Origin of the sequence: Collinsella sp. An307 (assembly GCF_002161805.1) — a bacterium.
GTDB lineage: Bacteria > Actinomycetota > Coriobacteriia > Coriobacteriales > Coriobacteriaceae > Coprousia.
On the sequence record NZ_NFIP01000004.1, the window covers coordinates 57,672 to 173,014 of the forward strand.

Below are 115,343 nucleotides of genomic sequence, written 5' to 3' on the forward strand. Positions count from 1 at the left end.
GCTTGCCCGCCGCGAGGGCACGCCGTAAAAACGCGATGTGGGTGTTGTGCGGCGTGGTAATGTAGACGGCATCGACATCCGGATCGGCGTAGAGGTCATCGAAGGTCCGGTACACACGCTCGACACCGTAGCGCTCGGCAAACGCGAGGGCTTTCTCGTACGTGCGATTGGCGACGCCCGATAGATGGCGACCGGCGAGCGCGAGCGTCTGCGCCATCTGGTTGGCAACGACGCCGCAACCGATCACTGCCCAGCGCAACTCTGGCGCACGGAAGATGTCCTGCGGAAACGCCTTGTTACGCACGGAGGCATAGGCGGCATCGGATGCCGCGGCGGAATCGAATGGAGCGCGACCAAAGGCAGACATATGAGCTCCTCACAGCGAGCCTGGATAACGTAGCCATTATAGTCGTTGCGCGCACGCCCCTAGGCACCCGGCGCCCGCGAACCTCCCATCGGGACAGAAATGAGACGAACGAGCGAGGCCGCAGCATGTTCGCGACGGAAATGGGCATCAAATCCAAAACAGCCCGGCAACAAGCCCATCCCCCAGGGATCAATTGCCCCATACACGAGGTAGGTCATACAGCGCCTATTCGATGCTTACAAAAATTGATGCCCATTTCCGGCTCGAAATGACGCCTTACCCCAAAATCGCTTAGATGTGGGCACCAGGCACATGCCCTTCAGCACCGTGCACGTCCTCGAACCGAGCGATTTCCGCTAGAAAGGCGTCGCCGAAATCATCCACTTTTTTCTCGCCGATGCCGGGCACCTCCAGAAGCTCCGCACGCGTGGCGGGACGGCGTCGGCACATGCCGCGCAGAGCTTTGTCACTTGCGATCATATACGGCGCCCACGCGCGCTCGATGGCGAGCTCGCGGCGGACCTCGCGCAGGCGCTCGAAGAGCTCCGCATCGTCGCCCACGCGCGGTCGGGCGTCTTCTGCTGCCTCGGCGCGTAAGATATCGACCGCCCTGCGCGCCCGCGCGGGAGCACGACGGGCGGCGGCGCGGCGCTTCACCGTGAGGGAGAAAGCCGCGCTGCCATCTTCTCCCAGCACCTCGACCGCCCGGGGACCGAGGCCCACCACGGGGAACTGTCCCTGGGACTGCGCAAGATACCCGCGGCCGATGAGCTGGCCGATCACGTCCTTGATGCGCGCCGCAGGCTCGTCGCGCAGGGCGCCATAACCCGGCAGGTCGTCCAAGCGGTGCTGCCGTATGCGCTCGGTGTTGGCGCCGTGCAGGGCATCGGCCACAAGGGCGCGGCCAAAGCGCCCGCCACACGCCTGCACGAAACGCACCGCTTCGCGGGCGATCTCGGTCACGTCCTCCACCTCATAGGCCGTCGTGCAGTTGGAGCAGTTGCTGCAACCTGTCCGCGCGCCATCGGGCGAGCAAGCGTCAGGGCGCGCGGCGCCCTCAGACACCCCGAGTGCACCTTCGTCGCCAAAGTAACGCAAGATGTAGGCGCGCAAACAGCCCGTAGTCTCGCAGTAGCCCTCCATGGCGGAAAGCAGGCGGTAGCGGTTCTGGCGAGCGCGGTCGCGTGCTTCGTCGTCCAGATTGCTCTCATCATCGGTTCGGTCGATAAGGTAGCGTCTGAGGCGGAAGTCGTTGCCGTTCCAAAGCAGGTGGCACTCCGCAGGGTCGCCGTCGCGCCCGGCGCGACCCGCCTCCTGGTAGTAAGCCTCGATGCTCTCGGGCACGTTGTGGTGGATCACGTAGCGAACGTTTGGCTTGTCGATTCCCATGCCAAAGGCGTTGGTCGCCACAATCACCGGCACAAGGTCGTCGATAAAGGCTGCCTGGTTCTCTAGGCGTTCGTCCGCCAACATGCCCGCATGGTAGCGGCCCACACGAATGCCCGCCGGTGCGAGTTCGCGCCCCAAGTTGAAAGCGAGCTCGTCCACCGCCTTACGCGTCGAGCAGTAGATGATGCCGCTCTCGTCGGCATGCGCGCGGGCATAATCGCGAATCCAGACGGCCTTAGTCTTGTCGCCCATCTCCTCCACTCCAAAGTAGAGGTTGGTGCGGTCAAAACCGGTCACCACCGTCTCGGGCCGGCGAAGACCGAGCATGCGCACGATGTCAGCGCGCACGCGCTCGGTCGCCGTCGCCGTGAACGCTGCCACAACGGGGCGCACCGGCAGCTCGTCGATAAAGCGCGCGATCTCGTGGTACGAGGGGCGAAAATCCTGTCCCCACTGGGAGACGCAGTGCGCCTCGTCCACCGCGACGAGGGGGATGCCAATGCCGCCCGGCCCCGCCACCTCGCGCGCGAAGGCGCAGAAGCGCTCGTCTGCCAGGCGCTCGGGCGCCACGTACATGATCTGGTACCAACCCTCGCGGGCGCGCTTGAGCACTGTGTTCTGTTGAGCCGGGGTGAGGGTCGAGTTGAGATACGAGGGCCGGGCGCCCGCCGCCTTGAGCGCGCGCACCTGGTCGCCCATAAGCGAGACGAGGGGGCTCACCACGAGCGTGAGGCCGGGCAGCGTGAGCGCGGGAATCTGGTAGCAGATGGACTTGCCGGCACCGGTGGGCATGACGCCGAGTGCGTCGCGGCCGGCGAGTATCGCCGCGACGAGACGCTCCTGCCCGGGGCGAAACGCGCTGTAACCAAAGTACGTGCCGAGCGCTTGCCGCGCCTCGTCCATGGTCACCGTGGCCGCCATGCCGCGCACCTCCCCGCACCCATCGCAACGAACGAAAACGCCCGGGCCGACGGAGGGTACCGTCGGCCCGGGCAGACTAGTTCCGTAGCGAGGATTATACGCTAGCGCGTGCGGCGGCGCAGCGCGGCTGCTGCACCAATGACGCCCGCACTGACAGGGCCACTAATCCAACTTGAGGATCACATCGACACGAAGCATACCGTCCCGCTGTTTGAGCGTGAGGGTGCCCTCACGGCGCTCGGCAAGGTCGCGCACGATGGTGAGACCCCAGCCGTGTTCAGGGAGCAGCGAGGCTTCCCCGATGTCCATCCCGTCACGGTACGCGTGTCGCAGGCGAGGTGGCATGCGACGCGGCTTCAGTCGGTCGATGGCAGCCGCCTGCTCCGGGGTGCAAGGGTTTTCCACCGCAAGGGCGAGGTAGCCCTGAGCCGTGCGCATGCGCACCGTAACCGTAGGCACCGTGCGCGCGGGCGCATCTGCCTCATGTCGCGCCCCACCTTGCGATGCCGTTTGCTCGCGGCCAGCCACCTCTTCCGCACCTGCCTGAACCGCCGCGGTGAGAGCGTTATCCACCAGGTTAGAGATGACCGCACAGAGCTCGGCATCGGTGATACCAATATTCGCCGGAACCTCGGCATGCACGACGAGCTGCGCACCCCGCTCCTTTGCCTGCGCCATCTTGGCCTTGAGGAGGGCATCGACAACGGGGTGCGCGCAGAGGCGGCCGCCAAAACGCGGAAGCGCCTCCTCGGTGCGCGCCAACCCCTCCCGTGCTGCCGCCGCGTCGCCTGACGCCAACGCATCGGCGATACGGGTGAATTCCGCTGCATAACGTTCACGATCTTGCCGGGCCACCGCAAGCGCCTGCTCCGTTTGCGTGAGATGCACCTGTTGTACCGCAACCTGTTCCTCCAGCGCCCGCGCGCGAGCGCGGCTCACCTCGAGCTCGCTTGCCTCGGCGATACCGGCAAGGAGCCACGCATTAGACACAGCGCAGCCCGCACCTGCAACTACCGCCGCGAACTCGAGAAGCACCACGCTGGCTGACGCGTCCGCAGGCACCACGAAAACAATAATCATCAACGTCGCCATCTGCCACGCAGCGATGAGCGCCGTGAGCACGCGGCTGCCGATGGGTAGCGCGCGATATCGGCGCACGACCGACACGAAAGACAAGCCGACAACAAGAGTCGCCGCGCATACCAGCGCAAGAGCGAGCTCCCTCATGAGGACTCACCGTCCTCGTGGGCGAGTAGATCGGCCATCTCGCGTGCATAAGCTGCCGCCCGCTCGAAATCGCCCTCCGCCATGAGCGCATCGATCGCTTGCAGGTGATTGCGTGCGTCGTGACGAAGTTGCGCGGTGCGCACCGTGGCGCGCATGACGTGGTCGTACTCCGCAAGACAGGCATCGAGCTGCTCTTGCGCCACGTCCGCCTGCGCGCGGGCGATCGCGGTACGGCGCGCCCGCTCCACCTGCGCCAACAGAACCACCAAAATCAACGGTAATGCGATCATGCACGTCACACCCGCGCGCGCAAGAGGATAGGTGGATGAGATGCCCTCTGCCACGAACAGGGAATACATGATGCTCGCGAGCACCGCGCAGCAAAGGGCGGTCGCCGCAAAACGAGGCAAGACAACGTTTATGCGCGCGCCGTGCGTCCAACGCGCCATGAACGCGCACACGACGCGCCCGCAGGCGACAAGAACAGCAAACGCGAGCAGGCGGAGTGCGAGGAACAGCACCGGGTCCTCAGCCATCACTGCCGCAGCATCGATGGGCTTTCCTGCAAGTACAAGAAACAAAAAGCCCGTAACCTCGCCTGCAATCGCCACCCCGATGCAGAGCGCCGTGGCTACGAGACGGCGCGCCACGGGGCCGCGCATCAAAAACGGCGGCAGGATGAACATGCAGAGCAGGAAGTGTATGCGCGTGACTGCGGGATATACCTCACCCGTAACGATATCGAACGCCATGGCCGCGCCGCTCGCAACAAGATAGGCTGTACGGCCGCGCATAGGTAGCGCCATAGCCATATTCCAGCACATGACGAACGTGTTGACGCCGCCGGCAAGCGTGATAAGCACCTGAAGCGCACCCTCGCCCATCGTCCACCTACAGTGTCCGGCGGACGAAGGCCATAAGGTGCTCGGCAAACGCTTTGCGGCAGCGCTGACTTACTGGAAGATGCGCGCCATCCGCAAGAACGAGCTCGCGACCGGTAAACTCCGCCACATACGCCAAGTTGACGAGAAAACTCTTATGGCAGCGCACAAACTGGTCGGGCAGCTGCGCCTCGAGTTCTGATATGCGCGCATAGGCCTCCACCGTGCGCGTGCGCTCGTGGATGCGCACCTTGCGGCGGTCGCTCTCGATATAGCGCACCTCGCGCGGTGCGATGCGAATGAGCGAGATACCCTGGTGGACCAGCAAGGGCTCCGCCCGCTCCGCGTCCAGCGCTTCGACGGCGCGGGCGAGCGCCGCGTTGAGCTCGTCTTGCACCACAGGCTTGGAGAGAAACCACGTATGGCGCGTGTGATATGCAGCAGGTGCGTACTCAAGATAGGCGGAGACGTAGATGACCTGCACGGATGCGGTGGACGGAATGAGCCGGTGGACGAGGTCGATGCCGTTGAGGCCATCTGCCAGCCGTACATCGACAAAGAGGATGTCGGGCAGCGCCGCTGCCGAGAGTACGCGATGGGAGTCGGTATCCAAGGGGCGCGGAGAAGCATTATCCGAAGGCGTCCGCTGGATGTTGTCGACCGCCCGCCACGCTGCCGCGAGCTCAAGACGCTCCGTCGCGGGCGAGGCCGCAATCATGCGAGCGAGCTCGGCGGCGTGCGCCGCATCGTCCTCCACTATGGCCACCGTATACATAGAGCACCCCCCCCCCGTGATCTGCTACTGTCCAATGCGGGGAATAGGGCTCCATACTACCATCGGGAAGCTGCGGAAAGGCGCTATCGCGGCGGGCGATGTCACAACCGCGCGGTTATCCGTCACGAGCGATGCGATGGGCCGCACCCATCCCCTGTACGCAGCAAAGCGCCCGGCGTTGGGGGGTTGCTAGGCGAAGAGCTGGTCCCGCACCTCGGGAAACGGTCGCACGGGCGGCTGATCGGCGCGGTGCGGGGCGATGTGCCGCTCCATCCAGATCATGTTCCACCAGCGGCCGTACTTGTAACCGCACTGCCTAAACTCGCCCACGAGGCGGTACCCCATGTGCTCGTGAAAGCGCCAGCTATCGTTGGTGAGGTGCTCGTCCTCCACGTCGGTCGTGGCGATGCAGGCCTCCATGTTGAGGATGCCTTGGGCGAGCAGACAGCGTTCGAGCGCGTCGTGGAGCGCGCGGCCCACGCCGCCGCGGCGCTCGCTCCGGTCGACGTAAATGGATGTCTCGACCGCCCAGTCGTAGGCGGGGCGCGCCTTAAAGGGGCTCGCGTAGACGTAACCCACAATGTGAGGCTGGCCGTCCACACCGGGTCGCTCGGCCACCAGATAGGGATAGCGCTCGAGCGTGTGCCCCATGCGCGCGGTGAACTCCGCGAGCGTCGGCGGTTCGTACTCAAACGTGATCGCCGTGTCGCGCACGTAGGGCGCGTAAATCTCGTGGCAGCGGGGCGCATCGGTTTCAGGACGCGCCACGCGAATGGTCAGGTCGCTCATGCTGCCTTGCTCCTAACAATCAGAATGCCGTACAGAACCTATGGTAACGAGGTACAACCGCCCCCGGGCGGATGGTGCACGGTTTGAACCCGTCCCCAAATGAGCCAAATGAGCTAGTCGTCGTCGCCGGAAGGGCCGAGCTGCTCGAGCACCTTGAGTGCCGCGGCCACAGGACCGGCAGGGTCGTTGGCGTCGAGCCCGCGCCCCACACCCGTACCCGACCCGGCCCCCGCCTTGTAGGGCACCGAGAGCTTGCGGCTCTTGGGGAAGTTCACCGCAGACAGGCGACTCTTGAGGTCGAAGGCAACCGTCTTGGGCACGTCGACGCCCTGGAACGTGAGGCGCCCTGCCGCCAGCGAGATGCTCTCGAGTCCCAGCCGGTCGGCGCGGATGCGCAGACGCGCGCGGTCGAAGAGATTCTTGGCGGCAAGAGGCAGCTCGCCAAACTCCTCCACGCACGCAGCTTCGGCCTCGTCCACCGCAGCCAGCGTATCTGCCGCGGCAACCTTGCGGTAGATGAGCACGCGCTTGTCGACCGCGGGCACATACTCCTCCGCCAAGAAGAAGTCCGCCGGCAGGTTGATGGTGACGCTTGCCTCCTCAACGTCGCCGCCCTCGCCGCGCGCCTCGGCCACCGCCTGCCCCAGCATCTGCGTGAAGAGGTCAAAGCCTACGCTCGAGAGGTTGCCGTGCTGCTCGGCGCCCACAAGCGACCCCGCACCGCGGATCTCAAGGTCGCGCATGGCGATACGCATGCCGGAACCCAGGTCCTGGAACTCAGCGAGCGCGGTCAGGCGCTCCGTGGCCTCGGGCGTGAGCGGAATCTCACCCGGGAACATGAAGTAGGCATACGCCTGCGTGGCCGAGCGGCCCACGCGACCCTTCAGCTGGTAGAGCTGCGCCAGGCCAAGGCGCTGCGAGTCCTCGATGATGAGGGTGTTGGTATGCGGATTGTCGATGCCGCTCTCGATGATGGTCGTTGCTACGAGCACATCGATCTTGCCCGTAGCGAAGTCGATCATGACGTCCTCGACCTCGCGCGGGCTCATCTTGCCGTGCGCCACGCCTACACGTGCCTCGGGCGCAACCTCGTGCACGCGGTCGACCGCGTCATCGATGGTCTTCACGCGGTTGCTCACGTAATAGACCTGCCCCTTGCGCTCGAGCTCCAGGCGGATGGCAGCAGACACCACATCGGGGTCGTACTCGCCCACATGCACAATGACCGGGCGACGTCCCGTGGGCGGCGTGGTGATGAGGCTCATGTCGCGCACACCGCTGATTGCCATCTGCATGGTGCGCGGGATGGGCGTTGCCGAAAGCGTGAGCACGTCAATCTGCTCGCGCAGGTTCTTGAGCTGCTCTTTGTGCTGAACGCCAAAGCGCTGCTCCTCGTCGATGATGACGAGCCCGAGTTTTGCCGGGTTGACGTCCGAGGAGAGCAAGCGATGCGTACCTACCAGCACATCGACTTTGCCCTCGGCAAACGCGGCGAGCGCGCGCTTTTGCTGAGCCGGCGTGCGGAAGCGGGAGAGCACCTCGACCTCCACCCCAAAGGGCGCAAAACGCTCGAAAAACGTTTGGTAGTGCTGCTGCGCGAGAATCGTCGTGGGGCAGAGCACCATCACCTGGCGCCCCGAGTCGACGCACTTGAACGCCGCGCGCAGCGCCACCTCGGTCTTGCCAAAACCCACGTCGCCGCAGAGCAGGCGGTCCATAGGCTTGGCGGATTCCATATCGGCCTTGATATCGTGGATGGCCTCGAGCTGGTCATGCGTGGGTTCGTACGGAAAGCTCGCCTCCATCTCAAGCTGCTCGGGCGTGTCGGGCGGGCAGGCAAAACCCGTGATGGAGCTACGGCGCGTGTAAAGGTCGACGAGGTCGAACGCGAGCTTTTTGGCGCTCTTGCGCGCCTTGTTTGTCGCGCGTGACCAGTCCGCCGTATTGAGGCGCGTGAGGCGCGGGCTGTCGCCATCGGGGCCAACATAGCGCGTGATGCGGTCGACCTGTTCGAGCGGCACGTACAGCTTGTCGCCGCCGGCGTACTCCAGAAGGAAGTAATCACGCTCGCGCCCCGCAACCTCCTGGCGCACGATGGAGGAGAAAAGCGCGATGCCGTGCGTGGCGTGGACCACGTAGTCGCCCGGCTTGAAGGGGAAGGTCACCTCGGTGATGTCCACACGCCGGCGACGGGCTCGCCCGCGGCGGGCGTCGAGCCGCGCGTTCAGGTCGGCAATGGAGAAGACGGCGAGGTGCGCCTCGGGAATCACCACGCCGGAGGGCAGCGGTAAATCGATAAAGGTGACGCGCCCGCGCGTGAGCGTGGGCACCGTCGACGCACGCTCGGCGGGGTCGATACGTTTTAGGTTGAGCGGGTCGGTCACGCGGATCTGGATGGACGCATCGACCGCCCCCTCGTTCTCGGGCGCGGCCTGCAGCGACTCCTCAAAGGGGATCGACTCGTCGCCGAGCGAAAGCTCCAGCGACTCGCGGGCGCCGCGGTCGGGGGCGGCGAACACCACAGCAAAGCGGTTTGAGACGCATTCGCGGATGCGCGAAATAAAGCGCGTGTCGGACCCGGCAATGGCGGGTTGCTCGATCTTGAGCTCGGCGGTGACCGCACCGCCTGCGCGGATGAGCGAGACGTAGTTCAGGCGCTGTTGACGGCCAAAGTCGAGCTCCTGCGGACGCACGTACAGACCGTCGAGCCTGCTCACGCGTGCCTCCCCCGCACGGCGCTCCCAGTCCTCGTAGGCGCGCGAGCAGTCGTCAAAAAGCGACCGCGGCTCCGAGAGGACCACGAGCGCGTCTTTGGCGAGATGCTCGAGCGGCGTCACGGTGCGCTCGTACAGAAGGGGCAGGAATCGGTCGAGCTCGGGCGTGGCGACGCGTGCCTCGGCAAGCTCAAGCAGCGCCGCAAGCTCGGTATCTTGCTGTGCCGGCTGATACAGGGCCGCCCGCAGGCGATGCAGCGCGTCATCGGTCAGCGCGAGTTCGCGGCAGGGGTAGATGTCGACGGCATCCTCGTCGCCGATGGTCTGGCCCGTAGAGGTCACCATGCGCCGGATTCGGTCTATCTCATCGCCAAAGAACTCCAAACGCACGGGCGAGGTGCCCTGCGCGGGAAAAACGTCCACCGTATCGCCGTGCACGCGGAAAAGCCCGGGCGCATCTGCCGCCTCCGCGGCGGTATAGCCCATACCTACCAGACGGCGGGGAACGTCCTCAAAGGAAACCTCATCCCCCACCGCAAAATGCGCTTCCTGCCAGTAGCGACTCGAGGGATCGGGCACGCAGCGCAGCAGAGCACGGGCCGAGGCAACCATAATGACGGCCTCACCACGCGCCACGCGGCCAATCGCCTGGCAACGCTGCGCCACGGCGGCATCGTCCAGGTCCGCCTTGGCGTTCCAAGGAAGATCGCGGCGCTCGGGGTAGCGCACCACATGCTCCAGCCCCAGATACGCAGCAAGAGCGCGGGCGGCGCGGTCCGCCGCCTCCTCACCCGAGACGATGTAGACCGTCGCGCGAGGGCGCCGGGCAAACTGCGCGGCAAGCATAAGCGTGCGGCCCGACTGCGACACCGCAAGCGTGGCATCCTTGCCCGCATCGAGCGCGGCCTCGATGGCGGCAGGGCCTTCTGCGCAGAAGAGCTGCGCGGCGATTCGATGGATAAGCATGCGGTCTCCCGTCTGACCGGGCGCGGGCACCATTTCTTGCGCCACGCACGCCGAAAACCCGCCCAGGCAAGCTGGTACGGACCAGTCGTTATGTTTTGCCCTATCTTAGCGCACAGCAGCGACGCGAATGCCTCGTCCATGCAGACCCTAGTCATCCCTACCAAGCGGCAATATTTTGCACTACCTGTAGACTCTTCATATCATTCAACAGCAGATATCGTGGCTGACGCACGGACCATTATCGAAAGCGCCCACGACGCCGCACGCCGCTCCGTCAACACAACCCTGGTGCTGCGCAACTGGTATTTGGGCAAGCGCATTGCTGAGGAGGAGCTCAAAGGCGCCGATCGTGCGGAATACGGCAAGCAGGTCATCGAGCGACTCTCCAACGAGCTTAAAACTGTGGGCAAAGGATTTAGCAAACAGGAGCTTCACAAATATGTTCAGTTCTACCGCCTGTTTCCCACAATTGTCGACTCAGCGAGTCGACAATTGGCGCACAGGCTATCTTGGACGCATTATCGCGAGCTTCTACGCATTAGTAACGACGGTGCGCGCACATGGTATGCACGCGAAGCATCCGAGCAAGGATGGAGCGTCCGCACGCTCGCGCGGAACATTGGCACCAAGTACTATGAGCGCCTGCTCCTCTCGGGAAATAAAACGCCCGTGGAACAGGAGATGCGAACAAAAGCCGCACCGTACCAAACGCGCGCGTATCGCGTTGCCGAGTTCGTCAAAGACCCTTACGTTGCCGAGTTCCTCGGCTTCTCACCCGATGCCGAGGCGCGCGAGACAGATCTGGAAAGCGCCATACTCGCCAACCTCCAAAAGTTCCTCCTGGAGATGGGCAAAGGTTATGCCTTTATGGGACGCCAATACCATCTGCGCGGCATGAGCGGGGACTACTACATCGGCCTCATCTTCTACAACGTCATCCTTAAGTGCTACGTACTCGTGGACCTCAAATGCGGGCCCGTCACCCATCAAGACATCGGACAGATGGACATGTATGTCCGCATGTTTGACGACAAGATACGACGCGCCGATGATAATCCCACCATAGGCATCGTCCTCACCTCGGAAACAAGCGCAGACATTGCCCGCTACTCTGTCCTGCACGATAGCGACCAGCTCTATGCAAGCAGCTACCTGCTCTATCTCCCGAGCGAGGACGAGCTGCGCCAAGCCATAGAGACCGAAAAACAGCGGTTCGCCTTACGGGGCGGGCAGACAAGTGAAGCAGGGGCGATCGCTAGATAAGGCCGAGCTCCTCGCAGGCGATGAGGATGCCGTCTTCGTCGATGTCGGGCGCGACGTAGCTCGCCGCCGCCTTGACGGCGTCTGAAGCGTTGCCCATAGCGACGCTCGTCCCCACACAGCCGAACATCGGGACGTCATTGCCGCCGTCGCCAAACGCCGCGCACTCCTCGGGTTCGATGCCGAGCATCTCAAGCGTCGCGGCAATCCCTGCGGGCTTGCCGCCGCCCGCGGGAATGACGTCACAAAACGCATCGCTCCAGCGAACATGCTCGACCTGCGAACAGACATCAGCGAAGACGCCCTCGCCGCCTGGTTCCACATAGGCGCACATCTGATAAACCGGCTCGTCAAAGGCATGCTCAAGGGGCAGGACCTGTGTCGGAGAATCCGTGTGCTCCTCTGCCTTGCGAACGCGCTCGCTCCGGCGATTCACAAACAGGCGGTTAAGCTGCATGACCTCGACCTCGTAGAGACCCGCATCTGCCTGCGAGGCGATGGTTCGCACATCCTCCCAAGGCAACGAGACATCACGGTAGACGGTTCCGTTGCTCAGATAGCAGTACTGGCCGTTGAAAGCAAGCACACCGTCAAAGGGAACCTCCTCGCAGAGCTCGTTGATAACATCCGGCAAGGCGTTCGACGATCTGCCCGTAGCGATAAAGAGATTGACGCCCGCATCGTAAAGGCGGTGCAGCGCGCGGCGCGCCGAGGCGGGAACGGTATGGGTCTTGAAGCTCACAAGCGTACCGTCTATGTCGAAGAACGCCGCCTTAATCATAAGTCCTCCTTGATGCCGTCGGCATACGCAATGGGGCCCTGCCGGGATCCACACCGCTCGGCAGGGCCGGTTGGGGACAATTGGACACGACGCCATACGTAACCCAAAAGCCGGTTTGAGAAAAAAATACGCAGGGAGTTGAAGGAATTGGGGTTGAGGTAATTTATGCGTATAAATTTCTCAAGAGCATTGTAGTATATTTATTCGTATAAATCAACAGATTGCGAGTTCCAAACCATGAAGAGCATCTATCACTCCATAGCCGCAACGCTCCGCGATGAGATTCGTGCCGGAGCGCACCCGTTTCAGACGCTGCTGCCTACCGAGGTTGAGCTCTGCAAACGCTTTGGCTGTTCGCACGCCCCCGTGCGCCGTGCGCTTGCGGAGCTCGCTCAAGAGGGCTACGTTCAGGCGCGCCAAGGTCGCGGAGTCACCGTCATCTGGCAGCCAGAGCCCACAGGCGTGCAGGGCTATGCCACCGGCGGAATCGACACCTTCCCCGAGATTTGCGCGGCACGCGGCCTCATCCCCAAGACGCGCCTGCTCACCTTTGAGCGCATAACGACAAACGACACTCTATCTGAGACAACGGGCTTTGCGCCGGGTACACCGCTCGTCCATCTCTTGCGCCTGCGTATAGCGAGCGGGGACCCCGTGGCTGTAGAGGAGACCTATACCTCCGAACTTGAGGTTCCCGGCATCACGCCCGAGATTGCCGTCACCGGCACCTACGCCCATATCGAAGGGACGCTCGGCATAGAGATCCTCACCAGCAAACGCACCATCACCATGCGCAAAGCGGGCGCGACAGACGGCGAGCTTCTCTCCTTGGACCCCAATACCTACCTGGCTTTTGTAGAGTCCCATACCTTTGCTTCAACCGGCAACCAGTTTGAGGTCATCTACTCGCGTCAGCATCCCGAGTTCTTCTCTGCGCGCATCCTCGCCACGCGACCGCGTAGATGAATCTGCAAATAGGCACATATAATGTATTCTTGAATCGGCAAAAACTAGACAAGCTTCAATCTTCATACGAAAGCATTGGAGGAATTGACGACATGAGGATTACCAAACTTTTTATTGCACTCGTGTTATCAGCTTCGGTTGTACTAGTCGCTGGATGCTCAGCGACCACGTCAAATAGTGGCAGTGTGACGGTAGGAGACGTCAACGATTCAACCGGACATAACGTTGACGCCAGTGGCCCAACTCACGTTGGAGTCGGAGAAACATTCACCATTCCCGACATGTTTGAAGTGACACTCGATTCCGCAGAGTGGCTAGACGAAGTTGTACTACATGGGGATGGCTGGACCTCAACCGTCGGCCAGCGGACCGAAGGTGCGTCTTATTTCGTAATAAGGGCCACTGTTAAAAACATTGGTACTGCAGCGCAGTCAGTGGGCAGCGGCAAGACGGCTCATTTAACTGCAAGCTACAAAATAAATGACACTTACGACATTGAGCCAGATATAGTAGTAGATACGGAAACCGGGCACAATTATGAAATTGGTCCGCTCATGGGCGGGAATGTTTTCATCTACGGGCTCGTCTCCAACGAAATAAAGGATCAATTCGAAAAATGCGACGTAACCCTCATGGGGAACATGCCTGACGAAAATGGGGTATGGCACCTTGACGCCAAGCCGATAGGTGAGTACATTTCGACTTTTAGCAACTAACACGTTGGCGTGAAGAGTTGGCAATCTAAATATAGCTGAGAACATTATGAGCCCGGCGTTTCGTATATTCGAGCGCGGGGCTCATAATGCATAAAGACAGTGCCAATCTGTTTTTGACGAAAGCCTATCTACATCATTGCCTGAGTAAGCTCGCTAACAATGTCATCGTCGATATGCCAAATTCCTTCATCATCCTGCGAGTAGGTAAACGATGCCTTCTGTTCCTCAACTGAAGTACCATCGACAACATTTAGCAAAATCGCGCCAGCTTGTTGCATGCGCGTTGTGCTGTCAGCAGACTCATTGTCCACCAGGTATTCAGCATACTTAATCTGAAATTCCTGGAGAATGTCACTTATCGGCTTGATGGTTAACGTCACATCAGCTCGCGCGGCTCTATCGTCAACGACGACTTCATCGATGGCGTAATCAAACCCTTCCAAAGCGGAATGGACAAACTCGTCAACGTTGATACCGAGCTGCTCAAGCGAATCACCCGAATTCTGACCTATAAGAGCCAGTAGATCCTCGTCCTCGGATTTCAATTTTTCGAAATGACCTGTGAGGTCCTCACGAATCAGCTCCTCCGCTGAAGGGCTGCACCCCCCAAACATCGGAAGAGTGAACGCGAGTAGAAGCATCAACACTAGAGCGAGTTTCCTTTTCATTTTTCTTATCTCTATCATCTCAGACTAGCTTTACCCAACCTGCCTATTCCTTGGCGCCGTACTGCTCGTAGTAGGCGTCGAGCGCGTCTTTGATCGCGTCGTCAATCACCACGCTGCCACCGACCTCGTGGTTGTGGAGCACCTCGGTGACCTCGGCCATCGACACAATCGACGCCACGGGGAAACCGTACTTGGCCTCAATCTCCTTCTGGGCCGTGGTGACACCGCCTTTGCCGACCTCCATGCGGTTGAGGCTGACGATAAGGCCCTTTACCTCTACGTTTGCAGCCGCCATGAGCTTGGGGTAGGTCTCGTCGATGGACTTGCCCGAGGTCGTGACGTCCTCGACCATGACAACGCGGTCGCCGTCCTTGAGCTCGTAGCCAAGCATGCCGCCCTTGTCGGCGCCGTGGTCCTTGACCTCCTTGCGGTCGGAGCAGTAACGAACCTCCTTGCCGTAAAGGTCGTGAAGCGCGATCGCCGTGACCACCGCGAGCGGAATGCCCTTGTAGGCGGGGCCAAACACCACGTCAAAATCGAGGCCAAAGTTATCATGAATGGCGCGCGCGTAGTACTCGCCCAGGCGCTTGAGCTGCTCGCCCGTCACGTACGCCCCCGCGTTCATGAAAAACGGCGACTTGCGGCCGCTCTTGAGCGTGAACTCGCCAAACTTGAGCACGTCGGACTCGACCATGAACTCGATAAACTCCTGCTTATAAGCCTCCATGGATGGGCTCCTTTCACGTATATCCAGATGAGTCTAAGGGTACCAGACTCACCCCTGCGTACGGCCGAGATGCGCGCTTGCATACGCTAACGAGGCGGCACGCCCGCTCACCCGAGCGCTTGGCGCACGCGTTCGCAGAAGCGCTCGACAAAGCGGGGCGCGTCCACGGTCACGGCGACCTTGGCAGACTTTTGCGGATCATGCAGGCGCAGAGGGTCACCGATGGTGCGCCCGCGGAACGGTCCGTCCAGATCGACCTTGAGGTTGATGGCGAGCGTGCCCGCAAGCGTGGGGTCAAGTGCGATCGCCACCGCAAGCGGGTCGTGCAGGGCACATCCGCCGAGGTAGCCCTGATGCTCTAGGTAGAAGTTGAAGTAATAGCCCACGATATCGGCAAAGGCCGCGCCCGCCGGGGTACCGAGCGCGCGCCAGCAGGCAAGCTCGTCAAAAGGCAGAATCGTTTGGTGCGTGACATCGAGCCCCACCATGGTCACCGGCACGCCCGAGCGCAAAACGGCGTCAGCCGCCTCCGGGTCGTTGGCGGTGTTTGCCTCGGCGCCCGGCGTGACGTTGCCGGGGATGGTGAGGGCACCACCCATGAAGACGATGCCGCCAATGGCACGCAGCGCCTCCGCATCGCGGTGGGCGGCGAGCGCCAGGTTTGTCAGAGGACCGGTGGGGACGTAGATGAGGTCGCTCCCCCAGGTACGCGCGGCGTCCAGCAGAAAATCGACCGCGGCTCCGCCCTCGGCATTGGGTGTACCCACGGCCTCACGCGTGGGCTCGGAAAGCGCAACCCCGCCAAGGCCGTTGGTTCCGTGCACGTCGACCATCGTGGTATAGGGCACCTTGGCCGCAAGCGCGCGGTCCGCACCCGCAACGACCGGCACCTCGGGATGGCCGAGGAGCTCGAGCATGGCAAGGCAGTTCTCAACCGACTGGGCACAGGGCACGTTGCCAAACACCGTCGTGATGCCAATGAGCTCCACCTCAGGACTCGCCAGCGCATAGGCGAGCGCCATGGCATCGTCCACGCCCATATCAAGATCGAGTATCAGCTTTTTCATCTCAGTTCCTCTCCCCCAGCAGCTGCCCGCCAATCCAGCGGCAGCAGCGTGCCTGTTACAACATGACGCTCCGGCCTTAGCGGCTACCAACCCATCATCCAAGCGACAACCTCGTCCCACGTAGGGATGGAAGGTTGCGCGCCCAAGCGCGTGACCGCGAGCCCCGAGGCAAACGATGCCTGTATCATGCACTCAAAGATAAGCTCGCCCGCGGCACGCGCCGCAGCGAACACGCCGATGTAGGTGTCCCCCGCGCCCGTGGTGTCCACGGCCTCGCAGCGCTGGGCCGGCACGTGCATGAAGTCGTCGTCAATAAGCGCGACCGACCCGGCGGAGCCGAGCGTGATGACACCCATGCCGCCGTCGGTGAGCTCCTCTATCTTTCTGAGAGCCGCGGTGCAAGACGCCTCGTCCACCGGCATGATTCCCGTGATGGCGGCACACTCGGTCTCGTTCAGACACACAAGATCTACCTCATGCCACGCCTCTTCGGGCAGGTTGCAGGCAGGAGCCGGGTTAAAAATGGTAAAAAGCCCGTGCCGGTGTGCGCGCACAAGAGCCGCTGCCGTAGCACCCAGATCGCACTCGCCCTGAGCAATAAAGACGCTGCCCATGGGTGCCGCGCCAGATGCCGCCAGCTTATCAATCACGCTCTCGACATCCTCGGGTGTGCGCACCGCGTTCGCGCCGGCTGAAAGCACGATGCGGTTGTCCCCGCCACTGCGTAAGATCGTGGCGGTGCCCGTGGGGACGTCGGCGAGGTGAGCCACGTTTGCGCAATCAACCCCGGCGTCCTCAAGCCCCGCCATGAGCTCGCGGCCAAAGCCGTCATCGCCCACGGCTGCAATCATGTAGGTTGTGGCCCCGCGGCGCGCCGCGGCAACCGCCTGGTTTGCGCCCTTGCCGCCTGCCGCCGTAAAGAAGTCGCTCCCCGCGATGGTCTCGCCCGCCTCGGGTATGCGCTCACACGCCACCGAAAGGTCCATGTTCATGCTGCCGAACACCACAACGCTATGCTGCCCGTCCATGGCGGCCCCCTTCCGTCGCAGCGGGCGCGCGCTCGGCGCCCGCTGCCCCCATCATACGCGCGCATGCTCGCGCCCTCGTGACAAGTCTGTAAACCGGCTTCAAACGTAGGTATGCGGCGTATTGACGTACTGTTAACGACGCGGCAAACTAACATCATCCCGCCCTAGAGCACGTTGGGGACCTCTGTCCCCGTTGGGAAGGCCGCCATGGAAAAGCATACCGAGCACAGCCGCGTGCGCCACTCGCATGACGAGCGACGCGACGAGATTCTGCGCGCCGTCGTGGCCGTCTGCGCCGAGCAGGGGCTCTCGCGCCTATCTGTCTCGAGCGTCACCGCCCGCGTGGGCTGCACCCGCTCGCTGTTCTACCACTACTTCCCCAGCAAAGAGGCGGCCTTTGACGCCGCGCTCGAGCTCACCATCGACGCCTTTATCGACCGGTTGCGCGCCTGGGACCGCGAACGCGTGAGGGGCGATATCGAGGGCGCGCTCGACGGCATATCTCATCTGCTCAAGACCTTGGTGGTGGAGACCCCCGACCTCTCGCGCTCCATCGCCGCCGATGGTGACGCCGTGCTCTACACCGCCTTTGTACATCGCGTGGCCGAGCGCTGCGCTCGCTTTATGTGCGAGACCACGGTCGTCGACTTCTCGCGCTACCACGAGGTGCTGATCGACCACGTCTACGAGACGTTCTACATCCTCATCAGCGGTCTCATCCTCTTCATCCGCTCGCACCCCGATGTAGAGGAGACCGCCATCAAAGACGTCATCGCAAGCACGCTGCACATCGAGGGCTACACCGAGAAGTACCCAGAGCGCCGCCCGGAGCGCTGAATCAGGCATCGTTTGCCATACGCGGTTTTCGCATTATAGCTGATATGTCATAACTATATATGTAATTATGACGTGTACGTGTTACCTCCTATTTTATATTTGTTCACGCTATATTGTGTCATAATGTGTTATATGGTTTTGGCACGAGGAGGAGCCATGTATCCCGCTTTTGACTTCACCATGTACCCACAGAGCAACACGTATTATGGTGGGTCGGAGCGAAAACTCGGCATCTTGGTTGACGGAGCGGAATTCATGCTTAAGTTCCGCAAAGAGGACCGTTTTGGTACCAAAAGAAACAACCATCTTTCCGAGTTCCTTGGCTCGCACATTTTCGAAGAGCTTGGCTTTCCTGTACAAGAAACGCATCTTGGCTGGTATAAAGGCGAGGAAGTGGTCGCCTGCAGGAACTTTGTGCGGGACGACGAGACATTTGTCCCCTTTGACGATGTCGGCGAAAGCTCGTTGGAGCAGGATAAGGACACCTACCAATACGAGTACGACGACATCATGCGTATGCTGCGCGACAACCAGAAACTGACCCAGGTAAACCAAACCATAGAGCTCTTTTGGGACATGTATGTTGTCGATGCTCTGCTCGGGAACTTTGATCGTCACGGCGCCAACTGGGGGTTCATCAAGCACAATGGCTCCTATCGCGCTGCTCCGATATTTGATAACGGGTCTTGCCTTTATCCAAGCCTGACAGACGAGGACGAAATGCGCTCCATCGTTTCATCGCGCGAGGAGACCGAAAAGCGCATCTTTACCTTCCCCACCTCGCAAATTCGCTACAACGGGCAAAAAAGCTCCTACACACAGGTCATCCGAAGTCTTGCATTCCAAGAGTGCAACGCAGCAGTCGCGCGCATCTATGAGCGCTGCGATATGGCGAGAATTGAGCACCTCGTGGACAATACGCCCATGTCCAGCGATGCGTGGAGAACGTTCATGATGCACATGTTGAAAGAACGCTATCGCGTAATCGTGCAGGAGCCGTACGAGATGCTATCCACTTCCGCGGATCGGAGGCGTTCATGAAAGAGATAAGAACTGCTGGAGAGATCTGTATTGACCGAGAGGGCCTTGCCCACGTTGTTGCTGACGTGGTGTATATCGAGCGTGAGGATGGGACCTTCACCTATGAATTCTATCCCCGCTACGAGGTAATCGACCTGCTCGTCGACTATCCCGCGTTTCAGGGAATCCCGGGGTTGAACCTGAGCCTGCGTCGCACTGTATACCGGCGCGACAATCGCACGCCCGTGTTTATCGAAGAGCGTTCTCCCGCACCAAACCGACAAGATCTGTGGCAGTTGCTCGATCAAGCAGGGCTGAGGCATCTCAATCGCCTGGCATGGCTCATCTCTACATCTCGCCCCTATAGCGGCGATGATCTCTACGTACGCGCACCTGAACGCAACCGGCGCCATGGCCTTGTTAAAGTCGAGACATACGGGCAGACGTCCGCAAGCATCGCCGAGATGATGAAGCGAGTGCTCCTGCCGCTATGCGCTGGAAACAATATCGAGGTCAACGGGACGGTTATCGCAGACAGTTCCTCCAGAGCCATGGCGTATCGCCTGCTTCTGCCCCTCTACTCACGTGAGCGCGCACGCATACGCGCGCGACGCCTGCAGGGTGCTCAGCAAGCTCGGGCAGAAGGGCGACGGGCAGGAAGAAAGCGCGTTCAAACAGACGGCCTGCGTCTGCGCGAGCTTTGGTCGGCTGTTCAGAGCCATCACTGCACAGCGAAAGAAGCAGCAGACAAGCTCGGCATAAGCACATCCACGTTCTATCGACGTGTTCGCGAACTTGAATAATGCGCTTCCTACGCGACCAGGCGCGACATCAGGCACCTTCCTCCGGCGTGGCAATCTCTTTGATCATGGCCTCGTTGCCCTGCACGAGATAGGTGTTGTCGCTGCCGCATGCGGGGCAGATGCGACCATGCGCCACGGTCTCGTAGGTGGTACCGCATGCCTCGCAAAACGTGCGCGCGGGAATCTTCTCCACCACAAGCTCGCAGCCGCGCATCACCTCATGTTTGTCGCACGCCCAGCGCCAGCAATCCTGAAGGTAGCTCGGTATGATGCCCGACACCTCGCCGAGCTCGAGCGTCACCGCCGAGACCCGCCCTATGCGGGCCTCGGCAGCGATCTCCTCGACACTTTTGATGATGTGAAAGACAATCCCGAGCTCGTGCACGGCGCTCCTTTCCCAGCGCGTAGGCCCAACGGTCGCGCTGGCCTCCTCTACTTGCCCCGCTTGCCGAACTTGATCTTGATGGCGCGCTTGAGAGCGTACTTGCCAATCGCCGGGAGCTTGTCCTCGTACTTGATCATCGTGCTTGCCTCGGGGTGCTCGCGATGCAGATGGATTGCGTCGAACGCGCACTTGGTAGTGCAAAGGCCGCAGCCGATGCACTTGTTCTCGTCCACAATGCTCGCCCCGCAGCCCAGGCAGCGCGCGGTCTCAGCGCGCACCTGCTCCTCGGTGAAGGTGGCCGTGTACTCGCGGAAGGGCGCGTCGGCTCGGCCAAGGTCGGGCTTTACCGCAGGCTGCTGGCGGCTCGCGGTATCGTAGCTCGCCAGGTCAGCGGCATCCTTATCGAGCTCGCGGTAAGCCCGCGGGTTGCGGCCGATGGTGAGGGTCGCCCCCTGCACGTAGCGATGGAGCGATACCGCCGCCTCGTGCCCCGCGGCAATGGCGTCGATGGCAAACTTTGGCCCCGTAAAGGCGTCGCCGCCCACAAAAATATCGGGCTCGGCGGTCTGATAGGTCTGCGTGTCGGCAACTGCCGTACCGCCGCGGCCGAACTCGACCGCGCTTCCGGCAAGGAGCTCGCCCCATGCCACGCCCTGGCCGATGGAGAAGATCACGCGGTCGGCCGCAACGGTACGGAGCTCCGCATCGTCATAGACGGGTGCGAAGCGGCCCTCGTCATCGTAGACGCGTGTGCAACGGCGGAAGACGATTTCGCTCACATGGCCCGCATCGTCGGTACGCACCTCAAGAGGGCCCCAGCCGTGGCTGATGTGGACACCGTCCTCCACGGCCTCGCGCACCTCCTCCGCACTCGCCGGCATCTCGTCCTCCTGCTCGAGGCAGAACATCTCCACGTGGGGCGAGCCCAGACGCGCGGCGGCGCGCGCCGCGTCGATGGCAACGTTGCCGCCGCCGACCACGATGGTGCGCCCGGTAAGCGCGTCCGCCTCGCCGCCGGCATCTTGTGCCTCAGCCACGCCGCGCAAAAAGTCGACCGCGGTCAACGCGCCCTCGGCCTTCTCACCGGGAATACCCGGCAGACGGCCCGTCTGGCAACCAACGGCTACATAGAACGCGCGGTAGCCCTCGGCGCGCAGGTCCGCGAGCGTCACATCGCGTCCCACCTCCACACCGTAGCGGAACTCAACGCCCATGGCCTCGATAACGGCAACCTCTGCCGCGATGACATCTTTCTCGAGCTTGTAGGAGGGGATCCCGTAGGTGAGCATGCCGCCCGGGCGCGCGCTCTTTTCAAACACCACCGGCTCATAGCCGCGCTCTGCCAAATAAAACGCGCAGCTAAGGCCCGCCGGACCGGCGCCGATGATGGCAATCTTCTCGTCAAAGGCGCCCTCCACGCGAGGGATCACCTTGGGCGGGATGTAGCGCGTCTGCTCGTCGAGGTCGCGCGCAGCAATGAACTTCTTTACCTCGTCAATGGCAATGGCCTCGTCCACCCGTCCGCGCGTGCAGGCGTCCTCGCAGCGGCGGTTGCAGATGCGCCCGCAGATGGCGGGCAGCGGGTTCTCGCGCTTGATGAGGGCGAGCGCCTCGGTATAGCGTCCCTGCGCCGCGAGCTTGAGGTACCCCTGCACCGCAACGTGCGCCGGGCAGGCCGTCTTGCAGGGGGCCGTGCCCGCCTCGTAGGTCTCGATGCGGTTCTTGTTGCGATAGTCGGGCGACCACTTCTCGGGCCCCCACGAAACCGTGTCGGGGAGCTCCTGTTTGGGGTAGGCGGGAACCTTGCCCGTGGCCTTCTCGCACAGCTTCTGCCCGAGCTTGACGGCGCCCGCCGGGCACACCTCCACGCAACGGCCGCAAGCGACGCACTTGTCCGCCTCTGTGCGCGCGACGTATGCCGACCGCGAGAGGTTGGGCGTGTTGAAGAGCTGCGAGGTGCGCAGCGCGTAGCACACGTTCACGTTGCAGTTGCAGATGGCAAAGATCTTGTTCTCGCCGTCGATGTTGGTGATCTGGTGCACAAAGCCGTTGTCCTCCGCCTTTTGGAGGATCTCCATCGCCTCGTCGCGCGTGATGTAGCGCCCGCCCTTACCGGTCTCCACCACGTAGTCGGCCATGTCGCCCACCGCGATGCACCAGTCGGCCGGATCGTCGCCGCACGCCTCGCCGAGCACGCTTCTGCTCATTCGGCAGCTGCAGGGACTTGCCGCGTACTTGCCGTCGTACTTGTCGAGCCAATGGCTGATGTGCTCGATGGAGACGCTTCTGTTTTCGGTCTCGATGGCCTGCTCGACGGGAATAACGTGCATGCCTATGCCCGCACCGCCCGGCGGCACCATGGGCGTGATGCGCGAGAGCGGGCCCTTTGATGCCTGCTCAAAGAACTTTGCCGTCGCGGGGTGCTCCTTCATCTGCTCCCAACGCATGTTGAGAAACTCGGCCGATCCCGGCACCAAAATGGGGCTCACCCACTGCTTGGTGCGCGTGGGGTTCTCCCAGTTGTACTCCAGAAGGCCAATCTCGCTCATCTCGTCGAGCAGCGGACGCAGCACATCCGCCGCAAGCCCCGTCGCACGCTGGACCTCCTCAAACGTGTAGGGGCGGCGCACCTTGAGCTTGAGCAGCACGTCTGCCATCTCGTCGGTCGTCACGCTCTCAAACGCCCAGTACTCGTACGGCAGGAGATTGCCCTTGCCGAGCGTACGGTTGGTGAGATGCTTGCAGAGCGCGACGATCTTCTCACGCGGATGCTCGGGCAGCGGTGGCACAAACTCCGCGCCGATATCGGGCTCGGTATAGGAGATGCCGGGACCGTTCAAGATCATGCTCGTTCCTTTCGCACGTAGCTTGCGCATTTGGGGACGGGGTCAAAGTGTGCAATCGCACGAGTGGGTGCACAGATGGGGGCGGGGTCGAAGTGTGCATTACCGGATGGGTGCCGCGGCCGCCCGTCTGACGCGGCCGCGTACCTCGACGCTAGGCGCCGCTTTTCCAAGCGGCGACGCGCTCGCGCAGCCACTCTACCCACACGTCGATGCCCTCGCCCGTCTTGGCGCAGATGGGAATGACCTGCGCTGCAGGGTTGCGGCGGGCAATGTTCTCGCGCACGCGGTCCATGCTAAACGTATCGAATATCGGCAGCGCGTCGATCTTGTTGATGAGCACCACGTCGCAAACCGAGAACATGAGCGGGTACTTGAGCGGCTTGTCGTCCCCCTCTGGAACCGAGAGGATCATCGCGTTGGCAGAGGCGCCCGTATCAAACTCGGCCGGGCACACGAGATTTCCCACGTTCTCCAAAATTGCGAGGTCGACGGGCGCGGGGTCCTCCGCACGAAGCGCGTCGAGTCCCTGCTCGGTCATATACGCATCGAGATGGCACATGCCGCCCGTGTGAAGCTGGATGGAGCGCACGCCCGCGCCTGCGATGGTGCGCGCGTCGACATCGGAGTCGATATCCGCCTCCATCACCGCAATCGAGAGCTCGCCCGCAAGCGCCTCGATAGTACGCAGAAGCGTCGTGGTCTTGCCCGAGCCGGGGCTCGACATGAGGTTCAGCAAAAACGTGCCCTCGCGCCTGAGCCGCGCACGGAGCTCGTCCGCCTTGCGGTCGTTGTCGGCAAATACGCTCTGCTTTACCTCGATAACGCGAAAATCAGCCATGGCACCGCCGTTCGTCGGAAAGTGTTGACGTTTCGTCAAATTCAAGATTGACATATCGTCAACTCCGGTCAAGACTGAAATCGGCGAGCCGGGTCGTTCGCACGGGGAACGGTCCCCTATCCCGCATGCCCGCGCTATCGCCTGCAACCGCGCCCCTCGGGGCATGTTCGAAGGAGGCTGCATGCTGTTCCAAGTGTATGGGGAGAACGCTCCGTTCCAGTGGCTCGGCTGGGTGCTGGTGTTTGCCGCCCTCATCCTCGCCAACGAATTCGCCCGCCGCTCCAAACTCGGCGGTATCCTATGCTTCCTCGCGCTCCCGGCAGCGCTTACCGTCTACTTCGCCGCCATCTACATTGGCGCGGCGGCGGGAGCGGAATGGGCGCTCACCAATCCGACCTATGTCTACATGAACAGCTGGTTCCACTACGCAAAGCTCTATGCCGCAACGGCCGGCTGCATCGGTTTCATGATTTTGAAGTATCGCTGGGGCTCGCTTGGCAAGAGCCATTGGTTCCGCGCCTATCCATTTGTGATTGTTGCCATCAACATCCTGATTGCCGTGGTCTCGGACTTTGAGAGCGCCGTGCGCGCCTGGGGCACCACCTGGGTCTCAAGCGAGGGCGTCACCCTCATGGGAGGTTGGCACAACGTCTTTAACGGCATCGCCGGCATCCTAAACATCTTCTGTATGACCGGCTGGTGGGGCATCTACACCTCCAAGAAGCGCGACGACATGCTCTGGCCCGACATGACCTGGGTCTTTATCATCGCCTACGATCTCTGGAACTTCTGCTACACCTACAACTGCCTGCCCACCCACGCGTGGTACTGCGGCTTGGCGCTGCTGCTTGCGCCCACCGTGGCCAACTTCTTCTGGAACAAGGGCGGTTGGATCCAAAACCGCGCCAACACGCTCGCGCTCTGGTGCATGTTTGCCCAGGTATTCCCCATGTTCCAGGATTACTCGGTCTTCTCCACCGATTCGGTAAACGACCCAACCGTGAACCTCGTGGTGTCTGTACTCGCCCTCGCCGCCAATGTGGCCGCCCTTGCCTACATTGCCTACCGTGCTAAGAAGCTCGGTGTGAACCCCTATAAGCAGGAGGTCTTCCGCGGCACGCGTGACTTTGAGAAGGCGATCGCCCGCGCCGACCTCACCGTCGAGTAGCCACAGCGCGCGACGACCGAAGCACTTGCCATTGCCAATGTTTCGATTCTAAAGCATGTCAACAGATCGCCCGCACCGCTGTCCTTTCCAGCGGTGCGGGCGCGTCGTTCAAAACTCAAATTACAGGAATCAGCCCCACGGATCGCGCTCGAAGAGCGGCTCTGGATCGGGCCGACGGTCTGAATAGGGATCGTAGCCGTCGTCGTCCTCGTTTTCCGCCCGAATAAACGGATCGCGCGGTGCGCCCCCATGCTTGGGCTGCGTCTTCTGAGGATGCTGCTCCGTCGGCGCGGTGTTCTGCGTGTTAGGCATCGATGCCATATGAACCACCCCTACACCGGGCGCTTGCCCATCTTTGCGTACACGTCGTCGCGCGGGATCCAGTCGAGGAACTTCTCCACCTGCATGTCCCAGAAGCGCCACTCGTGCCCAAAACCGGCTACCTCGTCCCAGGTCACATCTGCACCGAGCTCCACCAGGTGATCGCGGAAATCGACGTTTGCCTGGAAGAGGAAGTCCTCGGTGCCGCACGCAATGTAGAGGGGCGGCAGCGTGCGACCGGCTGCCGCGGCGTCGTCTGCAAGCGCAGCGAGGTCGTACTCATGCGGCAGCGGTGCCTCCTCGCCCTTGGAGCCCATGGGGTCCTTTACAAACGTTACCGGGTTGATGCCCACGCCGCCCGAGAACGAGCCGATGGCACGATAGCGCTCGGGATGCGTGATGCCGTGCAAGAGCGCCCCAAAGCCGCCCATGGATAGCCCTGCGATATAGGACTCCTCCGGCTTGTCGGAAACGGGGAAGTAGTTGCAGACAAACTCGGGCAGCTCCTCGTCCACAAAGCGCATGAAGTCGTCCGCGCCCGCGTCTGCATAGGCCTTGTTCTCGGCGGACATGGTCACCACGGCAATGCGCTGCTCCTCGGCGTACATCTCAACGTTGGAATAGCCCAGCCACTGCGCATGGTTGTTGCCAAAGCCGTGCAGCAGGTACAGCACGGGGAACTTGGCAGGGAGCTTGTGCGAAGGCGTGATACCCCCTAAGCCGAGCGACTCCGGGCAGGTGACCGAAGGCACCACGACCGAGATATCGACCGCGCGGTTCAGCACATACGAGTAGAAGTTGCAGACGGTTCTCATGAGCGCTCCTCACATCGAGGTGGTTGACGCTCCTATTGTAGGCCGAGCGCGCGCAGAACCGTAAGGACGAGCTGAGCGGCGAGCAAGATGAGAAAGCCGCCCGCCAGCATGAGGCCAATATGCTTGAGGCCAGACGCGAGGTACGCCCCACGCAGGGAGGCATTGATCTCGTTGACGTTTTGAACCTGCGCCCAAACGCGCTCGCCGCACTGCGGGCAGGTAACTTTCTTGGCAAAGGAGCGATAGGTGGGCTCGTCCACCATCGCGGCCCCCTCGCGGCGCGTGCGCGTAACGCTCGCCGACTTGGAGAACCACATATCGGCAAGCTCACCGGCGGGCAGGTCAAACGTCGAGCCGCAAGACTCGCAGGTAAGGTGTGCCGTAAGGCCGCTCGCACACAAAAGGGCACGGCCGCTGCGCAGGAAATGCACGGCGCAGGCAACGACCCAGCCAAGAAGGGCAACACCCATAACGATGAGGACAATGGCCGACGTGCTCATGAGCCTACCTTTCTGCAAGAACAAGCGCCGGCAGCTCGTGCAGGCTGTCGAGCACCGCGGCGCACTGGGCCGTAAGGTCGGGCGTTGGCGCCGCCCACTCGGGCACGAGATAGGTGCGCATGCCAGCGGCCACAGCGGCACGGGCACCGTTGACGGAGTCCTCCACCGCAGCGCACGTCACAGGATCGAGCGAAAGACGCGAAGCGGCCTTGAGGTAGATATCGGGCTCGGGCTTGGCGCGCTCAATCTCGTCCCCAAAGGTCATCGAGGTAAAATACGGCACCATGCCAAAACGGTCGAGGGTGGGAAGTGCCCGCTCGCGCGCCGTCGAGGTGGCAAGGGCGAGCGTCACATTCGCCTCGGAGAGCGCCGCGAGCGCCTCCAGAGCACCGGCGCAGGGCTCGAGCGCCTCGTCTTCGATCTGAAAAAACAGCTTGCGCTGGTGAGCAAAGAGCCGGTCAGTGAGCGCCGGGTCGCCAAACTCGGCGTTGATCATCGCGCGGGCGTTGGGCAGCGAGCAGCCCACAAAGGCATGCCAGATGCGCTCCGGCACGTCGAGGCCAAAATCTGCCGCCGCACGGCGCCAGGCGGTCTGGCTCACGCGCTCGGTATCGACGAGCGTGCCATCCATGTCGAAGATCACTGCCTCGGGTAGCGCCATGCCGATCCTTTCCTAGATGTGCTGCGGGTGTATTGTAGCGAATCCAACCGGCACAAAACAGCCGGGTACGGCCAAATTCCGTACCCGGCTGCACTTGTTTGGCGGTCGCACCCTCGACGTCTAAGACGCCTCTCTGGGTCCTTACGCCTCCGGCACCTCATAGGTTGGGGCGGGACCGGTTGCATCCTCCACCACGTAAAACGCGCCGTCGGTGTTCACGTCGACCGTGATCTCGTCGCCCTCGCGCACTTTGCCGTCGATGATGGCACGCGCGATGACGTCCACCACCTCGGTCTGGATGAGGCGCTTCAAGGGGCGTGCACCATAGACCGGGTCGAGGCCGCCCACCGCGAGCATCTGCTTGGCGCCCGGGGTGATGACAAGCGTCATGCGCTCCTTGGCGAGGCGCTCGCGCACGTCGGCGAGCTGGATGTCGACGATCTTCTCGATCTCGGCCATACCAAGCGGATGGAAGACCACGATGTCGTCGATACGGTTCAAGAACTCCGGGCGGAATGTGGCACGCATGGCCTCGTCGACCTCGCGGCGCATGGCCTCGTCGTCTTTGCCCGAGTGCTCGGCGATCGCGGTGGAACCCACGTTAGACGTCATGATGATGATCGTGTTCTTAAAGCTCACCTGACGACCCTGGCCATCGGTCAGGCGGCCGTCATCGAGCACCTGCAGAAGCACGTTAAAGACGTCCGGATGGGCCTTCTCCATCTCGTCAAGCAGAATCACGCTGTACGGACGACGGCGAACCGCCTCGGTAAGCTGGCCACCCTCCTCGTAGCCCACGTATCCCGGAGGGGCGCCGATGAGACGCTGGACCGAGAACTTCTCCATGTACTCGGACATATCGATGCGCACGAGCGCCCGTTCGTCGTCGAAGAGGCAGGTTGCAAGCGCCTTGGCGAGCTCGGTCTTGCCCACGCCGGTGGGGCCGAGGAAGAAGAAGCTGCCGATGGGCTTGTCCGGATCCGCCAGACCCGCACGGCTGCGGCGCACAGCGGCAGCCACGGCCGAAACCGCCTCGTCCTGACCGATGACGCGCTTATGCAGCTCGCCCTCGAGGTCACGGAGCTTCTCGAGCTCACCCTGCATCATCTTCGACACAGGAACACCCGTCCACGCACTGACCACCTCGGCGATCTCGTCTGAGGTGACCTGCTCGTTGAGGCCGGCGCCCTCCTGCTCGCGCTGGGAGGCAAGCTCCGCCTCGGCCGCGTGGATCTCCTGCTCGAGCTGCGGAATCTTGGCGTAACGCAGCTCCGAGGCGCGGGCGAGGTCGCCCTCGCGCGTGGCGCGCTCCTCCTCGCCGCGCGCGTCGTCGAGCGCGGCCTTGAGGTCCTGCACGTGGTCGATAGCGTTCTTCTGGTTAAGCCAACCCGCCTTCTGGACGTTCAGCTTCTCCTGCACCTCGGCAATCTCCTGACGCAGGTTCTCCAAGCGCTCGGCAGAGGCCTCGTCGGTCTCCTTCATGAGCGCCTGCTCCTCGATCTGCATCTGCGTAAGGCGGCGCTGCGTCTGATCGATCTCGACCGGCATGGAGTCGAGCTCCATGCGCAGGCGGCTTGCCGCCTCATCGACAAGGTCGATGGCCTTGTCCGGCAGGAAGCGGTCGGCGATGTAGCGGTCCGAGAGCTCGGCCGCCGACACCAGGGCGCCGTCGGTGATATGCACGCCGTGGAAGATCTCGTACTTCTCTTTCAGGCCACGCAGGATCGAGATGGTGTCCTCCACCGTGGGCTCCGAGACCATAACGGTCTGGAAGCGGCGGGCAAGGGCGGCATCCTTCTCGATGTACTTGCGGTACTCGTCGAGCGTGGTAGCGCCGATGGCATGCAGGTCTCCACGAGCGAGTGCCGGCTTCAAGATGTTGCCGGCATCCATAGAGCCCTCGGTTGCGCCCGCGCCCACAATGGTGTGAAGCTCGTCGATGAAGAGGATGACCTTGCCGTCCGACTTCTCGACCTCCTTGAGCACAGCCTTCAGGCGGTCCTCAAACTCGCCGCGGTACTTGGCGCCCGCCACAAGCGCGCTCATATCGAGCTCGATGAGGTCGCGGTCACGCAGGGTCGTGGGCACGTCGCCCGCAACGATACGCTGAGCGATGCCCTCAACGATGGCGGTCTTGCCTACGCCCGGCTCGCCGATGAGCACAGGGTTGTTCTTGGTGCGGCGCGAGAGCACCTGAATGGTGCGGCGGATCTCGTCGGTACGGCCAATCACCGGGTCGAGCTTGCCGGCGCGAGCAAGGTCGCAGATGTTGCGACCGTACTGCTCAAGGGCCTCGTACTGAGGCTTGGCATCAGCCGACGTCACACGGTCGTTACCGCGAAGCTCCTGGTAAACCTCCTCGATGCGCTCGCGCGTGACGCCCGCCGCCTTGAGCACCTGGCCGGCGTCACCCTTGTCCTCAGCGAGCGCCATGAGCAGGTGCTCGGTCACTACAAAGTTATCCTCCATCTTGGCGGCGTGCTTCTCCGCGCGCTCGAGCACGCGCACCAAATCGCGCGAAAGACCGATCTCTCGGCCCTCGCCCGAAACCTTGGGGGCGCGCTCGACCGCGTCGGCGCAGGCGCGCGCAAGCTGCGCGGGGTCGGCGCCGATACGCTCGATGATGACGGAGATGTTGCGCTCGCCGCTGGTAAGCAGGGCCTGCAGCAAATGGATGGGCTCGACGGCACCCGCCTCGGCATCGCCGGCGATACCAATGGCCGCCTGCAGCGCCTCCCGCGACGTCATAGCCAACTTGTCGATTCTCATGCGAATCACCTCTCTTAGGGCGGTCGCTCGACCTATCCAGCCGAGCGACCTCGCCGCCCTGCGGGGCAGCATTCGTTCAGTCAGCTACCTTATAGCCCGTATGTGAGAGGTTATACACAAATCTAAGTCTCTCTATATAAGATTTTCTTAGTCATAGCATTTAGCATAAGCCAATCGCCGACGTGCGTCGTCTTATCATTGGTTAATGCAGCGTTTTCTACTCAGGGGGATACTTCTGCCGCCATCGCCTTAGATTTTCGTTCCATGCTGCTTAGGCGGCCGCAAAGCCGTTTGGGATAGCGATGCCCAACGTCAAGCATCGAATCTCATCATCAGCCCCGATAGGCCCTGCACTCAAACACTTGTTTCGCGTCCTCGTGGTCATTGGAGCGCTTAGAATAGTGATTTTGAACGCCTTCATGCCCTCCGAAGACGACAAATCAGCAATCGTGGCATGCAGGGGCATTCGTTTTCTGCGCAAATGTCACCGTCATCCCCCGCTCTGACTCAAACCTCCTCGTCCGACAGGGGGTCTTTTATTATTCTGCCCACCCTTTTGACCACAGAGGGCATTGCAGGGTCGCGCGCGCAAAGATATTCTCCTCGAGCTCCCGGTCGCGACGCTCAATCTCATCGGCGTTGATGCGTTCCCAGCGCGCCAACGGCGTCTCATGGACATATGCCATATAGAGCGCCCCGGCGATGAGCACGAGCACACAAAGCACCACAATGCCGGCCGTCCGAACCTGTGGAAACAGCACGCAGGCGATTGCTAAAAACACCAAGCAAAATCCAGCGGTAGCCGCTAGCGCTATCATCCACATCTGCATGCTCCGTCTCGTCATGCCAATACGCTGCACGGCCTAGCGTCTCGGCGCCATCCCAAACCATCGGATAGGCGGGGCGTTAGATCATTGCAGATTCCGAAAAGATGCCCCCATCTGCTTATTTATTCTACGCTATGCCCAACAATCCGCGTCCCGCAGGCAGGCCGAAACGCGAAAGGGCCCTTGGCTAATCGTACCAAGAGCCCTCGATACACATACTTTGCGCGGTGGAAAGATCCCCGGGGAGCGGCCGCGCGGCATCGCGCCCCCGCCCGCTACGACTCGCTGGTGATGTCGACGCCAAAGAACTCCTCCGAGAGGCTCGAGAGCGTGCCGTTCTCGCGCAGCACATCAATCGCCCCGTTCATGGCCTCGCGCAGCTCCGCCGTCTCCTCACCCTTGCGCAGCGGGAATGCCACGGGTGTAGGATCGGCGTTCTCGGCAGCGATTTTGAGCGGTGCGTCAGGGTGCGCCTTCATGTAGTCGTAGAACACGACCTCGTCGTTTAGCGTGGCGTCGATACGCCCCTGCTCGAGGAGCTCGATGGTCTGGTTGAAATCGTCCACGCCGGTGTTGGTCGCGCCAAAGCTCTCGGCGAGCGTGGCATAACTCGAACCAAGCGTGTTGGCCGTATGCTTGCCGTCGAGGTCCTCCATGCTGGCGATGTCAGAGTCATCCATGGTAATAACCACGATGCGGTTGTAAGCGTAGGGCTCGGTGAAGTCATAGCGCTCCTCGCGCTCGGGCGTGACCGAGACGCCGTTTGCCATGGTATCGAAACGCCCCGAGTCAAGGCCCGCGAGCAGGCCGTCCCACTCGCCCTCGGCAAAGACCGCCTCCACGTCGAGTTCGGAAGCGATAGCGCGAGCGACCTCGATATCAAAACCGGTCAGCTCGTCGTCTGCGTTGTGGAACGTCCACGGACTCCAGGTGCCCTCGGTCGCAAAGGTCATCTTGCCGCTCTCCACAATCGTGTCGAGGAGATTGCCGCTCGTCACCGTCGAGCCCGAGCCGGCATCCGTGCCGCCACAGCCGGCAAGCCCGAGGCCCGCCAGCACCGCCAACGACCCCGCGCCTCCGATAAAAGCCCTTCTTGAAATGCTGTGCATAGCTGCGTCCTTTCTTGACGTTCAAGCTGCTAGATAGTCGTACTTGCAAACGTTCACGCGTGAAAACGTTGTTGCTCGCCTACGTTGCCGAAGCATCGACCGTGCGCAAAAAGGCGCGCACGCGGTCGTTGGCGGGGCGCTCAAAGAAGTCCCGCGCCGGAGCGTCTGCCACCACGCGGCCCGCTTCCATGAAGACCACGCGGTCGGCGACGTTTCTGGCAAAGCTCATCTCGTGCGTGACCACGAGCATGGTCATGCCCTCCTCCGCCAGACGCCGCATGACGGCGAGCACCTCGCCGGTGAGCTCGGGGTCGAGCGCTGAGGTGGGCTCGTCGAAGTAGATGATCTCGGGATCGGTCGCCATGGCGCGTGCGATAGCGACGCGCTGCTGCTGACCACCGGAGAGCGCTGCCGGATAGGCGTCGCAGCGGTCGTCCATCCCCACGTGCTCGAGCATCTCGTGCGCCCGCGCCTCGGCCTCCGTCTTAGGCACCTTGCGCGCAACTACCAAGCCCTCGGTCACGTTGCCGAGCACCGTGCGGTTGCGAAAGAGGTTGTAGCTCTGGAAAACAAACCCGGCGCGCCGCCGAACCGCCGCGACCTCGCGGTGCGTGGCGCGCGCGAGGTCATAGGTCTCGCCGCCAAGCGAAAGCGTGCCGGCGTCTGCCCGCTCGAGAAAGTTCGCGCAGCGCAGAAGCGTCGTCTTACCCGATCCGGAGGGGCCAAGCACCGCCACGACCTCGCCTTTGTTGACCGCAAGGTCAATACCGTGCAGCACCTCGGTGCCGTCAAAGGACTTGCGCACGCCGGTCAATCTCAACATCTCGGACATACCATCAGCCCCTTTCCATACCCTGAGCGGCAAGCTTGCGCTCGCCTACGCGCTGCAACCAGGTGAGCACCGTCGAGAAGAGGAGGTACACGAGCGCAACCTCCAGGTAGAGCGGCATGGTCACCCACTCGCGCGAAACAATCTCCTGCGTGGCGCGGAACATCTCGGTCACCATGATGCCGGACGCAAGCGAGGTGTCCTTCACGAGCGAGATGAGCTCGTTGGAAAGCGGCGGGAAGGCGGTCCGCAGCGCCTGCGGCAACACGATGCGCCGCATGACCTGCAAGTAGCTCATACCCACGCAGTAACCGGCCTCGGCCTGGCCCGCAGGCACGCTCTCAAGCGCGCCGCGCATGGTCTCGGCAGAATAGGCACCCGTGTTGATGGAGAGCACAAGGATCGCCGTCGGCAGCGGATCGAGCGTGATGCCCAGGTCCGGCAGGCCAAAGAACACAATGTAGAGCTGGACAAAGAGCGGCGTGCCGCGCACCACCCAGATGTAGAAGCGCGCAATTTGGCGAAGCACCGGCACGCGAGCGTACTGGATGAGCGCAACGACCGTGGCGATAACGAGCGCGATGGCAAACGACACGAGTGCGAGCGGCAGCGTGACCGTTACGCCCGCGATAAAGATCTTGGGCAGCGCATCGACCAGGAGCTCAATAGTGGCACTATCCACGGGCGCTCACCTCGCCTTCGCCAGAACAGCCGGTATCTTCTTCGGCGCACGCCCCGGCATCTTTCTCCTGCGCACCGTCGGCTTGCGTGCGGCGAGGCGCGCACTCGCAACTCACACGATGAAGCATATGATCGATGGCGTCGATACCGCGCTGACGGCTGTGCATCTCGTCGAGCAGGCGCTGCCGCTCGGTCAGGAGCACGCGCTTTGCCTCACGCGCACGGCCCTCTTCGCAGGAACACTTGGCACGTTGCACGCGCTCGGCGTCGCAGGCGCAGTCGCAGAGGCACCGCTCGACATCGGAACTTAAATCGCCCATAGCAGTCTCCTTTCCAACATAGATACTACGGGCGTGCCTCATCTATGTAAAAGACCTATAAGCTATGCCTTGCCATACGTGGACGCTATAGATTACGAAGAACGCTTCGCCACCTCTTGAATGCGCGAGAACTGCTGCATAATCCAGTCGTAATTCTCGCGCCGGTGCGGAACCGTGCAGGCGCTGCAATCTTTGATGTCGTCCTTCTCGCCCACATAGCGCGGGTTGCCGCCGCAATCGGGGCCGAGCGCATACAGCGGGCAGAAGCAGAAGAGACAGTTGAGGTCCTCTGCGGGCATGTCGTGGCACGGGTAGAACTCGCATGCTGCATGGTTGAAGAACCGGTAGTTCTGGGTCTCGGGCAACTCCATGGCTCTCTCCTCCCTACGCCGCGATGCCGCGCAGCGTGGCGATGTCCTCGGCGGGCAGCTCGAAATCATAATCGATATCCATCTCGGGCAGGGCAAGGCGCACCACACGCGACCCGTGGTAGGTGGTGATGCGCGCAACCTCCACGTCGTGCGTTACCTCCGCATCGCCCAGACCGGACAAGGCAGAGTCCGCCCCCTCGAAGATGTGAAAGATACGCCGTCGCTGACTGTCGGCAGGGCGGTCGCACACAAGCTTCCAGCGCCCGCAATCGAGCTTGTCAAGGGCAGAGGCGGCATCCGGCCCGCCCGACGACCGGGCAACGACCGTCGATCCAGTGGCGGCATCTTCTACCTCAAGCCGGCAATCCGCGGTGAGGGAGCGTTCCCGGTTGAGCGCCGCCCAAAGCAGGGCGGGCGCCTCGTCGAGGTTGTCGAGGGCGGAGTCGATGGCACCCGCAATCGCTGCGGAATCGAGCCCAAACGCCGCCGCACCCGCTTGCGCGGCAGATACCGCGCCCTCGCCCAGAGCAGACGATGCCTCCCCTGCCGCCGCACTCAGCTGCTCGGCAACGTCGTGCATGCTGTGCCATGCGAGCGCAGACGCGGGAGTCGCGCTGTCCGTGACGACGCAACCCGAGAGCGGCAGAGCGCACCCAAGCGCCAAGGCGGCGGCGATACAGAAGCGCGCGGAGATAAACGACAAAACGGACCCCTTTCTCGGTACGGTCTCATCCTACCCATGCCGTCCGATTCCAAGGGGTCCGCCCACTTAAGAATGAGGTAAGCTCGCGCGGCGGGGTCGTCAGGCGACAGAGTTCTCGCCCAGCCTATCCGCCGCGAACACCTTGCTGAGCCGCGCGTCGCAAGCGCCTTACGCCTGCGGGTACTCCTCGTCCGTCACCGGCTCGAGCCACTCGTTAGAGGTGTTCTCGCCCGGCGCCTCAAAGGCAATGTGGCTCATCCAGCTGTCGCGTGCGGCACCGTGCCAGTGCTTCACGCCCGCGGGGATATACACCACCGTGCCCGGCGTGAGCAGCTGCGGCTCGCGGCCCCACTCCTGGTACCAGCCACGACCATCGGTCACAATGAGCATCTGGCCGCCGCCCTTGTTGGCGTGGTGAATGTGCCAGTTGTTGCGGCACCCAGGCTCAAACGTCACGTTTGAGAGCGCCATTCCGCACGCGGCCGGATTGGTCAGCGGGTTCAGGAACGACTGGCCGATAAAGTACTGCGCATAGGCGTCGTTGGGGCTGCCCTTGCCAAACATTGGCGAGAAGCTTTCGCCTTGGCCATCGTCCGCCTCGTTGCCGTAAACGGTGAGCAGCACGCGGAAGGCAGCCCACGCGTTAGGCCAGCCGGCGTAGAACGCCTCGTGGGTCAAGATCTCGGCCATCTCGTCGCGCGTGACGCCGTTTTGCTTGGCAGTTGCCATGTGGTACTCAAACGAGCTGTCCACCATGCCCTTGGCTACGAGCGTCACCACAGTAACGATGGAGCGCATCTTGAGCGAGAGCTTGTCCTCGCGCGACCACACCTCGCCAAAGAGCACATCGTCGTTGAGCTCGGCGAACTTTGGCGCCACAACACCCAGCTGGTTGCGGCCTGCGGTTTGCTTGACTGCCATATTGATCTCCTTTTCTGCCGGCTTTCGAGGGTGCCGGCCCGCCCCGGTTACCAATACAAGCGAGACTTAGGTGCCCATGTCTCGCAACGCGCTATCTCACGCTCATAAGCGAACTGAACATGCGGATTTAGCCCAAGTTCATGACGGTTATGAGCGCGGGCACGATCATGAACGACGCTACCGTGGAGACGATGGTCCCCTGCGCAGGGAGCTCGCCGTCCTGCCCATAGGTTGCCGCGATGGGGCCCGCCATGGAACCCGTGGGCATGGCAAGCATCACCACAAAGACGCCGAGGGCAAGCGCGCTCGGCACCACCGGCGCCAGCAGTACGTACACCGCAAGCGGCACCGCGAGGAAGCGGACGAGGGTGAAGCCCCAAAGCCGCGGCTGTATGAGCACTACGGCCAGGTCCGCGTCGGCAATAGAGAGACCTACGAGCATCATGGCTAAGGGTGAGGTGACACCGCCCGCCATCCTTGTCGCTTGCATGATGGGCACGGGTACGGGAATCTGCGCGAAGAAAATCACCATGGCAACGAGACTCGCCACCAAGGGCACATTCACCATGTCGCGCAGCATGCCGCGCACGTCGACGGTGCGCCGACGGCGCTTGCCGTCCGCGACAGCGCTCTCGGCGTTCTCGCTGCGCGCCCCGCCCGAGCGCAACACTGCCACGCCCAGGCTGTAGAGAAAGACGTTCGAGATAGCGATGAAGATGCTCCCCAGAAACACGCTCGGACCACCAAAGATTGATTCGAGCACCGCAAAACCGATAAAGCCCGTGTTGGTGAGCACGCCCATCCAAAGGTAGAGGCTCCGCTCCGCGCGCGGGGTGCGCATCACGAGGTTGGCGAGCGAGCCGCCCGCGAGCATCACGAAGAAGAGCGCGGCAGCGAGTGCGAGCGACCAGGTGATGGCCTCCACGCCTGTGGAGGCATCGACCTCTCCCACCGAGGCGAGAATCGTGCACGGTAGCGTGATGTTGAAGATAAGGCCCGAGAGTTTGGGGCGGATGTCGGCAGAGAGGAACCCGCAGCGCGCCGCCACATAGCCCAGCATCGTAACGATGATGAGCGAGAACATGCCCCCCAATGTGTTTGCGATATCTGCCATCAGGACCTCCTACGCGAACGTAATGCGCAACGCTTGACGGCCCTCGAGCGCGCGCAACGCCTCAAGGTCGCCCTCAATGTGGCCGAGCGTCACCTGATCGCCGTAGCGTAGCGAATTCTCTTCGTCGCCGATGAGCACCGAGAGCCATCCGCCCGCTGGGTTATAGGCTATGTCGCCATTGCACCAGCCGCGATGCACTGCGCCCACATCGACCGGCAGCGCGCAGGGCATAGCTGCACAAAGCGCCACGCCCGTGCAGCAGGCGGTGAGCGATAGCGGCAGCAGCTCAGCAAAAGCAGCAGCGGATGCCGCGTCCTTAAGAAGCGCCGTGGCGGAGCAGGCATCGAAATCCAACTTGATGCGATTCGATCGTTCGCCTCGCATCCGCCTCACCACCTTCTCTCAGCGCGCCAACTCTACCTGGCCTTAGTTTCGCGCGACGCAGCATAAATTACTACTACTTATGTTCTATAGTGTGATATGAGTGACACTTATGGTTAGGAGGCACTGTGGAGCTTCGCACCCTGCGCTACTTTCTCGCCGTCTGCCAAGAGGGCACCATGTCGCGTGCCGCCGAGGTTTTGCATGTGACGCAACCGGCGCTCTCGCGACAGATCGCCGCACTCGAGCGCGAACTGGGTACGCAACTGCTCGAGCGGCACAGCAGAAGCGTCACCCCTACCGAGCGCGGCCTCTACCTGCGTCGCCGTGCCGAGGAAATCGTGGGGCTCGCCGACCAGACTGCCTCGGACTTCACCTGTCCCGACGAGATCGTCGCCGGGGACATCCGCATCGGGGCGGGCGAGAGCCAGGGTGTGCGCGTCATCGCGCAGGCGGCGCGCGCCTTTCGCGAGTGCTATCCCGGCGTGCGCTTTCATCTGCACAGCGCCAACGCCATCGACCTCGTGGAGCGGCTCGAGCGCGGTGTGGACGACTTCGCCGTGCTCATGAACTACGCCGACATCGAGCGCTTTGCACACCTGCGGCTGCGCCCCACCGATGCCTGGGGCGTCATCATGCGCGAGGACGACCCGCTCACCGCCCAAGAAACCGTCGGCCCCGCTGACCTTGGCGACACTCCGCTCATCGTACCCGAGCGCCTCTGGCGAGGTGATGCTCCGGCGGGCATCTTTGCCACCTGGCTCGGCGAGCATGCAGACGACATTGAGGTGGTGGCAACCTACAATCTCAACTTCAACGCGGCGGTCTTTGTGCGCGAGGGCGCTGGCCGCATGATTGGCTACGAGGGGCTCAACGCTACGGGGCCGGGCACCGGCCTGGCGTTTCGTTTACTCTATCCGCCCGCCGTCGCACCCATCGACTTTGCGTGGAAGCGCGGTGTGGCCCTCCCCCACGCCGCGCAGCTGTTCTTGGACGAGCTACAGGCGCAGCAATCCGCCGACTAGGCTCACGCTATCAATCCCGTATTCCTCTGCCAATATTGTCACTGAGCTATACCGTCAGTGATCCAGATGGGAGGGGTGCCATGATTGATCGTAAAGAAGTTATCTACACCATCAATCGACTGCGAAGCCAAGGGAAAGACGATGCGTATTGCGAGGCAAAGGCCTGCACCCACTCCCTTAGCGCCGATGTCTGGGAGACGGTCAGCGCGTTCGCCAACACACATAGCGGCATAATCCTTCTGGGCGTCGATGAACGCCACGGGTTCGAACCATGTCCCGGCTTTGATACGCCACGCGCCATAGACCAGTTTGTCGAGGGAATCGGCGACGGGAGCCCATCAGGAGCGCACCTTGCCAATCCACCTCGCTACGAGCTCGCGCGACTGGAAATGTAAGGCGCCGAGATTCTCGCTATTGCTATAGAAGAAAATGATGTCAGCCGAAAACCTTGCTATCTCATTGCATGCGGTGTTGCTTCGGGAACGTTCAAGCGAGTCGATGACAAGGACCTACTGCTCTCTAAAGCCGAGATCTACGAGCTGCAAACCGCCGGCACTCCCGTAGGCAGCGACCGCCGCCCTGTGCCGGAGACGGACGTATCCGACCTCGATGCTGAACAGGTTGCCCGCTATCTTGCCGCCATGTCTTCATCCAAAGCGCTACGTGGCGTCGCGGACGATGCGCAGGCCCTAGAACGCCTGGGCATTACGGACAAGCAGGGCACGGTAAGGCTCGCCGGCCTTTTGACCTTAGGAGCCTATCCCCAGCAATACTTCCCCGCATTGGTTATCGAAGTTGCGCACCACCCGGGCACAGAAAAGTCTGAGCCCGGTCAGCCGCGCTTTCTCGACCGCGTGACGTGCGACGGCGCGCTCTCGGAAACCGTCACCGATGCCGTTCGCGCGGTGCTGCGCAACCTGCGCACCATATCCTATGTCGATGGCGTTAGCAGGCACGATACCCCCGAGATTCCCGAGGAGGTTCTTCGCGAGGCGATTGTCAATGCGGTCGCCCATCGTGAGTACCGGAAACTGTTTGTCGGTCAGTCTGTTGCGATCGACATCTACCGCGACCGGGTGGAAGTCACGAGCCCCGGAGGGCTCTGGGGTGGCAAAACCCTTGCCAATCTCGCCGACGGCACCTCCCGCTGTCGCAACAGCACGCTCATGCATCTGATGGAGACGATGCCGGTGCGCAATGGAGATGGCCTGCACGCCGAGCGACAAGGATCGGGCATCCCCTTTATGATCAACATGATGCGCGAACGCGGACTGCCTGATCCTGCGTTTTACGCCGGCATCGATCAGTTCAAAGTCGTCTTATGGCGTCCAAGTGCTGAGATGGCACCAGCGGAGCACGCGTCGCGCAGAAAAGAAATAGTCGTTACCAGCTGTAATGTAACGAATGGCATTCCTCAATCAAGGAGCACAGACACCGCGCTGGACATCCTGCCGACGATGCCACATTCCAACCGCGTCTGTCTCGATTTCGATGGCTCCTCTCACAGAAAGGAGCGTCTACAGCAAATTATGAACTTCGTCGAGGAGCGGGCGCCGGTAGGAATCCAAGAGATATCCGAGAGCCTCGATATCAACCTGGCGACCACGCGCCGCGACATAAGAGCCCTGCTCAAGGCGGGATATATACAGGCAACGGCGCCCGCACAAAGCAGACGCCGCCGTTATTACCCTGCGCCAGCAGGGCATTCCCCAAGCTAGCAAGCTAAGTCTCCTCGACAAACCGTCATCAAGGCCCTCTCGCCGGTGACCACTACTCCACAAGTCCGTAGCAGCACACGCCAGAATCGATTGCTGTAAAATGCCTGGCCGAGCCGCTACAACGCAAGGCCGTCAACCCATGCGTCGATATCCGCTGTGGGCGTACCGGAGCCAAAGCGCGTGCTAGCAACCCACGTACCCGTACCGGTCATACCCGCCAGCTCATCGGCACTCGACCCTATACCTGATGATGCCGATGTGCAAAACGGCACCACGGTCTTTCCCGAGAAATCGTTGACAGATGCGAACGTCTTAACAGGCCAGCTTGGGACCCTTTCCGCCCGCCCGGTTAGTCTGTGACGGCCATCTCGGCCTCGCGCGCCTTGGCAAAGCTCAGGCACTCGGCAATCTTCTCGCCGCAGGCCAGGTAGGTGTAGGTGGGCATCTCAAAGAGCACGGGGCTCAGCGCTGCGATGTCAACCTTGCCGTCGTCGGCCACAATTGCATCGTCCGCATAGGTGCCCGCAATGGAACAGATAAAGTTCTCAAAGTGATCGATCTCGTAAACATCCTCGACACGGCACTCCATGGAAAGCTTGGCGTCGTCGATAAGCGGGGCGCCGGCCTCGCCATCCGTCCAAGCGAAGACATCGGCCTTGCTCTGACGCGCGCCGCTCACGCTGCCGCAGAAGTCCGCACGGTCAAGCCAGCTCTCGTCCACTACGTTGACGGACAGCACGCCCGTCTTCTCGATGCAGCTGTTGATAAAGTGCGCTCCCGCGAGGCTCACCATGATCTTGCTATGACTTGGGATGCCTGTGTGCGCCACGAGCGTCCACGTAGGTTCGTCGCCGTTCATAGCGCCCACCACCACGACGGGCGTGGGATAGAGGGCGAGTTTGGGTCCAATGCTTTTCTTCATACGGGTCCTCTCTCGATTCGGAGCGATACGTCCCTAGGGATAGATAGAGCAAGTCCCTATTTCTTGTGGGGGTCGGTTGTGCCTGCCAGCGGCTTCTCGCCGGGGCGCGCAAGCGGTCCCACCAGCTCATGCGCCGCGTACGGCTCCTCCAGATAGGCGATCTCGTCGGGCGTGAGCGCCACGTCAAGCGCTGCCACCGCATCGTCCACGCGCTCGGGACGTGAGCAGCCCACAATAGGCGCCTCCACGCCGCGCGCCCACAGCCAGGCAAGCGCCACCCGCGCCATCGGCACAGCGTGCTTCTCGGCAACCTCTGCCAGCCGGGCAATAATCTGCATGTCGTTCTCACGCGCCGCATCGTACTTATTGCGCATGGTGGCGTCGGTGGTGGAGCGCTTAGAGTCCGAATCCCACGTGGGACGGCACAGGTGCCCCGATGCTAGGGGCGAATACGGCGTGAGCGCCATGTCGAACTGACGGCACACGGGAATCATCTCGCGCTCGTCCTCGCGATAGAGCAGGTTGTAGTGGCACTGCATGCTCGTGAACCTGGTCCCGCCGTTTTGCTCGGCAACTACCTGCATATTGTGCAGTTGGTAGGCATACATCTCGCTCGCGCCGAGCGCGCGCACCTTACCGGCTCGCACGACCGCGTCGAGCGCCTCCATCGTCTCCTCGATGGGCGTGCCGTAGTCAAAGCGGTGGATAATGTAGAGGTCGAGGTAGTCGGTTCGAAGACGCTTGAGCGTGCCGTCGATCTCGCGATTGATGGCCTCGCGCGAGAGGTGCCCGTCGTTGAAGTAAACCTTGCTTGCCAGCACGATGTCCTCGCGCGGTACACCGAGGTCGCGCAGAGCCGCGCCGATATACTCCTCGCTCGTGCCGAAGGCGTAGGTGTTCGCCGTATCGATGAAGTTGATACCCAGTTCGAGCGCCCGCTTGATGACCGCACGGGTCTCATCCGGTCCGATGGTCCACTGGTGGAAATCGGGCGACGCCTTACCAAAGCTCATACCGCCGAGGCACAGGCGCGACACTTTGATGCCGGAATGACCGAGCGTTGCATACTGCATATCTGCCATAGAGCGCCTACTTTCGAATAAACGCCTGGTCATGGGCGGGAAGGCCCGCCTCGTCCGTGACGTAGCGCTCGGCCGTCATGTGCAGGTCGTACTTATCGCGTAGCTCCGCGATCTTTGCCATCATAGGCGAGGCGTGGTGGGCATCGATCGCCTCCTGGTCGCGCCATGCGTCGATAAGCAGCACCGTCTCCGAGTCATCGAGCGGCTGGAAGTAGCGGTAGCGCACGTTGCCTTCCTCGGCACGGATGGCGTCGGCCGTACCGGACGCCTCCATCTCCTCCGCGAACTTGCGCGCCGCGCCGTTCTCGCCCGTGTAATACAGATTCACCGTAATAGCCATTGTGTCCTCCTCATCTCTGCGCGGCCCGTGCCGCGTACCTATAGCCGAAATCGCGGTATATGTCCTTTGAGTCTCTTATCCCTCATCTGCCCCAAGCGGCTCGAGCTCGCGAATCACGCGCGCCGGCACACCAGCGACGACACAGTTGTCCGGCACATCACGCGTGACTACGGCACCCGCGCCTACCACCACATTGCTGCCGATGGTGACGCCCGGCACCACAATGACGCCGCCGCCAATCCACACGTCGCTGCCGATGGTGATGGGCTTGGTGGTGGTCACGAGCTTAAGCGTCCCGTCCGCGCCGCGCTTCCAGCGCTCACGGGCGTCCACCGCATGGCTGCCGCAGAAGAGCTTCACGTCGGGCGCAATCACCACGCGGTCGCCGATGGTCACGAGCGCGCTGTCTTGGATGGTGCAGTTGCCGTTGATGAAGACATCGTGGCCGATGCTCGTGTGCTTACCGTAGAGAACGCTTGCGGGCGATTGCACGGTCACGTTATCGCCGCAGCTGCCGAGCATGTCACGTAGAATCTCGCCGCGCCGCGCCGGCTCTTTTCCAGCGTTGTAGGCGACGAGCAGCTCTCGCGTACGGGCGAGCATGCTCTGGATTTCTGGATCCGTGTAGTCGTACTCAAGCCCTGCCAGCAGTTTCTCGTGTTCAGTCATCACGAATCCCTCCCGAAGCTAGATCTTCCTTGTCTGTAATTTACGCTACGCTACGTTACTTGTAAAGTAGTTTTTCTACTTTGATTATCTTATTTGCTCTTTTGAGATACTTCTGATACTATCTTGGCGAAAAGATACGTTCATACGGAGGCACCGACCGCATATGGCAGAATTCGTCCGAGCGCGCAGCGACGAGCAGAAAGAACAGCGCCTGTCAGAAATCAAGCAGGTTACCCGCGATCTTTTTAGCGAGCTTTCCTATCACGAGATAACGCTCGCCGCCATCGCCGAGCGCCTCGGTTGGTCGCGCGCCGCACTCTATAAATACGTTACGTCCAAAGAGGACATCTTCCTCGAGCTCACGAACGATGCCATGGAGGCGTACCAAAACGACCTGCTCACGGTCTATCCGGCAGGCTCCACGTTCTCGCCCACCGTGCTCGCAGAGGTCTGGTGCGAGCAGGTGGTTGCCCACCGCGATTACTTCCGCTACGGCGACCTTCTCATGACCATCATCGAGACCAACTGCACGCTCGAGCGCCTCGCCGCCTTCAAGGCACGCTACTACGCAGGTCAAGACGCGCTCTCTGCGCGCTTTGCCGAGAACCTCGGCTGCGAGCCCGCCCGCATGGCACAGATGCTCTACGCCGTGTACTGCCATGCCGTGGGCATCGCCGGCTGGTGTCAGGAGAGCCCCCGCGTGGCGGAGGCCATCGAGCTTGCCGGGCTTGAGCGACGCACGGTGGACTTCCGGGGCGAGATGCGCGATTTCATAGGGATGTGCCTTACCCACTACACGGCCTAATCCCCTGTTCTTCGGGTAGCGCGCGATGGCCGCGCGACGCTACCCGCTGCCATAACAATCTATACCGCCATGCAGGAACCCTGCGGTTCCCGCACCCTTCCGTCATACCGAAAGGAAGCGTTATGACCGACTACGCACCAACCGCCTGCACCCATACGTTCAATCCCGCCACGACCGTCATCACCAACGAGCGCGGGCAGGCTGTGCCCACCGGCACCGTGCCCGTCGACGCCTGCGCCTTCGGCCCGCAAGAAGCGACCACCGTCACCTGGCTCGGCGGCGCGGGGCTCCTCATCAACGCCCGCGGCACGCGCATCATGATTGACCCTGTGCTCGAGGGGTTCGACATGCCGGTGGTCTTTGAGGCGCCCATCGCCCCGGCAGACGTCCCCGCGCTCGACGCGGTGCTTCTCACCCATATCGATAACGACCACTTCAGCCGTCCCACCTGCCACGACGTCGCCGGCGTGTGCCCGGCCTACCATGCGCCGCAGTACGTGGCAGAGGTGGCGCGCGAGGAGGGGCTTCCCGGCATCGGCCACAATATCGACGAGACGTTCACCGTGGGCAGCATGACCTGCTACCTCACCCCGGCGTGGCACAACTGGCAAAACGACTCTAAGAAGTGGGCATACCGCGAGTGGAAGCGCGAGGACTACTGCGGTTACTGGCTGGACACGCCGGACGGTACCATCTGGCTGCCAGGCGACTCCAAACTCCTGCCCGAGCATCTAGAGATGTCCGAGCCCAAGATGATCCTGCTCGACTTCTCGGACAACGAGTGGCACATCACCTTCGAGGGCGCGGTCAAGCTCGCAAACACCTATCCAAACGCGCAGCTCCTCTGCATCCACTGGGGCACGGTGGACGCGCCCGACTGGTCAACCTTCAATGGTGACCCGCGTGCTCTGGCCGCCGCTGTCGCGAACCCCGAGCGCGTGCTCGCGCCGCTTCCCGGTGAGGCGGTGACCCTGTAATGAAGACGCTTTACCTTACGCGTCACGGCGAGACCATGTTCAACCGCCAGCACCGCATCCAAGGCTGGTGCGACTCGCCTCTCACCGAGCATGGACGCGATCAGGCGCGCGAGATGGGCGCAATCCTGCGCGAGCGCGACGTGAATCCCGATGCGGCCTTTTGCTCGACAGCCGAGCGCGCCGGCGACACGCTCGAGCTTCTGCTTGGTGCGCTCAATCCCGCACAGCACCTAAGCTACACACGCCTGAAAGGCCTGCGTGAAATGTTTTATGGCGACCTCGAAGCACAGCAGGATTTTCTTGCCGAGAACGATCCCGAGGCATGCCGGACCTACTACCTGCAGTTTGGCGGCGAGTCGTCCGATGCGGTACGCGACCGCATGGTGGCAACGCTCACCGATATCATGCGCGCACCCGGACACGACTGCGTGCTCGCCGTGGGACACGGCGGCGCCAACTTCAACTTCCTGCGAGCTGTGACCGACCCCATGCCCATCCTCAACGCAGGCTGGGGCAATCTCACCACCTGCGTCTACACCTTTGACGAGGCACGGGCCGACGAGCTGCCCGATGGGCAGGGCGCCGGCCCGTGGAACCTGGTTGAGGTTATACGTTTGCCTAAATAGCGCAATTTGCGCCGGCACGCTTATGCGTCGGCGCCCGCCTCCACCTCATCTTCCTCATGCGGGAGCAGGAAGTTTGCCACCACCGCCACCACAAAGGCAATGGCGATGCAGTTGCTACCAAAGATGGACTGCACAATGGGCGGAAACGCCACAAAGATGCCCTGCACCTGCGTAAAGCCAATACCGGCAGAGAGCGCGAGCGCCGCAATGGTGATGTTTCGCTGCGTAAAGCCCGCCTCGGCAATCATCTGAGCACCCGAGAGCACGATGTTGCCAAACATCATGACCGTGCAACCGCCAAGCACCGCCTCGGGAAGCGAGTTGAAAACCGCCGCCACCGCGGGCACAAAAGCCGCGAGGATAAGAATCGCGCCGCCGCAGGCAATGACGCGGCGGTTGACAACGCGCGTCATGGCAACAAGACCGACGTTCTGCGCAAACGAGGTGATGGGAAGGCAGCCGAAAAGGCCCGCGACCGAGGAGACAACGCCGTCCGCCGTGATGGCACCCGACATCTCGCGGTCGGTGGGCGTACGGTCAAAACCCACCTTGGTGAGCGCGGTGGTGTTACCCATGACCTCGACGGAACTCACGAGATAGAGCAGCCCGAGCGAGATAATCGCGCCAAGGTCAAACTCCGGCGCAAAGGGCATGAACTGCGGGATAGAGACGGGCGCGAGCCCCGAGAACGCGCTCAGGTCAACCTTGCCGAGCACAAGCGCTACCACGTAGCCCACCACAAGACCAAAGAGGACCGAGAGCTGCTTTTTGGTTCCCTTGGCGAGGCACTGGAAGGCAAGGCAGCTCACGAGCGAGATGGTCGCGAGCAAAAGGTTCTGCCAACTGCCAAAGTCCTCGGCACCCGATCCGCCGCCAAACGATTCCGCGCCCACCGAGAGCAGCGAGAAACCAATGGAGGTCACCACCACGGCCGATACGATCGGCGGCACAAAGCGACGCCAGTAGCGCACCGTGAGGCCGAGCGCGCCCTCAATAAGGCCGCCGACAATGATGGCACCGACCGCGATGTTATACCCCTGGGCGGCGACAATGGCAACGACCGCCGAGACGTACGTGAAGCTAATGCCTGTCACAATGGGCAGCGCGCCGCCCACGCGCCACAGGGGAAAGAGCTGGACCATCGTACCGAGGCCCGCCATAAGCAAGGCGTTTTGGATGAGCGCCGCAGACTGCGACGCATCCATACCGGCTGCCGCCGCAACGATGAAGATGGGCGCGAGGTTTGCCACAAACATGGCGAGCACATGCTGGAGGCCATACGGGAAACCCTGCGCTATCGATATTTTGGCGTAGAAGTCACCGAGTGCCGACGCCATGCTGGCAGCGCCGTCTGCACTGGCCGCCGCGCCGTTGGGGCGCTTGTCCTCGGCCGCCATTAGCGGAACTCGATTTCGCCGGTCGCGGGATCCATCGCATCGACAATGGCAAGCGACTGCAGGTCATAGCCACGCTCGCGCAGACTCGCGCCGCCGTCCTGGAAGCCCTTTTCGATGGCGATGCCAATGCCCTCAACAACCGCACCGGCAGCTTCGCAGATCTCAATGAGGCCGTTCAGGGCGCAGCCGTTGGCGAGGAAGTCATCAACAAGCAGCACGTGCTCGCCGGCGTTCAGGAACTTCTTGGCCACGATCACGTGGAAGTCCTTCTGCTTGGTGAACGAGTGGATGGAGGTCGCGTACTGCTCGCCATCGAGATTGATGGACTGATACTTCTTGGCAAATACCACGGGAACGTTATTGAAGTGGCGCGCTGCCACACAGGCGATGCCAATACCCGACGCCTCGATGGTCAAGATCTTGTCGACGGGCTTGCCGGCAAAAAGACGCGCCCACTCCTCGCCCATGCGATCAAACAGCGCAACATCGCACTGGTGGTTGAGAAACGCGTCGACCTTAAGGACGTTGCCCTCCTTAACGGTGCCAAAGCGGCGAATGTACTCCTCGAGCTCCTTCATGCAACCTCTTCTCGTCGGCGCCCGGCACGAGTGACAGGCGCGTTGTCCCTGCTGTGATTATACGTGCCCCTACCCTGATGAAACAGCGTTTCGTGCATTTGGGCTATAGTTCGAAGCTGAGCATTCAGTACCATGGTTTTGTTCAAACCGCGCCACATCGAAGCGGCAACGAAGGGACTCTATGGAACTCCGCCATCTGCAGTACTTCCTCATGGTCGCCCGCGAGGGGACCATCTCCGGCGCGGCGCATGCGCTCCATCTATCCCAGCCCTCGCTCTCGCGCCAGATGCAGGACCTGGAACAGGAGCTCGGCCTCAAGCTCTTTGACCGTGGCAGCCGTCGCATCGAGCTCACCGCGGCGGGCATGCGTTTGCGTCGGCGCGCGGAGGAGATTGTCGACCTGGTGGGGCGCACGGAGGCGGAGCTGCGCGTATCAGCCGAGACGCTCACGGGCGAGGTGCGCATCGGTTGCGGCGAAACGCCGGCGGTAAGGCTTATCGCCAACGTGATCGCCGAGATGCAAGACGACTATCCGCTGGTGCGCTTTGCCCTGCACAGCGGCAACGCCGAGGACGTGCGCGAGCGGCTCGACAATGGCCTTATCGACTTTGGCCTCTTTGTGGGCCAGGTCGACCTCACGCGCTACGAGAGCATCGAGCTGCCCGCGCGCGACCGTTGGGGCGTTATCATGCGGCGTGACGACGCTCTGAGCCGCAAGGAGTCCGTGCAGGCGAGCGACCTTGCGGGTCTTCCGCTCATCCTTTCTGCCCAAGGCGGTGACGAGCTGGCGCCGTGGTTCCACCGCGACCTCGCAGAACTCGACGTTGTTGCCACGTACAACCTGCTCTACAACGCTGCGGCACTCGCCGAGGCGCGCGTGGGATACGTGGTGTGCCTTGAGGGGATCGTCGAGGCTTCGCTCGCCACCGACCTTGCTTTCCGCCCGCTGGAGCCCGAGGTCACCGCTGGCGTTGCCATCGCCTGGAAGCGCTACCAGGAACTGTCGCCCGCGGCCGAGGCGTTTCGCCAGACCATAAGCGAACTTTGGGGCAATTGATATTAAGTCAAAGGCAAACGCTATCGTTTAGTCGTCAATATGCTCTAGTATCCACGACTTTACGCGAGGATAATCTTCAGTTGCCGTCTTATACACCGTTTCAAAATGAAGCGTGTAATACCCATGGGCATATACATCGCGCGTTCGTGCGGCATACTTCAATTCGCTACCAGGATAGGCTTGATAGAAATCATCCGAGAGATGCTTCGCAAGCTCGCCGATATTGATTGATGCCATTGCTGCAGCACGTTTTATTGTCTCGTCATTCAATAAAAGCCGAGTCGTCCACGCCTAGCAACAAGTTTTCGAGAAAACTAATTTCATCGAGTATCTTCTCGAGGATATGTCGATCAGGCTGCTTCATACAGCGGCACCTTCTCGCATATATCCAAAAGCGACCCATGGGGAAGAGGGTCTTGAACCATATCGACATCAGTGGCTAGATGGGCCTCCATGGCCTCGAGGGCACGGGCAAGCGTGAAAAAGCTAACAACGGGATCTATGAATTCGACAAGGAGGTCGACATCCGACTCGTCGGACGCAGTTCCTCGAGCATAGCTACCAAATAACTTCACGCTTTTAATCTTCTCGTTATGGGCGGCGGCCGAATTGTATTCCAATACCGCCGCCTTAACGGCGTTACGAATCTCGTCAATGGTGTAGCACACGGCAACCTCCCCTCCCTTGATGGGAGTATTGTACCCGCATCTGCATTTAGTTGGCATCGCAGCACATAGAAGCCCAAACCGCACGTACGGAAACGAATCATGCAATATTCGAGGTAGTGAACCCCAAAACACGCGATTCGGCGCCCTTCCCGCTCTCGGGTTCACTACCTCGATTATTGCAGGCCCTCTACCTGCACTTCCTCCGAGGGCGCATCCCCGGGTTCACTACCCGGGTTCACTACCTCAATTCTTGCAAAAAACTCGGTGGCAGATGGCCACCGCAGCGAGCCGAGCAGCGAGCCGTGCGCCCGGGCCGCGGGCGATAACGTCTGCAACGCGGTGGCGGGCACCCAAAGCGAACCGGGCAAGGCACGCGGCACGGGCCCGCAAACGCATACACCCCGCTCCGCACAAGCAGGCGAAGCGGGATGCTCTTGAAACCAAAGTGGCACGCCGGCAAGCGGCGTGGTTCTCTGCGCGGCTCTTACTGAGCGGCGAGGTTGATGCCCATTGCCCAACCCCAACGGGGGGCGACGGTATCGCCGTAGTAGTTGCACCACGTATCGAGGTTGGTGGTGGCGATGCGGCCGATGTTCTCCATGATGCGATTATCGCCAATGTAGATGCCCACGTGACCCCAAATGCGACCGGCGTAGTTCTTGCTGTACGTCGACACGGCAACAATCATGCCCACCTGCAGCTGGGCCTTGTTGGAGTACGTGCAGTAGCGCGCATACATGTCGTTGGCGTTGCCACCGATGTAGCCGTAGCCCGCACGCTGGAACACGCGCGAAACCCATGCCGCGCAATAGTTGGCGCCGGGGGACGGCGTAGCGTAGCAGGAGTCGACGATACGGCGCTGTGCCGAGCTGGCAGCGTTGTAGTCCTGGCCGCTACCCGCCTGCGGGATGTAGCCACCGCCGCCGCTGCTTCCGCCACCGCTCGACGAACCCTGCTGGGCGGCGAGTTCCGCCTGGCGACGGGCCTCCTCGGCAGCACGAGCCTCGGCCTCGGCCGCAGCGACAATTTCGGCGTCGCGCTGGGCCACAAGCTGCTGCACCTCGCCAGAAAGACCGCTCAGCACCTCTTGGACCTCGTCCTGCTTCGCTTGCATGCTCGCAAGCTGCTGCGTCTGCTGGTCACGCAACTCCTCGAGGTCGGCCTTCTGGCCCTCGAGCTCGGTCTTCTTCTCCTCGAGCTCGGCCCGGATCGCGTTGATCTCCTTGATGGCCTCGCGGTCAGCCGCGTTGATCTTATCGATGTAGTAGATGTTGGAGAGCAGCTCATCGAACGACTCGGACGAGAACAGCAGCGCGAGCGCGTCGTTGCCGCCGTTCTTGTAGCTCGACGCCACGCGATCGGAAAGCTCGCCCTGCTTCCCCTCGAGCTCCTCTTGCTTCTTGTCGATCTCTGCCTGCGTGTCGTCGATCTGGAGCTGGACGTCCTCGATCTTGTCGAGCGTCTGCCCCTGCTGAACGGTGAGCGCCTGGAACTGCGAGGCAATCTCGTTCAGCTGGGCTTGCACGGCGTCGTACTCCGCCTGCGCCTCCGCAAGGGCGTCAAGCGTCTCCTGCGTGGCCTCGGCTGCACCCGCCGCACGCGGCAGGCCGAACAGCACCGCGGCACCGGCAAGGCCCAAAAGGCCCTTGAAGGCGGTGCGACGAGAGACCTGGTCCTGATAGGCAATGCTCAGGAAGGCGTTGGTGAGGTCGGTTTGCTTCTGCGCATCCGTAAGCGCGTCTTCTGTGCGTTGTGACATATGTGCTCCGTTAGTAATGTGTGTATATGTCGCCGAACGTAGACTTAAGGATAGCGTACTTTGCGGGCATCCGTTCTATTTACACAGACGTGTTTGTGTTGCGAATTGTTCACTTCTGCAGCATAGGGTGTCATTTCGGCATCAAAACAGACCAAGTTGCACGAAGGCGTGTCCGTTGTCGTAACCTTTGCCCCTGCGGCGTTTACGGCGTGTTGCCTGCGCTATACTCGGTGGGACCATCAGCGGAAGGAGACCGCATGTCCAGCACGCTTACCCCCAATCAGACCTGCGTCCTTGTAACCGGTGGCGCCGGGTTTATCGGCTCGCACACCGTCGTCGAACTTCTCGAGCAGGGATATAAGGTCGTCATTGTGGATGACCTGTCCAACTCGAGCGCCGTTGCCGTCGAGCGCATCAAGCGCATCGTGGGCGACGAGGCGGCGGCCAACCTCACCTTCTACGAGGCAGACGTCAACGACCGCGAGGCACTCGAGCGCATCTTTAGCGCGCACCAGATCGACCGCGTCATCCATTTTGCCGGCTACAAAGCCGTGGGCGAGAGCGTCTCGAAGCCGATCGAGTACTACGCCAACAACATTGGCAATACGCTTACGCTCGTGGACGTCATGCGCGCGCATGGCTGCAAGTCCATCATCTTCTCCAGCTCGGCCACCGTCTACGGCGACCCGGACAGCCTGCCGCTTACCGAGGCGGCGCCCAAGAAGCCCGCGACCAACCCCTACGGCTGGACAAAGTGGATGATCGAGCAGATTTTGACCGACCTTCACACCGCAGACCCGGAGTGGGACGTCGTGCTGCTGCGCTACTTCAACCCCATCGGCGCGCATCCCTCGGGCCTCATTGGCGAGGACCCCAAGGGCATCCCCAACAACCTCGTGCCCTACGTGGCGCAGACCGCCATCGGCAAGCGCGACGCCGTGCACGTCTTTGGCGGCGACTACGACACCCCCGATGGCACTGGCGTGCGTGACTACATCCACGTGGTCGACCTCGCGCTCGGCCATGTGGCGGCGCTTGCCTGGATGAACGGTAAGACCGGCGTGGAGGTCTTCAACCTCGGCACCGGCACGGGTACCTCGGTGCTCGAAATCATCCGCGCGTTTTCCGCCGCCTGCGGACACGAGATCCCCTATGTGATCGAGGCGCGCCGCCCCGGCGACGTGACCGCCAACTACGCCGACTGCGCCAAGGCGCGCGAGCTCATGGGCTGGGAGGCCAAGTACAACATCGACGACATGTGCCGCGATTCGTGGAACTGGCAGTCCAAGAACCCCGACGGTTACGCCACGCCCGAGGCGTAACGAACACCGCCGCGGCCAAGGCATAACCGCAGCGCCACACACGATAGCAACCACCGCGGGGCGAACTCCTTTTGGGGCTCGCCCCGCCTCAGAAGAAGGGCCCGCCATGGCAGAGAAAAATCCACGCAGCACCGCAGATGGCACACGCTTTGTTGCCTACCTGACCGAGAAGCTGCCACTTGTGGAGCAAGCACTTGCCGAGACCGTGGCACGCCCCCTGACCGACCTGCCGCAGGAGCGCGACCTCACGCGCTACCTCTACGAGCCGCTCGAGCGCTTCACCGCATCCGGCGGCAAGCGCGTGCGCCCCGTGCTCGCCCTGCTTGGGGCCGAAGCCGTGGGCGGCGAGGGCGCGCGCGCCCTCTCCCCCGCCGTTGCCATCGAGCTTTTCCAGAGCGCCGCGCTCATCCACGACGACATCGCCGACGAGGGAGAACTCCGCCGCGGCGAGCCGTGCCTGCACGTGAGCGAGGGCACCGGCATCGCCATCAACGCGGGCGACCTTGCGCTCACCCGTGTGTTTGAGATTGTGCTTGCCGATGGGGGACTCGAGCCCGCGCGGCGCCTGCGCGTGCTCGACGAGCTCGCCCGTATGGAGCGCCACACGCTCGAGGGTCAGGCCCTCGACCTTGGCTGGGTGCGCGACGCGCGCTGGGACATCTCGAGCGCAGACTACTTCTACATGGTGGACAGCAAGACCGCGTGGTACACCGCCGCGAGCCCGCTTCTCATTGGCGCCATCGCCGGTGGGGCGGACGACGCCCGCGCACGCCGCCTCATTGAGGTGGGCACGCCCGCGGGCATTGTCTTCCAGGTGCAAGACGACCTCTTGAACCTTGTGGGCGACGCCGATGCCCAGGGCAAGGACTTCCGCTCCGACATCACCGAGGGAAAGCGTACCCTCGCCGTGGTAACCGCGCTCGAGAATCTCGAGGGCGCACCTCGCGAGGAGCTGGTGGGGCTTTTGCGCGCCAAGACGAGCGACCCGGCAGACCTCGCGCGCGCCGTGGAGCTCATCGAGGCCGGCGGCGGCATCACAACCTGCCGCGACGTAGCGCGCAAAAACGCCGAGCGTGCCATCGCGGCCGCGCACTCCCTTGCCGATGAGGGCGTTATCGCGCATCCTGCGGCCGAGGTGCTCGAGTCGATGGTCCACTTCTTTATGGAGCGCAACAAATAGCCGACGAGCCGGCGCGCCGCAGCAAAAAGAGACGAGAGGCGCTACACTCGCCCACGCGCCTCGAGGCGCTTGTACGCGATGCCACCCGCCACAATCAGCATGCCCGCTACCACTACGGCAACCGCCGCCAAGACATAGTTGCCGTCCCCAAAGGCAGAAGCCGCTATGGTCGAGGTCACGATGGAGGGAATGCGCCCCGCCGTGGCAATAGCGAGCACCGCCGCAAAGCGCATGCGCGTGAGACCAGCAAAGTACGTGAGAAAATCCTTGGGCGTTCCCGGAATGAGAAAGACGATGAGCATGATGAGCTCGAGCTTGCGTGCGTCTCTGATCCATCCGTACCGCTCGAGTTGACTGCGGTCAAAAAAGAGCCCCACCACGCGCCAGCCCCATGCGCGCACCGCGAAGTAGATGACGCTGGATGCCACGGTGCTCGCGATCAGACACAAGATGGTACCCTCGACAAACCCAAATGCGTAGCCACTCGCCAGCTCTACAGGCTCTCCCGGTAAAAACGCCAGCAATACCTGCAGGATATTCACTCCAACGATGGCCAGGCGCGACAGCACGGGATGCTCCGCCACATACGCGCGCACCGCGTCCGCATCGGCAAGCCACGCGTAAACCGCCGGAAGATACTCCCAGCAAGCAATGAGCACGCCCACGAGCGCCACTATGCCGGCAGCGATAACCAGCGCACGCTTGCGCCGCAGCGTGGATTCTCCAGAGAGACCCTTGATGTCCAACGTCGCCTCTTCTCCCATGTGGGATCGGCCTCCTTCCGCTTGGCGGGCACGACACAGTACGCCCCTGCACACGCCGTTACACGGCATGCGACTTCTCGCCTTAGAGTGTAGAAAGGGGCCGATAAACGGAACTTGAAGGCACGGTTAAGGTTTTGCTAACTCCACGGCAAAGGTCACGTGGACGAGCGCCCCGCCCGACGTGTCATTTGCAAGCTCAAGGGACCCGCCGTGCAACCGCGCAAGCATCGAAGCAACCGTGAGTCCCAGACCAAAGTGCTCCGCAGACTTCTGCTCGCTAAAGAACGACTCGCAGCCGCGTCTGAGCGCCTCAGCGCTAAATCCCGGGCCATCATCGGTGACCGTCAGATCAAGCACGGCAGGCAGAGCCCCTTCCGCCTCGTCTGGAGCAGACGCCTTCTCGCCGTCCGTCTCGCACCGGCGGCGCAGGCAGACGGCCAGCGACACACGCTGCCGGGCAAACCGGCACGCGTTCGACATCACGTTGCCCAGAACTTCCTCGACAAGCGACGCGTCCACGCAAAGCTCTGCAGCGCCGGTGGAACCGCACACATCGGCAAGCTCGTTGCGCACCGCCACGTGGCAGGCAATTCCCGCCTCGGACGCCAGCGTACGCGCGGTGCGGCCCAAATCGCCGGCAAGTACCGAGAAAGCAACCAAGCCGCGCTCCACCTCGCGATCTTCCAGCTTGGTTATCCCCGTCATGGCTTGAGCATAGGATTGAAGGCGCTCGACTTGCCCTTGCAAGGTCGCGATATGCGGCGACGGCTCTTTGCCCTCCATCATCTCGAGCGTACCCTTGAGCACCGTCACCGGCGTGCGGAGATCGTGCGCAAAGGCAGCGTTTAGGCGCCTACGCTCCTCTGCCGTCTCAAACAGCTCGCGCTGGGCCTCCTCAAGAGACGCGCGCATACGTTCAAAAGCAGAGGCCAGACCTGCAAACTCCCTGCCCGCTACCGCACCGAACGTAAAATCCAAATCCTGCGCGGCGATACGCTCCGCCGCGTGATGGAGCGACCCCAACGGCTCGGCAAGACGAACCCGACAAAACTGCCTGAAGAACACCGTTGCAAGAATGCCCAGGACAGCAAAGGGCGCTAGCCCTGCCGCGATGCGCAGGGCGAACATGAGCGTGGTCTCGGTACTCGTCTGCGCCTGTGACACGTAATAGCCGATGTTCGAGGTAAGGATCTCATCGTTCGCCGCGCCAAGCTGCTCTATCGCGCCCCCCAGTTCACCTGCAGCGGACAGTCGCTCGCGTCGCTCGCGCTCGTCGTAACGCGCAAGCTCGTCCGCCGCGATGGGCTCAGGGTCGTAGGGATTCCCTCCCGCCTCAACATAGTCCGCCTCGGTATAGTTGCCGCCCCAATCGTAGAGTTTGAGGCCAGCGTCAGAGGAAACCCGCTCGAGCGTCGCGTACACGATCGGCCGCTCGGTCGAAGCATTGATAACCTGCGGAGATTCTTTATCCGTCTCTGTGCTCGCACGCCCGATGCCGTCGTGCATCCCCACATACAACATGCGCTCGCCCGTCCCGCTGCCCAGATCGACGGAGACCGCAGGAACAAGCTCATTCGATGCCTTGTCATAGATGTACGGACCACTGTCCACCTCGGTGCGGCCCTCGTTCTCCATACGGTCCAGGTAGCGATATCCCTCGAGGCACGCCACCATGAGCGCTACCGAAATCACGCCAGAAAGCACCAGGCAGATTGCCGTGTAACAGGCAAACGACCGCATAAGGGGAAGATTGCGCCACCACGCAGACAAACGCGTCCGCAGCGCGCCGGGAGTGCCGTTTCCAGAAGCGGCCTCATAACGGCGCCCGCCCACGGTGCATGCCTTGTCCCTTTTCTCGCTCATCGTGCCTCCCATTTGTACCCGACACCCCACACCGTCGCTATGGGATCTTGCGCACATCCCGCATCGGCAAACTTGCGCCGGATGCGCCTCACATGCTCACGCACAATGCCGGGGTCGCCCTCGGCGTCCCAATCCCACACCTGCTCGTAAATCTGCTGGCGGTCATACACGCGTCCCGGGTTCTTGGAGAGCATCGCCACGATGTCAAACTCCGTCCGCGTGAGGTCGAGCGCAACGGCGGCCTCGTCCGGCCGTTCGACCGAAACCGCGCGCCGCCCGTAATCGACAGTGATCTTTGAGAACATGCGCACGCTCTCCGTCGTGGCAGGCCGACGCGCCTCTCGGGCAAGATGGGCGCGAACGCGACCGCCCAACACGGCGAGCGAGAAGGGCTTGAGCACATAGTCGTCCGCCCCTGCGGCGAACCCGTCGAGCTGGTCGGCGTCTTCCACGCGTGCCGTCAGAAAGATGATGGGGCAGCTCAGATGCTCCCGAATCTTTCGGCAGAGCGCAAACCCATCCATACCCGGCATATTCACGTCGAGCAGCGCCAGATCGATTGCTCGCTGCGAACCGTTGCCCCCAGCAAGTGCAGCGTTGACTGCCTCCAGCGCTTCACGAGCGCTCGTGGCACAAACGCACCGATATCCCTCGCCCTCAAAAAACGCGCCCAGCATGCGAACAATATCCGGTTCGTCGTCCACAATTAGCAGGCGCGCGCCCTCGTCCATACCGGCCTCCGATCGGTTGCTCCCGTCGATTGTATTCTGGCAGGCTTTTGTCGAGTTTTTTCCTACAGCCGTCTTGCCGTGGAATCTTTCTTGAAGCGACCCCCTATAGCCGGCTCCGCCAGCATGAGTGACCCCGAATTGCTAGACTAATAGCCAGTTATGCCGTTTTTCGCTCGCATCGTGCTGCGCGAGGCGGGCGCTTCGATACGAAGAGGTTGTCCATGGAACCGATTACGCGTGGTATGCAGGGTCCCGCCGTAGAGGACGTCCAGACCCGTCTTGCCGCCCTCGGGTTTACGCTCGACGCGGGCGAGGTGGCCGAGCACAGCTTTGGCCCCACAACTGAGGAGGCGGTACGTTCGTTCCGCGTCCAGCAGGGTCTTGCTGCTGAGGGTGCCGTCGACCTTGCTTGCTGGAGCAAGCTCGTGGATGCCTCCTATCGCCTGGGCGATCGCACCCTCTACCTCCGCCTCCCCAATTTCCACGGCGCGGACGTGCAGACGCTGCAAAACGCGCTCAACGCCCTCGGCTTCTCGTGCGGAGAGGCGGACGGTTACTTTGGCCCGCATACGGAAGCTGCCCTGCAACAGTTCCAAGAGAACGTTGGCCTTTTTGCCGACGGCATGGCCTTCCAGGATACGTTTAGTTACATCAAGCGCCTGCATCACGTGTGGGGCGGCAAGCCCTCGGTAAGCGAGTCCGAGGTCCGCACCGGCTTTGCGCGCGCTGCAAGCGTGCTTGAGCGCTACCGCATCGCCGTTATTGGCGACGACCCCATCTCGCGCAACGTTGCCTCGCGCATGTGGAATATCGCCTCTGCCACAACCGAGGGCAGCGGTTTCACGCTTTGCGACGACGCCGCTCCCGAGGACGCAGACCTCATTCTCGAGGTCGCGTCTACCGAGCTTCCCGAGGACGCCGAGCCGCGCGCGACCATTGACCTCTCCAACTGCGCGAACCTTTCGCAGCGTCTGCGCACCGCGTTTGCCGCTGCGGAGAAGGCGCCCGCGCGCATTCGCATCGAGCTTACCGGCATGACGCGCATCGGCTCGTTTACCACCAGCGACGCGCAGGCGCTCGCCGTGCAGCTGCTCGACGGCGTTTGCGATGCACTGAGCAATTAGGTACACTGTCTGACGCGCGCCGCATACGGTTAGCGCAGCATAGTGGGGCATCGTCCAGCGGCAGGACCCCGGTTTTTGGTGCCGGTTACGGGGGTTCGAATCCCTCTGCCCCAGCCACGCACAATGAAGCCCGCCCCTCATGGGGCGGGCTTTCTGTGTCAGGCGACCGTTTCCTGATCCGTAGCATGCCTTAGGCGTTCGCATTCGCCACTTTGGTCAAATTACCCCGCGAGAGAGCAGTTGCTCGTATTCCATTAGTCCATTCCGCACGCCATGCAGAGCCAATTCGGTAGCTTCTGTATCCCCGCTCACGCCAAAAGCTGAATATGGGCCGAGCCCGAGCGCTTCGCGCTCCCCTTGCGGCAGTACAAAATGCCCCCTCACAACCCAATTTGACCAAACTGCTCCAATGGAACAGGGACGGTACCAGCGATACCGCCAGAACCGTCCCTTCACTCGAGAGCATCCTAATAGTTCTCAAGAAACCATGGCGCTACGCGCGGGCGCTGGCACCCTCTGCGGGAGCGTCCGCCGCGTCGGGACGCGCGCAATGGGCGCGACCGAGCTCGGTCCACTCGGGCTCCTCGTCGGGAAGCGAGCCCGCTTCCTTGGTGAAGAACTCCTTCAGGCAGTTGTACGCCACGATTACGCCAAGGACCATCAGCAGAATCGCAAACACGAGCTGCAGGCCGGACGTTGCGATAACCGCAACGCCGCTCGTCTGGAGCGCGGTGATGCAGCCGAGCGTGGACTGCACGAGCGACGTAAACGTGGAGCACAGCAGAAAGACCACGGGCACGTAGAGCATGAAGCCGCGACGGCCAGTGCACTTGCAGAACACCGCGAGCGTGATCATGGTCATGCCACCGAGAAGCTGGTTGGAAGCACCAAAGAGCGGCCAGATGTTGGTGTAGCCGCCAAAGGCGAGCGCGAGGCCAAGGGCGAGCGTGAGCACGGTGGCGACCCAGGTGTTAGAAAGGACCTTGGCGGCGCCGGTAAGCTCGGCCTGCTCATCCTCAAGCGCGTCGTTGCTCTTGGCAAAGAACTCCTGGAAGGAGAGGCGGCCGATACGCGCGACGGCATCAACCGAGGTAAGGGCGAGTGCAGAGACGCACATGGTCATAAAGACCGTGGCGAGCGTCGAGTCGACCCCAAAGGCGGTCATACCGCGGGCGACGCCCTGGCTGAAGATCTGGAACGGAGTGCCCACCTGCGCTCCACCCGCACCGGAGGTGTTCATGGTCGTGAACATGATAGCGGCAAACACGATGGCGAGCACGCCCACAAAGGACTCGAGCACCATGGCGCCGTAGCCCACCACGACCATATCCTGCTCCTTCTCCACCTGCTTGGAGGAGGTATTGGTGGAGACAAGGCTGTGGAAGCCCGAGAGCGCGCCGCAGGCAACAGACACAAACAGCAGCGGGAACACGTAGCTGCCACCCTCGGCGAGCGCGCCAAAATCGGCGACCATCGGGGCAGTCATCTCGGCATTGCCACCGAGCGCGAGCACAAAGATGCCCACCACGGCGCAACCGATCATGACGAGCATCATGATGCTCGTGAGGTAGTCGCGCGGCTGCTTGAGCACCTGGATGGGCATGGCCGCCGCAAAGAGCAGGTACACCGTGATAACCGCGAACCAACCCATCTTATCGAGGTAGACCGGGAACTGCATACCGACGGCAAACATGGCCACAAAGAGCACGACGCCCACCGCAAGCTCACGCCAGCCGGTGAGGTTGAAACGGCGGCACACCCAGCCAAAGGCAATGGCAACAAAGGTGAAGAGGATCGAGATGGTGCCCGCCGTACCGCCAAAGTACGAGGCGGCCGTGTCGACGGCGCCCGAGGCGTCAGTCACCGTCATGAAGGTGCCCGCAACCATATCGACAAAAGCAGCGATCACGATGATGGTGAAAAGCCAGCTGAAGAGCAAGAAGAGCTTGCGGCCGGTGCGACCGATGTACTTCTCAATCAACTGGGCAAGGGACTTGCCGTTGTTCTTCACGCTTGCGTACAGCGCGCCGAAGTCGTGCACCGCACCAAAGAAGATGCCGCCCACAAGCACCCACAGAAGCACCGGCAACCAGCCGAACATCATGGCGGCGATGGTGCCCGTGACAGGGCCCGCGCCGCAGATGGAGCTGAACTGATGCGAGAACACCGTGAAGCACGACGCGGGCGAGAAGTTCTTCCCGTCCTCCATGCGGCGCGCAGGGGTGAGCGCCTCGGCGTCCACGCCCCAGGTGCGGGCGAGCCAGCGCCCGTAGAGCAGATAGCCGACGGCGAGCACCACCGCCGCGGCAAGCACAACCAACAAACCGTTCATACGAAATGCCCCCTTCAGAACCATCGCAACGCAAACAAAACGCGGGGCCGTCGCATTCGGTCGACGGCCCCGCTCAGGACCGGTCCGCTTATGTAGCGCGGACCGGTATGGCACCTATCCGCGCTAGGCAATAATCTCAATAGCGATAGATAGATGACGTACGTTCATGTTGCGCGATCCTTTTGGTATCGGGTGCCGGCTCTGCGCCAGCACGTCTCGTTCCAACGAAAGGCAGTATCGCGCTTTAGTTTGATGGAGTCAACGCAGGGGCGTCGCATGTTACGAGCCTGTTGCGGATGTTTCGCCTTCGTTGCGTTCCCGGTTTTTGGCGCCGGGGACGCCGCGGGTGCGCTACTGGTCGTCCTTTGGGTTGAGCGGGTGTGCTTTGGGCGCGAGCGCCGCGCAGAACTTGGTCAGCGCGTCGCGCACCGCCACGACCGCCGGATCATCGGTATGGTCCTCGGGATGGAGCGGCAGGTCGTTCTTAATGGCGTCGTAAACCAGGTTGATGTACTCCTTGGCGCCCGAGGACGATAGATGCGTGCCGTCGCCGTCAAAGAGGTCGTTGCGCCCCGCCGAGTAGCTATACCAGTCGATAACGCGCACGTTGGCATAACGCTCCGCCGCGCGGCCGATGGCGTCGTTGGTCGCCTGGACCCAGGGCTGAGGGCTGCGCGTGTTCACGAACACGGCAATGCGATCCTCCCCCACTGTCGCCATAAGGCCGTCGATTGCCTCGTCGGTCACCAGACCATTCGTGCCGAGGGCAAACACGGCAATCTTTCCAGCAAGGTTTTGCTGGACGTAGCTCGCATAGGACTCCGCGCCGGCCGAGAACTGGCGGCTCTTTGCCGCGTCGATGTGCCCATGCGGGAAGGTCGACTCAAAGTCGGGCACGGCGCGCAGCGACACGGAGTCGCCCACCATGACCACGTCGTAGGAGCCCTCCGGGAATCCGTCCTCGCCCGCAACGACCGCATCGGTGGAAGTATCTTCTGCCGCACCCTGATCGGAGGCGTCCGGCGCTGCCTCGGTGTCGCCATCTCCGGTGGTGTCTGCCGCATCGGCATCCGCCGCAGCATCCTCCTCGGTGTTGAGCACCGCCGCGCCCTCAGCGGAGAGCGCCGAGGTGTCCGGCACAAAGGCCAGGCCGCCCAAGGCGACGGCAAGCACGAGCGCCAGGGCGCCCGCGCGCACCGGATAGGCGCGCACGATACTCGCCGGCGTCGCACCCTCGGCACGCACACGGCGCAGGAAGGCGCCAAGGACGCCCTTGCGGAACGGCGTCTCGATAAAGCGATAGGAAATCTCTGCCGCCGCCACCACAACGAGCGCCTGAATGATGAGCATCCACCACGGGGTCTCGTTGATGTTGGAAACTGGGTTCATGAGCAGAAGCAACGGGTAGTGCCAGAGGTAAATGCTGTACGAGCGCTGGCCGAGCCACACAAGCGGCGGCAGCGAGAGCGCGCGGGCGACCATACCGCCCGGCTGGACGGCGGCGGCGATGACCATGAGGGTCAGCACGGTGGCGAGCAGCGTGCCGCCCTGGTACTGGAACGCGGTGTATCCGTTGGTGAAGAGCACCATGAGCACAAGGCCAGCGATACCGATGAGACCGATCACATCGAGCTGCCAGACCTTGTCGCCCTCGGCCACTCCCGCAGCGCCGCGGCGCGAGGGGCGCGATGCTGCGGCACCGTATGTGCTCGGGGTGGCCGCGTTAAGCGCGGCGAGTTCCTCGGGCGTGAGCGCCTCGGCATCGGCATCGTTTTCTGCAAGCGCCGGCAGGAAACGGTCAAGGCCGAGCACGCGCACCAGGCGCGCGGGGCGCATAGACCCCTCGGGAATAAACGCGAGCCAGGCACCCAACAGCAGCGAGAACGCGCGGGTATCGGTTCCGTAGTACAGACGGCTCGGGTCGGCCGCCGGATCATAGAGAAGCGTCATCGCCGCCGCCGAGACGATGGCAAGCACAAGCACAAAGCGGCGCGCCACGCGGTGACGGATGCCGACGCGCAGCATCACCAGAAGAACCGGCGGCCAGACGAGGTAGAACTGCTCCTCGATGGCGAGCGACCAGAAGTGCGTAAGCGGCGAGGGATCGCCGAGCGCGTTGAAGTACGAGACGTTGTTGAAGATCTGCCACCAGTTGTTGACGAACAAAAGCGACGGGATGATGTCCGGGCGCATCTTGGTGAGCATAACGTGGTTGAAGATGGTGCAGAGCACGATAGTGACAACCACAACGGTCACGATTGCCGGCAGCAAACGACGAATGCGGCGCAACCAGAAGCTCTTGAGGTCGATCTTGCCCGACTGGTCAAACTCCGCGATAAGAAGGCGCGTGATGAGGTAGCCGGACAGGACGAAGAACATCGTCACGCCAAGAAGGCCACCCTGCGCCCAAGGCAGATGCAGATGGTAGAGCACCACCGCGATGACGGCGAGCGTACGAATGCCATCGAGGGCGGGGATGTAGCGCATACGGCGCGGCGTGGACTCAGGCACCGCCGCTGCGGAAGCAGACGCGGCAGAAGGACGAGCACCGGCGCTGCGGGAAGCAACGCTCGCGCGGCGAGCGGAGCCGCTCTGGGAGGCAACAGGTCTTTGGCCGGCAACGGGGCGCCCCGCGCCCGCGCGGCGCTGCGATGCGCGCGAAGACGCGGACGGGCGACGACTCGAGCTGGGTTGAAATGAATAAGGCAACATAGGCAGCAGGTATATCCGTTTCTCAGACTCTACAGCCACCTACTGTAATACCTGCGCCCTGCCCGCGCGACCGAAGACCGCCCAATCGCACCCGTCTCAATCAAAAGCTCAGGAACAGGCCGCACTGCGCCTACTCCGGTACTAGAACCCCAGGAGCATGAGCGCAAACATGACCGCGGTGAGCACGGTGATGAGGGCGATGGTCGCCCACGTAAGGATGTTCCACACGCGCCCGTTGCGATACGTCCCCATGATGATCTTGTCACTCGCGATAAAGACCAAAAACACGAGCAGCACCGGCAGGAGCACACCATTGATGACCTGTGCCGACATCATAATCTCGAAGAGGTTCACACCGGGCAGGATGACGAGCAACGCCGCGCAGATGATGACGGCGGTGATGATGCCGCGGTAGACGGGCGCCTCATCCCAGCTGCGGTCGGCGCCGCGCTCCCAGCCAAAGGCCTCGCAGATAGCAGACGACGTCACGCCTGGCAGCACACAGGCTGCCAGAAAACTCGCCGCCACAAGACCGGCCGCAAAAAGCACCGTCGACCATGGGCCCACGATAGGCTCGAGGGCGAGCGCCGCGTCAGCGGCATCGGAGACCCCGATGCCCGCCGGGAAGAGCACCGACCCCGTGGTCACGATGATGAACCAGGCAATGGCGCAGGCGAGCACCGATCCCGACACGGTGTCCACGCGCTGCAGCGGGATATCGGACTCGTCGGCGTTTTTATCGACCACGTTGTTTTGGGCGAGAAAGATCATCCACGGGGCGATGGTGGTGCCGATGGTGGCAACCAGAAGCGACACGTAGTCGGGACTGGCGACCAGATGGGGAATCACCGTCGAGGCGGCCACGTCCCCCCAGTTGGGCCCGACCATAAACGCAGCGATCACGTAGGTCACAAAGACGCAACTCACCGCCAGCAGAATGCGCTCGATGCGCCGGAAGCTCCCCGCCATGGTGAGCAGCCAGATCACAAGGCCCATGAGCGGGACGGAGATGGTCTTGGGCACCCCAAAGAGCGCAAGGCCGCTCGCAAGTCCGGCAAACTCCGAGATGGTGACCGCCGTATTGGCGATAAGCAGCGCCGCCATGGCAAGGGCGCTTCGGCGGATACCAAACTTCTCACGGATGAGGGACGCAAAGCCCTTACCCGTCACGCACCCGCAGCGCGCCGCCGTTTCCTGCACCACGATGAGCAGCACCGCCATGATGGGCAAGATCCACAGCGTCCGGTAGCCGTAGGTGGCACCGGCGCTTGAGTAGGTGGCAATGCCGCCGGCGTCGTTACCGGCAAGCGCCGCCAAAAGACCCGGCCCCATAGCGCCGAGCACCGCAGCGAGCGTCAGTTTGTCCGTATGGTCGCGAGCCATCGCACACACCAGCCGATCGGCTACGCCACAACCGCAAGCGTCGCCGCAACGGAGGCAGCGCTGTAAAGGGCGCAGGCGACGAGCATCGCCGTAACGGACAGGGCGTTTCCGGAGGTGTTGCGATCGTGCTCATCGCGCCAGAAGAGAATGGCCAGATACACCACCGACGTAGCGCAGCTCAAGAATGCCACCAGCGCCGCGCAGGCAAAGCACACGCTGAGGAGCTCGTCAATGACCGAAGCGGCCGCACCGTCGGGATACGCCGCGCCGATGACAAGCTGACCGCAGAGGTAGATGACCGCACCGAGCACAAGGCCCACAAACGCCGTCTGGACAAAGAAGCCGAGGTAGGGCTTGCCCCCATCCTCCGGCTCGCTGTACTCGAGGTAGTAGTTCTTCACGAAGGCGACCGCGCGATTCGCGGCGAGCAGTACCACGGGCATGACGCACATGGGGTAGATGAAGAGCTCCGGCGCCCCGCCGAGCGCACCGAGCACGCTCGCGACAATACCCGAGGCCACCGCCCAGACAAGCAGCCAGTACTGGCGGTGTGCAAACCAGCCAAAGACGTGCACGGGCTCTCCCGAACCGCCCTCGGTCGCACCCACGCCGGCGATCTGCAGGTCCTCCTCGTGCTCCTCGGCAATGACGTCGAGGGCGTCGTCAACGGTGACGATACCCAGGATGTGGCGAGCGTCGTCGCAGACGGGAATCGCCGCAAGGTTGTATTTGGTCATCTCGTCGGCAACGTCTTCCTGGTCGAGGTCAGGGGCAACCCAGACCACGTCGCGATACGAAAGGTCAGAAAGCCGCGCGTCCGCCTCGGCAACGATGAGCGCGCGCAGGCTGAGCACGCCCGTGAGCGCGCCCGCAGGGTCGAGCGTGTAAACGTAGTAGATGCTCTCAAAGTCCTCGTCGAGCGCTCGGATGGCCTCGATGGCGTCCGCCACCGTGGCGGTTGCGGGAAGGGCCACAAACTCGGAGGTCATGATACGACCGGCCGTGTCCTCCTCATACCCCAGAAGGGTACGGATCGCCTTCTCCTCCTTGACGCCCATGAGGCGCAGGAGCTTCTCGGCCTTCTCGTAATCGAGCTCCTCGATGAGCGCGGCGGCGTCGTCTGGGTCCATGAGGGCGAGCATGCTGGATGCGTCGCGGTCGCTCATGCCCTCGAGGACCTCCGCCGCGAGGTCGTCGTCATCGATCTCGCCGATGGCCTCGGCCGCCTGCGCCGTATCGAGCTGGTTGAAGACTTGAGCGCGCAGACGCGGGTCGAGCTGCTCGATAATATCGGCGATGTCGGCAGGATGGAGCTCGTCTAAAGTCTTGTGCGAAACCGAAAGCTTGATGTCGCGCGTAGAGCGGTCGAGCAGGTCCATATAGGACCACGCGACAATCTCCTCTTTTAAGGGGCGCCCGATGCACTTGGCGAGCGTGGTGACGATACGCTCGCACGCCGGGTGGAGCGAACGCAGAAGGCCGCGGGCGCCCACCTCGGCGCCCAGCAGACGCAGCTGGTTATCGCCGGTGGCGGAGAGCTTGATGTCGTTCACGCGCACGACCTTCATGCCCTGCGTGTCGACGATCTGCTTGTTCAGGATATCGCGCGCAAGCAGCACCTCGTCGGGCTGCAGGTACGAGAAGCGCACATCGGTGCTCACCGCTTTGAGGTAGACGCCCGTCTCGTCGATATGGTCGACGTATTTGCGCCAGCTGATCATAAAGGGCGTCTTGCCCGGCCCTTGGAACGCAAGCGAGGTGACATGGGGAAAGACCTCGCCGGTGGCGATGCCCAAATCGTTAACGACGCCGAGCTTCTCCCCCGCCACATCGACAACGGGGAGCTTGAGCATCTCGGACAAGTAATTCATTAGCGCTCCTTCACGGCAAATCTCCCGGGCACCGCAAGCACCGGGGCGCGGGGTCATATCCCGCTCATATGAGACGCGCAGCGACAGGCCGGCTCAGCGGCCTTCGTGCGGGTAGGCACCCCGTGCGCGCGCCGAAGAAGCACTCGCAGGGGTTACCGACTATGAGGTCGAGGTTTGGATTTCACCATGGCCCTTTCTAGTAACCCTTTAGAGACAGCCTTGTCACTATAGCACGAACGAGGCACCCGCACGCGCGGAGCGCCCCGTTCGACCTTGAGTAGATTGTTGACGAGTCCGGAGTGCTACACCTCAGGTATGACCGTGCCCTCGGGCAGCGACACAGTACCCTCGATAACTTCCTCGGGCACGCGTCCGTCAAGACGCATGAGCTCGCTCACGGTAACCAGCGTGTAGCCGCGCTCGCGCAGCCCGTCGATGATGCCAGGCAGTGCCTCGATATCTTGCTCGCGGTTACCGCCGCCATCGTGCATGAGAACGATGGAGCCGTTGCGTGCGCCGTTCAACACCGCGCTGGTGATGGCCGCTGCACCCGGGCGCTCCCAGTCGAGTGTGTCGATGTTCCAGAGGACGTTCGTCGAGATGATGTCTCCCGCACGGGCCCACTCCACCTCGGTAAACGCACCATAGGGGGCGCGTATCATCTGCGGGCGCACGCCGGACGCCTGCTCGAGGGCATCGGCGGCAGAGGTAATCTCCTGACGGAGCGCATCGCGGTCGAGCGTGGGGAGGTTCTGGTGCGCGTTGGTGTGACTGGCGAGCTCGCAACCCGCATCCACGATCGCGCGGCACCCGTCCTGGTTGCCACTCGCCTGGCTTCCCAAGTTGAAGAAGGTCGCCACCGCGTTCTTCTCCTTGAGGATGCGCAGAATCTCGGGCGTGTATTTACTCGGACCGTCATCAAAGGTGAGCGCGATGTAAGGGCCGCCCGCGGGTTCCAGATTGATGGAGCTCACGATCATATCGGTCGCAGGCTCAACAACCTCCACGTCGACGGTCTCGCCCGAGCGCTCGCCCCGACGCACCGTCTTTTTGCCGGCCTTGCCCCATTGCGAGACAAACTGCACCGCGCCGCCCCGCTCCTTTTGAACGCCCGGGGCAAGCGGCGCCTTCTCCTCATGACTCGGCTCCTCGACGTCGGTGCCGTTTCCCACAGCCACCTCGTCACCGTCCTTAAGAAGCGTTCCGGCAAAATCCTGCTCGGCAACGTTCTCGCCGTTGTAGGTCACGGTGCAGAGCACACCGCCCTGCTCGTCGATGACATTGCCCGTGATGGAAAGAAGACGCCCGGGTTGCACGCCAAAGTACTCGTTATCGGCAAGCAGGTTGGCAAGCGGCGTGTTGATACGGGCGGTCATATCCTGGCCGTTTACCGTCAACTTGATATCGCGCAAGAAGAAATACCAGCCGCCAATGCCCGCACCAAAAAGCACCACGACAAAGAGCGCAACCACCGCAATCGCTGCAGATCCGCCGCGGCGCGGCGGGCGGGAAGAAGACGGTCGTGACGTGGGGCGGCGGGTCTCTTTGATAGCGGGATAGGTGCTCTGCGTCCGGTAAGTTGGCGCGACAGCGCCGCCCGACCCATGACGGCGCTTGCCATAATGGAGGTTTGTCGCCTTACCGATTTCTACATGGTCCCTGTGGGACATAGGATCCACCTTCCCCGGCAATCCAATGACATAGAGATGCGCTCAGCGTAGTTGTTTGCCCAGTTCATCGCAAGTAACTCAATCGTGAGTTGCTCCCCTATCAATCATACGTTGTTCCTCTAGGCGGACTTGCGCGCGACCCCGCTACTCCTCCTCTTCGGGGATAACCGGAAGCGACGCGCCCTCGGGCATACCCACCTTAGTGAGGTCGACCTCTTCCCGCAGATCGACGTCGCTCTTGATGAGCTCGGAGAGCGTAACGAGGGTATAGCCCTCCTCCTGCAGGCGATCGATGATTTGGGGGAGCGCCTCGAGCGTCTGCTCGCCGGTTGCATCGCCGTCGGTCAGAAGGACGATGCTGCCCGCCCGAACGGAGCCCACCACCGTGTCTGTGACCTCGTCGGCACCCGGGACAAGCCAATCGCCCGAGTCGACGTTCCACGAGACCACGGCGCTCACCAAATCCATCGCCTGCGTCCAGTTCTCGAGGCTGAATGAGGCATACGGCGCGCGCAGAACCGTCGGGCGCACGCCGGAGGCGGCCTCGATCGCATCGGCACCGCGCTCGATCTGGGAGCGGACCTCATCTGCGGAAAGACCGGTAAGGTCGGTATCGCTATAGGTGTTGGAGCCTATCTCGCAGCCCGCATCCGCAATGGCGCGCGCGGCAGTCGGATTCGCCTCCGCCGCATCACCTTGCAGGAAGAACGTCGCCTTGACACCCTTCTCGGAAAGGATGGAAAGGATCTGCTCGGTATAGGAGCTCGGACCCTCGTCAAAGGTAAGAGCGACGAGCTTCTCGCTGTCCTCGGTAAAGACCGAAGCCTGGGCAATCTCGCAGTTGACGACCTCTTGCACAATGCCGCGGTCAGCGGTGATGCCCGAGACCTTGCCTGTCCAGATCTCGGAGCGACCGGGCCGGCCCCACGTCTTCACGTACTGGATGGCACCCGTGCCGTCGATAGTGACCGTGGGCATGATGTCGGTTGCCTGGACGTCGTGCTCCTCATACACGTCGGCCCCGTCGTCGACGGTAAGCTCTTCGCCGCCGGTGAGCTTCGTCGTCTCATAGGCGTCGGCCGGAACTTCCTCCCCGTTCAGCGTGACGGTATAGCGCGCACCGGCGCCGCGCTCGAGCACGGAGTCGTCAACAGCCAAAAGATTGCCGGAATCGTATTCCTCGGCAAGCCCGTTGTCTTCGATAAACTGTGCGATTGTCGAGTTGATGCGCGTGCTCGCGGGCTCACCGTTGTAGGTGATGTCCACCGAGCGGTTGAGGTACCAGATGACGGTCGCCAAAAAGAACAGGAAGGCGCAGCCAATCGCCAGGTAGGCGTAGGGCTTGCGCGTGTTGGGACCGCTGACGCGAAAACCGCTCCGGCGCCTGCCAAAGCCCTGGGAATGGTTGAGGTACGTGGCACCCGGACGGCGACGCGCACGCGCGCGCCCCTGCGGTAGCTGATAGCCCCCTTTACCCGTACGCATCGTCGGGCGGGGCGATGAGTAGGAGGTTCTACGTTTAGGCAATGGTTCTCCTCCTCGCCATGGGGACGGGACCCCGTATGTGTGAGGCAAGCGCGCGGCGCCGCGTCCCGTCGTCGGCGCCGTGAGCGCTACTTGCCCTTCTTCTTGGTATCGGTGCCCGCAGCCTTCTTGAATTCGCTCTTGAAGGCCCGGAACATTCCCTTGGTCTTGCCGAGTTGGCGCCCAACGGCGCGCGTGCCCTTCTCTACGGCAACCGAACCGTGATCGTCGAGGACCTTGGCACCCTCTTTCACCTTCGCGCTCACCTTGACGGTGACCTCTGCGGCGCGAGCGGCGGCACCGCCCGAGACCTCGAGGTCGGCCACGGCATCGTCAACGATCATGCAACCGTCGCGGTAGCCGCGCAGATACTGAGCGGGCATCTCGACATCGCCCAAAAGAACGCTTGCCGTGGCGCCGCGCGTCAGCGCGTAATGGGAGACCGCGCCGGTCTTGGGATCGAAGGTCGCATCGGCGCAATACCCCAGCGAGCTTCCCGATTGGGTGCGAACATCCATGCCCGTCCAAATGAGACAGCGATCCAAATCGATACCCAGCCGCTTTGCCGCGGCTTTGTCGAAAGACGCCTTCTCATCGACGGCGCAAAGGACGCCCTCGAACGGCTCGAGGGCGTCGTACGCTACAAAGAAGTCCGGGCGCTTGACCATGCCGGCTATCTCGGGCGGGGTGCACATGAAGCCCAGGAGGCGCGAACCCTCGGGGGTGAAGACGGGAAAATGGATCTTGCCCATCTTCTTCGGGCGCACCGGCGTGCCGTCTTTGGCGGTACGCTTACCCGCGGGCGGCACACGGTAGAGCTTGATGCCCTGAAAATCCTGTGCGCGCATTACGCCTCGGCAGCAGCCTCTGCGGCGGGAGCGACCTCAACCTCAACGTCCATGGCGGGCGTCACGTTGCCGGAAGAAACGGCCTCGTTGATGGTCTCGCGCAGCTGATCCATGCGCTCGCGGGCGAGGTCGACCTTGGCGCGGAGCTCATCGGTCTTGGCATCGACCATGGGACCAAAGTCGTTCATGGCAGTGCGGACCTGCTCGGTGCCCTGCTCATAGAAGTCGCGGGCGTTATCCCACGCGTCGTTGGCCATATCGCTCGCCATCGCACGGGTCTCCGCACCCGAACGCGGTGCGGTGAGGATGCCGATGATTGTACCGGCGGCGGCGCCGATGACGGCACCGGCAACAAAGCTGAACGTCTTACCCATGTCGATCCCTTCCGTGAGATTCATATCTACAGGTGCGCTTCATTATACCCGCATAGCGCGGCATCGAGCAGATGCGCCCGATAAACGGCGCATCCCGTCTGCTCCCTATGAACGTTTGCTACTCGACGTGCGCCGCAGCGGCGCCACCAAAGACGGCGCCACTCGCGATGTCCTCGGTATGCGGGGCATCCTCAGCCTCATCGGCGAGTGGCTCGGCCACCTCTTCGTCGGCGGCGACATCCTCGGCAACGTCCTCAGCAGGTTCCTCGGCAGCAGTCTCGTCGCCCTCGGGCGTGCCCTCCCCGCGCAAGCTCGACACCAACTGGGTGAGCGCGGCGACCGTGCCCTCAAAGTCGGGCGCGGGGGCATCGGGGTTGACGAACGCCCACTGCATCATGAACGCCGCCGAAGACAGGGCGCCAATGGTAAGCGCATCATCGGGGCACCCGAGCTCGATGTCAAAGAGGCGCGGATCCTCTGCAACGCCACGGGTACGACCAAAGGAGATATCGCCCGCGAGCCCCGTCTGGTTCATGATCTCAACGGTGAGATGCTCAAGCAGGTGCGCGAGCTCGGTATCGCCCATGCAGTCCTGGAACTTCTCGCCCGCGTCTCCATAGCAGGCGTGCTGGGCAATGGCCGGAGCCAGATAGTAGACGCGCGCCGTCGCCTCAATATCCTCGGAGGTGCGCACCGGCATGCCGGGGTTCACCAGGACGCGGGCACGAAGCTTGTCCTCGCCCACATGGATCTTCATGATGTTGAACAGGTCTGCCATGGCTGTCCGACCTTTCTGCCCTGCGCGCCTCGCGGCGGGCACATCTCGCGGCTCTATGCTCGATATTCTAGCGCAGTCGACCTATCGGGCATCGCCCGCGGCCTCATCGGAGCGCGCCTCGTGTGCAGCGCCCGCCGACGCCGCGTCGCCAGAGTCGTTCGTGTTGGCTACATTGCCCTGCTCAGCGGGCGTCTCGCTCTCCTCGGGAGCCGTCACGCGGATAAGCGAGATACGCTGTCCGCGCATGGACTGGACTTTGAACTTGTAACCGTTCTGCTCAAAGATCTCGCCGATACTCGGCACCGAGTCGCAGAAATCCATGATCCAGCCGGCGATGGTCTCGTAATCGTCGCTCTCCTCAATGGGCCAGCCAAGCTCGGCGGCATCGTCGCAGCTAAAGCGACCGTCCACCAGCCACTCGCGGCGCGAGAGGCGCGTGAGGTACTTGTTGTCGGGATCGAACTCGTCCTCGATCTCGCCCACGACTTCCTCGACGATGTCCTCGATGGTGATGACGCCAGCCGTTCCGCCGTACTCGTCCACCACCACGACCATGCGCTCGCGCGCCGTCTGCATCTCGGAGAGCAGAGGCAGGATGTCTTTGGTGTCAGGCACGAACGTGACATCGCGCAGGCTCGTGCTCACCGGGCGCTTGCCCTCGCTCGACAGCGCGAGCTCGATCAGATCCTTGATGTGCGCGATGCCCACAACGTTGTCGGGGTCCTCGTGGTAAACCGGCACGCGCGAAAAGCCGGTCTTGCGCATGACGTCGAGCACCTGCTCGACCGTGTCGGTGTCCTCAACCATCTCAACATCCACACGCGGGACCATGACCTCGCGCGCCACAGCGTCGCCGAGGTCAAAGATCTCGTGAATCATGCGCTTCTCTTCGTCGCGCATGCCATCCTGCTCGGAGACCATGTACTTGATCTCCTCCTCGGACACGTTCTGACGGTCGTCAGCGCTCTTGATGCCAAGCAGCGCCGAGATGCCGTTGGCAGACGCCTGAGTGAGCCACACGAGCGGGCGCGCGATCTTGCGGAAGAACATGATGGGGCCGGCAACGGACTTGGCCATGCCCTCGGCGTCGGAGAGGCCGATGCGCTTGGGCACGAGCTCGCCGATGACGATCGAGAGGTACGAAACGATAAGCGTGATGACGATGGGCGAGGCAACCGGGGCGATCGCGGAAAGCGGAGGGATGCCAAAGGACTCCACCCACGTCGTCAGCGGGTCGGAAAGCGTGTTGGACGAGACGGTTGCCGAGAAGAAGCCCACGAGCGTGATGGCGACCTGGATGGTCGCGAGGAAGTCCGTCGAGTCAGCGGCAAGCTCGAGAGCGGCGGTCGCGCGCTTGTCGCCCTCCTCGGCATCGTGCTCGAGGCTGGCGCGCTTTGCGGTGGTGAGCGCCATCTCCGACATGGAGAAATAGCCGTTCAGCAGGGTGAGAAGAAGCGTGGCAACAATGGATATCGCAATGCCCATAAGGCGAAATCAAACCTCCCAGGTCTGGTAGATACAAGTGCCGGAGCTGTTCCGGCGAGCGGCGTGGGCGCGCAGAGGCGCGGAGTCACATTAGATCACGTACAAGATCACCGCCATGAATTGGAATATGCTGCCGGCAAGCACCCACAGGTGCCAGACACTGTGCATATAGCGAACCTTCTTCATAACGTAGAAGGCGCAGCCGATGGTGTAGCAGAGACCGCCCACGGTAAGCAGGGCGAGCGCAACGGGATCGAGCGCGGCGATGAGCTGTGGCAGGCGGAAGACCACGAGCCAACCCATGCAGAGGTAGATGATGACGGTGACCCAACGCGGCTGGCGCTGGCGGCCGATGATCTCAAACGAGATCCCGGCGAAAGCGAGCGCCCACACGACCACAAACATCACGATGCCGCCGGCGTCTGCCAAGGTAACGAGGCAAAACGGCGTATAGCTGCCAGCAATAAGCAGGTAAATGCTGCTGTGGTCGATAATGCGGAAGACACGTTTGGCGGCAGGCACCTGGATAGCGTGATAGAGCGTGGAGGCGAGGTACTCGAGGATAAGCGTCACGCCAAACACGATCGCCGAGGCAATGTGCGTGGGCTCGGCACCGCCAAGGGCAGCCTTAACAATCAGAAGGACGAGGCCAGCAATAGCAAGCAGAACGCCGATGCCGTGCGTGATGGAATTGGCAATCTCCTCGCCCAGCGTATAGAGAGGCAGCCCCTTTTCAGAGGCGTCCTCGACGCGGGGATATTTGGGGCAGGATTTGCGGCGCTTGCGGCACGTGGCGCATACGTCAACCTCCCCGGAGGGAGTAGCGCCATCCTCAAGCGGAATGGACACGGGCGCATTGGCAGCGCCCGAGGTACTTCGCGGTGAAGAACTGTCGCTAGAAGCAGACATGTACTGAGTCAATCCTCCAACATAGACTGCTCATAACTATAGCAGATAGCTCCCCTGCTAACGTAAGAGACATAAAAAGAAGGGCGGCAGCGTGCTCCTGAGGCCGCACGCTCACGGCAGGTTGAAAAAGATGGCCGGAGCGATAAGGGTAGCCCCGGCCATTTTGTATAACGACAATATGTGTCCCAGCGATTACTTGACCTCGACGAGCTCGTAGCTGCTCGTACCGAGCCCGATTTTCTCAGCGTGCTCGATCATGCTCTTCCAGTCGGTATCGGGGTGCGTCACATAGAAGTGGTCATGCGCATGTTCCTCGTCAAGCTCGCCCGCCTCTTCGAGCTTGGCGCGCTGGTCGGTGAGCTCCGTGTTGGGCAGCGGCGCCTGCGCAAGCGCGGCGTCGATGCACGCCTGGTCGATGGCAACCGGATCGAAGCTCGCAAACATACCGATGTCGTTCACAATCGGCGTGTCGTTCTCGGGATGGCAATCGCAGTTAGGTGAGATATCGATCGCAAGCGAGATGTGGAAGTTCGGGCGATCCTGCACAACCGCCTTGGTGTACTCGGCGATCTTGTAGTTGAGCACCTCTACCGCCTGGTCGTAGTCGGGCTCGATGGCATCCTGGTTGCACGCACCGATGCAACGGCCGCAGCCCACGCAGCGGTCATGGTCGATGTAGGCAACATGCACAGTACGGGCCGTGCCGTTGGCAAGCTCGCGCTCGCGCGTCTCGTCAAACGAAACCGCACCATGGGCGCAGATGCGCTCGCACGCATGGCAACCGATGCACTGGTCAACCTTTACGCTCGGCTTGCCGGCAGCGTGCTGCTCCATCTTGCCCGCACGGCTACCGCCACCCATGCCGAGGTTCTTCATGGCGCCGCCAAAGCCCGCCTGCTCATGTCCCTTGAAATGCGTAAGGGAGATGACAATGTCGGCGTCCATGAGGGCATGGCCGATCTTCGCCTCTTTCACATACTCGCCGCCCTTGACGGGAACGAGCGTCTCATCGGTGCCCTTGAGGCCATCGGCAATGATTACATGGCAACCCGTGGCATAGGGCGTAAAGCCGTTCTGATAGGCGCAGTCGATATGCTCGAGCGCGTTTTTGCGGCTGCCCACATAGAGCGTGTTGCAGTCGGTGAGAAACGGCTTTCCGCCGAGCTCCTTTACCACATCGGCAACAGCACGAGCATAGTTGGGGCGCAGAAACGACAGGTTGCCAAGCTCACCAAAGTGAATCTTGATGGCGACGAACTTGTTCTGGAAATCAATCTGCTCAATACCGGCACGCTTGACAAGGCGCTTCAGCTTGTCGAGTTGGCTCTCCTTTGCGTGCGTGCGCAAGTTAGTGAAATAAACTTTCGCGGGCTCGGTCACGGCCATATGCAATCCTCCCCTGATAACGCAAAACCGTACATGGCTATTATGGCGGATTCGACGATCCGAGAATAATACCCATACCTCATGGACAAACATGCGTCAGCTGCATACGTTCACGTTCGCCGCCCGTCGTATCCCCCTCCCTTTACTCACCATTCTTGTGCCATAAAAAAGAATTTGAGAAAGTTCTTGACGCCGGGCGGGGAGCGTGCGATTATATCCCTTGCGCTGCGGCATTAGCTCAGCTGGATAGAGCGTTTGACTACGAATCAAAAGGTCGTAGGTTCGAATCCTACATGCCGCACCACAACGAATTGCGAGAGGGCCCGAGGGCCCTCTTTTGTTATCTAAACCCGATACTCCTGATGCCATCGAACCGCGACGAACGGGCAATCGCGTTGCTACAACGTTGTCGCAACCGCCTTGCGAATGTAATCGGAACGGTTATTGGTCTTGCGATCTATAGCCGCGACCATGGACACCGGAAATTTGACGGGCACCGTCACCAACGCCTCATCCGATATCCTCGGGCGACCAGAACGAGCGTTCACGAGTTGCCCATCCCACTCCCCCTTTTCATACTCCAGCGCCTCTTTCTCTAGATCCTCATCGGTAATGACCGTTCCGTTTGAAAGATGATATTCCGACATAATTACAACCTCCTCATTGCACGCCGCATCTCGTCAATAGTCTTATTTGAGGGAGGCGTCATTGCATGAAAGACCAGCCAACCGTCAATGGTATGAACGCCGACCATTTCAATCAGTCTGCCCTGCTGGTCAAATCCCAAACGAACCTCCCGTTCCCCAGGGATGCGAATAGCCGAACAAAGATATCCCTCCCAGGCAAATGCGACCTCGCATTCCCTTAGATTAGGATGCCTTTTCATCACTTTGCTATGAATTATAGTCGTACACCCCATACATCCGCCCTACTTTCGTAATATTTTAAGAGGTAGATTACGGTTAGAACCTCAGCGCACGATTGCTTGCTCCCGCACCTCGTAGGGCAGCTCCAGGCGCTTGAGAAGCTCTCGGATTCTCACGCCTGCATCGTATCCGGTGAACCCCATCACGAGCACCTCCAGCACTTGCTCGGGCGTATCGACATGGAGGTATTCGCCAAGGCCTCGCACCGCGGGAGCAGACACAAGCGTATCGACCGTATGCGGGGACTCCTCAAAGCACCAGCGCGTCAAATCCCCCTCGCTTTCCTGATGGATCAACAGACTGCCGTCACCAAGAAGGGATGCCTCGATCTTTAGGCGCTCCTCATCCGGCTCGTTCTCGAACAACATCGCCGTCACAACCAGTTCGTTCCACTCGCCCATGCTGCTTGCCTCCTTCATCCGGCCTATCTGATGGCATCAGTGTACGGCAAATTGCAAACATCTGTTCGTGGAACTTTTGTTCGTTTGTTTTCGGACTTTGTCCGCACGGTGTGGTATGAATAGCACGGCTACAATGGCAAAAAGCACGCGTTGAAGGAGCCGTTATGCCCTACCCTGTTTTTGATCTGCACTGCGATACCGCCGACCGACTCGCCTGGCAATCGCTTCCCGCCGCCTTGCGCGAAGCGCTGAACATGGACACCTACGGACCGGGTGACGAGAAAGACCCCGCCGGCATTACCCAGCTGGCCTGCAACCACGGGCATATCTCGCTCGATAAGGTCGGACAGTTGAGCTGGGCGCAATGTTTTGCCTGCTACATTCCCGATGAGCTCACGCCGGCGCAGGCGCATGCATTTTTTGACCACGTAAGCGCCTATCTAGGCGAGCAGGTCGAGCGCAACGCCCCGCGCATCGTCCTAGCGCAGAGCGCCGCAGACATTCGACCGGCGCTTCATGCGAGGCATACCGTGGCGATTCGCACCATCGAAAATGCAACGCTGTTTGCCGAAGACCCTCGCCTCGTAGCAGCCGCATCCGAGCAGGGCGTGCTCATGGCATCGCTCAGCTGGAACGCACCCGGCCCACTTGCTAGCGGGCACGACGCCCCGGAGCGCGGCCTTACCGCGGCCGGCCGCGCCATAATCGCCGAGATGGAACGTGAGCACATGGTCCTCGATGTGTCCCACCTGAACGACCGCTGCTTTGCAGAGGCCGCCTCGCTTACCGAGCGGCCGTTTGTGGCGAGCCACTCCAACAGCCGCAGCATCTGCGGACACCGCCGCAACCTTACTGACGAGCAGTTTGCCGAGATTCGAGACCGCGGGGGCATCGTAGGGCTGAACTTTGCCGATATCTTCCTGAGCGATGCGGCTCCTACCACCCCGCCCTCGTTTGACGACATCTCGAGTCACATCGACCATTGGCTCGAACTCGGCGGCGAGGACGTCATCGCCCTCGGCAGTGATTTTGACGGCTGCGACACCCCGCCCGTAATCGAGACGGCAGCCGAGATGCCCGCATTCCAGCAAAAGCTCGAGGCTCGCTTTGGCGGGCGTCTTACCGCCAAACTCTGTGCCGAAAACGCACTAACCTTCTTCGAGCGCTGGGCCCGTTAAGGCCTCGTCCTCCAGGGTTCGCAATCTCAGGGCTTGCTTCCTCTCGACAGCAAAAGGCCCCGACCCCTTTTCCAGAAAGACGATCGTGCAACGAGCGAAGCGCTCGTCTTTCTGGAAAAGGGGTCGGGACCTGCGCGGCCAGAGAAATGCCGTTAGCGGATGACCTCGAGACCGCCCATGTAGGGACGCAGGACCTCGGGCACCGTGATGGAGCCGTCGGCGTTCTGGTAGTTCTCCATAATCGCAGCCATGGTGCGGCCCGTGGGCAGGCCGGAGCCATTCAGGGTGTGAACGTAGCGCGTACCCTTGAAGTTCTCCGGGTCACGGTAGCGGATGTTCGCACGACGTGCCTGGAAATCGCCGCAGTTGGAGCAGCTTGAAATCTCCTTGTAGGCGTTGTAGCTCGGCAGCCAGACCTCGATGTCGTAGGTCTGACGCGCAGAGAAGCCGAGGTCACCCGTGCAGAGCGAAATCACGCGGTACGGGAGCCCCAGTTGCTGGAGGATATACTCGGCCTCGGCGACCATGCTCTCGAGCTCGTCGTCGGACTCCTCGGGCTTGGCGAACTTGACCATCTCCACCTTGGTGAACTGGTGCTGGCGAATGATACCGCGGGTGTCGCGGCCGGCGGAGCCCGCCTCCTCGCGGAAGCACGGCGTGCCCGCGGTGTAGCGGAGAGGGAGCTCAGCGGCGTTTAGGATCTCGCCCGCATGCAGGTTGGTGAGCGCGACCTCAGCCGTAGGAATGAGGAACTGGTCCTCGCCGGTGTGATAGGCATCGTCCTCAAACTTGGGCAGCTGGCCCGTGCCGTACATGATCTCGCGGTTGACGATCACCGGCGGGATGAACTCCTTGAAACCGCGCGCGATATGCGTGTTCAGGAAGAAGTTCTCAAGAGCGCGGTCGAGCTGCGCGCCGGCGCCAGCGAGCACCGTAAAGCGCGCGCCGGAGAGCTTGGAGCCGCGGTCGAAGTCGAGGATGCCGAGGTCGGTGCCGAGGTCCCAGTGCGCCTTGGCCTCGAATCCCTCGGTCGCAAAATCGCGCGGGGTGCCCCAGCGGCGACGCTCGGGGTTCTCGGACTCGTCCACGCCCACGGGCGTGGCATCGCAGGGGATGTTGGGCAGATGGGCCATGAAGTCGTTGAGCTCAGCCTCCAGAGCGGCGCGGCGCTCGGCAAGCCCGTCGATCTTCTCGTTCACCTCGCGGACGGCCTCCTTGGCGGCCTCCGCCTCGTCACACTTGCCCTCGCGCATGAGAGCGCCGATCTTCTTCGACTCAGCGTTGCGCGTGGCCTGCAGCTCCTCGACCTCGGTAATAACAGAGCGGCGCTCGTCGTCGAGGGCGAAGAAGCGCTCGCGGTCCCACGAGGTCTGACGATCGGCCATGGCCTTGTCGACGGCATCGGGCGTCTCGCGGACAAATTTGATATCGAGCATGGTTCCTCCCGGTCGTATGCTCCTATTTCTCAATCACTACTTGCACGGCCCTTGCGTCCGTAGCACTTTGGCAAGTATATACTTATTGCATCCAGACCCCTAGGGAGAAGGCGAGAAGCAAACAAGTCATGGACGGTATTTTTACCTTTCTCTTCAACACCCGCGCCGGCTTGGCGGTGCTGTTCTTTGGCGGCATCGCTGTTATTGGCATCATTGCATTTGTAACCGAGAAGCGTACGCACAAGATGTACGTGGACCGTGGACCGGCGAGCGAAGACGAGGACGGTTGGATCCTGTAACCGCGGCGGCACCGCCCGCGCCCCGTACGAGACGCTCTGAGCATCCGGGAAGGTGATCACATGGCTTGGGAACCGCGAACGCACGAACGCGAACCGAACATCGACCCCTTCAACGCGCCCGACCCCATCATGCCGGGCGGCGAGCCCGAGATGGAGCCGGCACGCGAACGTCCCGACGGTGACGACGGCATCGGTCGGATGGCGCGGCGCAACGAGCGCAAAGAGCCCGGCCACGGCAAGCATCGTCCGCAGCGCTCCTGGCGCTCCTTGGACAGCACACCAAGCTCTGCCGATAGCGGCCCCGTCTCCCCCATTCGAGAAGAAGAGGACGGGGCGCGCCATGCACAAGGCAAGCAGCAAGACCTCGAGAGCAGCGCAAACGCTTGGCGGGCACGCAAGGCCGCTAAGCGTCGTTCTGGCGATGGCTCCGGCTGGAAGAAGCGCTCCTCCCGCCTCGGCTGCCTTATCGCCTTCATCTTTATGCTGGCCTTTTCCGGCATAGTGAGCACGCTTTTTGAGAGCTGCTCCAGCTGCGTGGACTCCGTCTTTTTTGAAGACACCTACGAAGACGACTACGACGATACGTATTACGACTACGACTCTGACGCCTATTGGCTTGCGCAAGACGACTTGAAGGCAGCAACCGAGGAGGTAACTGTTTCTGCGCTTGAAGCGGCACGCGAAGGTGACGTCACCTACCGCGAGATTGTCGCGTCGGCATTCGCCGATGCGTTCACAAAAGCCTCGGGCGTTGAGCCAGAGAGCATCGGCCTCGATACGCTCGAAATCTCAGAGCTCATACTCTCCAACATCACCTATGACATTGACTCGATATACGCCTTTGGAGATGCGACCGAGGACGGCTTCGTCTTTAGCTGCTCGTCGTATTTTGACTTCACCATCCCCTCTGCCCGAGACCTCGGCTATCAAGTGGGCGGATTTGCCTTAGGACTCGTGCCCGACGCCTCGGCCAGCCCATCGCTTTCGGTCGATGATCAGCTTGCCGTCAAGGCCTACGTTGAGCAGGAGCTCGAGCACGCAGAGGTTTTTGAAAACTACAGCTCCATGGAGTTCGCTGCCACGGCAGATGCCGAGGGTGCGATCCTTGAGGGGCCCGTCCTCGACTCGCAAGACTGGCTCGACAACTTTGCGGGTATGGTTGGCGCCTACGACTACCTCGACTGAACGGGAGCAGGAAGCGCCCGAGCGACCGCGCGCGCAAGGACGGTACCGACGGACATCTTAACGATATCGGGCACGATAAACGGCAGCACCGCCGCGGCGAGGGCTGCGGGCAACGCCATGCTGCCAACGATCATGAGCTGAGCGGTGCCAAACGTGTAGGAGATGACCAGAAGCGCTGCGCGCGAGAACACCTCGCGCGCGGGCTCAGGCAGGCCCTTGATGTGGCTAACGGTGCCTGCGGTAACCATGCCGACAAGAAAGCCCCAAAGAAACCCTCCCGTGGGCCCGACGATGACGCCGAGGCCGCCCATCATGTTGGAGAAGACGGGCAGGCCCGCAATGCCAAGCACCAAGTAGACGGCAACGGTCATGACGGCGTCGCGCGAAGCGAGGACGCCCGGCAACATGGCAAGCACCATCGTCTGCAGCGTGAAGGGAACGGGCCCTAAGGGAATGCTCACCCAAGCGCTCACGGCAAGGAGCGCGCAACAGAGCCCGCACCGGGCGATTCGCTGAGATGACACAGGCGCTTACGCCTCCGAGGCCGCAGGCGGGACTTTGCCCTGCTCGTCGGCCTCGCCCGCCGTGAGCATCTGCTCGAACATAGAGGCAGAGGTCTTGAAGTCGGCAGGAAGCACCACGGTGGAGCTCTTACCGGTCCGCGCGAACTCGGTCATCATCTCGCTCCACTGCGTGAACATGAAGAGCTGGTTGGCCTCGTCGTTGGAGACACCGGTCTCCTGGATGGTCTCGAGCGAGTCCTTGATGCCGACAGCGATGGCCTTGCGCTGGTTGGCGATACCCTCGCCCGCCTTCTCCATGGCCTCGGCCTCGGCGCGTGCCTCGGTGACGCGACGGATACGATCTGCCTCGGCGAGATCCTGAGCCGCCGCCTTGGTGCGCTGAGCGGCGTTAATCTGGTTCATGGAGTCCTCGACCTCGGCGGGCAGCGCGATGCGCGTGATAAGTGTCGACACAAGCGTGAAGCCGTAGGCGGCCATCTGCTCGGAAACGGTGGCGTTAACGTCTTTGGCGATGTCGTCCTTCTTGGCAAAGACCTCGTCAAGCGTGTAAACCGGGATGGAGGAGCGCAGCGCGTCGGTAATGAAGTCGCGCATCTGGGCAACCGGCTGCTGGAGCATGTAGTAGCTCTTGTAGACACCGGAATCGGCCGGACCGGCGCCCATGTCGTAGGAGACGTGGTACTGGGCGGAAACCTCGAGCCCGATGGTGACGTTGTCCTCCGTCTTGGCATCGATATCAAAGCCGTTTTTCATCGTGCGGAGAGAGACCGTTGCGGCCTTGCGATCGATGACGGGGATCTTGGCGTGGAAGCCCGCGCCCACGATACGGTTGAACTTACCGAGCCGCTCGATAATGACGGCATGCTGCTGCTTTACCACAAACAGCGTGTTGGCGAGAATGGCGATCACGATCGCCACGATGATGATGAGCCAGACCAGCCCGCCGATGATGCCACTCATACGAGACCTCCTTTAGGTCCGGAACAGATGGTCCAAGGATAGCAGGTTTGGGTCAAGGTTGCGTCATGGGCGGATGAGCGGCGCTGCATGCGGCGCACGAACCCAGCAGACCGCTGCATCCTCGAGCCGTTGACCTTGGGATTTCGACCGTTTGCCGCCCGCCTCTTTTCAGAAGCGAAACAAATCGGCATAATGCACTGCAATCGCATATGCAGGGTGTGTAACTGGTAGGCAGGCACTAACCTTCGGCTTTGGGGCGGCACGCACGTCGCTCGGCTGTCGTGGGTCGGTGCTTTTTTTCATGCCGGCAGATTGCATCGTCCTGCACGCCATACAGCGCGCCCCTCCCCGAAAGCCTGCGACGTACCGCCCGGGAACCCCCGGGGAATACCTGCACCCGCACGGGTGCTCGGACGCTAGGAGGCGTATATGAAGGACAAGATCTTTGGGATCCTTCAGCGCGTGGGGCGCTCGTTCATGCTCCCCATCGCGGTGCTGCCGGTAGCGGGCCTGCTCATGGGCCTCGGCAGCTCGTTTACCAACGAGACCACCCTTGCCACGTACAACCTGCTAGGCATCATGGGACCCGGCACCATCGCCTGGGACGTCTTCACGGTGCTCTCCGCGTGCGGCGGCGTCATCTTTGACAACCTGCCGCTCATCTTTGCCATCGGCGTGGCGATCGGCATGGCGCGCGCCGAGAAGGAGGTCGCGGCTCTCTCCGCGGGCGTGGCGTTTCTCGTTATGCACTCCGCCATCTCGGCCATGATTGACCTCACCGGCGGCGTGGAGCAGTTCATGGACGGCGCGACGGCGAGCGTCCTTGGCATCACGTCGCTCCAGATGGGCGCCTTTGGCGGCATCATCGTGGGCCTCGGCACCTCGGCGCTGCATAACAGGTTCTACAAGATCCAGCTGCCGCAAGCGCTCTCGTTCTTCGGTGGGTCGCGCTTTGTACCCATCATCTCCACCGTGGTGTTCACCTTCGTGGGCATCGCCATGTTCTTCGTATGGCAGCCGGTCCAGACGGGCATCAACGCGCTTGGCTACGCGGTGGCAAGCGCCGGACCCGTCGGCGTGTTCCTGTTTGGCATGATCAAGCGCCTGCTCATTCCCTTTGGCCTGCACCACGTGTTTTACCTGCCCTTCTGGCAGACCGCCGTTGGCGGCTCCATGGAGGTTGCCGGCCAGATGGTCTACGGCGCCCAGAACATCTTCTTCGCGCAGCTGGCCGACCCCACCGTCACCCATTTCTCCACCGCCGGCACCTGGTGCTTCACCGGCGAGTTCGTGCTCTACATCTTCGCGTTCCCGGGCGCGGCGCTCGCTATGTACCAGGCCGCCAAGCCCGAGCGCAAGCAGGCGGTGGGCGGTCTTCTGCTCTCTGCCGCGCTGACGTCTGCCCTCACTGGCATCACCGAGCCACTTGAGTTCTCGTTCCTGTTCGTGGCGCCGGTGCTCTTTGGCATCTCCACCGTTTTTGCCGGCCTCGCGTATATGCTCTGCTACCTTCTGAACATCACCGTCGGCCTCACGTTCTCCGGCGGCTTGCTCGACCTCTTTATGTTCGGCATCCTGCAAGGCAACGATAAGACGAGCTGGATGCTCATCATCCCGCTCGGCCTTGCGTTCTTTGCCGTGTACTTTGCGCTGTTCACCTTCCTCATCAAGAAGTTCAACTTTGCAACGCCCGGCCGCGAGGAGGGCGATGCCGAGACCAAGCTCTACACCAAGGCCGACTACAACGCCCGCAAGGAGGGCGAGAAGGTGAGCGCCACAGCCGACGCCCCCGAGGGCGACGAGCGCTCCGTGCAAATCACGGCCGGCCTTGGAGGCGCCGCCAACATTCGCGACGTGGACTGCTGCGCCACCCGCCTGCGCGTGACGGTGCACGACGGCGACAAGGTGAACGAGGCCGAGCTCAAGGCCACGGGAGCCGCCGGCGTCATCCGCCGCGGCGAGGGCGTACAGGTGGTCTACGGGCCCCAGGTGAACGTCATCAAGACGAACCTCGAGGCGTACCTGGCAGCGCTGCCCGCAGCCGACGACGCCGCCGAACCCGAGGCAGCGACCAAGGCCGACTCCGAGCAGCCCGCCGAGGCGCAGGGGCCGCGCAAACCGGTGGCGACCGTCACGCTCGGCAGCCCGCTCACCGGCGAGGCGCTCTCCATCACCGCGTGCCCCGATGCGGTCTTTGCCCAGAAGATGATGGGCGACGGCGCCTGCGTGGTGCCCGCGACCGGCGAGCTCGTGGCGCCGTGCGACGCCAAGGTCGCCTTCGTGTTCGACACCAAACACGCCGTGGGCCTCGAGCTGCCCGACGGCACGGGCATCCTCTGCCACGTGGGCATCGACACCGTCAAGCTGGGCGGCAAGGGCTTTACCGCATGCGTTGCCCAGGGCGATGAGGTCAAGCGCGGTGATACACTGTTGACGTTCGACCTCGACTACATCCGCGAGAACGCCCCGAGCATCTCCACCCCGGTTCTGGTGACCACCACCGACGGCAAGCACGAGGTGCGCCAGCTGGCGTTTGGCCGAGTGAATCAGGGCGACGATCTGCTCGCCGTCGATATCTACGAGGCGTAAGGCAGATTCCGCTCGTTTTGCACTGCCGGTGGCCCCGCCCCGTCCGCTGCGGGGCCACCGCGCGCCCTTGCTTGCGCCCGTCCGAAAGGCTGCACATGTATCGCATCACCAAACCGCTGAACCACAACGCCGTGCTCGCATTCAACACCGACGATGAGCGGGAATACCTGGTGGTCGGGAAGGGCGTTGGCTTTGCGCGGAAGCCGGGCGAGCGCGTGGACGACTTGGGTGAGGCGGGGTCCGTCCAGCTGTATCTGCTCTCACAGCAAAACGGCAGCCGTGGGACGGCGCGCGACCTTGTTGAGCGCATCGACCCCGTGGTGCTCGATGTCGCGGAGGATATCTACGAGGATGCCTGCGCGACCTTTGGGCACGTGGACCAAAACATGCTGCTGCCGCTCGCAGACCATCTTGCGTTTGCCGTGGAGCGCGTGCGCGGCGGCGGCGCGTTGAGTAACCCCTTAACCGAGGACATCCGGGCGCTCTTTCCCCGGGAGTTTGAGGTCGCTGACCGCGGCGTGCGCGATCTGGAAAACCGGTGCGGCATCGTCCTCGGCGACGACGAGACGGGGCTTATCGCCCTGCACGTGCACTCCGCCCTCGATGCGAGTCATGTGGAGCAGGCGATGCAGGTCGCCCAGCTCACGCGCGCCTGCATCGATGCGGTGGAGCGGATCACCGGGGCCGAAATCGATGTATCGTCTATGGACTACAACCGGCTTATGACGCACGTGAAGTACATGGTGACGCGCATCCTGAACGAAGAGCGCCTCGCGATCGACGTGAATGCCGCCATCCAGTCAGGCGCGCCGGAGAGCTATCGCGCCGCGGCAGCCGTGTGCGCCGAGATGGAACGGATGCTGGGCACTGCGGTAAGCGAGCTCGAAGTCGGCTACCTTGCCATGCACATAGCGCGCGTCACCGGGGCCCGGTAAGCCGGCGCCTCAAGGACCCTGGCGGCGCTGGCGAGGTCCCTCCGGAGGCCATCCTCGGCGCTTCGCGCCTGCGGAGGCACCCGGAGGGACCTCCCCAGCCCCCGAAGCAGCCTCCCTTTGACGCGCCCATCCGAAAAACGTTACCCTTCGATAGCGTCGACCGCTTGAATGAACGCCGAGCGCAGGCCGGCCCGCTCGAGCGCGGCGACACCTTTGATGGTGGTGCCGCCGGGCGAGCAGACGGCGTCTTTCATCGCGCCGGGATGCGCGCCGGTCTCGAGCTGGAGCTTGGCGGTGCCCGCGACCATCTGGCTCACCATGCGGTAGGCGTCCGCGCGCGGGATGCCGTGCTTTACCGCCGCGTCACCCAAGGCCTCGATCACCATCGCAATGAACGCCGGTCCGCAGCCGCCAACGGTGCCGGCAACCGAGAGCAGGCGGCTCTCGACCTCGACCACGCTGCCAAGTGCATCGAGCAACGCGCGAACAGACGCGTAGTCGTCATCGCGTAGCGTGTAGGTGCGCTCGCAGGCGATGACGCCCTCGCAGATAGACACGGGTGTGTTGGGAACGGTCGAGATGTGGCGGGTCCCTGGTAGGAGCTCCTCGTAGCGGGCGCAGTCCCATCCCGCCGCGACCGAGAGGATGGGCTTGGCAGCCAGGCGCCCCGCAAGCGGTGAGAGCACCTCGTCAATGAGATGGGGCTTGATGGCGATAACCACCACATCGACGGCGTCCACCAGCTCCGCGGCGCTTTGGCAGGCGTTCATGCCGCGTGTGCCCGTGCGCTCGAGAAGCGCCTCGTAGCGGTTGGCGCACGCATAGAGATTTGCGGGAGGCACCGTACCCGCCGCAATCCAGCCGTCCGCCATGGCGCTCGCCATGTTGCCAAAGCCAATGAAGCCGATCTTACAATCGTCTGCGTTCGACATTTCCCTCTCCCCTCGCGCGGAAGCGTCTACATTTCCGGATACAGCGGGTGCGCCGCCAGAAGCTCGTCGACCCGCGCGCGAACCACCGCCCGCACGCCTGCGTCGCCTGCGCCAAAGACGGCACGCGCGACGAGCTCGCCGATCTCACGGAACTCGGCGGCGGTAAACACGCGCGTCGTGCCCGCCGCGGAGCCTACGCGGATGCCGCTTGTCTTGGCGGGCGGCAATGGGTCGTTTGGAATAGCGTTCTTGTTGACCGTGAGCCCACAGGCCTCGAGCAAAAGCTCGGCATCATGCCCGTTCACGCCCGAGGAGGTAAGGTCGACGAGGCAGAGATGGTTGTCCGTCCCGCCCGAGACAAGGCGCAGGCCGCCTGCGACCAACCCCTCGCCGAGTGCAGCGGCGCCCTTGACCATGCGCGCGATGTAATCGGCGAACGCCGGCGTGGCCGCCTCGGCAAAACATGCCGCCTTGCCCGCGATGACGTGCATGAGCGGGCCTCCCTGCATACCCGGGAACACCGCCTTGTCGATGGCGCGCGCAAGCTCGGCATCGTTGGTGAGGATGAGGCCGCCGCGCGGGCCGCGCAGGGTCTTGTGGGTGGTCGTGGTCACCACGTCGGCGTGTGGGAACGGCGAGGGATGGGCGCCCGTCGCCACAAGCCCTGCGATGTGGGCCATGTCGACCATGAGGCGCGCGCCGACGCCGTGGGCGATGGCGGCGAGACGCTCGAAATCAATCGAGCGCGGGTAGGCGGAGGCGCCACCGACGATGAGCTTGGGGCGCTCGGCTGCGGCAAGCGCCTCGAGGCCGTCATAGTCGATGGTCTCGGTCGCAGGGTCGAGCCCGTAGGACAAGAAGCGGTACAGCTTGCCCGAGAAGTTGACCGGCGAGCCGTGCGTCAAGTGGCCGCCCTGGTCGAGCCGCATGCCGATCACCGTATCACCCGGCTCCAGCAGGGCCGTGTACGCGGCAAGATTGGCGTTCGCGCCCGAATGCGGCTGCACGTTGGCAAAGCCGCACCCAAACAGCGCGCAGGCACGACTGCGGGCGAGGTCCTCGACCACGTCGACGCACTCGCACCCGCCGTAGTAGCGCCTGCCCGGATACCCCTCGGCATATTTGTTGGTGAGGACGCTCCCCACCGCCTCGAGCACCGAAGGAGACACGAAGTTCTCCGACGCAATGAGTTCGATCGTGTTGCGCTGCCGCGCGAGCTCGGCATCGAGCGCCGCGGCGAGCTCGGGGTCGGTCTGGGCCAGGTGTTCGAGCGCCATGGGGTCCCCTTTCGGCGTTAATCGTCAAGCCAGCGGCTGCGGCTGCCATCACTACGCGTGATGTTGATGCGGATCTTGCCAAGCAACACGAGAACGAGCAGGACGATAAAGACGATGGGCAGCAGGCGAAGCGCCCCTACCACGAGGATGCCCAGAAACGAGAGGACAAGCGAGATGACCGCTGCGATGGCGAGGACTGCGATGATAAGGGGAAGATACGACATGCGCATCCTTTCTGTTGAGCGCGCACGGGGCGAAGGGGCGCATATTCCGCGCGGGCCCCGTGGATAGAGTTTAACCAGCATACCAAAAGCGTCTTCGCCGCGAAGCGAAGGCGCTTGCTAGAAACGTTTGGCTGAAACGGCACCGGCGGGGCCGCGAGCTTACGAGGCGAGGCTCACCTCGTAAGCAGGCTCGTCGTACTTGCCACCCATGATAATCGATGCGGTAAGGTCGTCGAGGTTGTAGACGACCGACCACTGGGTCTGGAAGACGCTGCCATCGTCGCGAATCTGCACCTCGCGCGAGACGCTCTGGAGCAGGTCCATGGCCTCGTCCTCAGACAGCACGCCGTCTGCGGCCGTTAGGGTCTCCATAAGAACCTGGTAGCGGTCCTGGCCGCCGCCAAAGTTGTACTCACCGGGCGTGAGCAGGAAGTTCGTTGCCGCCTGATAGGTTACGCCCGCCTCGCCGGAGAGCGCTCCCATGGTCGTTGCGTCGCCGGGCTCGAGGATGCTCATCTCGTCGCCGATGTACTCGACAATCACCGAGGCGCCCGAGGCGTCCGCAATCTGGAAGTGATAGCAGCTGTTGGCGCTCGAGTGCATGTCGTACTTGCCGAGCAACGCCACCGCCTCGTCCACCGTCGCGCAGCTATCGAGCATCATGCGGATGGCAGTCGTGGTGGTGATATCGACCTTGTCGGTCTCTTGGTTGGTGGGCTCGGTGTCGATGAGCAGCACGCCCACGGCAAGGCCAGCCTCGTTGACGCCGTCGAGCGGCGCGTAGGGCGCGGCGAGCGCCGTCAGGCTCGAGATGAGGTCCTCGGGCATCTTGTCCTCCCCGTAGCCAAGAAAGCCAAGGTTCACCATGGACACACTGGCGTAGCCGTCCGCCGGGTCCGTTCGCACGAGCATGCCGGGCGAGTACTCGAGGTCAAAGTTGCGCCCAAAGATCGCGTCGCCCTCGGCCGTGGTGGCGTTAAAGGTCGAGCACGCAAGATCGGGCAGGTCGATGGTGATCGGCAGGCCCTTCATGATGCGGTTCACCACAAACTGGATGAGCTCGGCGTCGTTAGAGGCGCCGCCCTGCTCGATAAACGCATCGATACCGTAATCCCCGTCATAGGTCATGGTGTAGAGCGGATAGTCGTCGACCTTCTCGATCGAATTCAACGTAGCAAGCTCGTGGCCAAAGAGTGCAAACACCGTAACAACGGCCGCAACGGCAAGCGCGACCACGGCGATCACAACACCCAGAACAATCTTTTTTGCCCTGCTCATAGGCTTTTTCTCCATGAATCCCCTCCTGTCTTTGATAGAGCGCGCCCCATGCTACCAGACCTCTTTCATGGTTTGACGTTTTTTACAATTTCGTCAACTAATAGGAGGCAACGGCAGAGTCCGGTCGCCCTCCCCCAGGCGTGCAAAGCGGGGTATGCTATCCAACGAAACAATTGAGGCGCTCCGCGCAACACAAGAGAAGGGAATGCATCCATGGACAGCATCACCGGCAAGAACATTGCCTCGCTCAAAGACCTGCAGCGCCAGATCCGCACAAAGCGCTACCTCATGAGCGTGCTCGAGTTCGACGGCGAAACCGTCGCCCCCGCGAACGGCGCCGCCGCACGCGCCGAGGCGATGGGCGCGCTTGCGGGCGAGATGCACGAACTTTTGACGAGCGACGCCGCCGTAGAACTCGTCGCCGCGCTCGAGGAGAGCGCTGCGACCGAGGGCCTCGACCCTCAAACCGCCGCTGAGCTCCGCGTCTTTGCGCGCGACCAGCGCGAGGCGCGTGCCATCCCCACCGACGAGGAGATTGCCTGGAGCCGCCTCACGAGCGAGGCGAATGCCGTCTGGCACGATGCAAAGCAGGCGGACGATTGGGCATCCTTCGAGCCGTACGTCGAGCGCATCGTCGAGACGCTCCGCCGTCGCGCCGCGCAGCTCGACCCCAGCCGTGACGCCTACGACGTCCTGCTCGACCAATACGAGCGCGGCATGGATACCGCTGCCTACGACGCGTTTTTTGCGCAGGTGAAAGAAAGCGTCGTCCCGCTCGTGCACGAGATTGCCGCTATGCCAGCGCCCGATCTCCCCTTCCGCACGGCGCATGTCGCCCGCCCTGTCCAGCTCGCTTTGTCGCGCGACCTGCTTGCGCTCGAGGGCCTCGACATGGCGGGCTGCGCGCTGGCCGAGGTCGAGCATCCGTTCTCGGACGGATTCGCCCCCGGCGACGTCCGCGTGACAACGCACATATACGAAAACGATGCGCTCTCCAATGTCTTCTCCATCCTGCATGAGGGCGGCCACGCTATCTACGAGCAGAACGTCGATCCTGCCTACGCGTGGACCTGCCTTGACGAGGGCACCTCGATGGGCATCCACGAGAGCCAGAGCCGCCTCTTTGAAAACATCATCGGCCGCTCGCGTGCCTTTGCCGGTCCGCTCCTTGGCGTGCTGCGCGCGCACGCGCCCGAGGTCTACGGCGAGGTGACCGAGGACGACCTTTACCGTGCGGCCAACCTCGCCCACCCGCAGCTCATCCGCATGGAGGCCGACGAGCTCACCTATCCGCTCCATATCATGGTGCGCTACGACATCGAGCGGGCGCTTTTTGCCGGCGAGGCCCGCGTGGCAGACATCCCCACGCTCTGGCGCGACCTCATGAAGAGCTATCTGGGTGTGGACGTACCCAACGACACCCTCGGCTGCTTGCAGGACACGCACTGGTCGGGTGGCAGCTTTGGCTATTTCCCAAGCTATGCCCTCGGCAGCGCCTACGGCGCCCAGTACGTCGACGCCATGGCCCGCGCAGGTATTGACGTGGACGCGGCCTGCGCGGCGGGCGACTTGGCGCCGGTGCGCGGTTGGCTTTGCGAGAACATCTGGCGCTGGGGCCGCTCCAAGGACGCACCCGAGCTCATCCGCGACTCCTGCGGGGCGCCCTTTGACGCCACGTATTACTGCAACTACTTGGTGAAGAAGTTCACCGAGCTGTACGGCCTCTAAGAAATATGCGGCCGCAGCCGACTTAGTCACGGTTTTTGGGCCATCTCTCAAGTAGCCAAGGCGTATCGGATGCTCGCCGCAAGTCGCCTACCTGCGCAAACGAGAATGGGGCAAGCGGGGCCTACTCACAAGGGACGCGTTTTGCCGTGACTATGTCCTCTCATGCCCCCATTTCAACCCAAAGCGCCGCCCGCTGCATCCTCTTGACAGCGGGCGGCGCCCCTCATTTATTTGCTGCTCGTCTACTCGTTGTCACCCGCGGTCATCTGGGTGGCAGAGAGACCGGAGGCGGCGTCCGCCTCGGTTGCAGCGCGCGCATCGGGCCACACCCAGTCGGTAAAGGCGGGGTGATCGTAGCCCTCCTCCACGGCAAAGCGGAAGGCCTCCTCACGGAAGGCGTCCCACGCCTCGGCCTGTGCGGTGTGCGCAGAGGTGCTGGCAGCGACATCCACCAGGCGCAGGGCCTCGGCCGCGAGCGCCCAGCGGTCCATGTCGTTCAGACGCAGCATGTCAAACGGCGTGGTCGTGGAGCCCTTTTCCTCGTAGCCGTGCACGCACCACGCGTCGTGGCCGGGGCGCGCCCAGACAAGACGGCGGATGGTGCCCGCGTAGGCATGGAAGCAGAAGAGCACGGGGCGGGAGCCGTCGCCAAAGAACTCGACGAAGCGCTCGTCAGAGATGGCGCGGTCGTTCTCGCAGGCGTTCTGGATCTTAAGGAGATCGGCCACGTTCACGAACCAGACCTTGATGCCCTGCTCGCGCAGCAGGTCTACCGCGGCGAGCGCCTCGAGCGTGGGCACGTCGCCACAGGTGGCGATCACGAGGTCCGCCTCATCGAGCGAAGACGCGGTGGATGCCCACTCCCAGACCGCAAGGCCCTCTTCAAGCTCGGCCTTTGCATCATCGACCGTGATAAACGTTGGCGCGGGCTGCTTGCCACAGAAGATGGCGTTCACACAGTCGGTCGAGGCGTAGGCACGCTCGGCAACCGCGAGCGCCATGTTGGCGTCGCAGGGATAGTAGGCGTTGACGATATGCGTGTCGTTGGCCTTGTTGAGGAGCAGGTCGATGAAGCCCGGGTCCTGATGGCTGAAACCGTTGTGGTCCTGACGCCAGACGTGGCTGGACAGCAGGATGTTGAGGCCGGCGATGGGCGCGCGCCACGGAATCTCGCGCTTGGTGGCCTCGAGCCACTTGCAGTGCTGGTTCACCATGGAGTCGACCACGTGCACGAAGCTCTCGTAGCTCGACCAGACGCCGTGGCGACCGGTGAGCACATAGCCTTCGAGGAAGCCCTCGCACTGGTGCTCGGAGAGCTGCTCGATCACCTTGCCCTGGGGCGCCAGCAGCTCGTCGTTGGCCTCGTCGGCATAAGCGTCGCCCGCCTCCCACTGCTTCTTGGTGACCTGATAGGCGTCCTGCAGGCGGTTCGACGCAGTCTCATCCGGGCCGAAGATGCGGAAGTTATCGGGGTTGGCCGCGAGCACGTCGGCCGTATAGGCACCAAAGACGCGCGCCGCCTCGGTCTGGCCGTAACCGTGACCGCGCTCTGCCACCGGCACTTCGTGGGCGTGGATGTCGGGGAGGTTGAGGTCCTCACGCACGCGACCGCCGTTGGCGTTGGGGTTGGCACCGATGCGCAGGTCGCCCGTGGGCATCCAGTCCGTCACCTCGGGGCGAATCTGCCCCTCCGGTGTGAAGAGCTCCTCGGGGCCGTAGGAGCGCAGCCAGTCACGCAGCACGCGGAAGTGCTCGTGGGTGTCCTTGGCGCTTGCCAGCGGCACCTGGTGCGCGCGCCAGGAGTCCTCGGTCTTCTTGCCGTCGATGGTCTTGGGGCAGGTCCAGCCCTTGGGCGTGCGGAACACGATCATGGGGTAGACCGGGCGCGTGACCTCCTCGCCCGCAGCGACCTGGGCGGCGGCGTGCTCCTTGATGGTGCAGATCTTGGCAAAGACCTCCTCCAAAAGCGCCGCAAAACGCACGTGGATGGACTCGTGGCTCTCGTCATCAAAACCGGCGACAAAGATGTGCGGCTCGTAGCCCATGCCCTCGAAGAACTTGGTGAGCTCCTCGTCGCTGATGCGTGCGAGGATGGTGGGGTTGGCGATTTTGTAACCGTTCAGATGCAGGATCGGCAGCACGATGCCGTCGGTCGCGGGGTTCACGAGCTTGTTGGACTGCCAGCTTGTGGCGAGAGGGCCCGTCTCGGCCTCGCCGTCGCCCACCACGGCCACCGCGAGCAGGCTGGGGTTGTCGAGCACCGCGCCGTAAGCATGGGAGAGCGTGTAGCCGAGCTCACCGCCCTCGTGGATGGAGCCGGGGGTTTCGGGCGCAAAGTGGCTGGGAATGCCACCGGGATAAGAGAACTGGCGGAAGAACTTCTCGAGGCCGGCCTCGTCATTGGTGATGTCAGGGCGAATCTCGCGATAGGTACCGTCGAGCAGGCTCTGCGCGGTGCCGGCCGGGCCGCCGTGACCGGGGCCCATGAGGAAGATAGTGTTCTGGCCGTGATCGGCAATGAGGCGGTTCACGTGGCCAAAGAGGAAGTTGATACCCGGCGTGGTGCCCCAGTGGCCCACGAGACGGTGCTTGACGTCGGCGCGGCCAAAATCGCGCGGCTCACCGGTTTTGGCGTCCGGGTAGTCGGCGCGCATGAGCGGGTTGGAGCGCAGGTAGATCTGGCCGACGGACAGGTAGTTGGACGCGCGCCAGTAGCGCTCGACACCGGCGAGCTCGGCAGCGGAAACATCGCCGCTTCCGCGGTTCCAAGGCGTCCCGATTACCGGATGAGACATAAGGCACTCCTATCTGCTTTTGGGGTCGAGTGCGGCCGCACGCCGCTCGTTTTGCTGAAAGCAGTATAGGTGATAAAACGTTTTAGCATTGTTAACAAAACGTTTTTGTTTCAGAATCCGTAAATGTTTGGCAATTTATCCGGTGAACGGTAGGAAAACGCGTATGAACGGTGTTTGCTTAGATTGTGACAGGAGTAGGGCGAACCTCCTGTGCGCTGCTACCGCTGCTGCACCGAATCGCGCTCAACCAGACGGGGCTCGAGCAGGCGCGTCTCCGCCTCGACATCCTCGGGCGCGGCGGCATCTAGGCGACGCACGATAAGGGCGAGCGCCTCCTCCGCAAGAACCGCAACGTCCTGGTCGATGGCGGTAAGCGCCGGCTCGAACAGAGAGTCTGCCGCCGAATTGTCGTAACTCACCACCGAGTAATCGCGCGGAACACGGCACCCCTCCTCATACAGGCGCTTGAGCAGGCCGAGCGCGATGTTGTCGGAACTCGCAAAGACCGCCGTGGCGTCGGTTGCGGTAATACCAGCCGCGGCCTCGTAGGCATCGGGGATGTAGTAGTCGCTGTCAAAGACCAGACTCTCGTCAAACGGCACGTCGAACTCATCGAGCGCCCTGCGGTACCCCTCGAGACGATGGCGGCCCGTGTTGGACCGGGAAGCATTCACGATGCAGGCGATGCGGCGGTGGCCGTGCTCGAGCAGGTGGCGGGTCGCCATGTACCCACCGAGCTCGTTGTCGAATAGCACCTTGTCGCAGGCGGCGTCATCGAGCACGCGGTCGATCATCACGTAGGGAACGGGAAGGGCCGCTATGCGCTCAGGAAGGTCCTCGCCGCCCTCGGTCTGGTTGCCCAAAACGATAAAGAGCCCCTCTACCCCGCGGTTGACGAGCGTGGAGAGCAGCTCGATGTCGTTGACGGCAAGGTCGTCAGACGTGGTGATAAACAGGGCAAAACCGCGCTCGCGGCAGCGCTGCTCGAGGTTTTTCGCCAGACGTGAGAAGAAGCGGCTCTCGATGTTCGGAACGATAAGGCCCAGGGTGTTCGAGCGCTGCGTCACGAGGCTTCGGGCGATCTGGTTGGGCACGTAGTGTTTGGCGGCGGCGATGGCCTTGATGCGGCGGCGGTTCTCCTCCGTGATGCGGCACGGCCGGTTGTTAAGCACCAGAGATACCGTCGAGACGGAAAGCCCCGCCTCGCGTGCAATCTCTTTAAGCGTTACCTTGGGCACCGCCGACCTCCCCTATCGCTTTGATCTCACTCCACGGTACCACGAATGACGACGCGCGCGGTCGCGAGATATGAGGTTGGCAGCGAGCGTTTCTGCTTCGTGCGGGGCATGCTGGTCAAATTACCCCGTGAGAGGGCATTCGACTGAACCTAACGCAGCCCTAGAAGACCATTTGATGTCGCTTTGCACCGATCTTCTGCAAAAAGGGCCGGATCTTTGCCCGCCGACAACCCGCGACAGCAGTCCCCGGCGGTAAACAACCAGGGCGCAATGCCCCCTCGCGGGGCAATTTGACCAAATCTGGTTCCATGAACAAAGAGGAGCCGCTGGGAATGTTCCCGACGGCTCCTCCAAGCAGGTTTTATGTCGCCAGCCCACAGGGCAGGCTTAGCTGATAGACGCTACGCGACCGGTTCCAGCACGATGAGCGCGTCCGCGCAGAAGGGATGTTGTGCCACGCGAGTGGCGCCATCCCCAACCGTGACCGGCAGATGCGCGATGCGCTTCTGGGCGAGGTCGATGGCACGGGCCGTATAGCCCTCGAGCGCCACGCCGAGCTTGAGCGCCGTCGCGCGGGGCAGATAGGCCAAATACGTCGGGCGCTCCGCCTCGTTATGCGCGACGCGAATCTGCTCGCGGTCGTCTGCAAGCTCATCCTGCGCCGGCACAAGCGTGCGGCAGCCAAGCGCATCGAGCAGAGGCTCAATCATGCCAAAGTCCCACACACCTGGCAGCTGCAGGGCCTCCTGCCAGCGGAAAGGCGCGTCAAAGCCCTCGCCGAGGACCGATCCTTGACTCTGCGACGTCTGCCAGTTCCAGATGCCGTGGGCACCGTAAGTCACACCCGCGGTCGCACCGGCGAGGATGCCCGCCCATGCAGAGGCACGGCAGTTCTCGTCGTTGAAACGTACGTACACGTGGCGGCTCGCGCCCATCATCTCGTAGCAGGGCTCGGAGTTGATAAGCGGCTTTTTGGGGTAGTTTGCACGGAAGTCCTCCGGGAGCTTCCACGCCTCGTCCTGAGCAAGCGCGTTGTGGCCGGGCTGGTACATATAGAAGTCCAGGCGGTCGATGAACTGCTCGGGGATGGTGCGATTCGCGCGGTTGATGTGCATGGTGCGCAGGCGCGTGGGCGCAAGCTCGCACACAGTCGCGAGGGCCGCCTCGTAATACGGCAGACACTCGTCTGCCTTCCAGTCCGTGTCGCCCGTCACCACGTACACGGGGTCAAACTCGTCGAGGTGCTCGACCACGCGGCGCACATGGCGCTCCACCTCATCGAGCGGCATCGTCGAGGCGCCGGTACGCTCGGCAATCGCGGCGCCCCAAGTACCGGGCACGTAGTTGCACCACATAAGCACAAGCGCCGGGCGAATGCCGTGCTCGACCGCCATGCGGCACATCTCGCGAGCGCGCTCCCAGTATGCGAGGTTGGGCTGTCCCCAGTCAAAGACGGTGCCGTCCTCGCTGGCGTACGGATAGATACCGAGGTCCGGGCGGCAGCGGTCCCACTGCGGCAAGGAGTTGACCTGCAGTGTATTGATGCCCTGCTCGGCACGGCGGGCGAGATAGTAGTCCCAATCCTCGAGCGTGATGCTCGTGAACGCGCTCCAGCAGGTATCCGCCAGCCAGAACCAGGGCTTGCCGTCGCACAGGAACCCGTCGCCCTTCTCGTTTACCGTGAGCGTCCCCAAAGCCATGACGTCTGTCCTCTCTTGTCCCGAAATACCGCGCTCAATAAGAGCAAACCGGGCGCACGGTCAGGACGACCCGCGCACCCGGCGACTAACCTACATGGGATATACCCGTGTGGAGTGTGGAGGTCGCTTACGCGCCGATGAGCTCGGCCTCGTCCTCGTCCTCCATCTCGGCCAGCTCCTCCTTGGTGAAGCCGGTGAGGAAGACCACGATGGCGGCGACCACGAAGGACACGGCCATACCGATGACGGCAGCGATGACGTTCCACTGGCCGCCCTGCAGGTAGTTCAAGATGACCATGAAGTTGGAGGAACCGCCAGCCATGTAGTAGGTGACGCCGAGGATGCCGGAGAGCACCGCGCCGATGGCGCCGCCGATGAACATACCGAGCATGGTGCGGCGGAAGCGCATAAGGATGCCGAAGAGGGCGGGCTCGGTCACGCCGCCGGCAATGGCGGAGATGACGTAGCCGAGGGCGAGGCCCTTCTCGTCCTTATTCTTCATGCGCAGGAACGCACCGAAGGCGCAGCCCCACACCGCGGTCATGGCGCAGTTGGTGGAGACGAAGACGAACGGGTCGTAGCCAGCAGCGATGATCTGTACCTGAGCGATCATGATGACGGGCATGTGCATGCCGGCGACCACGAAGAGCTGCCAGAAGGCGCCGAGGACAGCCATGACCACAAAGATGCCGATGCCACCGAGGTCAGCAAGGCCAAAGAGCGCGTTGGCAACGAGGTTGCCGAGCTCGCCGCCAATGGGGGCGAGGATGATGAGCGCGATAGGCACGACCACGATCATGGTGCAGAACGGGGTGAAGACCGTGGAGAGCGTGTCGGGCATGATCTTCTTGAAGAACTTCTCCACGAAGTAGAGCACCGGGATGGTGAGGATGATCGGCAGCACCGTCTGGCTGTAGTTGGCAGCAGTGATCTGGATGCCGTAGACGCTCACGATGCCCGTCGGGTCGGCGGAAGCCGCGGAGACAATGCTCGGGGCGATCATGAGGCCGCCGGTGAGCATGCCGAGGACCGGGCTTGCGCCGATCTTCTTAGCGGCAGCGTAGCCGAGGTAGATGGGCAGGAAGTAGAACGTTGCCTCGTAGAGGGTCGTGTAGAAGAACGTGTAGGTCGGGTCGGTCTCCGAGATGACGTTCAGAAGCTGCGGACCCAGGATGACCGCAAAGGTGCGGAACAGACCGCCGGCCATGAGCAGCGGGATGAGCTGTGTCATGGAGCCGGACAGGTAGTCGAGGATGATGCCCGGGATCTGCTTGAGGGTGATCTTCTCCTTGGGCGCGTCGAGGTTCTCGTCAACCGCGGCGCCACGCGTGACACCGGAGATGGCGACGAACTCGTCGAGCACCTTCGGCACGTTCTGACCGATGATGACCTGAAGCTGGGTGCCGGCAAACTGTGCACCGAGCACGCCCTTGACCTTCTTGATCTTCTCGATGTCAGCGAGGTTGTTGTCCTTGAGCGTGAGACGCAGACGCGTCATGCAGTTGGTTGCGGTCGTGACGTTGGCCGCACCTCCTACGAGCTCAAGGACGTTTTCGGCGATTTGCCTGTTGTCAATTGCCATGGGGTCCCCTCCCATTGCCGTGACCAAGTTGCCGTCCTGCACATCTTGGTCGTTCCTACCAGTAAACTATGTTTACTGAATGTTTATGTCATGTATAGTACGTGTCCCGCCCGCTTCCATAGGCTAGATGTCCGGTGAACGGTCGGAATTATCAGGTGAACGTCAAACAAGCGTAACGAAATGTCGCCTCGTAAAACATAAACAGCCGGTTTTGCACACCTTCGTGTTTACAACAGACGGGCACTGTCCTTACCTAAGCTTTTCTTCACAATTCTTTACCGTTTAACAGGTAAAACAGCACGCTTACCGGTCTCTCGTTGGGTATATCGTCTAGTTTTATATACTAAACATGTTTATACACTGTCTATGGAAGGATAGTCATGGCAGAAACCGACCTCGCAACACTCACCTACAAAACGGTGACCAAGCTCGGCGACTTTGGCCCCTGGATCTCAAAGCTCGTGCTCGAGCTGCCCGACGAGGTTGGAGTGAACGACGTCCGCCCCGCAACGTTTAACGTCTTCTGCGCCCGTCATGAGCGTACGGGAGCGGTTCTCATGCGCCGCGAGCGTGGCGCGGACCACGCTGCCCCCTCCATTGGCTACGTCCCGGTGCTGGCAGCCTATCCGTCAACCGAGGCGGGCGAGCGCCAGACCCGCGGATCGCACGTCGCGCTCGAGCTGCCCGAGACGCGCCTCACCAAGCACGTCGAAGGCGGTGTCATGGGCTCGCGCCTTATTGAGAACCGCTTCCGCGTAACGCAAACGGTCGCCATCCCCGGCAGCACCGACCCCATCACGGGCATGGTCTTCAACTCCTGCGCGGGCGATATCTGCCCCGAGCTCGATGGCTGGCATACCGCCGAGATGACGGAGACCGTCGAGGGCATCAAGATGGCGTACGGCTACTTCGAGCCTGACTTCACGCCAGAGCCCGCAGGCCCCTTTGGCCCCGCACGCGAGAAGCCCGAGAAGGCGGCCCTCATCATTTACCTGCACGGCGCGGGCGAGGGCAAGGGTGAGGGTCTTGAGGCCCAGGGCGGGCCTCTTACGCCCGAAGGCCCCGAGCGAGCCTACATCGGCAACCGCGTGACGGCGCTTTCCGGCAAAAAGATCCAGGGCTACTTCGACGGAGCCGCTTGGGTGCTTGTTCCCCAAAGTCCCACGTTCTGGATGGACAACGGCGTCGAGCAGCTCGGCCATAGCAACCAGAGCATCTACGTTCGTGCGCTCAAGGCGCTCATTGACGAGTTCATCGCGTGCCACGCCGGCCGCATCGATACGTCGCGCATCGTTGTCGGCGGCCTCTCCAACGGCGGCTTTATGACGCTGCGCATGTGCCGCGATTATCCCGGCTTCTTTGCGGCGGGACTCCCCTGCTGCGCGCCGTGGTACAACGCGACCGCCGAGGACGTCGAGCTTCTGGCCAAAACGCCCCTGTGGTTCACGCACAGCAAGGGCGACGAGCTCGTCAACCCCACAGAGACGGTTCTTCCGCTCTACCGCGCGCTCGAGGACGCCGGCGCGACCGCGCATGTCACGTACTTCGACCATGTCGAGGACCTTACCGGTGTGTATCACGAGGCCGATGGCTCGCCCAAAAAGACGTTTAACCACGGCGTGTGGATCCACGTGTTCAACGACTTCTGCCGAACCGACATCGACGGCACGAACGTCATGATCGATCGCGAGCCCGTGGGCATGTGGGAGTGGGCGGCGCGCCAGCGGGCATAGCCTCCCATGGCGGGGGCGGGGCTTCCCCCTGTGCGTTTCCCGCAGGCAAAGCTGAGGACCACGCACAGGGGGAAGCCCCGCCCCCGCATGCACGCAACGCCCCTGCGCACACAGACAAGAGGAAAGGATGCCGATTATGGCTGTCAACGAGCTGCCGCGAGTGATCGTTACTACAGACCTTGAGGTGGACGATATGAACTCGCTCATCCACTTGGCGCTGTATCTCAACCTGTTGGATGTGGAGGCCATTGTCACCACTGCCTCGCAGTACCACTTCCTGGGCGATGGCGAGCACATGCTCGGCGAGGTCACGCCGCATTGGCGCACCAAGGGCATGCGCTCCTGCACGTGGAAGGTCGTTCCCCACGAGCCCGACCCCGAGGCAGGCTCGCTCACAAGCTACCGCCCCTTCCCGCGCACATGGGTCCAGGACCTTTGGACGCACGAGTACGCCCAAGCCTGGCCCTACCTCAGTGAGAATGCCGCAGCGGCGGGCGAGCCACCCTTCCCCACCCCCGAGCAGATGCTCGCGCGTACCTATGAGGGAAACATTGCCTTCGAGGGCGACATTCGCGCCGACACCGTCGGCTCCAACGTCATCAAGCAGGCCATACTCGACAACGACCCACGCACGCTCTGGCTTCTCTCTTGGGGCGGCATGAACACCATCGTGCGCGCCCTTATATCGATCGCCGAGGATTACCAGGCAACCGACGCCTGGGACGAGGTTCGCTCGCGCATTTATGCCAAGGTCCGCGTGCTGGGCGTTACCAACGGTATCGGGCAAGATAACTCCTGGCTCGATCACGGCCAGCCGCTCTTTCCCGACCTTGTCTTTCTGCGCGTGCCCTTCATGTACGGCGGCTACGTGGACGCCGTGGCGGCGCAGCCCGACAGCATCGATCTCTTCCGCGCGCCCTGGCCGGAAGAGCACCTCACGCAAAACAACGGCCCGCTCATGGCGCGCTACATGCTCTATGGCGACGGCAAGGTGTACGAGAACGAGCCCGAACGCTTCCAATTTGGCCGCCACGCGACGCTCGACTGGGGGCTCGACGGTATGCAGCCCATCCACTTCACGCCCGGCGACTTCATGGCCGAGGGTGACTCGATGACCTACATACCGCTCATCCCCTTCGGCCTGCGGGGCGCCACGGACCCAGGCTTCTCGACCGTACTGGGTCCCCTCTTTTGCGATAGCGTCGAGAGCACAGGTGACGGCATGAGCTTTGCTGACCTCGGGCACGCTCCAGAAGACAACCCTAACCCGTATCTGCGCGCCTACCAGGAGGACTTCGCCGCACGCGCTCAGTGGTGCGCGCATAAGCCCGCCGCCTGCAACCACGCCCCCGTGATCGAGGGCGTCACGCCAGACATGGCCGCCGCCCCCGGCGCGACGGTTGAGGTCGGCGCGTGGGTATCGGACCCCGATGGCGACGTGCTTACCTGCCGCTGGGCGGTCGATGCGCTCTCGAGCACCTATAGCGGGGCGCACAACCTCGCCTCATGGCGCGTCGAGGGGGCGACCGCGTACTTCACCGTACCTGCCGATGCCGCCCCGGGCGACCACATCCCCCTCACCCTGCGTGTCCAAGATGCCGCCAAGCGGCCCTGCACGCGCTATGCGCAGGTTGCCGTAACCGTGGAATAAGCGGCAACAGATCAAAATACAAGGCGGTGCGGGGCGCCACGTAAAGCGCCCCGCACCGCCTACTTGTACCGGTTTGACACTCCCCCAAAGGAGAGCGCGGCCTTACGCCTCTGCCAGGCGCTTGGCCTCTAGCACGGCGCCGTAGATGTTGGCGTCGTTGCCGAGTTCCGCGCGCTTGATAACCGGGCGCGGGAAGCCGGGGAGCATGTGCTCGAGAGCCTTGTCCATCATGCGCTCGAACGCGTCGAAGAGCTCCGGATGGCAGCTGATGCCACCCGCGATGGCAAAGACCTCGGGGTCGAGCACGGCCTGCAGGTTGATGAGCCAGTTGTCAAAGGCGAGCGCGTACCGGTCGAGGCCGCGGATGGCCGCCTCGTCGCCTGCCTCGATCCACTTGAAGAAAATGCGGCCGTCGACCGATTTGTCCACCGGCTCGCCCTTTTCCTCAAAAATGCGCTCGCGCAGCGCCATCCAGCCCGCGGTCTGCGCGAACCACGTGCCCGGCGTCACAGGGTCGGCGGTGTTGTTGTTAAGGAAGCTGAACTCGCCCGCAAAGCAATGCGCGCCGCGCAGAGCCTTGCCGTCGATGACGATGCCGCCGGCGATACCGGTGCCGATGCCAATGGTCACGCCAAAGCGCGTGCCCTTGAGGGCGCCCGCGGCGTACTCGCCAAGACCGGCGCACTTACCGTCGTTGTTAACGGCCACGGGCATGCCAAAGCGCTCGCGCATGAGCTTGGCGAGCGGGCACTGGTCCATGTAGGTGAGGGCGCCGCCGCGGTGGATGGTGCCATCCGGGTCGTCCTCCATGACGGAACCGGGAACGCTCATGCCAATTGCCACGACTTGGTCGCGATACGGCTCGACGAGCGAAGCGAACGCCTCGACTGCCTCCTCGGCAGAGGAGAAGTCCGTCTTGATGGAACCTCGGTCGCCGACGAAGTTGAAGTCCTCGTCCATAATGGCCCACTTGACCTCGGTGCCGCCCACGTCAATGCCGAAGTACTGCTTCATTGTTTGCTCCTCAAGAATCGAAATCAGATGCTGCCGCGCGGCAGGGGCGCCGCACGCTTACTATTCAGCTTACGTCAGCCCGCCCTTTCTTCAACCTGTAAAAAGAGAAACGGGCAGGTTAATCGGGGAACGGCGTTAACAAACGAACTGTTTGCCAACGCCGTTTGAACAACAGATGAGCACGACGCGCCGCGCTGTCGTCAAGCCTCTTCTACGCGGCGCAGCCAAAGCGGTGCGTGCCACCGGCAACCGCGCACACCGTACCGTCGGGGAGCTCCACGTCTGCCGAGACGCCCTCGGGCACCGTGCACTCGAGGTCAAAGCGACCGTTCTCGCAGCGCCAGAAGACCTCGATGCGCCCCTGCACCGACTCGAAGGCGCAGCGAGCCCACGTGATGCCCTCGCCCGGCTTGGGCGCGATGCGCACGCGCGCATACCCCGGCGTCGCCGGCGAGATGCCGCCGATGACCTGATAGATCCAGTCGCACACCGCGCCCAGCGCATAGTGGTTGAAGCTCGTCATATCGCCCGGGTTGATGGAGCCATCCGGCAGCATCGAGTCCCAGCGCTCCCACGTGGTGGTGGCGCCCATGCGCACCGGATAGAGCCAGCTGGGGCACTCGTCCTCCAGAAGCAGGCGGTACGCCTCCGCCACGTGCCCGTTCTCAGAAAGCGCCCAGGTCACATACGGCGTGCCGGCAAAGCCGGTCGCAACCTTGTAGTCGCCCTCGCGCACGAGCTCGGCCAAGCGGTCGGCCGCGGGTGCCACCTCGTCGCCCTCAAGCAGGCCAAAGTGGAGGGCCAGCGCATAGGCCGCAACCGCGTCGGAGGTCAGACGGCCGCCCTCGAGCACATACGTGCGACGGAACGCCGCACGCGAGCGCTCTGCGAGCTCCTCCCAATACGCGCGGTCCTCGGTAAGGCCCAAAATCTCGGCCGTGTCTGCCGCGATGCGGGCACTACGGCAGAGGCACGCCTGCGCGATGAGGTACTTGTCGGTCTTGCCATCCATGGGGGCCTCGGGCGGGGCGGCCGGATCGAGCCAGTCGCCAAGCTGCAGGCCCGTGTCCCACAGGCCCGTATCGGAGAGGCGCTCCTCCACGGCGCGCAGGTGCATCCCCATGGCGGGATATTGCGCGGCAAGCGCATCCTTGTCGCCGTAGACCTGCCAGAGCGTCCAGGGCACCCAGCAGCACGCGTCGCCCCAAAGCGCCAGCTCGCCCACCGTCTTCCAGAAGTGGTCGCTGTACTTGACCACATCGGGTGCCACCACGGGTACGCAGGAAAGCGCGTTGTGCGCGGTCTCGGCCATGAGGGTCTCAAGCCAGTCGCCCAAGAACGCCGAGCAGTCGTACTGGAACGCCGCCGTGGGCGCAAAGACCGCGATGTCGCCCGTCCAGCCCATGCGCTCGTCGCGCTGCGGGCAGTCGGTGGGGATGCTCACAAAGTTGTCACGCTGGCTCCAGAGCGTGTTCGAAACGAGTTTGTTCACGTCATCGTTCGAGCACGTGAACCAACCCGTACGCGGCAGGTCGGAGCTGATGGCCACAGCCTCGATATCGTCTGCGCCAAGCTCGCCCGGCCAACCCGTGACCTCGGCATAGCGGAAACCGTGGAAGGTCAGCGTGGGCTCAAAGACGTCCTCACCGCCCGAGAGAATAAAGGTGTCGGTCGCCTTGGCGGCGCGCAAAGGACGCGTGCCCAGCTCCTCGTGCTCAAGCACCTCGGCATGACGCACGACAACCTCGGTACCGCGGGGGCCAGAGACGCGCACGCGCACCCAACCCACGATGTTCTGCCCAAAGTCCACGAGCGTCTTGCCCGCCGGGCTCTGCCAGATGCGCACCGGACGGAGCGTCTCGGTCCGGCGTACGGGCGGCATCGCCTGCGCATAGAGCGTCGCGTGGTCGAAGGCGACCTCGTGCACCTCGAGCGGGTGCTCAGCGGGGTCGATGCGCGCATCGATGGTCTCGCCGTTGTAGAGGGAGTTCTCGGTAATCGGCGTTGCGCAGGCGTGTGCCGTACCATCGGCCGCGGTCACCGCAACCTGGCGCGAACCGTCGGCGTAGACAATCTCGAGCGCGCCGATGAAGCCGAGCTCCTCGCCGTAATCGATCTTCATAAGGTCGAAGCCGAGCTCGCCGCGCCACCAGCCGTTACCAAGCAAGACCTCGATCTTTGCCGCACGGCCGCCCGCGCGCACGAGGTCGGTAACGTCCGCCTCCTGCACGGCAAGACGCCACTCGTATGCAGTCCAACCGGGGTTCAGCACCGCGTCGTCCACCGAGACGCCGTTCACGCGCGCCTCGTAGATGCCGTGCGCCGTCGACACCAGACGCGCCGAAGTCACGGCGCTGGCCGGTCCCTCAAGCTCAACATCGCAGGTGAGCCCAATTGCCTGGCCGCGCGGGGCATCCGCCCCGATCATGTGCGCGCCGGCGAGCAGCTCAACTGCAGAAAGTGTTTCCGTCATGATCCCTCCCCTGCTTTGGCGGCATCACGCCGCCAGATTGCGCCTCAAATACATGCATACCCGCGCACGCTGGGCGCCTTTCTCTGGGCTATGAGATTGCTTTCTTGAAAACGACGGAGGGGCAGCCGCTCGCGCCAACCGCCCCTCCAAAAACTGGCTTACGCAGTCTTGTCGACTGCCTTGATATGCAGCAGCATGTACTGGCGGCTCGGCAGGTCCACACGTACCTGGCCCTCGTAGGTGCCCGGCAGGGTCTCGACCGTCATGTTCCACGTGTCCACCACGTCGATCGTATAGGTCTTGCCCTCGGGCAGGGTAAGGTCGCGGTACGCCGGACGGAAGAAGCCAAAGTACATGACCACGTCGTCGGTGCCTTCGCTCCAGTCGTTAGCCATACAGGCAATATCCCAGTTCATGGTGCCCAGGCAGAAGCCCTTCTCATACGGCACCAAGTCCATATCCTCCGGCAGGCTCTCCATGAACTGACGGCAAAACGCGATGCGCTCCGGGCTCTCGCCGTAGAGCTTGCCGCCGTGTGCCCACCAGATCTTGGGGCCGCGGTCCACAAAGGTCTCGCCGTGGGTGACGTATCCGCCGCGGAGGCATCCCTCCCAGAAGCGGCGCGTCTCCTCCTGGGCGGTCAGGTTGCCCCAGCCCCAGGTGGCGTTGCCCTCGTAGCCAACCTCGTCCACCAGCACCGGCTTGCCGTAGGCGGCGCGGAGCTCCGTCACGCACTCGGCGGTACGCTGCAAGTCGCAGCGCTGCCAGCTCACGTGCGTGATCCACGGGTGACTGTGGTCAAAGAGCGTGCGGCAGTTGTGGATGCTGCGCAAGTGACCATACGGGTCGTTCGCCATAACAATGCGCGCGTACTGGTCCCAATCCTCGACCGGCTTTTGCGGCATAAGGTCGAACTCGTTAGCGAGGCTCCACCAGATGTTCCGGAAGGCGCTGTAGCGACGCGCCACATAGGACAGGTAGAAGGCGTCCTCGTCGCGGGTCATCTTAGAGAAGCCCCACTCAGGCTTGTCGTAGGGATGCAGCAGGATGATGTCGGCCTGGATGCCAAGCTCACCCAGCTGGGCGATGCGATGGTCGAGGTTCTCCCAGAACGGCTCGTAAAAGCGCGTGTGGTCAAAGCCCTCCTCGATCGAGCCCTCGTACGCGTACATCGCCGGATTCTCGAGGTTGTAGTCGTAGAACTTGGGGAAGATGCACATGCGAATCTTGTTAAAGGGCGCATGGGCGAGCGTCTCGAGCGTCTGCTCCTGGCACTCCGGCTCCTGGTTGGTCCAAGCGTAGGCCGTGGTGCCAAAGGGCATAAAGCGCGTGCCGTCCTCGTAGGAGAACGTGTGGTCGCCGTGGGTGTCAAAGGGCGTGCCGCCGTGCTTGACGTCGCGGGTCAGAAGGACGCGGCCGTGGTTACCCTCGCTAGCGGGCGTGACCTCGACCTCGCCGGTGACGCCGGCAAGCGCTGGGTCGCTCCACGCGGTGCGATAGGTCCACGTGCCGGCAGAACGCGGCATGAAGCGGATGCCGTAGTGCCCCTCGCCGCGGTAGAAACCGCGGACCTCGACGGCGTCGGTACCATCAGCGCGCTCAAACGTCGCCGTCAGCGTGACGTCCGCATAGGGGTTCCCCCCTGCCGTGCCCTCGAGCACGAGGTCGAGTACGCGATACTGCTCAACGGTCTGCATAGTTGAGCTCCTCTCGCAAACGGTCCGGGCGCTGCCCGGAAAACCGCCGCGAGCACACGCCCACGGCGGCGGGCCGAACGAAGTTACTTGACCTTCTTCACCATCATAATGAAGACCACGCCGGCGAGAACGAGCGCAATCGCGACCGGGAAGGTCAGGAAGTACGAACCGGTGCTGGCAACAATGCCCGAGGTGACGGCGGGGGCAACAGCCTGGCCGAGCATGTTGGCGAGGTTCTGGATGCCCATATCCTTGCCGGCCTCCTCCTTGGAGGGCAGAACGTCGACGTTCAAGGCCTGGTCGACCGCGGAGTAGATGCCGTAACCAAAGCCGGAGAGCGCAGCGAAGATGTACATGCTCACAGCGGAGGGCATGAGCCACGGCACAGCGAAGGCGATGCAGATGATGAACGACGAGGCGGCGATGAGCGGCTTGCGCTTACCGATGCGGTCGGAGATGACGCCGGAGATGAGCGAGGTCACAAGCGACACGACCATGATGATGACCGACAACGTAAGGCCGGCGTCAACGCCCTCGCCGCCATGTGCGGCCTGGAGGGCCGTTGGCTCGCCCGCCCCGACGAGATTGACTACGAGGCGGAGTGGGCGCGCTTTGAGGACGTGCTCTTCCCGCTGCCCTTGTGGGAGGGCTACCGGTAAAAGCCGGTCTGAACCAAAATGCCGCGCACGGCCATCTTCTTACCCCCAAACGACACCCAACCAGAAGGGCCCCGGGGTATCCCTCGGCGAACATTCCGCAGGCCAAAGGCCGAGGACGTTCGCCGAGGGATACCCCGGGACCCGTTCCTGAGAAGTGTCGTTTCTACCCCGCGAAGGCAATGGCCGCCTTGACGGCACGGCGCCAGCCCTTGATGCGGGCGATTCGATCGTTCTCGTGCATCTTGGCGTCCCAGCTCGCACGAGGCGCCACGCTGTGAGCGACGTCCTCGGGATAGAGACCGAGCGCAATGCCGGCGCACCATGCTGCACCGAGGCCGCTCATCTCGTCGTTACCCGCCGCCACGATGGGTACGCGCAGCATATCGGCCACAAACTGCATGAGGTAGGCGTCGCGCGTGGGGCCGCCGTCGACGCGAAGCTCGGCCAGACCCACACCGGAGTCGCGCTGCATGGCATCGACCACATCGAAGATCTGAAACGCAATCGACTCCACTGTGGCGCGCACAAACTCCGCGCGCCCCGTGGTGCGCGTCATACCAAAGACCGCACCGCGCGTCTCGGCGTGCCAGTGCGGCGCGCCCAGCCCCGTAAACGCGGGCACCAGATACACGCGGCTTGCAGGATTAGCCGCAAAGCAGAGGTCGGTCGTCTCGGCCGGGTTCTCAATCATCTCCATATCATCGCGGAGCCACGTCTTAACCGCGCCCGCATAGTTGATGTTGCCCTCGAGCACATAGACGGTCTTGCCATGGCGACGCCAGCCGAGCGAGCTCGAAAGGCCCGCGGTCGAGCGCGTAAGCTCGCCACCAACGTTCATCATCACGCTCGAGCCCGTACCCATGGTGGCCTTGGCCTGACCGGATGCATAGCAGCCCTGCCCAAAAAGCGCCGCATGGGAGTCGCCCATGACGCCGTGGATGGGAACCGGTGCGGGCAAAAAGCCGTCGAGGTCGGTCATGCCAAAGCACGCGTCGGAGTCGGTCACCTCGGGCAGCCACGCGGAGTCGATGCCAAAAAGACGGCAGCAGCGCGTGGACCACTTGAGCTTCTCGATATCAAAGAGCTGCGTGCGGCTCGCGTTGGAGTAATCGCAGCGGAATTCGGCCCCATGCGTGAGCGTCCAGACCACCCACGCGTCGATGGTGCCCAGATGCAGCGCACCCTCGCGCGCGAGCTCGCGCGCCGCCGGCACGTTCTCCAGAATCCACGTCATCTTGGCAGCGGGGTAATAGGGCGAAAGCGCCAGGCCCGTGCGCTCGCAGATGATGTCCGCCGCGCCCTCGCGCTGCGCGATGCGGTCGCAAACCTCCTGGGCGCGAGCGCACTGCCACACGATAGCGTCGCAGATGGGCTCGCCTGTGCGCGCGTCCCACGCCACGGTGGTCTCGCGCTGGTTGGAGATACCGATACCGGCAACGTCAGCAGGGTCAATCCCCTGTTCCTCCACAACGGCGCGCGCCACGGCGAGGACGTTCTTGGCAATCTCTGCCGGGTCATGGCTCACCCAGCCGTCCTCGTTCACCTTCTGCTCATGGCTGCGGTCGGCGCGATGCACGAGGCGCCCCGCCTCGTCCACCAGCAGAGCCTTGGTGCCCTGCGTCGACTGATCGATGCCGATTATGTAACGGCCCATAGGCCCTCCTTAGGAAAGAAACGTGATCAAACGCGCATGTTTTTGCCGAGGCGTGAGCAGAAATCCGTACGTTCCTGACGGTTTAGGCCCTCTAAACGTCAGAAACGTACTGATTCTTGCACCCAACTCCCCTCAAGCCGTCGAGAACACCGATGCCGGCGGGAAGGGCGACAGCTGCCAGCGGTTCCTACGCGCGTGCCAGCGTCTCACGGGCCGCCTTGGCAATGCCTGCGGCATCGAGCCCGTAGTGGGCAAAGACCTCCGGCGAGGTACCCGTGATAACGGGCGCATCCGGCAGCGACAGGCACGTGAGCGGACGCGGGCACGAGGCGCCCAGCACCTGGGCGACCATGGAGCCGAGGCCGCCGGTGGGCGCCGCCTCCTCCACCGTCACCACGGCGCGCGCCCCGTTTGCAGCGCGCACCACGGCGTCCACGTCAAGCGGCTTTACGCAGTACATGTCGATAACGGTTGCCTCGATGCCCTCGGCAGCCAGAGCCTCGGCCGCGTCGAGCGCGGGGCGCACCATCTCGCCGCAGGCGATGATGGCAACGTCCGAGCCCTCGCGCAGCCATGTGGCGCGGTCCATCTCAAAGGGGCAGTCGCCTGCCGTGTACACGTCCGCCACGGCGTTGCGGCCCACGCGGATGTAGGCGCACTGGTCGTCGGCCATAAGGGCGCGGGTGAGTTTCTCGGTCTGCCACTCGTCGGAGGGGAGGTAGACGCGCATGCCGGGGATGGCGGCCATGGCGGCGATGTCCTGCGCGGAGTGGTGGCTCATGCCGAGGGCCCCGTAGGAGACGCCGCCCGAGATGCCGAGCAGCTTGACGTTGGTGCGCGAGTAGGCGCAGTCGACCTTAGTCTGCTCGTAGCTGCGCGTGGTGAGGAAGCACGCCGGCGACGCGACCCACGGCTTCTTGCCGCACGCAGCGAGGCCCGCAGCCATACCGACTGCGTCCTGCTCGGCAATGCCCGCCTCCACGGCCTGCTCGGGATAGGTGTCAAAAAATGGCGTCATGGATGCAGAACCGCGGGAGTCGGAGCAAACGACCACCACGTCTCGGTCGCCGGCCGCGGCGGCCTCCATGAGGACCTCGCAGATGACCTGCTTGTTCGCCTTTGTCTTAGCCATCGCTTAGGCCTCCTTGCAAGCGGGGTTTACCGGGCAGTCTGCCGCAGGCGCCGGCGCGGCGGCACCCGCACGACCGGCGAGCGCAGCCACGGGCGCGGTGGCACCGGCACGCTCGACCGTAAAGTCGAGCGCGGGCACAAAGGCCTCGCCTGCCGCCGCGGCCTCGGCGTGCGCCGCGAGGTCCGCCGTGATCTGGGCGTACTCCTCGTCGTTTGGCAGATGATGGTGCCAGCCCGCCTTGTTCTCCATAAGGGAGCTGCCGAGGCCCTTGACCGTATCCATAATGATCGCGGTGGGGCGGCCCTTGGTGGCAGCAGCCTCGGCAAAGGCGGCCTCAAGCGCGGCGAGGTCGTTACCGTTCACGCACACGGTGTGCCACCCAAAAGCAGCCCAGCGCTCCTCCTGGCTGTCAGCGTGCATGACGTCCTCGGTGTTGCCGCTGATCTGAAGGTGATTGCGGTCAATCACGGCGCAAAGGTTGTCGAGCCCATAGGTCGCGCCCGCCATGGCGGCCTCCCAGATGGAGCCCTCGGCAAGCTCGCCGTCGCCCATGACCACATAGGTGCGGTATGCGCGACCGTCCATCTTGCCGGCGAGCGCCATGCCCACGCCCACGGGCAGCCCGTGTCCGAGCGAGCCCGAGTTCATCTCGATGCCGGGCAGCTTGTTGTTGGGGTGGCCGATGTAGGGGCTGCCGAACTTGGAGAAGCGCGCCTTCACGTCGTCGAGGTCGAGGTACCCAAAGTGGCAGAGCACCGCGTAGTACGCCTCCATGGCGTGCCCCTTGGAGAGCAGGAAGCGGTCGCGTTCAGGGTCCTCGAGCTTGTCGGGCCCCACGTTCATGACCTTGCCGTAGAGCAGCATGAGCGCGTCGATCACACTCATGTCGCCGCCGATGTGTCCGCCGCCGCCCGCGACGATGATGTCGACGGCGTCTTGGCGCAGCTGCCAGCGCAGCTGCTCAAAGTTCTCAGTCATCTCATTCCAATCTCGTATGCGTTCCGTCAACCCAAGCGTGGTAAAGGCGCCCGAGATTGCCCCGAAAGCGGAGGGCATAGACCTTACGGTCATGCCCGACGGCTTGAGGGGCAAGGTCGGGTGCCTTGGGTACGCTACTCGCCGCGAAGGTATGCGCGGACGTCCTCCTCGATGGGATCGTAGAAATCGGGGGTGATGCCGAGGTACTTGCAGGCCTCGTAGAGCACCGGCACCACGTTTTGGTGGATACCCACGACGTGATGGATGTAGGGACCCTCGACGATCTTGGCCTCGAGGCGCTTCAGGTTCTCCACCTCAATCCAGAGGTAGGTACCCATGCCCTTGGGGCCATCGATGCCGCGGGCGTTGCCAAGCAAAAGCGAGTACTCGCCGTTGTCGCCGTCAAAGCGGGCGAGCGTGAGCTCACCGTGCTTGGCCTCCGCGGTGAGCGCGCCAGGGTGGTCGAACGCGAGCGGATAGGTGAGGCGCGGCATCTCGCAGGCAACCGAGCACGGCCAGGGGCCGCAGTGCTGCAGAAGCTCGCCGTTCTCGTTGTCGGGGTGGCGCACCGTCCAGTCGGCAAAGAAGCTGCGGGTCTCACCCATGCCGGCCGCCTCGACCATAAGCGCGGAGATGGCGCCGTGGATGTCAGTCTCGCAGACGACGGGAATGCCCATCTCGTTCAGGATCGCGTTGGCGGCGCAGGGCATGATGCCGAGCTCGTCCTGGAGGGCGTTCCAGCACTGGATGGCGCCGGCTTTGCAGCCGTACTTGTCGATAAGCGCCTTCATGCCGTTGGCGAGCGCCGCGACCGTGCGCGTCTGCTCGGAGGTGATCTCGATCTTCATATGCTCGCCGATCCACGCGAGGGTCTCGGCAAGACCGGCCTCGTCGGCCTCGGCGGCGCGAACAGCCTGGATAAGCTCAGTCATGGGCACGGGCGCGAGCTGGATGTTGAACTTCTCGAGAAGCTCGCCCTCGTTCACCATCGTTGTCCAGAAATCGAAGGGGCGGGTGGACATCTGCAGGATGCGCGTGTGGCGGAACGTCTTGACCACGTTGCAAACCGCCAGGAAGTCGCGGACGCCGCGCTCAAACTCCGGATCGGTCAGGCGGCAGTTGGTCATGTAGGTGAAGGGAACCTGGAAGCGGCGGAGCACCTTGCCCGTGGCAAAGAGGCCGCACTGGGTGTCGCGCAGACGCGTTCCGTCCGGCTCGGGGCGCTCGTCGCGCGGGCCCCAGAGGAGCACGGGCAGGCCCATCTCGCGCGCGAGGCGGGCGCACAGGTACTCGGTGCCAAAGTTGGCGTGGCAGAGCATGATGCCGTCGACGCCCGCGGCGCGGAACTTGTCGACGATGGGCTGGATGTGGGAGTCGTCGAAGAGCAGACCCTCCTCGTTCACGTCGTCGATGTCGACGAAGTCAACCCCAAGCTCCGTGAGGCGCTCGGCGGTGAGGCCGCGGAACTTGATGGCATCGGGCGCGGAGAAGATGCTCCGGCGCGTGGGTACGTATCCGAGTTTGATATGAGGCTTAGATGCGGCGACGTTCATGACGCTCCCCTTCTGACACGGCTCGCGCACTCGCGCGCGAGCCACCGGTCCCATGGTTCGAACACTGTCAACTAAACGTTTTACACTTTCGCATACCTATTATGCCAAAGATTAAGGTAAACGGTCGTATAAACAAGGTGAACGGCAACAAGGATGCTTACCTGCGCGCTGTCTACAAAGGGGGACGCGCAGACGATGGGGTTAGGCTCTCGCAGTATTGGCTAAATGTCTGACTCTCCAGACTGAACTCGAACCGGCAGAATAATGCGCCCGCGGCTTCAATGCATCAAAAAATGCGCGAAGTAAGTGGGCTGTGCGGTTCTTGCGCTGCAGTTTGCGCGGCACAGTCTCAATCGGCCATGAAACGCCAGTGCATACTTTAGTTTACTAAAGAGCTTTACAACAGGGCCGACGAAGCTCACTTACTTCGGCATGTTTTCGAGCGGAAGGGACGTCCTAATGCTCGCAGACGCTCTTGCGCTCCACAAAGTAGGTGCTCACGAGCGTCTTGCACGTGTAGTTCTTGGGGTTGTTGACGTTGCCTACCAGGCGACGCACCGCAATCTCGCCCACCTCGTGCTTGAGCACGTGCACGGTGCTGAGCGGCGGCGTGGAGAATGCGCCGATGGAAAGGTCGTCGAAGCCGATGATCGAAACATCCTCGGGCACGCGGACCCCCGCCTCGGCGAGCGCGCGCAGGGCGCCCACGGCAAGCACGTCGTTGTCGGCAAAAAACGCTGTCGGCAAGTCAGCTTGATGAATGTTCGCGAGTTTTGCCTTCATATCCTCGTACGCACGCTCGAGCGTGGTGCCAAGCTCGATGCGCCACAGGGGGTCGAAGCCCAGTCCCGCTTCGTCAAGCGCACGGAAGAAGCCGCGCTCACGTGCGCGAAAGTTCTGGATGCGGAAGTCACCAGAAAGATAGCCGATCCTTTTGTGCCCACGCTCGGTGAGATAGCGGACGGCGCGCAGCGCCGAGCCCTCGTTGGCCATGACGACGGCATCGAAATCAAACCGGTCGCTCCAGCCGTCGAGCACCACAAGGCGCGCCGCGGTATCGCGGAAAAGCGCGTAGTCCTCCTCACCGAGCTCGGTGCCGAGCAGCACAATTGCGGCAGAAGGATCGCTCACAAGCGCCGCCACCTGCGGACGCACGGCGTCGAGGTCGGAGAAATCGAGCGAGACAAAGGCGGTGCCCATGCCGTGGCGGCGCGCTTGGCGCTCCACGCCCTCGATAACCGAGGGGTGAAACGTGCTCTCGTCCACGATGGCACCGGTCTTGCGGGCGAGCACGAACGTGATGGCGTCGAGCTGGGAGGGGTGCTGATAGCCCATAGCCTTGGCAGCGGCGCGGATCTTCTCGGCCGTCTCCTCGCTCACGTTGCGCTTGTGGTTGAGGGCGTTGGAGACCGTTGCCGGCGAAAAGCCGGTGGCACGGCTAATCTCGCGTACACTTACCTTGTGCATGGGGCACCTCGCACTAAACAAATTGCAATACTGTTTACTTTTCTGTTTATACCATCGTTCTGAACGTGCCGCACGCGATTCTTGCATCGGTGAACGGCGGATTCAAGCTAGCGAACGGTCCCTGTCGGGCATATCGGGCGCGGCCTTACACGCATACGTTGGCCGCGCGGTACCCCTGCGCAAGCGCCTAGCTACAGCGTGCGACGCGCCTCGATGGCACGGCCGAGCGTGAGCTCATCGGCGTATTCCAGATCGCCTCCAACGGGGAGGCCGCTCGCAAGACGGCTCACCGCAATGCCGAGCGGCTTGATGGTAAGTGCGAGATAGCTCGCCGTAGCCTCGCCCTCTACGTTGGGATTCGTGGCGAGGATGACTTCCTCTGTTCCCTCCGCGGCCAGGCGCGCGAGGAGCTCGCGGACGTGCAGCTGCTCGGGGCCGATCTTGTCCATAGGGCTGATGACGCCCCCGAGCACGTGGTAGAGCCCCCGGTAGGAGCCGGTGCGCTCGATAGCGGTCACGTCGCGCGGCTCGGCAACTACGCAGATGCGAGTACGGTCGCGCGTGGAGTCCTGACAGATGGGGCATTCGTCTGCCGTGGCGTAGTTGAAGCAACGGCTGCAGAAGTGCACTTCCTCTTTAACCTCGAGGATTGCCTCGGCAAGACGACGGGCCTCCTCGGCATCCGCCTCGAGGAGGTGGTAAGCGATGCGCTGCGCGCTCTTGGGGCCTATGCCCGGCAGGCGCCCGAGCTCATCGAGCAGCTTCTGCAGACTCTGGTTGGCAGCCACGGCGACTCCCCCGCTTC

At 62.6% G+C, this 115,343-nt stretch carries 101 protein-coding genes and 2 tRNA genes (1 of these 103 only partly in view); 27 read left to right on the forward strand and 76 right to left on the reverse strand.

Annotated elements, in window-relative coordinates:
- The 7 genes from B5F89_RS04445 to mfd form a co-directional block, all read right to left on the reverse strand.
- Positions 1-367, reverse strand: the 5' end (the start) of a protein-coding gene (locus B5F89_RS04445) for a Gfo/Idh/MocA family oxidoreductase (protein WP_087430598.1). 758 nt of this gene lie to the left of the window's left edge; only the first 367 of its 1,125 coding nucleotides appear in the window; it begins with the start codon at positions 365-367; its stop codon lies off the left edge, out of view.
- 291 nt (positions 368-658) lie between these two features.
- Positions 659-2,677 carry an ATP-dependent DNA helicase RecQ gene (locus tag B5F89_RS04450; RefSeq protein WP_239286673.1) on the reverse strand — a complete coding sequence of 673 codons (2,019 nt, stop codon included), beginning with the start codon at positions 2,675-2,677 and terminating at the stop codon, positions 659-661.
- A 162-nt stretch (positions 2,678-2,839) separates the two neighbouring features.
- A complete protein-coding gene (locus B5F89_RS04455) occupies positions 2,840-3,904 on the reverse strand; it encodes a GHKL domain-containing protein (protein ID WP_087430599.1) in 1,065 nt (354 codons plus the stop codon).
- Positions 3,901-4,788: a hypothetical protein gene (locus B5F89_RS04460; protein WP_087430600.1), complete on the reverse strand. Its 888-nt coding sequence runs from the start codon at positions 4,786-4,788 to the stop codon at positions 3,901-3,903. The genes B5F89_RS04455 and B5F89_RS04460 overlap by 4 nt, the downstream gene beginning before the upstream one ends.
- Positions 4,789-4,795: 7 nt before the next feature.
- Positions 4,796-5,560 (reverse strand): LytTR family DNA-binding domain-containing protein, encoded by a 765-nt coding sequence (locus B5F89_RS04465; protein WP_087430601.1) that lies wholly within the window; start codon positions 5,558-5,560, stop codon positions 4,796-4,798.
- Positions 5,561-5,749: 189 nt separating this feature from the next.
- On the reverse strand, positions 5,750-6,349 hold the full coding sequence (locus B5F89_RS04470) for a GNAT family N-acetyltransferase (protein ID WP_087430602.1): 600 nt from the start codon (positions 6,347-6,349) through the stop codon (positions 5,750-5,752).
- 113 nt (positions 6,350-6,462) lie between these two features.
- Positions 6,463-10,029 (reverse strand): transcription-repair coupling factor, encoded by a 3,567-nt coding sequence (mfd, locus tag B5F89_RS04475; protein ID WP_087430603.1) that lies wholly within the window; start codon positions 10,027-10,029, stop codon positions 6,463-6,465.
- On the opposite strand from mfd, the gene B5F89_RS04480 reads away from it, so the two are divergent.
- Positions 10,018-11,292 carry a PDDEXK nuclease domain-containing protein gene (locus B5F89_RS04480; RefSeq protein ID WP_204230575.1) on the forward strand — a complete coding sequence of 425 codons (1,275 nt, stop codon included), beginning with the start codon at positions 10,018-10,020 and terminating at the stop codon, positions 11,290-11,292. The two genes, mfd and B5F89_RS04480, sit on opposite strands and share 12 nt — an antisense overlap.
- Here the strand turns inward: B5F89_RS04480 and B5F89_RS04485 are convergent.
- A complete protein-coding gene (locus tag B5F89_RS04485) occupies positions 11,285-12,070 on the reverse strand; it encodes a Cof-type HAD-IIB family hydrolase (protein WP_087430604.1) in 786 nt (261 codons plus the stop codon). The two genes, B5F89_RS04480 and B5F89_RS04485, sit on opposite strands and share 8 nt — an antisense overlap.
- 237 nt (positions 12,071-12,307) lie before the next feature.
- On the opposite strand from B5F89_RS04485, the gene B5F89_RS04490 reads away from it, so the two are divergent.
- Both B5F89_RS04490 and B5F89_RS04495 read left to right on the forward strand, forming a co-directional pair.
- Positions 12,308-13,036: a GntR family transcriptional regulator gene (locus B5F89_RS04490; RefSeq protein WP_087430605.1), complete on the forward strand. Its 729-nt coding sequence runs from the start codon at positions 12,308-12,310 to the stop codon at positions 13,034-13,036.
- A 92-nt stretch (positions 13,037-13,128) separates the two neighbouring features.
- Positions 13,129-13,752, forward strand: a complete 624-nt coding sequence (locus B5F89_RS04495) for a hypothetical protein (RefSeq protein ID WP_143758336.1) — start codon at positions 13,129-13,131, stop codon at positions 13,750-13,752.
- Positions 13,753-13,880: 128 nt separating this feature from the next.
- Here B5F89_RS04495 and B5F89_RS04500 read toward each other — a convergent pair whose 3' ends face one another.
- The 4 genes from B5F89_RS04500 to B5F89_RS04515 form a co-directional block, all read right to left on the reverse strand.
- Positions 13,881-14,399: a hypothetical protein gene (locus tag B5F89_RS04500; protein ID WP_143758337.1), complete on the reverse strand. Its 519-nt coding sequence runs from the start codon at positions 14,397-14,399 to the stop codon at positions 13,881-13,883.
- A 64-nt stretch (positions 14,400-14,463) separates the two neighbouring features.
- Positions 14,464-15,147, reverse strand: coding sequence for an orotate phosphoribosyltransferase (gene pyrE, locus B5F89_RS04505; protein WP_087430608.1), 684 nt, complete (start codon positions 15,145-15,147; stop codon positions 14,464-14,466).
- Between the two features lie 107 nt (positions 15,148-15,254).
- Positions 15,255-16,214 carry a nucleoside hydrolase gene (locus tag B5F89_RS04510; RefSeq protein WP_087430609.1) on the reverse strand — a complete coding sequence of 320 codons (960 nt, stop codon included), beginning with the start codon at positions 16,212-16,214 and terminating at the stop codon, positions 15,255-15,257.
- 83 nt (positions 16,215-16,297) lie between these two features.
- On the reverse strand, positions 16,298-17,242 hold the full coding sequence (locus B5F89_RS04515; protein ID WP_087430610.1) for a ribokinase: 945 nt from the start codon (positions 17,240-17,242) through the stop codon (positions 16,298-16,300).
- A 207-nt stretch (positions 17,243-17,449) separates the two neighbouring features.
- On the opposite strand from B5F89_RS04515, the gene B5F89_RS04520 reads away from it, so the two are divergent.
- The 3 genes from B5F89_RS04520 (at position 17,450) to B5F89_RS04530 (ending at position 19,902) form a co-directional block, all read left to right on the forward strand.
- On the forward strand, positions 17,450-18,079 hold the full coding sequence (locus B5F89_RS04520; RefSeq protein ID WP_087430611.1) for a TetR/AcrR family transcriptional regulator: 630 nt from the start codon (positions 17,450-17,452) through the stop codon (positions 18,077-18,079).
- A gap of 156 nt (positions 18,080-18,235) precedes the next feature.
- The gene (locus B5F89_RS04525; RefSeq protein ID WP_087430612.1) at positions 18,236-19,120 is read left to right on the forward strand and encodes a HipA domain-containing protein; all 885 of its coding nucleotides are present in this window, start codon (positions 18,236-18,238) and stop codon (positions 19,118-19,120) included.
- Complete coding sequence (locus tag B5F89_RS04530; RefSeq protein WP_087430613.1) at positions 19,117-19,902, forward strand: hypothetical protein; 786 nt, start codon at positions 19,117-19,119, stop codon at positions 19,900-19,902. Before B5F89_RS04525 ends, B5F89_RS04530 begins: the two co-directional genes overlap by 4 nt.
- Before the next feature lie 28 nt (positions 19,903-19,930).
- On the opposite strand, the gene B5F89_RS04535 is transcribed toward B5F89_RS04530, so the two are convergent.
- From B5F89_RS04535 to hypB, 3 genes are all read right to left on the reverse strand, one after another.
- On the reverse strand, positions 19,931-20,287 hold the full coding sequence (locus tag B5F89_RS04535; RefSeq protein WP_087430614.1) for a hydrogenase maturation nickel metallochaperone HypA: 357 nt from the start codon (positions 20,285-20,287) through the stop codon (positions 19,931-19,933).
- Between the two features lie 47 nt (positions 20,288-20,334).
- Positions 20,335-23,133 (reverse strand): FAD-dependent oxidoreductase, encoded by a 2,799-nt coding sequence (locus tag B5F89_RS04540; protein WP_087430615.1) that lies wholly within the window; start codon positions 23,131-23,133, stop codon positions 20,335-20,337.
- Positions 23,134-23,284: 151 nt separating this feature from the next.
- Complete coding sequence (gene hypB, locus B5F89_RS04545) at positions 23,285-23,971, reverse strand: hydrogenase nickel incorporation protein HypB (RefSeq protein WP_087430616.1); 687 nt, start codon at positions 23,969-23,971, stop codon at positions 23,285-23,287.
- Between the two features lie 181 nt (positions 23,972-24,152).
- Between hypB and B5F89_RS04550 the strand changes: the two genes are divergently transcribed.
- The gene (locus B5F89_RS04550) at positions 24,153-25,139 is read left to right on the forward strand and encodes a DUF5692 family protein (RefSeq protein ID WP_087430617.1); all 987 of its coding nucleotides are present in this window, start codon (positions 24,153-24,155) and stop codon (positions 25,137-25,139) included.
- Between the two features lie 129 nt (positions 25,140-25,268).
- Here the strand turns inward: B5F89_RS04550 and B5F89_RS04555 are convergent, their stop codons facing one another.
- From B5F89_RS04555 to B5F89_RS04625, 15 genes are all read right to left on the reverse strand, one after another.
- Positions 25,269-25,460: a hypothetical protein gene (locus B5F89_RS04555; protein ID WP_087430618.1), complete on the reverse strand. Its 192-nt coding sequence runs from the start codon at positions 25,458-25,460 to the stop codon at positions 25,269-25,271.
- A gap of 11 nt (positions 25,461-25,471) precedes the next feature.
- On the reverse strand, positions 25,472-26,275 hold the full coding sequence (locus tag B5F89_RS04560) for an alpha/beta hydrolase family protein (RefSeq protein WP_087430619.1): 804 nt from the start codon (positions 26,273-26,275) through the stop codon (positions 25,472-25,474).
- A gap of 32 nt (positions 26,276-26,307) precedes the next feature.
- Complete coding sequence (locus tag B5F89_RS04565; RefSeq protein WP_087430620.1) at positions 26,308-26,775, reverse strand: hypothetical protein; 468 nt, start codon at positions 26,773-26,775, stop codon at positions 26,308-26,310.
- A 4-nt stretch (positions 26,776-26,779) separates the two neighbouring features.
- On the reverse strand, positions 26,780-27,436 hold the full coding sequence (locus tag B5F89_RS04570) for an HAD family phosphatase (protein WP_087430621.1): 657 nt from the start codon (positions 27,434-27,436) through the stop codon (positions 26,780-26,782).
- Between the two features lie 141 nt (positions 27,437-27,577).
- A complete protein-coding gene (clpB, locus tag B5F89_RS04575) occupies positions 27,578-30,205 on the reverse strand; it encodes an ATP-dependent chaperone ClpB (protein WP_087430622.1) in 2,628 nt (875 codons plus the stop codon).
- Positions 30,206-30,744: 539 nt separating this feature from the next.
- Positions 30,745-30,966, reverse strand: coding sequence for a hypothetical protein (locus B5F89_RS04580; protein ID WP_143758338.1), 222 nt, complete (start codon positions 30,964-30,966; stop codon positions 30,745-30,747).
- Between the two features lie 341 nt (positions 30,967-31,307).
- A complete protein-coding gene (locus B5F89_RS04585) occupies positions 31,308-32,141 on the reverse strand; it encodes a transporter substrate-binding domain-containing protein (protein WP_087430624.1) in 834 nt (277 codons plus the stop codon).
- A 79-nt stretch (positions 32,142-32,220) separates the two neighbouring features.
- Complete coding sequence (locus B5F89_RS04590) at positions 32,221-32,973, reverse strand: amino acid ABC transporter ATP-binding protein (protein ID WP_275532090.1); 753 nt, start codon at positions 32,971-32,973, stop codon at positions 32,221-32,223.
- A gap of 4 nt (positions 32,974-32,977) precedes the next feature.
- Positions 32,978-33,652 (reverse strand): amino acid ABC transporter permease, encoded by a 675-nt coding sequence (locus B5F89_RS04595; RefSeq protein ID WP_087430625.1) that lies wholly within the window; start codon positions 33,650-33,652, stop codon positions 32,978-32,980.
- A complete protein-coding gene (locus tag B5F89_RS04600; RefSeq protein WP_239286674.1) occupies positions 33,645-33,971 on the reverse strand; it encodes a hypothetical protein in 327 nt (108 codons plus the stop codon). The genes B5F89_RS04595 and B5F89_RS04600 overlap by 8 nt, the downstream gene beginning before the upstream one ends.
- Positions 33,972-34,063: 92 nt before the next feature.
- A complete protein-coding gene (locus B5F89_RS04605) occupies positions 34,064-34,342 on the reverse strand; it encodes a cysteine-rich small domain-containing protein (protein ID WP_087430626.1) in 279 nt (92 codons plus the stop codon).
- A gap of 13 nt (positions 34,343-34,355) precedes the next feature.
- Positions 34,356-35,045 (reverse strand): hypothetical protein, encoded by a 690-nt coding sequence (locus B5F89_RS04610; RefSeq protein WP_087430627.1) that lies wholly within the window; start codon positions 35,043-35,045, stop codon positions 34,356-34,358.
- A 168-nt stretch (positions 35,046-35,213) separates the two neighbouring features.
- On the reverse strand, positions 35,214-35,966 hold the full coding sequence (locus B5F89_RS04615; RefSeq protein ID WP_087430628.1) for a carboxymuconolactone decarboxylase family protein: 753 nt from the start codon (positions 35,964-35,966) through the stop codon (positions 35,214-35,216).
- A gap of 127 nt (positions 35,967-36,093) precedes the next feature.
- Positions 36,094-37,080, reverse strand: coding sequence for an AEC family transporter (locus tag B5F89_RS04620; protein ID WP_087430629.1), 987 nt, complete (start codon positions 37,078-37,080; stop codon positions 36,094-36,096).
- A gap of 9 nt (positions 37,081-37,089) precedes the next feature.
- On the reverse strand, positions 37,090-37,464 hold the full coding sequence (locus tag B5F89_RS04625) for a cyclophilin-like fold protein (protein WP_087430630.1): 375 nt from the start codon (positions 37,462-37,464) through the stop codon (positions 37,090-37,092).
- A gap of 125 nt (positions 37,465-37,589) precedes the next feature.
- Between B5F89_RS04625 and B5F89_RS04630 the strand changes: the two genes are divergently transcribed.
- The 3 genes from B5F89_RS04630 (at position 37,590) to B5F89_RS04640 (ending at position 40,204) form a co-directional block, all read left to right on the forward strand.
- Entirely contained in the window at positions 37,590-38,486 is an 897-nt protein-coding gene (locus B5F89_RS04630) for a LysR family transcriptional regulator (RefSeq protein WP_087430631.1), read from the forward strand.
- Between the two features lie 80 nt (positions 38,487-38,566).
- Positions 38,567-38,881 (forward strand): RNA-binding domain-containing protein, encoded by a 315-nt coding sequence (locus tag B5F89_RS04635; RefSeq protein WP_087430632.1) that lies wholly within the window; start codon positions 38,567-38,569, stop codon positions 38,879-38,881.
- A gap of 186 nt (positions 38,882-39,067) precedes the next feature.
- Positions 39,068-40,204: an ATP-binding protein gene (locus tag B5F89_RS04640; protein WP_087430633.1), complete on the forward strand. Its 1,137-nt coding sequence runs from the start codon at positions 39,068-39,070 to the stop codon at positions 40,202-40,204.
- 349 nt (positions 40,205-40,553) lie between these two features.
- Here B5F89_RS04640 and B5F89_RS04650 read toward each other — a convergent pair whose 3' ends face one another.
- From B5F89_RS04650 to B5F89_RS04665, 4 genes are all read right to left on the reverse strand, one after another.
- Entirely contained in the window at positions 40,554-41,126 is a 573-nt protein-coding gene (locus B5F89_RS04650) for a flavin reductase family protein (protein ID WP_087430635.1), read from the reverse strand.
- A gap of 56 nt (positions 41,127-41,182) precedes the next feature.
- Entirely contained in the window at positions 41,183-42,208 is a 1,026-nt protein-coding gene (locus B5F89_RS04655) for an aldo/keto reductase (protein WP_087430636.1), read from the reverse strand.
- 7 nt (positions 42,209-42,215) lie between these two features.
- Entirely contained in the window at positions 42,216-42,548 is a 333-nt protein-coding gene (locus B5F89_RS04660; protein ID WP_087430637.1) for a putative quinol monooxygenase, read from the reverse strand.
- A 75-nt stretch (positions 42,549-42,623) separates the two neighbouring features.
- Positions 42,624-43,217, reverse strand: a complete 594-nt coding sequence (locus tag B5F89_RS04665; protein ID WP_087430638.1) for a maltose acetyltransferase domain-containing protein — start codon at positions 43,215-43,217, stop codon at positions 42,624-42,626.
- 163 nt (positions 43,218-43,380) lie between these two features.
- Between B5F89_RS04665 and B5F89_RS04670 the strand changes: the two genes are divergently transcribed.
- From B5F89_RS04670 to B5F89_RS04680, 3 genes are all read left to right on the forward strand, one after another.
- Positions 43,381-44,022, forward strand: coding sequence for a TetR family transcriptional regulator (locus B5F89_RS04670; protein ID WP_087430639.1), 642 nt, complete (start codon positions 43,381-43,383; stop codon positions 44,020-44,022).
- 122 nt (positions 44,023-44,144) lie between these two features.
- Positions 44,145-44,999 carry an MBL fold metallo-hydrolase gene (locus B5F89_RS04675; protein WP_087430640.1) on the forward strand — a complete coding sequence of 285 codons (855 nt, stop codon included), beginning with the start codon at positions 44,145-44,147 and terminating at the stop codon, positions 44,997-44,999.
- Positions 44,999-45,625, forward strand: a complete 627-nt coding sequence (locus B5F89_RS04680; RefSeq protein ID WP_087430641.1) for a histidine phosphatase family protein — start codon at positions 44,999-45,001, stop codon at positions 45,623-45,625. The genes B5F89_RS04675 and B5F89_RS04680 overlap by 1 nt, the downstream gene beginning before the upstream one ends.
- A 20-nt stretch (positions 45,626-45,645) precedes the next feature.
- Here B5F89_RS04680 and B5F89_RS04685 read toward each other — a convergent pair whose 3' ends face one another.
- On the reverse strand, positions 45,646-47,022 hold the full coding sequence (locus B5F89_RS04685) for a nucleobase:cation symporter-2 family protein (RefSeq protein ID WP_204230577.1): 1,377 nt from the start codon (positions 47,020-47,022) through the stop codon (positions 45,646-45,648).
- The gene (locus B5F89_RS04690) at positions 47,022-47,600 is read right to left on the reverse strand and encodes a xanthine phosphoribosyltransferase (protein ID WP_087430642.1); all 579 of its coding nucleotides are present in this window, start codon (positions 47,598-47,600) and stop codon (positions 47,022-47,024) included. The genes B5F89_RS04685 and B5F89_RS04690 overlap by 1 nt, the downstream gene beginning before the upstream one ends.
- 181 nt (positions 47,601-47,781) lie before the next feature.
- Here B5F89_RS04690 and B5F89_RS04695 point away from each other — a divergent pair, with 181 nt between their 5' ends.
- Positions 47,782-48,657: a LysR family transcriptional regulator gene (locus tag B5F89_RS04695; protein WP_087430643.1), complete on the forward strand. Its 876-nt coding sequence runs from the start codon at positions 47,782-47,784 to the stop codon at positions 48,655-48,657.
- 350 nt (positions 48,658-49,007) lie between these two features.
- On the opposite strand, the gene B5F89_RS04705 is transcribed toward B5F89_RS04695, so the two are convergent.
- Both B5F89_RS04705 and B5F89_RS04710 read right to left on the reverse strand, forming a co-directional pair.
- Positions 49,008-49,325, reverse strand: coding sequence for a nucleotidyltransferase domain-containing protein (locus B5F89_RS04705; RefSeq protein WP_158098417.1), 318 nt, complete (start codon positions 49,323-49,325; stop codon positions 49,008-49,010).
- 484 nt (positions 49,326-49,809) lie between these two features.
- The gene (locus B5F89_RS04710) at positions 49,810-51,084 is read right to left on the reverse strand and encodes a hypothetical protein (protein ID WP_087430645.1); all 1,275 of its coding nucleotides are present in this window, start codon (positions 51,082-51,084) and stop codon (positions 49,810-49,812) included.
- A 257-nt stretch (positions 51,085-51,341) separates the two neighbouring features.
- On the opposite strand from B5F89_RS04710, the gene galE reads away from it, so the two are divergent.
- Positions 51,342-52,406 carry a UDP-glucose 4-epimerase GalE gene (galE, locus tag B5F89_RS04715; protein WP_087430646.1) on the forward strand — a complete coding sequence of 355 codons (1,065 nt, stop codon included), beginning with the start codon at positions 51,342-51,344 and terminating at the stop codon, positions 52,404-52,406.
- A 106-nt stretch (positions 52,407-52,512) separates the two neighbouring features.
- Positions 52,513-53,586, forward strand: a complete 1,074-nt coding sequence (locus tag B5F89_RS04720; protein ID WP_087430647.1) for a polyprenyl synthetase family protein — start codon at positions 52,513-52,515, stop codon at positions 53,584-53,586.
- Between the two features lie 41 nt (positions 53,587-53,627).
- On the opposite strand, the gene B5F89_RS04725 is transcribed toward B5F89_RS04720, so the two are convergent.
- The 3 genes from B5F89_RS04725 to B5F89_RS04735 form a co-directional block, all read right to left on the reverse strand.
- A complete protein-coding gene (locus tag B5F89_RS04725; protein WP_087430648.1) occupies positions 53,628-54,350 on the reverse strand; it encodes a VTT domain-containing protein in 723 nt (240 codons plus the stop codon).
- Positions 54,351-54,476: 126 nt separating this feature from the next.
- Positions 54,477-56,213 carry a HAMP domain-containing sensor histidine kinase gene (locus tag B5F89_RS04730; protein ID WP_158098418.1) on the reverse strand — a complete coding sequence of 579 codons (1,737 nt, stop codon included), beginning with the start codon at positions 56,211-56,213 and terminating at the stop codon, positions 54,477-54,479.
- Positions 56,210-56,944: a response regulator transcription factor gene (locus tag B5F89_RS04735; RefSeq protein ID WP_087430650.1), complete on the reverse strand. Its 735-nt coding sequence runs from the start codon at positions 56,942-56,944 to the stop codon at positions 56,210-56,212. Before B5F89_RS04735 ends, B5F89_RS04730 begins: the two co-directional genes overlap by 4 nt.
- Before the next feature lie 221 nt (positions 56,945-57,165).
- Here B5F89_RS04735 and B5F89_RS04740 point away from each other — a divergent pair, with 221 nt between their 5' ends.
- Complete coding sequence (locus tag B5F89_RS04740) at positions 57,166-58,068, forward strand: peptidoglycan-binding protein (RefSeq protein ID WP_204230578.1); 903 nt, start codon at positions 57,166-57,168, stop codon at positions 58,066-58,068.
- A 43-nt stretch (positions 58,069-58,111) separates the two neighbouring features.
- Positions 58,112-58,185: transfer RNA gene (locus B5F89_RS04745), tRNA-Gln, on the forward strand.
- Between the two features lie 376 nt (positions 58,186-58,561).
- On the opposite strand, the gene B5F89_RS04750 is transcribed toward B5F89_RS04745, so the two are convergent.
- The 12 genes from B5F89_RS04750 to B5F89_RS04805 form a co-directional block, all read right to left on the reverse strand.
- On the reverse strand, positions 58,562-60,400 hold the full coding sequence (locus tag B5F89_RS04750; protein WP_087430651.1) for a carbon starvation CstA family protein: 1,839 nt from the start codon (positions 60,398-60,400) through the stop codon (positions 58,562-58,564).
- A 351-nt stretch (positions 60,401-60,751) separates the two neighbouring features.
- Complete coding sequence (locus B5F89_RS04755; RefSeq protein WP_239286675.1) at positions 60,752-62,911, reverse strand: acyltransferase family protein; 2,160 nt, start codon at positions 62,909-62,911, stop codon at positions 60,752-60,754.
- A gap of 342 nt (positions 62,912-63,253) precedes the next feature.
- Positions 63,254-64,495, reverse strand: coding sequence for an Nramp family divalent metal transporter (locus B5F89_RS04760; RefSeq protein ID WP_087430653.1), 1,242 nt, complete (start codon positions 64,493-64,495; stop codon positions 63,254-63,256).
- A gap of 20 nt (positions 64,496-64,515) precedes the next feature.
- Entirely contained in the window at positions 64,516-66,366 is a 1,851-nt protein-coding gene (locus B5F89_RS04765) for a CBS domain-containing protein (RefSeq protein WP_087430654.1), read from the reverse strand.
- A gap of 302 nt (positions 66,367-66,668) precedes the next feature.
- On the reverse strand, positions 66,669-68,036 hold the full coding sequence (locus tag B5F89_RS04770; protein WP_087430655.1) for a polysaccharide deacetylase family protein: 1,368 nt from the start codon (positions 68,034-68,036) through the stop codon (positions 66,669-66,671).
- 144 nt (positions 68,037-68,180) lie between these two features.
- Positions 68,181-69,563, reverse strand: a complete 1,383-nt coding sequence (locus B5F89_RS04775; RefSeq protein ID WP_239286676.1) for a polysaccharide deacetylase family protein — start codon at positions 69,561-69,563, stop codon at positions 68,181-68,183.
- Positions 69,564-69,649: 86 nt separating this feature from the next.
- Complete coding sequence (locus B5F89_RS04780) at positions 69,650-70,408, reverse strand: hypothetical protein (protein WP_087430657.1); 759 nt, start codon at positions 70,406-70,408, stop codon at positions 69,650-69,652.
- Positions 70,408-70,782: a YtxH domain-containing protein gene (locus tag B5F89_RS04785; RefSeq protein ID WP_087430658.1), complete on the reverse strand. Its 375-nt coding sequence runs from the start codon at positions 70,780-70,782 to the stop codon at positions 70,408-70,410. The genes B5F89_RS04780 and B5F89_RS04785 overlap by 1 nt, the downstream gene beginning before the upstream one ends.
- A gap of 118 nt (positions 70,783-70,900) precedes the next feature.
- Complete coding sequence (locus tag B5F89_RS04790; RefSeq protein WP_239286677.1) at positions 70,901-71,560, reverse strand: hypothetical protein; 660 nt, start codon at positions 71,558-71,560, stop codon at positions 70,901-70,903.
- An 81-nt stretch (positions 71,561-71,641) separates the two neighbouring features.
- A complete protein-coding gene (locus tag B5F89_RS04795) occupies positions 71,642-73,045 on the reverse strand; it encodes a hemolysin family protein (protein ID WP_087430660.1) in 1,404 nt (467 codons plus the stop codon).
- A 90-nt stretch (positions 73,046-73,135) separates the two neighbouring features.
- Entirely contained in the window at positions 73,136-73,954 is an 819-nt protein-coding gene (locus tag B5F89_RS04800; RefSeq protein WP_239286678.1) for a hemolysin III family protein, read from the reverse strand.
- Positions 73,955-74,146: 192 nt separating this feature from the next.
- Complete coding sequence (locus B5F89_RS04805; RefSeq protein WP_087430661.1) at positions 74,147-75,340, reverse strand: DUF362 domain-containing protein; 1,194 nt, start codon at positions 75,338-75,340, stop codon at positions 74,147-74,149.
- A gap of 227 nt (positions 75,341-75,567) precedes the next feature.
- Here B5F89_RS04805 and B5F89_RS04810 point away from each other — a divergent pair.
- Positions 75,568-75,644, forward strand: a tRNA-Arg gene (locus B5F89_RS04810).
- A gap of 94 nt (positions 75,645-75,738) precedes the next feature.
- Here B5F89_RS04810 and B5F89_RS04815 read toward each other — a convergent pair.
- A complete protein-coding gene (locus B5F89_RS04815) occupies positions 75,739-75,987 on the reverse strand; it encodes a hypothetical protein (RefSeq protein WP_204230579.1) in 249 nt (82 codons plus the stop codon).
- 323 nt (positions 75,988-76,310) lie between these two features.
- Positions 76,311-76,667 (reverse strand): hypothetical protein, encoded by a 357-nt coding sequence (locus tag B5F89_RS04820; protein ID WP_239286679.1) that lies wholly within the window; start codon positions 76,665-76,667, stop codon positions 76,311-76,313.
- Between the two features lie 164 nt (positions 76,668-76,831).
- Between B5F89_RS04820 and B5F89_RS04825 the strand changes: the two genes are divergently transcribed.
- Complete coding sequence (locus B5F89_RS04825; RefSeq protein WP_087430663.1) at positions 76,832-77,845, forward strand: membrane dipeptidase; 1,014 nt, start codon at positions 76,832-76,834, stop codon at positions 77,843-77,845.
- 152 nt (positions 77,846-77,997) lie between these two features.
- Here B5F89_RS04825 and serS read toward each other — a convergent pair whose 3' ends face one another.
- Positions 77,998-79,281: a serine--tRNA ligase gene (gene serS, locus B5F89_RS04830; protein WP_087430664.1), complete on the reverse strand. Its 1,284-nt coding sequence runs from the start codon at positions 79,279-79,281 to the stop codon at positions 77,998-78,000.
- Between the two features lie 128 nt (positions 79,282-79,409).
- Here serS and B5F89_RS10125 point away from each other — a divergent pair, with 128 nt between their 5' ends.
- Both B5F89_RS10125 and B5F89_RS04835 read left to right on the forward strand, forming a co-directional pair.
- Positions 79,410-79,580, forward strand: coding sequence for a DUF6724 family protein (locus tag B5F89_RS10125; protein ID WP_204230580.1), 171 nt, complete (start codon positions 79,410-79,412; stop codon positions 79,578-79,580).
- Between the two features lie 60 nt (positions 79,581-79,640).
- Complete coding sequence (locus B5F89_RS04835) at positions 79,641-80,765, forward strand: hypothetical protein (RefSeq protein WP_087430665.1); 1,125 nt, start codon at positions 79,641-79,643, stop codon at positions 80,763-80,765.
- Here B5F89_RS04835 and B5F89_RS04840 read toward each other — a convergent pair.
- Together B5F89_RS04840 and B5F89_RS04845 are read right to left on the reverse strand one after the other, a co-directional pair.
- A complete protein-coding gene (locus tag B5F89_RS04840) occupies positions 80,753-81,289 on the reverse strand; it encodes a biotin transporter BioY (RefSeq protein ID WP_087430666.1) in 537 nt (178 codons plus the stop codon). The two genes, B5F89_RS04835 and B5F89_RS04840, sit on opposite strands and share 13 nt — an antisense overlap.
- Before the next feature lie 6 nt (positions 81,290-81,295).
- The gene (locus tag B5F89_RS04845) at positions 81,296-82,249 is read right to left on the reverse strand and encodes an SPFH domain-containing protein (protein WP_087430667.1); all 954 of its coding nucleotides are present in this window, start codon (positions 82,247-82,249) and stop codon (positions 81,296-81,298) included.
- 429 nt (positions 82,250-82,678) lie between these two features.
- Here B5F89_RS04845 and B5F89_RS04850 point away from each other — a divergent pair, with 429 nt between their 5' ends.
- Positions 82,679-84,838 carry a PTS transporter subunit IIABC gene (locus tag B5F89_RS04850; RefSeq protein ID WP_087430668.1) on the forward strand — a complete coding sequence of 720 codons (2,160 nt, stop codon included), beginning with the start codon at positions 82,679-82,681 and terminating at the stop codon, positions 84,836-84,838.
- Between the two features lie 95 nt (positions 84,839-84,933).
- A complete protein-coding gene (locus B5F89_RS04855) occupies positions 84,934-85,773 on the forward strand; it encodes a PRD domain-containing protein (protein WP_087430669.1) in 840 nt (279 codons plus the stop codon).
- 140 nt (positions 85,774-85,913) lie between these two features.
- On the opposite strand, the gene proC is transcribed toward B5F89_RS04855, so the two are convergent.
- The 4 genes from proC to B5F89_RS04875 all read right to left on the reverse strand — a co-directional run bounded on the left by proC (position 85,914) and on the right by B5F89_RS04875 (position 89,499).
- Entirely contained in the window at positions 85,914-86,705 is a 792-nt protein-coding gene (proC, locus tag B5F89_RS04860; RefSeq protein ID WP_087430670.1) for a pyrroline-5-carboxylate reductase, read from the reverse strand.
- A gap of 26 nt (positions 86,706-86,731) precedes the next feature.
- Complete coding sequence (glyA, locus tag B5F89_RS04865) at positions 86,732-87,982, reverse strand: serine hydroxymethyltransferase (protein ID WP_087430671.1); 1,251 nt, start codon at positions 87,980-87,982, stop codon at positions 86,732-86,734.
- A 17-nt stretch (positions 87,983-87,999) separates the two neighbouring features.
- Entirely contained in the window at positions 88,000-88,206 is a 207-nt protein-coding gene (locus B5F89_RS04870; RefSeq protein WP_087430672.1) for a hypothetical protein, read from the reverse strand.
- 159 nt (positions 88,207-88,365) lie between these two features.
- Positions 88,366-89,499, reverse strand: coding sequence for a C45 family peptidase (locus tag B5F89_RS04875; protein ID WP_087430673.1), 1,134 nt, complete (start codon positions 89,497-89,499; stop codon positions 88,366-88,368).
- A 198-nt stretch (positions 89,500-89,697) separates the two neighbouring features.
- Here B5F89_RS04875 and B5F89_RS04880 point away from each other — a divergent pair, with 198 nt between their 5' ends.
- Positions 89,698-91,212 carry a carboxypeptidase M32 gene (locus tag B5F89_RS04880; RefSeq protein ID WP_087430674.1) on the forward strand — a complete coding sequence of 505 codons (1,515 nt, stop codon included), beginning with the start codon at positions 89,698-89,700 and terminating at the stop codon, positions 91,210-91,212.
- A gap of 242 nt (positions 91,213-91,454) precedes the next feature.
- Here B5F89_RS04880 and B5F89_RS04885 read toward each other — a convergent pair whose 3' ends face one another.
- From B5F89_RS04885 to B5F89_RS04900, 4 genes are all read right to left on the reverse strand, one after another.
- The gene (locus B5F89_RS04885) at positions 91,455-94,007 is read right to left on the reverse strand and encodes a phosphoketolase family protein (protein ID WP_087430675.1); all 2,553 of its coding nucleotides are present in this window, start codon (positions 94,005-94,007) and stop codon (positions 91,455-91,457) included.
- A gap of 218 nt (positions 94,008-94,225) precedes the next feature.
- Complete coding sequence (locus B5F89_RS04890; protein WP_087430676.1) at positions 94,226-95,245, reverse strand: LacI family DNA-binding transcriptional regulator; 1,020 nt, start codon at positions 95,243-95,245, stop codon at positions 94,226-94,228.
- A gap of 401 nt (positions 95,246-95,646) precedes the next feature.
- Complete coding sequence (locus tag B5F89_RS04895; protein ID WP_087430677.1) at positions 95,647-96,945, reverse strand: DUF4038 domain-containing protein; 1,299 nt, start codon at positions 96,943-96,945, stop codon at positions 95,647-95,649.
- Between the two features lie 127 nt (positions 96,946-97,072).
- Positions 97,073-98,527 carry a PTS transporter subunit EIIC gene (locus B5F89_RS04900; RefSeq protein WP_087430678.1) on the reverse strand — a complete coding sequence of 485 codons (1,455 nt, stop codon included), beginning with the start codon at positions 98,525-98,527 and terminating at the stop codon, positions 97,073-97,075.
- Between the two features lie 380 nt (positions 98,528-98,907).
- On the opposite strand from B5F89_RS04900, the gene B5F89_RS04905 reads away from it, so the two are divergent.
- Positions 98,908-100,260 (forward strand): hypothetical protein, encoded by a 1,353-nt coding sequence (locus B5F89_RS04905; RefSeq protein ID WP_087430679.1) that lies wholly within the window; start codon positions 98,908-98,910, stop codon positions 100,258-100,260.
- A 136-nt stretch (positions 100,261-100,396) separates the two neighbouring features.
- On the forward strand, positions 100,397-101,911 hold the full coding sequence (locus B5F89_RS04910; RefSeq protein WP_158098419.1) for a nucleoside hydrolase-like domain-containing protein: 1,515 nt from the start codon (positions 100,397-100,399) through the stop codon (positions 101,909-101,911).
- 102 nt (positions 101,912-102,013) lie between these two features.
- Here the strand turns inward: B5F89_RS04910 and B5F89_RS04915 are convergent, their stop codons facing one another.
- The 10 genes from B5F89_RS04915 to recR all read right to left on the reverse strand — a co-directional run bounded on the left by B5F89_RS04915 (position 102,014) and on the right by recR (position 115,326).
- Positions 102,014-102,925: an ROK family protein gene (locus B5F89_RS04915; protein WP_087430681.1), complete on the reverse strand. Its 912-nt coding sequence runs from the start codon at positions 102,923-102,925 to the stop codon at positions 102,014-102,016.
- A 211-nt stretch (positions 102,926-103,136) separates the two neighbouring features.
- A complete protein-coding gene (locus tag B5F89_RS04920; protein WP_087430682.1) occupies positions 103,137-105,398 on the reverse strand; it encodes a family 78 glycoside hydrolase catalytic domain in 2,262 nt (753 codons plus the stop codon).
- Positions 105,399-105,556: 158 nt separating this feature from the next.
- Positions 105,557-107,095, reverse strand: a complete 1,539-nt coding sequence (locus tag B5F89_RS04925) for a DUF5605 domain-containing protein (protein ID WP_087430683.1) — start codon at positions 107,093-107,095, stop codon at positions 105,557-105,559.
- Between the two features lie 83 nt (positions 107,096-107,178).
- Positions 107,179-107,607, reverse strand: a complete 429-nt coding sequence (locus B5F89_RS04930; RefSeq protein ID WP_239286680.1) for an MFS transporter — start codon at positions 107,605-107,607, stop codon at positions 107,179-107,181.
- A gap of 310 nt (positions 107,608-107,917) precedes the next feature.
- Complete coding sequence (locus tag B5F89_RS04940; protein WP_087430684.1) at positions 107,918-109,408, reverse strand: glycerol kinase; 1,491 nt, start codon at positions 109,406-109,408, stop codon at positions 107,918-107,920.
- A gap of 187 nt (positions 109,409-109,595) precedes the next feature.
- Entirely contained in the window at positions 109,596-110,540 is a 945-nt protein-coding gene (locus B5F89_RS04945) for a transketolase C-terminal domain-containing protein (protein WP_087430685.1), read from the reverse strand.
- Positions 110,541-110,543: 3 nt separating this feature from the next.
- The gene (locus B5F89_RS04950) at positions 110,544-111,518 is read right to left on the reverse strand and encodes a transketolase (protein WP_087430729.1); all 975 of its coding nucleotides are present in this window, start codon (positions 111,516-111,518) and stop codon (positions 110,544-110,546) included.
- A 134-nt stretch (positions 111,519-111,652) separates the two neighbouring features.
- A complete protein-coding gene (locus tag B5F89_RS04955; protein ID WP_087430686.1) occupies positions 111,653-113,071 on the reverse strand; it encodes an L-fucose/L-arabinose isomerase family protein in 1,419 nt (472 codons plus the stop codon).
- Positions 113,072-113,527: 456 nt separating this feature from the next.
- Complete coding sequence (locus B5F89_RS04960) at positions 113,528-114,538, reverse strand: LacI family DNA-binding transcriptional regulator (protein ID WP_087430687.1); 1,011 nt, start codon at positions 114,536-114,538, stop codon at positions 113,528-113,530.
- Positions 114,539-114,729: 191 nt separating this feature from the next.
- Positions 114,730-115,326 carry a recombination mediator RecR gene (gene recR, locus B5F89_RS04965; protein WP_087430688.1) on the reverse strand — a complete coding sequence of 199 codons (597 nt, stop codon included), beginning with the start codon at positions 115,324-115,326 and terminating at the stop codon, positions 114,730-114,732.
- Positions 115,327-115,343 lie beyond the last annotated feature (17 nt).

Bases quoted from the DNA above. Each gene is read 5' to 3' on its own strand.
- B5F89_RS04740 (WP_204230578.1), top strand. From the start codon at position 57,166: ATGGAACCGATTACGCGTGGTATGCAGGGTCCCGCCGTAGAGGACGTC.
- mfd (WP_087430603.1), bottom strand. From the start codon at position 10,029: ATGCTTATCCATCGAATCGCCGCGCAGCTCTTCTGCGCAGAAGGCCCT.
- B5F89_RS04720 (WP_087430647.1), top strand. From the start codon at position 52,513: ATGGCAGAGAAAAATCCACGCAGCACCGCAGATGGCACACGCTTTGTT.
- B5F89_RS04590 (WP_275532090.1), bottom strand. From the start codon at position 32,973: ATGTCCGAGATGTTGAGATTGACCGGCGTGCGCAAGTCCTTTGACGGC.
- B5F89_RS04515 (WP_087430610.1), bottom strand. From the start codon at position 17,242: ATGGACGGGCAGCATAGCGTTGTGGTGTTCGGCAGCATGAACATGGAC.
- hypB (WP_087430616.1), bottom strand. From the start codon at position 23,971: ATGGCTGATTTTCGCGTTATCGAGGTAAAGCAGAGCGTATTTGCCGAC.
- B5F89_RS04770 (WP_087430655.1), bottom strand. From the start codon at position 68,036: ATGTCCCACAGGGACCATGTAGAAATCGGTAAGGCGACAAACCTCCAT.
- B5F89_RS04460 (WP_087430600.1), bottom strand. From the start codon at position 4,788: ATGGGCGAGGGTGCGCTTCAGGTGCTTATCACGCTTGCCGGCGGCGTC.
- B5F89_RS04710 (WP_087430645.1), bottom strand. From the start codon at position 51,084: ATGTCACAACGCACAGAAGACGCGCTTACGGATGCGCAGAAGCAAACC.
- B5F89_RS04870 (WP_087430672.1), bottom strand. From the start codon at position 88,206: ATGTCGTATCTTCCCCTTATCATCGCAGTCCTCGCCATCGCAGCGGTC.
- B5F89_RS04790 (WP_239286677.1), bottom strand. From the start codon at position 71,560: ATGGCAGACCTGTTCAACATCATGAAGATCCATGTGGGCGAGGACAAG.
- B5F89_RS04760 (WP_087430653.1), bottom strand. From the start codon at position 64,495: ATGGCTCGCGACCATACGGACAAACTGACGCTCGCTGCGGTGCTCGGC.
- B5F89_RS04750 (WP_087430651.1), bottom strand. From the start codon at position 60,400: ATGAACGGTTTGTTGGTTGTGCTTGCCGCGGCGGTGGTGCTCGCCGTC.
- B5F89_RS04565 (WP_087430620.1), bottom strand. From the start codon at position 26,775: ATGAGCACGTCGGCCATTGTCCTCATCGTTATGGGTGTTGCCCTTCTT.
- B5F89_RS04660 (WP_087430637.1), bottom strand. From the start codon at position 42,548: ATGGCTATTACGGTGAATCTGTATTACACGGGCGAGAACGGCGCGGCG.
- B5F89_RS04570 (WP_087430621.1), bottom strand. From the start codon at position 27,436: ATGGCGCTACCCGAGGCAGTGATCTTCGACATGGATGGCACGCTCGTC.
- B5F89_RS04820 (WP_239286679.1), bottom strand. From the start codon at position 76,667: ATGGGCGAGTGGAACGAACTGGTTGTGACGGCGATGTTGTTCGAGAAC.
- B5F89_RS04555 (WP_087430618.1), bottom strand. From the start codon at position 25,460: ATGGCATCGATGCCTAACACGCAGAACACCGCGCCGACGGAGCAGCAT.
- B5F89_RS04690 (WP_087430642.1), bottom strand. From the start codon at position 47,600: ATGAAGGAGCTCGAGGAGTACATTCGCCGCTTTGGCACCGTTAAGGAG.
- B5F89_RS04585 (WP_087430624.1), bottom strand. From the start codon at position 32,141: ATGCACAGCATTTCAAGAAGGGCTTTTATCGGAGGCGCGGGGTCGTTG.
- B5F89_RS04915 (WP_087430681.1), bottom strand. From the start codon at position 102,925: ATGAAGCAGTACTTCGGCATTGACGTGGGCGGCACCGAGGTCAAGTGG.
- B5F89_RS04470 (WP_087430602.1), bottom strand. From the start codon at position 6,349: ATGAGCGACCTGACCATTCGCGTGGCGCGTCCTGAAACCGATGCGCCC.
- B5F89_RS04465 (WP_087430601.1), bottom strand. From the start codon at position 5,560: ATGTATACGGTGGCCATAGTGGAGGACGATGCGGCGCACGCCGCCGAG.
- B5F89_RS04600 (WP_239286674.1), bottom strand. From the start codon at position 33,971: ATGGGCGATTTAAGTTCCGATGTCGAGCGGTGCCTCTGCGACTGCGCC.
- B5F89_RS04960 (WP_087430687.1), bottom strand. From the start codon at position 114,538: ATGCACAAGGTAAGTGTACGCGAGATTAGCCGTGCCACCGGCTTTTCG.
- proC (WP_087430670.1), bottom strand. From the start codon at position 86,705: ATGTCGAACGCAGACGATTGTAAGATCGGCTTCATTGGCTTTGGCAAC.
- B5F89_RS04490 (WP_087430605.1), top strand. From the start codon at position 12,308: ATGAAGAGCATCTATCACTCCATAGCCGCAACGCTCCGCGATGAGATT.
- B5F89_RS04895 (WP_087430677.1), bottom strand. From the start codon at position 96,945: ATGGCTTTGGGGACGCTCACGGTAAACGAGAAGGGCGACGGGTTCCTG.
- B5F89_RS04885 (WP_087430675.1), bottom strand. From the start codon at position 94,007: ATGTCTCATCCGGTAATCGGGACGCCTTGGAACCGCGGAAGCGGCGAT.
- B5F89_RS04940 (WP_087430684.1), bottom strand. From the start codon at position 109,408: ATGGGCCGTTACATAATCGGCATCGATCAGTCGACGCAGGGCACCAAG.
- B5F89_RS04495 (WP_143758336.1), top strand. From the start codon at position 13,129: ATGAGGATTACCAAACTTTTTATTGCACTCGTGTTATCAGCTTCGGTT.
- B5F89_RS04950 (WP_087430729.1), bottom strand. From the start codon at position 111,518: ATGACTGAGAACTTTGAGCAGCTGCGCTGGCAGCTGCGCCAAGACGCC.
- B5F89_RS04680 (WP_087430641.1), top strand. From the start codon at position 44,999: ATGAAGACGCTTTACCTTACGCGTCACGGCGAGACCATGTTCAACCGC.
- B5F89_RS04685 (WP_204230577.1), bottom strand. From the start codon at position 47,022: ATGGCGGCCGAGGACAAGCGCCCCAACGGCGCGGCGGCCAGTGCAGAC.
- B5F89_RS04875 (WP_087430673.1), bottom strand. From the start codon at position 89,499: ATGGAGAAAAAGCCTATGAGCAGGGCAAAAAAGATTGTTCTGGGTGTT.
- B5F89_RS04910 (WP_158098419.1), top strand. From the start codon at position 100,397: ATGGCTGTCAACGAGCTGCCGCGAGTGATCGTTACTACAGACCTTGAG.
- B5F89_RS04955 (WP_087430686.1), bottom strand. From the start codon at position 113,071: ATGAACGTCGCCGCATCTAAGCCTCATATCAAACTCGGATACGTACCC.
- B5F89_RS04805 (WP_087430661.1), bottom strand. From the start codon at position 75,340: ATGGCCGTGACCGAGCCCGCGAAAGTTTATTTCACTAACTTGCGCACG.
- B5F89_RS04450 (WP_239286673.1), bottom strand. From the start codon at position 2,677: ATGGCGGCCACGGTGACCATGGACGAGGCGCGGCAAGCGCTCGGCACG.
- B5F89_RS04550 (WP_087430617.1), top strand. From the start codon at position 24,153: ATGCTGTTCCAAGTGTATGGGGAGAACGCTCCGTTCCAGTGGCTCGGC.
- B5F89_RS04615 (WP_087430628.1), bottom strand. From the start codon at position 35,966: ATGGCAGTCAAGCAAACCGCAGGCCGCAACCAGCTGGGTGTTGTGGCG.
- B5F89_RS04835 (WP_087430665.1), top strand. From the start codon at position 79,641: ATGGCTTGGGAACCGCGAACGCACGAACGCGAACCGAACATCGACCCC.
- B5F89_RS04785 (WP_087430658.1), bottom strand. From the start codon at position 70,782: ATGGGTAAGACGTTCAGCTTTGTTGCCGGTGCCGTCATCGGCGCCGCC.
- B5F89_RS10125 (WP_204230580.1), top strand. From the start codon at position 79,410: ATGGACGGTATTTTTACCTTTCTCTTCAACACCCGCGCCGGCTTGGCG.
- pyrE (WP_087430608.1), bottom strand. From the start codon at position 15,147: ATGGAGGCTTATAAGCAGGAGTTTATCGAGTTCATGGTCGAGTCCGAC.
- B5F89_RS04945 (WP_087430685.1), bottom strand. From the start codon at position 110,540: ATGGCTAAGACAAAGGCGAACAAGCAGGTCATCTGCGAGGTCCTCATG.
- B5F89_RS04765 (WP_087430654.1), bottom strand. From the start codon at position 66,366: ATGAATTACTTGTCCGAGATGCTCAAGCTCCCCGTTGTCGATGTGGCG.
- B5F89_RS04525 (WP_087430612.1), top strand. From the start codon at position 18,236: ATGTATCCCGCTTTTGACTTCACCATGTACCCACAGAGCAACACGTAT.
- B5F89_RS04905 (WP_087430679.1), top strand. From the start codon at position 98,908: ATGGCAGAAACCGACCTCGCAACACTCACCTACAAAACGGTGACCAAG.
- B5F89_RS04560 (WP_087430619.1), bottom strand. From the start codon at position 26,275: ATGAGAACCGTCTGCAACTTCTACTCGTATGTGCTGAACCGCGCGGTC.
- B5F89_RS04735 (WP_087430650.1), bottom strand. From the start codon at position 56,944: ATGGACGAGGGCGCGCGCCTGCTAATTGTGGACGACGAACCGGATATT.
- B5F89_RS04815 (WP_204230579.1), bottom strand. From the start codon at position 75,987: ATGTCGGAATATCATCTTTCAAACGGAACGGTCATTACCGATGAGGAT.
- B5F89_RS04730 (WP_158098418.1), bottom strand. From the start codon at position 56,213: ATGAGCGAGAAAAGGGACAAGGCATGCACCGTGGGCGGGCGCCGTTAT.
- B5F89_RS04850 (WP_087430668.1), top strand. From the start codon at position 82,679: ATGAAGGACAAGATCTTTGGGATCCTTCAGCGCGTGGGGCGCTCGTTC.
- B5F89_RS04675 (WP_087430640.1), top strand. From the start codon at position 44,145: ATGACCGACTACGCACCAACCGCCTGCACCCATACGTTCAATCCCGCC.
- B5F89_RS04695 (WP_087430643.1), top strand. From the start codon at position 47,782: ATGGAACTCCGCCATCTGCAGTACTTCCTCATGGTCGCCCGCGAGGGG.
- B5F89_RS04510 (WP_087430609.1), bottom strand. From the start codon at position 16,214: ATGAAAAAGCTGATACTCGATCTTGATATGGGCGTGGACGATGCCATG.
- B5F89_RS04485 (WP_087430604.1), bottom strand. From the start codon at position 12,070: ATGATTAAGGCGGCGTTCTTCGACATAGACGGTACGCTTGTGAGCTTC.
- B5F89_RS04800 (WP_239286678.1), bottom strand. From the start codon at position 73,954: ATGTCTGCTTCTAGCGACAGTTCTTCACCGCGAAGTACCTCGGGCGCT.
- B5F89_RS04795 (WP_087430660.1), bottom strand. From the start codon at position 73,045: ATGGGCATTGCGATATCCATTGTTGCCACGCTTCTTCTCACCCTGCTG.
- B5F89_RS04780 (WP_087430657.1), bottom strand. From the start codon at position 70,408: ATGCGCGCACAGGATTTTCAGGGCATCAAGCTCTACCGTGTGCCGCCC.
- B5F89_RS04520 (WP_087430611.1), top strand. From the start codon at position 17,450: ATGGAAAAGCATACCGAGCACAGCCGCGTGCGCCACTCGCATGACGAG.
- B5F89_RS04655 (WP_087430636.1), bottom strand. From the start codon at position 42,208: ATGGCAGATATGCAGTATGCAACGCTCGGTCATTCCGGCATCAAAGTG.
- B5F89_RS04625 (WP_087430630.1), bottom strand. From the start codon at position 37,464: ATGCGAGGCGAACGATCGAATCGCATCAAGTTGGATTTCGATGCCTGC.
- B5F89_RS04635 (WP_087430632.1), top strand. From the start codon at position 38,567: ATGATTGATCGTAAAGAAGTTATCTACACCATCAATCGACTGCGAAGC.
- B5F89_RS04855 (WP_087430669.1), top strand. From the start codon at position 84,934: ATGTATCGCATCACCAAACCGCTGAACCACAACGCCGTGCTCGCATTC.
- B5F89_RS04900 (WP_087430678.1), bottom strand. From the start codon at position 98,527: ATGGCAATTGACAACAGGCAAATCGCCGAAAACGTCCTTGAGCTCGTA.
- B5F89_RS04455 (WP_087430599.1), bottom strand. From the start codon at position 3,904: ATGAGGGAGCTCGCTCTTGCGCTGGTATGCGCGGCGACTCTTGTTGTC.
- B5F89_RS04670 (WP_087430639.1), top strand. From the start codon at position 43,381: ATGGCAGAATTCGTCCGAGCGCGCAGCGACGAGCAGAAAGAACAGCGC.
- B5F89_RS04620 (WP_087430629.1), bottom strand. From the start codon at position 37,080: ATGGCAGATATCGCAAACACATTGGGGGGCATGTTCTCGCTCATCATC.
- B5F89_RS04920 (WP_087430682.1), bottom strand. From the start codon at position 105,398: ATGACGGAAACACTTTCTGCAGTTGAGCTGCTCGCCGGCGCGCACATG.
- B5F89_RS04845 (WP_087430667.1), bottom strand. From the start codon at position 82,249: ATGAGTGGCATCATCGGCGGGCTGGTCTGGCTCATCATCATCGTGGCG.
- B5F89_RS04665 (WP_087430638.1), bottom strand. From the start codon at position 43,217: ATGACTGAACACGAGAAACTGCTGGCAGGGCTTGAGTACGACTACACG.
- clpB (WP_087430622.1), bottom strand. From the start codon at position 30,205: ATGAGAATCGACAAGTTGGCTATGACGTCGCGGGAGGCGCTGCAGGCG.
- glyA (WP_087430671.1), bottom strand. From the start codon at position 87,982: ATGGCGCTCGAACACCTGGCCCAGACCGACCCCGAGCTCGCCGCGGCG.
- B5F89_RS04530 (WP_087430613.1), top strand. From the start codon at position 19,117: ATGAAAGAGATAAGAACTGCTGGAGAGATCTGTATTGACCGAGAGGGC.
- B5F89_RS04825 (WP_087430663.1), top strand. From the start codon at position 76,832: ATGCCCTACCCTGTTTTTGATCTGCACTGCGATACCGCCGACCGACTC.
- B5F89_RS04880 (WP_087430674.1), top strand. From the start codon at position 89,698: ATGGACAGCATCACCGGCAAGAACATTGCCTCGCTCAAAGACCTGCAG.
- B5F89_RS04650 (WP_087430635.1), bottom strand. From the start codon at position 41,126: ATGAAGAAAAGCATTGGACCCAAACTCGCCCTCTATCCCACGCCCGTC.
- B5F89_RS04480 (WP_204230575.1), top strand. From the start codon at position 10,018: ATGGATAAGCATGCGGTCTCCCGTCTGACCGGGCGCGGGCACCATTTC.
- galE (WP_087430646.1), top strand. From the start codon at position 51,342: ATGTCCAGCACGCTTACCCCCAATCAGACCTGCGTCCTTGTAACCGGT.
- B5F89_RS04925 (WP_087430683.1), bottom strand. From the start codon at position 107,095: ATGCAGACCGTTGAGCAGTATCGCGTACTCGACCTCGTGCTCGAGGGC.
- B5F89_RS04725 (WP_087430648.1), bottom strand. From the start codon at position 54,350: ATGGGAGAAGAGGCGACGTTGGACATCAAGGGTCTCTCTGGAGAATCC.
- serS (WP_087430664.1), bottom strand. From the start codon at position 79,281: ATGCTCGATATCAAATTTGTCCGCGAGACGCCCGATGCCGTCGACAAG.
- B5F89_RS04540 (WP_087430615.1), bottom strand. From the start codon at position 23,133: ATGATCTTGAACGGTCCCGGCATCTCCTATACCGAGCCCGATATCGGC.
- B5F89_RS04605 (WP_087430626.1), bottom strand. From the start codon at position 34,342: ATGGAGTTGCCCGAGACCCAGAACTACCGGTTCTTCAACCATGCAGCA.